This window comes from Cytobacillus sp. NCCP-133 (assembly GCF_026011715.1).
Lineage (GTDB): Bacteria > Bacillota > Bacilli > Bacillales > Cytobacillaceae > Cytobacillus.
Map to the genome: position 1 here is coordinate 1 of NZ_BRVM01000002.1, position 113970 is coordinate 113970.

Below are 113970 nucleotides of genomic sequence, written 5' to 3' on the forward strand. Positions count from 1 at the left end.
GAGCTGACTGATACTAATCGATCGAGGACTTAACCAATTGAGCTGGACAACGTATTGGTGAATACTCGGCAACACTTCTTCATGCATTATCTAGTTTTGAGGGAACGAAAAAAATGAAATTTCCTCTTGAAAAATCCTAAAAAGACGATATAATAATACTTGTCTTTGAAAATAGTCTGGTGGCGATAGCGAGAAGGTCACACCCGTTCCCATACCGAACACGGAAGTTAAGCTTCTCAGCGCCGATGGTAGTTGGGGGCTGTCCCCCTGTGAGAGTAGGACGTTGCCGGGCTGTATCATAATACCACTATTCCGCAGTAGCTCAGTGGTAGAGCATTCGGCTGTTAACCGAACGGTCGTAGGTTCGAATCCTACCTGCGGAGCCAAATGGAGAGCTGTCCGAGTGGCCGAAGGAGCACGATTGGAAATCGTGTATACGCTAACCGCGTATCAAGGGTTCAAATCCCTTGCTCTCCGCCATTATAATTTTATAATGGCCCCTTGGTCAAGCGGTTAAGACACCGCCCTTTCACGGCGGTAACACGGGTTCGAATCCCGTAGGGGTCACCATTTTGGAGGATTAGCTCAGCTGGGAGAGCATCTGCCTTACAAGCAGAGGGTCGGCGGTTCGATCCCGTCATCCTCCACCATAATATTGTCGCGGGGTGGAGCAGTCCGGTAGCTCGTCGGGCTCATAACCCGAAGGTCGCAGGTTCAAATCCTGCCCCCGCAATCTGGTCCGGTAGTTCAGTTGGTTAGAATGCCTGCCTGTCACGCAGGAGGTCGCGGGTTCGAGTCCCGTCCGGACCGCCATTTTTTAAATATGGCTCAGTAGCTCAGTCGGTAGAGGATTTATAAAGAATGCAGCTGCGAAGCTCTAACATCACTGAATGGCATGCTTTTAAAATCTGCGACAAAGAACGCAGTACTTTGAAGCACAACGATCTAAGTTTAGGTGTAATAATTTTATGTGGCTCAGTAGCTCAGTCGGTAGAGCAAAGGACTGAAAATCCTTGTGTCGGCGGTTCGATTCCGTCCTGAGCCACCATTGATTAATCATTAAGCCGGTTTAGCTCAATTGGTAGAGCAACTGACTTGTAATCAGTAGGTTGGGGGTTCAAGTCCTCTAGCCGGCACCATTTATCTTATAAAGTAATATACTTATAAGATTGATAAATATATCGGAGGGGTAGCGAAGTGGCTAAACGCGGCGGACTGTAAATCCGCTCCTTCGGGTTCGGCAGTTCGAATCTGCCCCCCTCCACCATTTTAATAGGGGTATAGTTTAATGGTAAAACGAAGGTCTCCAAAACCTTTGATGTGGGTTCGATTCCTACTACCCCTGCCAATATTATGTTGGCGGCTGTGGCGAAGTGGTTAACGCATCGGATTGTGGCTCCGACACTCGTGGGTTCGATTCCCATCAGTCGCCCCAAAATTTTAAAGTAACAGTACGGGTTTATCTATCATATAAATATAACATGAATGATCATTGGGCTATAGCCAAGCGGTAAGGCACCGGACTTTGACTCCGTCACTCGCAGGTTCGAATCCTGCTAGCCCAGCCATTTTGCGGAAGTAGTTCAGTGGTAGAACATCACCTTGCCAAGGTGGGGGTCGCGGGTTCGAATCCCGTCTTCCGCTCCAGAACAATTCTTTAATTTATGGCGGCATAGCCAAGTGGTAAGGCAGAGGTCTGCAAAACCTTTACCACCGGTTCGAATCCGGTTGCCGCCTCCAAAACTTAAATCTTGATACGCTGATATACGCCGGGGTGGCGGAACTGGCAGACGCACAGGACTTAAAATCCTGCGGTAGGTGACTACCGTACCGGTTCGATTCCGGTCCTCGGCACCACAAGATTTACTACATTTTAATATGCCGGTGTGGCGGAATTGGCAGACGCGCACGACTCAAAATCGTGTTCCTTCTGGAGTGTCGGTTCGACCCCGACCACCGGTATCTGAAAAAAACAGTTTCCCTGTTGGGAAACTGTTTTTTTGTTCTTAATGATTAGTGCAGTAAATGTTTGAGGTGGGGGAATAACATACAAAAAAGGGTTAATTCAGGCTATCGAACGATTCAGAGGATGGTTTCGAGTGGGGGTTTGGAGTGTTCGGAACCTGCTTCTGAATTGTAATAGCTAGAGTGATAACTATCTCGTAAAACCTAAAAGATTATCTGTGAGCCTATTTGTTCTAAAAGACAAATAAAATGTGAAAGAGTGATAAATATCATTATTATTTTGTCCATAAATCGGTTAATTTGTGCTGGAAATATAGCAGGAAGATTTTTTGTGGCTTGATACAGATGAAATTCGGGGTTAATAAAAATAATGAAAGCCTTTAGAGGAGATTTATATCCGAGTTCCTGGAGAAGTCGCCTCAGCAGGGATTCGCTTCGCTGCAACTGAAGCAGAGGGTTTTTGACTTCATTAATCGTTGCAGTGTACGATCTATCTTGTTCGATCAAAAAATCACCTTCATAATTCTTTACTTCTATAATTTAAATGCAGTCCTTAGTTATCAAAAGTGAAACTATCTGAAAGATGGTATTACTATAATCAAACAATAATCATTAAAAATTATCCAATCAGCAGGAAATTTCGCCAGCAGCTCATCAAACTGCTTCTCTCCAGAAAACCTTTTTCTTAATTAAGAAAATATCTGTTAACTTTAGGTGGGAGCTGCATTCATCCATTCAAACTTCTAAGTATGTAGCATGATCAACTCTTCTGCTTCTTTTAGAGGTTTTAAAATCATGTTTCACATCCTATATTTAACTTAACTTTATTGTACGAAAAATTTTCCATCCTTACAAACGTTAATACTATGATTCTCAAAGTCTTCCTTTGTTAAGAAGTCAAAATATTGCACCATTTTAGTCAATTTAGTCACCTATATATGAAAGCGTTTTCAAATATAATATAGAAAAGCGCTTGGAATAGTAGAGGGGGCGGTGAAGAGTATTGGAAACAAAGATTCAGTACAAAGAACCAGCGGTAAAGTCAAAAATGAAAACAGTATCTAGGAAAAAAGCGAATTTGAAGAACATCCTAACATACAGTGCTTTTGTAGGGCCGGCGCTGTTATTATTCCTGGTCATTCAGATCATTCCTTTCACCTTGGGGATTTATTATTCGTTTACATCCTGGAATGGGGTTAGTTCTGCAGTTGAGTGGGTGGGTTTTGAAAACTATAGCAAGATTTTTAAGAATGACCCTAAGTTCCTTAACTCGTTTATTTTTACAACAAAGTTTATGTTTGCTTCGGTTATTATTAGTAATTTATTAGGTTTTGGACTTGCTTTACTTTTAAATGCAGCATTAAAATCCAGAAATTTATTGCGGACTGTTTTCTTTATTCCGAATGTAATCGGAGGATTATTGCTGGGATTCATTTGGCAGTTTATTTTTGTAAAGGGGTTTGCAGCGATTGGTAATATTACCGATCTTTCCATGTTTAAGCTGCCTTGGCTTGGGGATGAAGCTACAGCATTCTGGGGCATTGTGATTGTTTTTGCCTGGCAGATCAGCGGTTACATGATGGTCATTTATATTGCGGCACTTCAGGGGGTTGATCAGACACTGATGGAGGCTGCAAGGATTGATGGGGCTTCCAGCTGGACGTTGCTGACCCAAATTATTATCCCGCTTATTTTGCCGGCGTTTACGATTTGTTTCTTTTTAACTATTTCAATGGCATTTAAAATCTTCGACCTGAATATTTCACTAACTGGCGGCGGGCCATTTAATTCAACACAATCAGTTGCAATCAATATCTATCAGGAAGCATTTCAGAATAATCGTTATGGTCTTGGTACGGCGAAGTCCATTTTATTCTTCCTCGTGGTAGCTATTTTTACAACGGTACAGGTTATGATGACGAAGAAAAGAGAGGTTGAGGCATAATGAATCCGAGATATACCAAGGTTACCTTCTTGCTGGAGATCATCGGGATTGTATTAGGAGTCATATTTCTCATTCCTTTCTATTTCGTTCTGATTAACTCCGTAAAAGGCTTTGCGGATATTTTGATTGATGCAGCGGCATGGCCGCAGGAATTTTTATTTTCCAATTACATGAAAGTATGGGATATCATTAATTTCCCGCGGGCATTTTGGAATTCACTTATAATAACGGTAATCAGCAATATTGGACTTGTTGTCATTAGTTCCATGGCTGCCTGGAAGATGGTGAGAACTCCGGGGAAATTCAGCAAGATCCTGTTTGTTCTGTTTGTATCTGCGATGGTCATCCCATTCCAGACCGTTATGATTCCGCTGATGAAGCTGGGTGGCGCATTAAATCTGACAAACAGCATACCTGGTCTCATCATTATGTATTTTGGCTTTGGCGTACCATTATCGCTTTTCCTGTATCACGGTTTTATTAAAACAGTTCCAATCGAGATAGAGGAATCAGCGAGGATTGATGGCTGCAGCCAATTCGGCGTATTCTGGAGAATTGTTTTTCCGCTTCTGAAGCCAATTACAGTAACGGTCATTATTTTAAATACATTATGGATCTGGAATGATTATCTGCTGCCGCTTCTTGTGCTTCAGGATGCAGAACTCAGGACGATTCCTTTGGCCACAAGCTCATTCTTTGCACAATATACAAAGCAGTGGGATATGGGACTGGCTGCCCTTGTTATGGGCATCACCCCGGTCATTATTTTCTTCCTGTTCCTGCAGAGACATATTATTAAAGGTATTGCACAAGGTTCCATTAAGTAGTTATAGAGACTTTTGCGGCCAAAAGCAGGCTGTGAAAGTTTATATAAAAAAAATATTCAGGGGGGAAACAAAATGAAACGCTTTGCTCTATTACTGCTGTCATTGGTTCTAATGGCAGGCATTGTGGCAGGCTGTTCTTCTTCCAGCTCTTCGGGGGATGAAAAGCCTCAGGATGATTCAAAGAATGAAGGAGAAGCCGTAACGCTGAACTTGTTCCAGTTTAAAGTCGAAATTGCCGAACAGCTTCAGGAAATGATTGCTGAATTTGAAAAAGAGCACCCAAATATTAAAGTGAAGCTGGAAACAGTCGGTGGCGGAGCTGATTACGGTGCAGCATTAAAAGCAAAGTTTGCATCTGGCGAACAGCCTGACATTTTTAACAATGGCGGATTTAAGGAACTTGAGCTTTGGAAAGAGCACCTTGCAGATCTTTCAAATGAGCCTTGGGCAAAGCATGTGCTCCCGATTGGCAAAGTTCCGATGACTGATACAGATGGCAAGCTTTACGGCATGCCAGTAAACCTTGAAGGATATGGATTTATTTATAATAAGGATTTATTTGAAGAAGCGGGCATTACCGAGCCTCCTAATACCATTTCTCAACTAAAAGATGCTGCTGAAAAACTAAAAGATAAAGGAATCACGCCATTCTCTGCCGGCTATGGCGAGTGGTGGGTAATAGGGCAGCATCTGTTAAATATTCCATTTGCCCAGCAGGAAGATCCGGTTGCCTTTATTGAGGGTCTATATAGCGGATCTGAAAAGATCACTGGCAATGATAAATTTAAAGAGTTTAAAGAAGTACTTGATACTGAAATTAACTTCGGAAACGAAAATCCGTTAACGACTGACTACAATACCCAAGTGACGCAATTTGCATCCGGGAAAACAGCTATGCTTCAGCAGGGGAACTGGACAGAAAACATGATTCTTGAAATTAACCCTGAGATAAACATGGGCTTTCTTCCAATTCCGATGACTGATGATGAAGCTGCGGCAGACCGTTTGCCAGTAGGTGTTCCGAACAACTGGGTTCTAAACAAAAATTCAGAGCATCTTGAAGAAGCTAAAGTTTTCCTTGACTGGATGGTTTCTTCTGAAACAGGCAAGCGTTATATCACAGAAGAGTTTGCGTTTATCCCTGCATTTGATAATATTGAGCCGACCGGTTTAGGGCCGCTTGGCCAGCGCATTCTTGAGTATTCTAAGGAAGAGAAAACCATTCCTTGGACATGGTTCAGATGGCCGGATGGAGCAAATAAAGAGTTTGCTGCCACAATCCAGGAATACGCTGCAGGTAAAATTGATTACGATACAGTTGTTGAACGCTTTCAGGCATCCTGGGATAATTTGAAATAATTTTGTGAAACAGGAAAGCATGTCTGCGGAAGATATGCTTTCTATTTTATAACCCATTTATCTCGAATATGCTTAACAGCAAAAAGACATCCCCTAAAAGGGAAGTTTCGCTTTATACTATTGTAAAAGACATAGCAGCGGGGGATGTAAATGTTCAAAAGGAGCATTAGAAATAAACTGATTGTTCTATTGATGGCAGCCACGATCGTCCCATTTGGGGCCTCTATTGTCATCACTTATTACCATACAGCGGAATCCCTTAAAGATCAGGTTATTCAGGAAAATAGCAATCTATTATATCAAGGAAAAGTGAATCTGGAGGGCTACATAAATGAGCTGGATGGGTTAACACTATCCCTTTACAATAATCCAGGTTTAATAAACTTTTTAAAAGATCCCCAAAAGGAAAATAATTATCAAGCAGTCGAAGCTGTAAGAAATGTAATTTCTACCATCCTGTATGCTGAAGAAAATATCAAAAGAGTTAATATTGCTGTTGCGAAGGAAGATCGGCTCATAACAGCTTCCCGGCGCTCTACGGTTGTTTTTTCAAAAAAGCTTACAAATACCAATCAGGAATACTACAAAAGAGCCAAAGCAAGTCCAAGCCATATGTATTTGGAGCCGATTCATAAGATAAAGGAGCCGGAGGATAAAAAGCCTAAAAATGTAATTACGATGCACAGATCTTTAATCAATATTCCGTCTAATGATATATTGGCGTATATCTCATTGGAGTTCTCACCGGATCAAATAAACAATATCAGCCGTAACCTTTTTTTGGAAGGTAAGGAAGAATTCTATATTCTCTCTCCAGAAGGTGACCTCGTCTACCGTTCTGCTGATCAAGCTGATGGAGGCATTCAAACGCCTGATTGGATTAATTGGATCATCAGCACGAACAAAGAAAATGGCACAGTTGAATGGAAGGAAGATTCATTCAGCGGTGTAATGGTATACGAAAAATTATCGAAAAATTCTGGCGGATGGTATCTTGTTAAGCGTGTCCCTTATACCACTTTATATGAAAGTGCATTCAGCGTTGCGAAAATCAATATTATGTTTGGTGTTATTGGGCTTTTCCTGGTTATTCTTGCCACTCTATTTATCTCTTTTAGAATTACTTCTCCGATTAGAGTCCTGCTGCATTACATTGATCAGGTTGAAAAGGGAAACCTTAATGTCCACTTTAAATCTTTTGGCAATGATGAGGTTGGCTATTTGGGTGACCGGTTTAAGCAGATGATAGATAAAATTAATGATTTAATTAATCGGGAGTATAAGCTGCAGCTGGAAAACAAGACAAACCAGCTGAAGGTTCTGCAGTCCCAGGTAAATCCGCATTTTTTATACAATGCATTGCAGTCAATCGGAACAGCCGCCTTAAAAAATCAGGGTCCGCAAATTTATTCTTCTGTTACCCGCCTTTCAAAAATTATGAGGTACAGCATGAATATGGAAGAGGATTTGGTGCCTCTTCAAAAAGAGGTTGAACACACCAAAGCCTATCTGCTGCTGCAAAAAGAGCGGTTTGGAGATCAGCTGCAGTTCAATTTTCAGCTTGATGAAAGTGCATTGGGGTTTCCGGTGCCGAAAATGATACTCCAGCCAATAGTGGAGAATTACTTTAAGCATGGCTTTGATGCACGTGAAAAAACAGGAGAAATTAAGATTGCTTGCCGTCAGGATGAATTTTATCTGGATATTTTTATCGAGGATAATGGCACAGGAGTTTCGGAGAGCAGGCTGGAAGAAATCCAAAGGCATTTGATGAATGACCGGATAGGGCAAAAGGGTGAGTTGACGAATATCGGACTGAAAAATATTTACGCCCGGTTAAAACTCTATTATGGCAATCGGGCATACCTGAAGCTTAAGAACCTTGAGCAAGACGGACTGATGATTTCTATAAAACTTCCAAAAAGAATGGAAGGTGGTAAAGATGAAAGCAATTATTGTGGATGATGAGAAACATGTGCGGGAAGGCTTGATGCTGTTAGCAGACTGGAGCCGTTTTGGGATTCATACAATCATGGAGGCTGTTGATGGAAATGAGGCTGTGAAACTAATCAAAGAGCATCGCCCGGAAATCATCTTTACAGACATGAGCATGCCAAAGAGAGATGGCATCAGTCTTTTGAAATGGATTCATTCTGCCGATCTTTCCAGCAAGACGATTGTTGTCAGCGGATATGATGATTTTGACTATATGAGAAATGCCATCTGCTATAAAAGCTTTGATTATATCTTGAAGCCTATCGATCCGGACATATTGAACGAGACTTTAGAGAAAGCCATAAATGAATGGAAACAGCAAAGTCCTCCAGGGGAATGCCAGCAGGAGCATGACGGGGAGATGAATGTGATTCAGCAAATAGAACAGTTTTTGCTGGAAAGCTATAACAAGGAGATTAACCTGCAGGAAATTGCAGACAGATTTTATTTAAGCAGGGAGTACATTTCCAGAAAGTTTAAACAGGAATATCAGGCTACCATCACCGATTTTATAACGAATGTCCGAATGAACAAGGCAAAGGAACTTCTGCAGAACCCAAAACTAAAAATCTATGAAATTGCTTTCCAGGTTGGCTATCAGGATGAAAAGTATTTCAGTAAAGTGTTTAAAAAGACAGAAGGGATTTCCCCAAACGAATATAGAAGTATAAATTGACAGAAGGAGGATTGATCATGATCAACGTGCTGGTATGGAATGAGAATCGACATGAACAAAAGGATGAAAGGGTGAGGGCTGTCTATCCCGATGGCATTCACGGTGCCATTGCGGATTTTTTAAAGGAAGAAGAGTTTAAGGTTAAGACAGCTACATTGGATGAACCAGAACATGGACTTAGTGATGCTGTTTTACAGAAAACAGATGTTTTGGTCTGGTGGGGACATCTCGCGCACGGGGAAGTTGAGGATTCGGCCATTGAAAAAGTAAAACAAAGAGTCTTGGATGGCATGGGGCTGATTGTCCTTCATTCCGGTCATTTCTCAAAGATTTTCAAAGCATTGATGGGTACTTCTTGTGATTTAAAGTGGAGAGAAGCTGATGAAAAGGAACGGATTTGGATTGTTGATCCCAGCCATCCAATTGCAGAGGGAATTGGCGAATATATTGAACTTGAAAAAGAGGAGATGTATGGGGAGCATTTTGATATCCCTGCACCGGATGAACTTTTAATGGTGAGCTGGTTTGAAGGCGGAGAAGTTTTTCGAAGCGGCTGTACATACAGGCGAGGTAAAGGGAAGATCTTTTATTTTCGTCCTGGACATGAGACGTATCCAACTTATTATCAAAAGGACGTGCAGCGGGTTATTAAAAATGCTGTTAAGTGGGCTAAGTCAGCTGATCTTCCCGTACCGGTCTATGGAAATGCGAAACCATTGGAGAGAATCAGAGTGAGTCAAGAAGGAGTGGGAAATTAAAATGAAACAGCTCAAAATGGGGATTATTGGATGCGGAAGTATAGCTAAGCATCGGCATATGCCTGAATATCATGCAAGCAGCGGGGCTGTCATTGCAGCGGTATGTGATATTTATGAAGAGCGTGCAAATGTGTTTGCCGGCTTATACGGGGCGAAGGTGTACACCGATTATAAAGAATTGTTGGCTAATTCAAATATAGATGCTGTGAGTGTCTGTACCCCGAATTATCTGCATGCTCCCATTTCAGTTGCAGCATTAAACGCTGGCAAGCATGTTTTATGTGAAAAACCAATGGCGACCTCTAAGGAAGAAGCACTGAAGATGATTAAAGCAGCCCGTAAAAATGGAAAGAAATTAATGATTGCACATAATCAGCGCTTTGTCCCTTCGCATAAAAAAGCAAAAGAACTGATTGAAAAAGGGAAAGCGGGAAAAATCTATAGTTTCCGTTCAGCTTTTGGACACGGCGGACCTGAAGGCTGGAGTGCAGATGGCAGGGATAGCTGGTTCTTCAAAAAAGGTCAGGCTTTTATTGGCGCCATGGGCGACCTTGGTGTCCATAAAACCGACTTGCTACGCTATTTGCTTGGAGAAGAGTTTACTGAGGTAGGAGCTTTTGTAGAAACAAGTGCCAAGAAAGGTGCTGATGTAGATGATACAGCGGTATGCGTGTTGAAAACAGAAAGCGGTGTGATTGGGACCTTAGCTGCAAGTTGGTCTTATGTGTCAAAAGAAGATAATTCAACTATTATTTATGGAGAAAAAGCCATTTTGAGATTAGAGGATGATCCCCTATACTCACTCATTGTGCAATATGCAAATGGTGAAACAGTGAAGTACGAACTCGGCGGAATCCAGACAAATGAAGAAGGCGGACAAAAGAATTCAGGCGTTATTGACCATTTTGTTGAAAGTATTTTGAATGACCAGGAGCCTGCTATTCCAGGATCAGAGGGAATGAAGTCGCTCCAAGTAATCCTGGCTGCCTTGGAGTCAAGCGAAACAAAGCAAATCGTCAGAGTAAATTGAGGTGCATCAATGAAGAAACTTCGAATCGGGATTATCGGAGCAGGGGGAATCGCTCAGTCCAGACACATGCCCGTTTTATTAAAACTATCGGATAGTGCTTCGGTAACAGCTGTATGCGATGTAAATGAGGAAACAGCAAAAGTGGCTGCAGAGAAGTTTGGAATTAGCAAAGCTTTTACAGATTATAAAGATTTATTAAGAGAAACAGATGCTGTGGTTATTTGTACACCGAATAAGTTTCATGCTGAAATTACGGTTGCTGCAATGGAGGCAGGGCTGCATGTGTTATGTGAGAAGCCAATGGCGATGACAGCAGAAGAATGCAGGAAAATGATTGATGCCAGAGAAAGGTCAAGAAAGGTATTGGCCATTGCTTACCACTACCGCTTTATGAAAGAGGCTCAGGCTGCAAAAAAACTCATTGCAGAAAATGAAATTGGGCTACCATTTGCAGCCAGGGCAAGAGCGATGAGAAGGAGGAAGGTGCCTGGCTGGGGTGTTTTCACCAATAAGGAACTTCAGGGCGGCGGAAGTTTAATTGATTATGGGTGCCACCTGCTTGACCTCTCGCTTTGGCTGCTGGGAAACCCGGAGGAAACCGAGGTTTCAGGGACAGCATACAATACATTAAGCAAAATGCCTGACCAGGTAAATTTATGGGGAAGTTTTGACCATCAATCCTTTAATGTCGATGATCATGTGACAGCTTACATAAAGTTTGCCAATGGCGCATCCCTGCTTTTTGAAACCTCTTGGTCGGCCAATATCGAAAGGGATGAAGAAAGTGTCAGTCTTTCAGGGCAGCATGGGGGCATCGATCTATTTCCATTCAGGCTGAATCAATCCAAACATGGAATGCTGCTGAATGCTTGTTCAGAATGGCTGCCAGGGAATGACGACTATGCTTTTGCACAGGCACGGAATTTTATAAACAGCTGTTTGGGCAGGGAAGAATTTACGGTTAATGCCGAAGAAGCTCTGCAGACAACCAGAATAATTGATGCAATCTATAAAAGCAGTGAAATGGGCAGGAGAGAAAATATATAGAGAACAGGAGGGGATTCATGTGAAGCTTGGTGTATTCACCGTTTTATTTGCTGATAAAAGTTTTGAAGAGATGCTTGCCCATGTAAAAGCTGCAGGGCTAACGGCTGTTGAGATCGGCACGGGTGCTTATCCGGGAAACGCTCACTGCAGCCTGTACGAGCTTTTGGAAAGTAAAGAACTGCGTGATGAATATTTGAATAAGATAGCCTCAAAAGGACTTGAAATTAGCGCATTCAGCAGTCATGGCAATCCAATTTCCCCTGATAAAGCCTTTGCGGAAGAATCGGACCGAATATTATACGAGACGATCAAATTAGCCAGCTTAATGAATGTGCCGGTTGTAAATTGTTTTTCAGGTACCGCAGGAGATGGGGAAGGGGCCAAGCATCCGAACTGGCCGATTGCTCCATGGCCAAACGAATATGGAGAAGTACTCAGATGGCAATGGGAAGAGAAACTTATTCCATACTGGAAGAAAGCCGGCCAATTTGCCAAAGACCATAATGTGAAAATTGGTCTTGAACTGCATGGCGGTTTCCTTGTGCATACCCCTTATACACTTTTGAAATTAAGGGAAGAAACGTGTGACGCCATTGGGGTCAACCTTGACCCAAGCCATTTGTGGTGGCAGGGAATCGATCCTGTGGCAGCTATAAAGATACTGGGAAAAGAAAATGCCATTCATCATTTTCATGCCAAAGATACCTACATTGACCAGGAAAATGTAAATATGTATGGTTTAACGGATATGCAGCCGTATGGAAATGTACAGACTAGAGCGTGGACATTTAGGTCAGTTGGCTGCGGACACAGCCTGCAGGAATGGTCAGATATGATGAGCGCATTGCGTGCATTTGGGTATGATTATGTTGTCAGCATTGAGCATGAAGATCCGCTTATGTCGGTAGAAGAAGGATTCACACGTGCAGTAAAGAATTTGAAATCGATCTTAATCGAAGAGAAGCCATCAGAAATGTGGTGGGTGTAAACATAATTACACGAATAGGCAGAGAGGATTTTAAATCCTCTCCAGTTTTTTCGACAAATTTCTCAAAAGGGGTTGACTATTCAGGCTGAATTTAGTACTATTAAGTAGTTGATTCGACAGGATGATTTTTACTGTTGATAAGAATCGACATATCTTTTTATGATAATTCCATATATGATTCAATATAATTCACAAAACGCGGGTGTAGTTTAGTGGTAAAACCTCAGCCTTCCAAGCTGATGATGAGGGTTCGATTCCCTTCACCCGCTCCATACATAGCCAACGCAGTGTTTCGTTCAAAAAGAACGAGGTATTGCGTTTTTTCATTTTCATGGCTATAAATAATAAAAAAATCGGGCGGTATCAAGACCACTCGATTTTTCTAAACTTTATTAACATCCAATCACTTTAAAGTTTCCTTCGCCTCCATGCACTTGTGTATACATGTTCATTAATGATTCAACCATTTTTTCAGCTTGTCCTGTTTCTAGTAATGGGCGCAAATAAACGATTTGAATAGCATTTTTTGTGTATACTGTTACTGCTGTTCTTTCTGAGTCAACAAATGGACTGCCGAAAGGTCCTTCAGCATCTTCGCTAATGATTAAATTTGCCAGTGAATTAGGTCTTCCATTCAATCCATTATATTTTTCGCCTTCTTTGCCAACTCTGATAGCGAGATCACCGGAAAGCTTATCTGCATCATACACACCAATTGGGATTTGGTATTCCAATGAAAAGAAGTTGTTTATGTCAATGGAGCTATTGACCGGCTGCAGGTAGTTCTGCTTTTTTATTCTGCGGTATAGAGCTTCTGCGGAATGGCGGTAACGATTGGGATCTTTTCCTGCTGTTTTAAATATCTGTCTCCATTCTTTAATGCCATCCAGGTCTGTTACGTTTTTATCCTCCAAATCAAAATAGATAGATTCCTGGAACAGCTGTAGACGGCCTTTTACCATCTGTGGAGACTGCCCGACTTCAATGTTTTTATATGTAATAAAACCTATTTTAAAATGGGGGATTTGTTTGCATAGCTCAGGAGAAATCGCAATTTCCAAGCTTTCCACCTCCAAATTCACTTTAAAATAGTTTATCATAATAAGCAGTGTTTCAATAAATTAACGGCTTTTATATAAATACTTTTTAAGAGAAAGGAGGTCTCGGACATGAATTTTGCTCAATTTAAGCAGGAAGTCATTGAATATAGTAAAACAATTGGCATAGATAAAATCGGTTTTACAACGGCAAGCACTTTTGATGAAATGAAAAACAGGCTGATTCGCCAGCAGGAGCTTCAGTATCAATCTGGCTTTGAAGAGCCTGATATTGAGAAAAGGGTTAATCCCGGACTTCTAATGGACAAGCCGCGGTCAATTATTTCGATTGCACTTGCGTATCCTTCGAAAATGAAAGTGAGAGTTGTCAGCAAAAAAGGCGAAAGAAGAGGGATTTTTTGCCGTGCTTCGTGGGGTAAAGATTATCATCATCTATTGAGGGACCGTCTTCAGAAGCTTGAAGACTTTATTCAAGAAAGGATACCAGAAGCAAACTGCAAATCAATGGTGGATACGGGTGAACTGGTCGATCGAGCAGTGGCACAACGGGCTGGCATCGGCTGGAGCGGGAAAAACTGTTCTATTATTACACCTGAATTTGGATCATATGTATACCTTGGAGAGATGATTACGAATCTTCCTTTTGAACCTGATGAACCGATGGAAGACCAATGCGGCAGCTGCAATAAATGTGTAGACGTGTGTCCGACGGGTGCTTTAATCCAGGGCGGTCAGCTTGATGCACAGAAATGTATTGCCTTTTTAACACTAACCAAAGGCTTCCTTGCAGAACCATACAGAGAAAAACTGGGGAACAGGCTTTATGGCTGTGATACTTGCCAAACGGTTTGCCCAGAGAATAAAGGAAAGGATTTTCTTTTCCATGAAGAGATGGAACCTGACCCGGAAGTAGCCAAGCCGCTTCTAAGGCCTCTCCTATTCATCAGCAACCGTGAATTCAAGGAAAAATTTGGTCCGGTATCAGGCTCGTGGAGAGGGAAAAAGCCAATTCAGCGAAATGCCATCATAGCACTTGCCCATTATAAAGATGTAACGGCTATAGTTGATTTGATAAAAGTCCTGACAACTGATCCGCGTCCTGTTATCCGTGGAACAGCGGCATGGGCATTGGGGAAGATAGGCGGCAGAGAGTCACTTGAGGCAATGGAAAAGGCTCTGGAGATGGAACAAGATGAAGAGGTTCTTTCTGAAATTGAAAAAGGTTTAAGTTATATCGAGCAATGATGAGAAGGTTCTGACCTTCTCTTTTTTTATATGCTTTTTTGTAATGGCAAAAAGCTATCCTCGGAGAAATTGGGTTATAGGCAGATTGAATTTTTTTGTGCTGACAAATTAGCATCTTACTCAAGAGAAGGGAGGAAACGAAGGTATTTATGCGAAAAATTTAAGCAAGGTCCATTCCCTGCCCTCATATGTATTGAGTAGAGAGGAGTGAGATTCGTGAGAGACCAGCTTCAGGAACTGTTAGTAAAAAGAGTGCAGCAGTGCGTTTCCCATTTAAGGAGTTCCATCCATACTTGCCCTAAAATCGAAAGGAAGAAAGAGTGCTTGTCTAAACGCTCGGGTGAGATCGTCAAAGCGCAGGCGACAGGCAAAATTACCAGGATCGGTGATGAGATCGATGGTGTCAAGCCGGTTGAATACAATGTGCACTTCAAATACTTAATTAAACATAAAGGCGTACTTTATATGGAAGAAGAGCTTGAAGAACGCAAAGCAGAATTTTATAAAGGGGTTCTAGTAGAGGATCAGGAAAAAAGTCCTTTTGCATATGCTTGGGAGGAAAAAGAAGAATTATCCCGTGAAAGTGAAGGGGAAGAAGAACGGGTTGAATATAAGTATGACCGGATGAAAGCAGTGCAGTATGCCGAAAAGTGGTGGAACAGCTATAATCCTGCTTATAAGAAATTTGAAGTGGATTGCACCAATTATATTTCTCAGTGTCTTCATGTTGGCGGCGGGCCGATGAGAGGGTATCCCAACCGGGGAAAAGGCTGGTGGATGAGAAATGAAAACTGGAGCTACAGCTGGTCGGTCGCCAACTCGATGCGGTGGTATCTTCCCGGGTCAAATGCAGGATTGAGGGCAAAGGAGGTGTCCAATCCAGACCAGCTCCTGCTGGGGGATGTAATCTGCTATGATTTTCAGGGGGACGGCCGGTTTGACCATACAACCATTGTTACCGGAAAAGATGCTGCAGGAATGCCTCTGGTCAATGCACATACCTATAACAGCAGAATGCGATACTGGGCATATGAAGACTCGACAGCATACACTCCTGCTATTAAGTATAAGTTTTTCAGTATATCTGATGATCGGTAATTTGTCTGGGGATTTCAAAGTGATATAATAACAGCATGCAGTGTGAATAATAGAGGTGAAAATCGTGGGATTGCATGTAGTTTTATATCAGCCAGAAATTCCGGCTAACACAGGTAACATAGCCCGCACTTGCGCGGCAACTGATACAACATTGCATTTAATCCGCCCGCTTGGCTTTTCAACAGATGATAAGATGCTGAAGCGTGCCGGATTAGATTACTGGCAATATGTAAATATCGTTTATCATGACTCACTGGACGATTTCTTTAAAAGCAGCGAAGGCGGTGAATGCTTCTATTTAACGAAGCACGGATCGAAGCCTCATTCTACTTTTGATTACAGTGATGCGGCTGAAGATTATTATTTTATTTTTGGCAAGGAAACGACTGGCCTTCCAAAGGATGTTATTGAAAACAATAAAAACCGAGCTTTAAGAATTCCGATGAATGACAATGTAAGGTCGCTGAACTTATCAAATACAGCAGCTATTCTTATCTACGAAGCGCTGCGCCAGCAGGACTATTTACATTTAAAATAGCCCTATTTAAGGTCTGACTTAGAGTCAGGCCTTTTCCTTTGGAGAAAGCAATTCTTTCTGGGTAAAATGAAAATGAAAAAGGGAAAGGATGAGAAGTAATGAATGAAGTTACTAATTTGCTTATGGCTCATAGTTCAGTGCGCCATTTTGAGGACAAGCCTCTATCCAGTGAGCAGATAGAAGCTATCGTCCTGTCTGCCCAGGCAGCTTCCACTTCAAGCTTTGTGCAGGCCTATTCAATAATCGGAGTGACGGATAAAGAAAAGAAAGCAAAGCTGGCGGAGTTTGCCGGCAATCAAAGGTATGTGGCTGAAAACGGACACTTCTTTGTTTTTTGTGCAGATTTGCATCGCCATGAGGTTATTGGACAAATGGAAAACAAAGATGTGAAGCCTTCCATTGAAAGCACAGAAAAGTTTATGGTTGCGGTTATTGACGCTGCACTGGCAGCACAGAATGCTGCGGTTGCTGCTGAATCCATGGGACTTGGGATATGCTATATCGGCGGAATCAGAAATCATCTCGATGGTGTTTCCGAGCTTTTAAAAACACCGGATCGTGTGATTCCTCTGTTTGGTTTGGCAGTAGGCTACCCTTCCAAAAAGAACGATAAAAAGCCAAGACTTCCCCTTCAGCATATTTACCATGAAAATGAATATATGCAGGAAGAAGAAGCCTATCGCGAAGAACTTATAATGTATAACAGAATCATATCCGAGTATTATGAGGAGCGGACTGACGGCAAACGGATGGACACATGGACTGGCCAAATCGGCGGCATGCTGGAGAAACAGACAAGGATGTATATGAAGGGTTTTGTTCAAGGGAAGAAGATGGATTTAAGATAATTTTTAATATAATAAGGCTGTTTTCGCAAAGGGTGTTGCTTACAAACTAATTTTACTAACTGAGTTGATTGGAGAGGAAGGCACTTGATCCTCGAAAATGCTGACGCATTTCCTTCGTGCGTGTTCATTCGAGGAAGCTTATTCGATGTCCTGCGGGAGGAGTGGGTGCGGGAGACCCCACAGGCGTGAAACGCCGAGGAGGCTTCCGTTCCTCCCCGCGGAAAGCAAGTGACTGGAGCGGAAATCAACGGGCAAGCTTTATAGTCCAAAAACAACAATCTATACGAAAAGAGCCTATAATAAAAAGAAAAAAGCTGCTGATAGTTCAGCAGCTTATTTGTTGCTTACGCCTGGTTTGTCATCATAACCGGCAGTGAAAATAGCAGCTAGGAAAGTAACCATTACAGCGATAATAATAATTGTACCCATGTGTATGTAATCCTCCTTTAATGTGTATGTCTATAGGTAATCATAATAAGCTTATTATAGCCCAAAAAAGAAAAGCTGTGAATGAAAAGTGTGCAGTTTTTTTCAGCTTGGCTGATACAATAGATTACAAAACAAACCCGAGGGTCTGGCCCTCTCCTTTAACTTCCCCATTAATAGTACAAACAAACTCTCAACAGATTTACGCATGTTCAATTGCCGGGGTGCATAGAGTATATTAATCGTCTCTGATAATGCGACAGGGGGAGGTCCTTATGGATATTCTAAAAAAAATTGAGATGTTTCGACATGAAGAGGAAAAGCTTAAATGGGAAGGGACTTTTGGAGAGTATCTAGAAATTGTTAAAGAGAAGCCATGGGTTGCCCAGTCAGCACATTCTCGGGTATATAGCATGATCAAAGATGCAGGTGTGGAAGAAGTGAAGGGGCAAAAAAGATATCAGTTTTTCAGCAATCAGCTGTTTGGACTTGAAGAAGCACTTGAAAGGCTTGTAGAGGAATATTTCCATCCAGCAGCTAAACGCCTGGATGTCCGAAAAAGGATTCTTTTACTAATGGGGCCGGTCAGCGGCGGTAAATCAACATTAGTGACGATGTTAAAAAGAGGTTTGGAACAATATTCCCATAGTGATAGGGGAGCGGTCTATGCCATTAAGGGATGCCCGATGCATGAAGACCCGCTTCATTTAATCCCGCATCATCTCCGCAAAGATTTTTATGATGAGTATGGAATTAGAATTGAAGGGAATTTATCGCCACTAAATAGTATGAGGCTAGAACAGGAGTATGGCGGCCGCATTGAAGATGTTTTGGTTGAAAGAGTTATTTTTTCTGAGGACCGAAGGGTGGGAATTGGAACGTTCAGCCCTTCAGATCCAAAGTCTCAGGATATTGCTGATCTGACAGGAAGCATTGACTTTTCAACCATTGCTGAATATGGTTCTGAATCAGATCCGCGCGCCTATCGTTTCGATGGGGAACTGAATAAAGCAAACCGCGGAATGATGGAATTCCAGGAAATGCTGAAGTGTGATGAGAAGTTTTTATGGCATTTACTTTCCCTAACACAGGAAGGCAACTTTAAAGCTGGACGTTTCGCCTTGATTTCTGCAGATGAATTTGTGGTAACTTGATAACTACTAAAAGTATATTTAAAAGAACTCCCCTTTATGACAAAGAGGAGTTAAAAAATATCTTAGGGTTAAACATAACATTTAGATCGAATGTTCCCTTTCCCGTTTTAGTGAGAACAATGTAATCAAAAATTCCACGAAGTAATTCATTCTTCTCTGTTTTATTTAATTCTTCATTTTTATAAACCTCAAGCAAGTCTTTTATTCCAGTCTGGATATCTTCAATGTTTATTTCCTCAATACGATCTTTTTCTAAATCGGCTTGTATTTCTTCTAATAGGGTTTGTTTTTCATCCATTTGGTTTAAAACTTTTTCTTTAAGTCTATCGTAATCTTCCTTATTAAGTTCACCTTCTGCTCTCATTAATTGAATACCATCTAATTGTTTTTTAGACCTTGTTAATTCTTCCTTTAGTTTTTCAATTTGGTCTTCTGGATTAATCTTACTAGCATTAAGTTTATCAAAATCAATTAGTTCTTGGAGCCTTTCCTTCAATCTGTCTTGGTCAACCTCAATAACTTCACTTAGAAGTAACTGAATAATAGACTTTTCAATATCCCAGTATTTTATATATACAGCACAAGGTAAGCACATCATAAATTCTTTTTTATAAATACTTTTCGTTCCGTCCTTCTTTGTGTAATGTTGTGTACTGTATTGTCTAACCATTTTCTTTCCACAAGAAGAACAGATTATTAAACCAGCCAATACATTAGGTTCAAATTCGAGTTTGACAGATGGTTTATTCCTATTTTCTACCAGTTGCTCCTGTGCAGTCTGCCATATTTCACTGGTGACTATTGGTTCGAAGCAATCTGGAACAATAATTTGCTCTTCTGGAGGGACATCATGAATTTCACCATATTTCTTCTCTGTCATATGATACCTATACTCGCCTTTATACACTGGGTTAGAGAGGATAGTTCGAATTACTTTTGGAGACCAATACTGTTTTCCTGTTTTGGTAGGTATGTTTTCTTTTCTTAAGATAGTACTTATCCCGTTATATCCTATTTTATCAATTACATAATGGTAGTATATCTTCTTTACAATAGGTGCTTGTTCATCATTAGGTATTAACTTTTGGGTATAACTGTCAAAGTCATAACCATAAGGAACGGCCTGACTACCTCCCATAAATCGCCCTTGACGAGCATATGAGTATTTCGCCTCCTTCATTCTTTGTTTAATCATATCTAATTCTAGATTACCCATAAACATATAGAACTTCAGGATTTGAACATGATGACTATTTAGTGGATCATACACTTGATATGGGGTAATAATATAGATGCATTTTCTTTGGAGTAATTTTAAAACCATACCCATTTGGTCTGGATCTCCACGTCCTAAACGGCTAATATCTTTAACTGCAATAGCAGCCTTTCTACTTCCTACATTCTTAAGTTCCTCCAAAAGAGACGAAAATCTAGGACGACTTGCTATTTCGTCTCCTCCTGATTGAATCTCCTCCCTCATAGAGTAAGGGATACCTTCTTCTTCTTGTATTTCTTTTAACATACCACCAATTAATTCTCTTTGTGCTGCTAGAGTATCTTGGTTTGTCTTCTTCTCACGGAGCATATCTTGACGGGAACGACGAATATATCCATAGATAAACTCAATAGTTTGTGGAATCTCCCTCTTCATATTATTCTCCTTTTTTAGTAGATGTTATATATCTAGTATACTACTAAAAACATAACTGTAGTACATACCAAAAAGAAGAAAATCACAGTAATAATCGGCTTTATATATACTCTCAAATCGTTGTTATAGGAGGTTTAGGGTATTCATATGAGGGAACAAAAAAAGACATAGCAGAGGCTATATCTTATCAATGTATTTTATTTCGAATTGTTCGGCTCTTGATAATTGGATTATCAACGCTTTATCAAATTCATTATCAATATCTTTATTTATGTAGATCATGTCAATTTCAGAAAGTGGAGAATTAAGTAATTCCATTAGTTCCGTACCTTCATTATAAATATCCAGAAATACCCCTTTTATAATATGGTGGGTCTCTAAAAATTGTATCAATTCATTGACACGGAGAACTGCCTGTTCGGTACTCTCGCCTTGCTCACAATTGTAGTAAATAACTACATTTGCCACTTGTTTCACCTCGTCCCAGAGGGTATTGTAAAAAAGTAACTTTAATATTATAACATGTTATTCAACAAATTAACTATAAACTTTGCTATAATTACACTAGGACAAGTGTTCGGGGAGGTAGACAACTTTGTTATATCGTTTTATAGATTTATTCGCAGGTATCGGGGGCATAAGAACAGCCTTTGAGCCTTACGGGGAGTGTGTTTTTTCTTGTGAATGGGACTTAAAAGCACAAGAAACATATTTCGCTAATTTTGGCGAAAAACCAGTTGGCGATATCCGTGCAGTAGACGAAAAAGAAATACCTGACCACAACATATTGCTGGCAGGTTTCCCATGTCAGCCGTTTAGTATTGCAGGAGTAAGTAAGAAGAATAGTTTAGGAAGAGAACACGGTTTCCTTGATGAAACACAAGGGACTTTATTCTTTGATATTGCACGTATTATCAAAGAGAAGCAGCCAGAGGCTTTCTTATTAGAGAATGTTAAGAACCTAAAAAGTCATGATAAAGGTAAAACATTTAAAGTAATAAAGAATGTATTAGAAGAATTAGGTTATACGGTATATACGGAGGTTCTAAATGCCAAAGGTCTTGTGCCTCAAAATAGAGAACGTATCTATATTGTAGGCTTTAAGAAACCATTGAAGTTTGAGTTTCCAGAAATACCTAAAGAGGGTCCACCGTTGAGATCTATCCTTGAAGAAGAGGTTGATGATGTATTTACATTGTCAGATAAGTTATGGCAGTACTTACAGGATTATAAAGAAAAACATAGCAAGAAGGGTAATGGTTTTGGCTTTGGTTTAGCAGATTTAGATTCATATTCTAGAACGTTGTCTGCTCGTTACTATAAAGATGGTAGTGAGATTCTAATTCCTCAAGGTGAAGGAAAAAATCCAAGAAGATTGACCCCTAGAGAATGTGCACGCTTGCAGGGATTTCCAGAAACGTTTAAGATTGTAGTATCGAGAACCGCTGCTTGGAAGCAGTTTGGAAATTCAGTAGCAGTTCCTGTCGTTTCTTTGATTGCTGAGCGAATGGTTCAAGCACTCGAACGAAACGAACTACTACCACTGGAAGAGGGTCAATTGGAGTATGCAACAGTCGGAAAAATTAACTAGTTTAATAGAGGCGACCAGTAGGACTGGTCGCTTTTATTGTAAGTTCATCACCGCAAATGATGCAGATTTAACAGGAGCCCACCAAGTGGGACTGCATATTGCTAAACCGGCATGGAATATCTTCTTTGAAGAGGAAGGGGTTAAAGGGGAAAATAAAGATAAGTATGTAAAAATACATATTGACGGTTACTATCCTTTTGAGAGCCGCGCAATCTATTACGGAAGAGGAACAAGGAACGAATATAGATTAACTCGTTTCTGGTCTAATTCACCTTTTGACAAAACAGAGCAAGTCGGAAATCTTATTGTATTTTTGCCAATGTCTGAAGAGGATTTCAAAGTATATATCCTAGATACAGACGAAGAGATTGAAGACTTTACTGACCACTTTTCATTAAACTTAATGAACAACAATGCAGTCTATGATGGTGGGAGAGTTTCAGATATTGACCTCTCAAGAAGGTTAGAAGAGGAAATAGAATATGCAGTATCACAGTTTGATGATTTTCCTATGACTGCTGATATGGCAGATCTTGCACGAAGAATACACCATGAAGTTTATAGAAGGAAACCATTCACACCTGACCTAATTTTACTTGAATGGGTAAAAACTGAATACATTACATTTAAAGCATTAGAAAGAAATCTATATCAAGAGTATTTAACAACACCATTCGGAGAAGTAGATCCGCTTGTTGCTGTAGCCAATACTATCTTAAATAGAAGAAAAAGCAGAGCAGGTAAATCATTAGAGCATCATGTTGATTACTTATTTTCTTCTTTTAATCTACCATTCTCACATCCCGGTAGGAGTGAGGGAAATAAGAAACCAGACTTCTTACTCCCTTCTAATAGAGCCTATGCAGATATGACCTTCCCTGAAACAGATTTAATCTTTTTAGGAGCAAAGACAACCTGCAAAGATAGATGGCGTCAGATTCTAAATGAGGCAAACAGAATACCAGAAAAGCACTTGCTAACACTACAACAAGGGATATCCCCGAACCAGTTGGACGAAATGGAAGAGGAAAGAGTAACACTAGTTGTACCTAAGCCTTACCATTCACTTTATCCAGAGCAATATAGAGATCGCTTATGGACGGTTGAAAAGTTCATTGGATATGCTGAAGAAAAATACTCAATCTAAGGACCCGCTTGGGTCTTTTTTTTATGTCCCGTTCCTTATTTACACCTATATCGTCCCATGCTTAATGTGTTTTTCTATTCATGATATAAAGGTAAAGAGAACAACGAACATGCTATGGAGAGGAGAATACTCCTCTCTAAAATATTTTTTCATTTTCTTCATTTTTTATAAAGAAATTAGCAGGGAACCTTTTAGAAATGTTTAATAGATAGGTAAATAGACGAGAACATTAGTTCTCACTCTAGATAAATAGAAAAGGAGGAGATGATAATGACACAATTTATCCAAGAAGAAACAATGTATGACAGAATGATGGCTGAACTTAGGCAACAGGAGGAATTACTGTTCTACAAAAAGATTGTAATTAGTTATATCAACAATGCAATCGAAGTTTTAAACGTAAGAGAGGCTGCTCTTGATTTATTGAATGGTTCTCTTGTTTCTATCCATACTGCAAAGACAAAAGAAGAAGTTGATTTCTATGTTAATAATGCAGAACACTTCATTAACAGTATTCAGGAAAACTTAAGATAACAGTTTGGAGTGGTTAATCCCACTCCTTATATCATAAAAAATTTTCTTGATTATTTATGAAGAAACAGGCAGGGAACCAAAAAGTAAAGTTTAAATGTACTAACACATAATAGGCAAAGGAGGTGGCTGATATGCCAAAATATTACCCTAATAGTGAAACTGGAGAATTACTTGAAGCCTCTAAGGTTTGGGGCAAGGATAAATCAGAATTAAAAGCAGAAGGTTATGTAACTGATTTCTTTAGACCACATTGCTACAACGGACAGGATTACTACATTTTAAGAAAAACACTAAGCAATGGAAAGTTTGCTTGGGAAAAAGTAAGCAGATTTGGAACTAAAAACAAACTACAACTATTCTTACTTCAAGGTTGGGAGATTTACCAAGAACCTACTGAAAAAGAAGAATAAGAAGTCCAACACACTCCGACAGAGAAGGAATTACAAATGACAGAGCGTGCCTGTTGGCACAGAAAAGGGGTGTTTAAAAATGCTAAAGCCTGAAACACATATTGCTATCGTAGACAAAGGGGACAATGATAAAGGTATTATCCTTTTTGGAGCAAAGTTTGAAGTTTTTTCTTTTATACATAAAGAAGAATTTGACGTTACTACTGTTCTTACAAGGGACGGACATAAGTATCATACATTTTATGATCTAGACGATTTTTATTCTTTCTTTATTGTTCAAATCTTAAAGCAGGAATGGGAAGTTCAAATGAGAACTAAACCTTCTAAGCAAAAATGGGAAGAGTACTTGAGTGCTAAAGACCGTTTCACTCAACACTTCATTTATACTTTTGCTACACTTTATGACCTAATGAAAGCAGAAGGTTGGACTGAAGACCGTATTGAAAAGTCTGACCGTAGAGCCTACAAAATGTTAATGCAATACCTAAGCAATTAATCAACTGTCAAATGCAAATAAGGAGGAATGTGCAATCTAATCAGAACATGATTACAACAAAGATTACACTCCTTCCTTTTAAGGGAAAAGGAGGAGATGCAAAATGACAATTTCAAAAATAACATCACATAATGTAAATACCACTTCAAAGGAATATATCGACGCTTTAATTGAAGCATCAAGAAAGAAAAAACAACCAGACACTATGATTGACGAGGATATCTTTGAGGAAGATATTCCCGCTACTCAAATAAAAGAAAAGAAAGAAACAAAAAAAGCAGTTAAGAAAGAGGCTGGATTTAATGCTAAACAAGAAAAAGTTGTTTCTTACATTGCTCCATTCATTAAAGAAGGAAAGTTTGGTCCATATGTACATAGAGGACTCTTAGCAGAATATCTAATTACTGAAATTCCTGCCATCAACTCTGCTGGTCAACTTTATATCTATGAGAATGGTGTGTATCGTCTGGCGATACCAAAAGAGGAACAAGGGATAGTTAAGAAGTTATTAACTCCAGAGTTCTCAACAATGCCAATTATCAACGATGTTACACAACAATGGATGATTGATGAAAGAGTTAATAAGTCCACTGGAGAACTTAATGATAATCTCTACAAGTTAAATCTTCTCAATGGATATATCAATTTAAAGAACGAAAAAGGGGAGTTAGTAAAGTCAGTTAATGATTTGAAACTTGAGGATCATACACCAGATTACTTATCTACTATTCAAGTTCAAGCAAACTTCTCTAAGGAAGCAAAAGGAGAGCATTTCCTTAAATTCCTTGATAGTTCTGTACCAGACAAGAAAATGCAAATGCTGCTACAAGAAATGGTTGGTTACTCTTTAACAGGACTAACAGATTCCAAAAAGATGATTTTTATCTTTGACGGACCGGGTGATAGTGGTAAATCAACATTCATTAATGCAACCCTTGAAAACCTACTTTCCGAGAATGCAAAGTCTCACGTAGAACTTCAGGAGTTAGGGGATAACGAATACAAGCAGGCTGAACTCTTTGAGAAGGTAGTTAATATCTATGCTGATTTACCAAGTAAGGGTATTCAAGATATTGGTTATTTAAAGGCTGCTTCTGGTAACGACTGGATTACTGCCCGTCGTATCTATGGTCACCCATTCCAATTCAAGAATAAAGCAAAGTTTGTATTCTCCACAAACGGAATGCCTGCTAATTACAGCAAAGATACTAGCGACGCTTTTTATAATCGCTTAACTATTATCCCTTTCAAACAAGTACCTAAGAAGAAGGACTTAACTTTAAAGGATAAACTGTTCAATGAGAAGGATTTTATTTTCATGTGGGCTCTTGAAGGCTTACTACGTTTGGTGAACAACGGCTTCAAGTTCTCTGAAAGCGAAGTTGCTGACCAATTAATCCAAGACTACAAACAAGAAAACAATCCAGTAATGAGATTTGTTAATGAGGCTTGTGAGTTCGGAGAATACACCATTGCCCGTGCTTCTCTATATGCTGAATATGAAAACTTCTGTAAACTAAATGGTCATAACCCATTAAGTGCTATCAAGTTCAATAAAGAGTTAGAGAAGGCTTATCCAGAACTTCAGAAGAAACAACTTAGTGATGCAAGAAGAACTAAGGCTTGGGTTGGTATCCGAGTGCTAGACTTTATGGATATTTAAGAAACATTGACGGGAGATTATCCCGTCTTTTTTCATGCACTAAAAGGTACTAAACCAACTATGAACCGACTTTTATAGTTTATGAACCGAGTTGTAACCGACTTGTGAACCGAATTGAGCCTACAGCCACAAGGGATGAACCGACTGAACCGACTTTTTATAAAAGTTTTTAATAAGTAAAACAGTATTGTGTTTTATAGAAGATAGCATTGTTTGTGGAAGTTATTATAGGAGGCAGAAAAGTTTCGCTAAAAGTCGGTTCAGTCGGTTCAAAACCCGTCATATCAAGGTTTTCTTGGTTCATAACTCGGTTCAAAGTCGGTTCATAGTTGGTTCAAACTCGGTTCATCTTGGTTCGCTAATTTTCTTTTATCAAAATAAAGGGAATATATGTTCGATATTGAAGTGATAAGTGTAAACTATTTTCTTAAGATAAAGGAGAATGTACACATGATAAAGGGAAAAGACAAACAGTTAGACTATGTAAAAACATTTCACGATCAATATGTAATCATTATCGCAAAGCACCCACGTTTCAATTGGGTGAAACACACAGAGAATAAGGATATGTATTTTATCTACATTACAAGACTTGAAAAGCATTTCGTAGATAAAAAAACCGCTCAAATTGGCGAGTTTAATGTTCTTTGTTACCACAATGTATTTTTTAACTATCACGATATGATGTTAAGACTAGAGCCTATCTTGTCTGAATATATCTTGGATAGCAAGAAAATCTTTAAAATCGCAATGTTAGCACAAGAGTTAGAATATCATTCCGAAGACCCACTTAAACAGGCCTCTGGAGAGTAGCAACTAACAGCAGGGAATTTTCCTTGCTGTCTTTTTTATTTCCATTATTTACACCGTCTATAGATTGGAGCCGCTTCTCATAACGCTATAAAATAATAGTATAAGAGATTAACAACAAAGGAGGAGATTTATATATGATTTATTTGAATGAAGGTTTCGTAGATAAATTTATTAAATTACACAATGAAGTGAGAATGGGTATTGCAGATTTAGAGGAAGTAGAGAACATGATCTTTAATGTCTATAAAGAAGAAAAGTTATATGTAAAGATTGAGGAGAACGATATAGAGTGGAAGAGACTTCAAGATATGGAGAAGTACATGAACAAGCACGGTATATACTATACAGCCAAAGCAGAGTAGATTCTTTTTCTACTCTTTTTGTTTGTCCTTTAATGTCGAATTGTTTTTATTATTTTTCTTCATTTTTTATAAAGAAATTAGCAGGGAACCGTCTAGAAAAGTTTAAATGTACTAACAGATAACACAGAACATTAGTTCTTACACTTTAGGAGGTGATTGGTATGTTATTGATTGAAGTTGAATTCAAAGACCGTAACGGTCATTACACTGTCCTTACTCTTTCCCAAGAGGAACAAGGTAACAGGTTAGGGTTCTATAATTACAAAACTCAAGAAGGTACTGAATTATATATCTAATCCAATTCGGCTCGGCTGGTTCTCCAGTGGAGCCTTTGGAGATGAGAGGGTTATATCCCCTCTAACGATTTCCATACATAAAAGGAGGCGATAGATATGGAAGAAATTAAATTAACTTTTGGAGTTAGTGTTTTTGATAAATGGACTACAACCACCGTGTTACTAGAAGAAGGTTATTCACTAGAAGAGATTGACCGCGCAATTGCAGTTGTATTAAATAATAAATCACAGTTCGCTCATATGAACTACTATTACGGATTTGAGGCTTGTGTCCGTTCCGTATTAGAAAGAGGGTGATTATATGATGAACAGAAAATCTTATTACACTCTCATTGAGTTAATAGTTGTTCTGGTTGTTCTTGAATTATTGAAAGAAATAAAGATTCCAGAAATAGAAATATTTGAAGGATCACGTGAACAACAATTAAATGCTGACGCTCATAACATGCAAGAGGCAGTTAGATTGTATAGAGCAAAGTCAGATAAACAGAATATGAGAGTAGCATTACGAAAGTATTTCAGATTGTAAATAACTTTAGATAGATAGCCTCCACTAAAGACAGTTCTTGTTTATACAAGGCCATATAGCCGTTATAGGCTCTGGGAACTGGGAGGTGATTGATATGGCATTAGGTAATATTCAAAATCGTTCAAAGGAAACGAAAACAGAAAGAGAATGGAGATTGTTTGGAGAGGAGTTAAGGAAGGAACACACTGGTTTTACATTTCAGAAAGGTACTTCTAATTCTTCTGATAATGGTATTAAGGAGCATACAGAGGCAAGAGAATCAACTTTTGATTTTGTCTTTAAATTTAAAGAATGGGATACACAAGTTTATGATAAGATTCCAAATTTCAAGAAGGGTAACTTCACTGGTAATCTAAAAGGTTGGATGTGGGATTACAACTATCAGTTAAATGTAGAGGTTAAGCAGGTTGGAAGAGGTAATCTTGCTAGTGTTATGCCCGGCCGCTTTATGAAGGCTTTTAATATCCCATATCAAGACCGTAATAAGTGGTTAATAGTTGATTTCAGTAATGTTCTTAAACTACGAAACTTTGGTGGCATTATCTATGTCTTTGAAGATGGAGAAGAACAAGTCCACCATATCTTTGGTTCAATGATTGTAGAAGATGCTTGTATTGGTGAGTATCACTTTGATTGGGAAGGAGATCCAACAGAGGTTGGAGGTGGAGCATATAAGGCTAAGACACTCCTTGATAAGAACTTCTCACTTAAATTTAAGTCATTTGAAGAGGTTAAGCAGTACATTCGGAAAGTGGCTAAATGTAAGTTAGAGAAGGAAAAACAATTAAACCGTAACTTGTTTAAGAATAACCTTGATAGCAAAAAGACTTCTATCATTGAGTATTCTGAAAATAAAGTTGGCGAAGTTCGTCCAGTCATATATACAGACGGATACCTAGAACCCGCTCCTAAACAGCACATAGACTGTGAGGAGGTGAGTGTTCTTGAGTAATTTATATAATGCTAAGAAGACATTGATGGACGGTATCTGGTTTGCTAGTAAAGCAGAAGCATATTTCTATTTACTTCTCAAACAAGAGAAGGAAGAAGGAAAAATACTAGATATTGAACTTCAACCGAAGTACACATTACAAGAAGGGTATTACCACAAGGGGGTTAAAATAATCGCTATTACCTATAAGGCAGACTTTAAGGTTACATATGCTGACGGTTCAGTTGTTGTTATTGATGTGAAAGGTAAGAAGACTGAAGCCTTCATGATTAAGGCTAAGTTGTTTATGAACCTTTATCCTGATATTGATTTCCGTTTATATAAGAGGTTAAGGAGTGGCAGATTTGAGGAAATCCCGCTCTACAAGAAAAGAAAGGGAGGTAATAAGAAATGAATGATATTATCTTTGTTTTAGCAATAGCATGGTTTGGTGTACTGTTTTCTATATTGGTTACTTGCTATGTACTTTGTATTCGTAATTTAGGGAAGGGAGGTAGTGAATAATGTATGTAGATATTGTTGATTATATATCATGTCCTCATTGTAAGAGTAAACACCAAGAGGTAGTTCTTCAATGTACTGACGAAGTAAGAGTTAAATGTCAAGAATGTGGATTTATTTCATTTTACGACTATGAACTTCTAAAGGGTTTTATTAGAAAAGAATTAGAAAGGAGACCAATGCCAGTGGGTGATAATAGAGGACCAGTCCTTATAGCAAATGCACCATTCAGCAATGGATTCTTATATGAGACCTATAAGCAATATGAAGAGGAATTAAAGAAAATCAAAACAGCAGAGGAAGAGTTGGATAGTTAATATCCTTCTCTTTTTTTTATTTTTGGTCCTGTTTCCGCAGAGGTAACGCGCTATAATGATTATACTAATAAAAATTGGTAATAATAGAAATATAAGGGAGGTTGATAGATTATGATAATTACTCCAATGAGGAATCCTAAGCAGCATAAAATTATATTTTGGTACTTCTTTTTATTTACTTCTTTTGTTTCGGCCTTATTCTATCCAATATTCAATAGTTACTTAGATACAACAGTTCTCATATATTATCTATCCTTCATGTCCTTTGCAGTAATAGGTGCAATGTTCTTCAAGAAGATGTTTGATGGGACAATGGATATGTGTTTATACAAGGGGAAGCAAGGAGTAACTCTATTCTGGAGTATATTCACTTGCTGGATGCATATCATTACTACTGTATTAGGTGCATACTTCCTTTGGGTAATGTTCGATAGTATGTCCTTTGCTGTTTTCCACTCGCTCATGTATATGGGTGGTGGATTCATATATCTAATGTGTTTGGCTCAAATGTCAGATATAAATAGTGATCTTGATAAGAAATGGGAGTCTGGTCAACTTCCAATAATTGTTATCAAGAAAAATAAATAATTTAGCAGGAGTTGGTCACTCTTTGTCTAAATGATACTATACTACGATTAAGTGATAATGTGTTCTGATTTACGCTTTAATATTTTTAAACACCTTTTTAAATATTAACGGTCAAAAGAGTAGTTCTTTACAGTTTACGGTACTGTTGAGAACTGCTCTTTTTCTTTTGTCTATTATTCTAATTCATCTTCATTTCGTAGATAAAAAAGTCTTCTCTGAAATAAAGGAAAACCCTTACGGCTGTTGAAGTGAGAGGTAATTAGGCTGTGAGGAAAAAGGAGGAGATGCCGTATGAATTTTAAAATAGAAAGAACGAATACAAATATACCAACTGAATATTATGAAACTCTTCAAATGGCTATTGTAAAAGAATTTCAGAAATATTATCAGAAGCAAGAAGAGGAATTAAAGAATTACATTAAGGAGAATGGAATTGACGAATATCTATGTTTTGATGTTTTCAGAACTTCAACAAAACTTGGGGAAAAAATCACAAATGGAGAACTATATGATGCCATTGATTTCTTTTGTGAAGAGAAGGGATATGAAGCCCGCTATATTCACTTCAACTATTTAGTTCAAGAAACTAACTTCCTTTGCAAAGGTGATAGTTCAGATTTAAGTAGTTACGAATATAATGTGTTTCTATGTTCAAATAACCGTAGAAGTAATCTACCAATAAATAAACTTAAAGAGTATTTATAAGGAGGTATAGCAACAAGGGGAAAAGGAGGAGATGCTATATGAATAAGAAATTCACAAGCGAGGAGGCTTGGCAATATGTTATAGACAATGAGAAGTTAATTTGGTCTAGAATTTGGGGAAATGGAGTTCCTAAAGATTTTCATGACGATGTTATGTCAGAGGCAAGAATAGAGTTAGTACATAGGTTACTGAAGAATGGTTTGGAGAACTTTTATTCACTGGTGGATAGTTCTGTTATAGACGGTTGGAAGAAATGTTATAAGACAAATGCTTCTGACTTCAATAGACTTAAGAAACGTGGGGTGATTGCATGTTAAACCTCACACAAGAAGAAATCAAAAAGGAACAAAGAAAAGTAATTGAAAGATTAATTGAGAATTACCATTCACTTTATGAAATTATTAGTTCACCTGAAGGGATACTTCCCAAAGTAGATCTAGATTTAGCAATTAGTTGTTTAGAGCCTTCAGAACAGAAAGTTATCACTCTAACCTGTTTACAAGGATATACATTAAGAGAAGTTGAATCAATGACTGGTATTCCAAAGTCAACGATTGGAGATTTAAAAAAGAAAGCACTTGATAAAATAGTGGAAAAAATGTTAGAAAGATAATATTTCTTTCGGACAAACAGGAGGCTGAAATCGTATATATAGTGTAAGCCGTACTTACGCCATATGTAAATCACCTCCTTTTCCCTTTTACAGTTGTGGTACGGATATAAGCAGGGTAGCAATCGCTACTCTGTTTTTTATTTATGTCTGCTCAAGGGAGATGCAAGACGTAAGGGCTTGATATGGTTCAATTCCATATAGCAGAGACTAATATATGTAGCAGGTCAAAAGGCGCTGCTATTCCCCACTATGTGCCGAGTGTAGTATTACTGCATGTAAACCGTGCGAAAGATAGGGAAGGTTAATCCTGTTGGGGAACAGGTGATAAGGGATTACTCGGCTACCTTATTTTATTACCGTCCAATAGTTTAAAGGTAGAACACTTGCCTGATTAGCGAGTAGTCTGGGTTCAAGTCCTAGTTGGACGATTATGTATTAAATAGCCCTTCAATGGGTAGAGATGAAAATAAAACAAAGGAGAATATATATATGTGGAATGGATTCAAAGATGTAGTTATACAGTCAGCGAAAGAATCTGTAATGTTTACCATGAAGGCAATGATTTTACTTACTTTAGTGTTTGGAATCTTATTGGGCTTTGGTGTTGCTTTAGACTTATTCCTTTTCAGAGAAGAGGATATATTTACACCTTTTGAAATGTCACAACCTATTATTTATATTCTTTTATCATTATTTCTTAAAAGGTTTATATTACCAAGAGTTAAGAGAAGGGTTGTCCAGAAGTGAACTACACCGTATATCTAAATTGCCTAGAGGCATCAGACTTTTAATCTGACTTGATTTCACTTCGCTATTCTCCCTTCCATTAACTTCTTTAAAGAAGTTAATGTAGGTTCATTAAATTGAACATAAACAGACTAAATACCGTTAGCACGAAATTCTAGATAAGTACTGCTGTAAAAAACACACCCGTCGGCCAGAGGCGCGATAGTATGAGAAGTGGTTTTCCTCATACGATAGGGGCAGGATAAAGGACATAGACCAGAAGGTTGCTATGTCGGATACCAAACTAATATGGTTAACGCTGTATTACTTGTAGGTATCCCAGTAGAGGCTATAATGCCTCTATTTTTGTTTTTAAGGACTTATCATATGAATACCTTAGTTAGTCTTTAAAGTTGAAAATAGAGGTAATATAGAGCCGATTTTGGAGGTATTTAAGCGATACCTAACATAAACAACCCATGAAAAATCCATGACAGAAAGGAGGGGTTAGGAATGGCTAAAAAGAAGGAGACCTACAAGGATCACCTCAATAAGACGGTGGCAGAAATCCTAGCGATGGAACGTAGGAAGAGACGGCTACCTGCTATGGCAGTGTATCTAAATAACTTTGATATGTCCGTGCAGGATGTGGCTGAACTTCTGGATATACCAGAGGGAACAGCAAAGGACTGGTCAAGCAAGGACGAATGGCATAAGACCAGAGAAGAAATAAAAGAAAATATAAAAAATAAAATGAAAGTATCAGCAGAGACCGAGCATGTTCAACTATACGGAATTATCCTTTCTAACCTACTTCATAAGTTTATGGAGGCTTCAATGAATCCTAATGTGAAGGTTATGGATATAAGGGATATGAAATTCCTTGCTGAAGCATTAGAGAAGAATTATAAAATTCTTGGTTTATTGAATGTTATTGAAGAGCCTGTTCAGAAGGTTGAACATAGTGGGGAGGTAACTCAAAACCATAATGTTTCAGAGTATGAAAGAAAACTAGATAAGTTTAATAGTATGCTAGGTATCATCTCTAAGCCGAAAGACGGTGAGGAGAATGGAGAATAAAAATGAAATACTAAGTTATCTAATGGCTACCATAGTTGATAATAAGTACATACCAGATACCTTCAAAGGTAAGGAGTTATTTCCAACAGAAAAACAATTGGAAGTCCTTATATCACCAGAGAAGGAAAAACTTTATGGTGGCGCTGCTGGTGGTGGTAAGTCGGTCCTTCTCATAATGGCCGCTCTTCAATATGTGGAGTATCCATTCTACAATGCTTTAATAGTGAGAAGAACATATAACCAATTATCACAATTGATTGATATGTCCCATGTATGGTTACAGGGAACAAATGCTGAATGGAATGAGCAGAAGAAGATATGGCGATTTCCTTCAGGTGCTACTTTGACCTTTGGACATATGCAACACGAAAAAGATAAATATAATTATCAAGGTAAAGAATACCACTTTGTAGGCTTTGACGAATTAACCCAGTTTCAAGAGAGCCAATACCTATACCTACTATCCCGTATCCGTAAGGATAAGGTAAGCATTATACCTAACCGTGTTCTATGCACCGCCAACCCCGGTGGAGAAGGTCACGAATGGGTGAAGCAAAGATTTATCATAGAAGGTAAAGAAAAAGGTAGGCTATTCATTCCTTCCCGTTTAGAGGATAACCCTCATATTGATAAAGAGGACTATGAGAAGCAACTTGCTGAACTTCCACCTTTAGAAAGGGAACAATTAAGGAATGGTAACTGGGATATACAACCACAAGGGACTATGTTCGACAGGACTTGGTTCAAGGTTGTAGAGGTTGCTCCTAATGATTTAATTCAAGTTTTCCGTTTCTGGGACTTGGCTGCTACTGAAGATAACGGCAAGAACGATCCCGACTGGACGGCAGGGGCAAAAATAGGAAAATCAAAAAATGGAGATTATTATATTTTGGATTTACAGAAGGTTCGAGGGACTCCCCAAACCGTGCAGGATTTAGTCAAACAAACGGCTATCCTAGACGGCAAGGAAGTCCCTATTTATATGGAGCAAGAAGGAGGAAGTGGAGGAAAGAATACTATCGACTTTTATAGACGGTATGTATTAGACGGCTATGCTTTCTATGGTATCAGGGCTACTGGTAGTAAGGAGGCAAGAGCCGTTCCATTCTCCTCTACTGCAGAGGCTGGCAATGTGTATCTGGTTCGTGGGACTTGGATTAATGATTTTCTTAATGAGATTCATTCTTTCCCTCAAGGTACACACGATGACCAAGTGGATGCAGTGGTTGGTGGTTTCAATCAGTTGAACGAAAACCAACCTGTAAAGATAAGGGCTAGAGGCTCTAGAAGAAGATAAGGAAGGGAGGTTTTAAGTATGGCAAAACCATTTGGATATGTTTCCACAAAAGGAAAGTTTGTTAAGAGTGAAATATTAGAGAAGTTCTCATTGAAGGAAGCAGAAAGTAAAAAGATAACTGATAAGTTTGCTAGTCATTATGGATTATACGGTTTAATGGAACCTGTGATTAGTCCATTATTTCTTTCTACTCTTCTGTATTCAAATACATATCATTACCGAGCAGTGAAAACGAAGGCAAGGGATACAGCAGGCACAGGTTGGGAGTTGAAACCTAAGCATAATGGAGCAAGTCAAGTAACAAAGAAAATACTTGAGGATTTCCTTACTGGTTTAAATCCTTCTCCGTCAGTTGTTTGGGAACAGGCTCTCATCGACTATGAGGCAATAGGTCAAGGGTTTATAGAAGTAATTAGAGAAGACTATGAGCCGAATGCTAAGGTTATTGACCTTGAACATATCCCTGCTACATATGTCCGTTTCCATGCTGACAAGAATAAAATATGTCAGATAGTAGGAGTAGAATCTGTATGGTTTAAAAAGTTTGGATATGAGTTCGATGTTCATATGGCGACTGGAGAGGAATTTCCTTTAGGAACTCTTGAAGGAGAAGATAGAGCAAATGAATATATATCAATAATCAACTATTCACCTGACGACGAATACTATGGCCGTCCTGATGTCCTCCCCGCTTTGGGTGCAGTGCAAGGTGATATAGCACGAAGAGATTTTAATATCGGCTTTTTCGATAATTACGGTGTTCCTGCCTATGCAGTATTCGTTAGTGGTAACTATACAGACGAAGCAGATGAAGACGGGAAGTATTTAGAGGATATAATCAGAGAACACTTTGAACAAGTCAATGAGAACCCTCATAGTGTCCTTGTATTGGGAGTTCCAACAAGGAATGGGGAAAAGGTTGAGATTACCTTCCAACCCCTTAGTACGGACATTAAGGAGGCTTCCTTTAGAGAATACCGAATTGATAACCGAGACGAAATCTTGGCCGCTCACGGTGTGCCCCCTTACAGAATGGGTATTGCTGAGACGGGTTCATTAGGTGGTTCTACTTCAGTAGAGGCAACAGAGATTTATAAGCGATCTGTTGTTGAACCTCGTCAATCCTTGATTGAAGCGATAATGAATAAAATATTTAAAGAAGCCTTTAATATTACTGATTGGGAATTTAAACTTCCAGACCTTGATATTGAGGACTTACAGAAAGACCTGACAATTGCAACAGGTCTTTTTTCTATGGGTGCAATGACACCAAATGAAATGATTAAATACTTTGGGAAAAAGTTTGGTATCACTCCTTCTTCTAACCCTGCTATGGATTGGCATTACATTGGAGGTCAACCTATTGACGCTGATGTAGGTGTTATATCCGATCCCGCTACAACGGCTGAAATAGAGAAGGCTCTAAAAGGATTGAAGGATTCACTAGAAGTGGTGATTAAGAATGGAAACTAAAAGAGACTTAGCCCTAAAGCATTATCGTCGGACTATTGCTCACCTTGAAGTTCTCAAGGAAGTGGATAGACGAACCAGAGAAGCCGAGTTAAGGCTTGGGAGACGTATGGGTTCCATTATGGATAAGGTTAAAGAGGACACTCTTGCTGAACTCCATAGACAAGGTAAACTGCCTACCTCTGAAATAGAGAAGAAACAAATAGAAAATAAAATAATGGACAACTCTGAAGACCTTGCAAAGGAAATGTCAGAGGATACCAAGCAAGCCGCTCAACTAGGAAGAAATAGAACAGTAAGTCATTTACAAAACAAAGGCTTATCTATCCAACACAATCCAATGCCTGACCGTGTTATGAGAATGATAAGTGAACATACCTTTGAGGCTAGTTCTAGAACAATGTCAAATGTGGTCGGTAATGTAATGGATAGTCTTGCCTCTTCCTATGCTGACGGATTAGGGATTGACGATGCCGCTGCTAGGCTAGGTGATACATTCCAGAATATGAAACAGAATGAACTAACTAGAATAGCAAGAACGGAAATCAATTCATTTCAAAATCTAGGAGTTTATGAAACTAACAAAGAGTTAGGTGTTAAATACCACCAATGGATTTCAGCAAGTGACAGTAGAACTCGTCATTCCCATAAAGAAATAAATGGGGAGATTGTTGAAATAGGTAAACCCTTCTCAAACGGACTACTCCATCCCGGTGATCGTTCTGGTCCAATTGAAGAATGGATTAATTGCCGTTGTCGTTTAGTTCCTTATCTTATGCCTGAAGATATGGCTGCTCCTGTTGGTAAGGATTACTTCTATGAGAAGGACCTTGTTAAAAAGAAACCTGAAGAGAAGCAAACTATCACGGTTAAGCCTGAAGAGGAAGAAAAGAAGGAAGATAAAAAGGAAAGTCTTCTCAATGATATGACTAACTTCCTTGTAAGTGATGAAGGCAAACCTACGAAGCCTAAGCCTAAACAAGAGAAGAAACCTAAGAAGGACAATAAGCGAAAAATGCTTACGAATGTCATTGACTTCTTGATTAGTGACGACGGAAGAAATGCAATAAACCTCTTCACTAAACGGAGGAAGAAAGGAGGTGACTAAAGTATGGAAAAAAGAATTGTCTATGCTCCAGTCCTTATTCCAGACCGTCCAGATAGTGACGGTGATGTGGTAACTGCTGAACAGATTGAGAGTTGGAGTCATGAGTTTATGGCTCTTTATAGGAATGTTGATTTACAACATACCCTCAATAACACAGCCGTTCCTGTTGAGAGTTATATCCTTAAGGAAGATAAGGTTGTTGAGAGTTTCGGGAAACAAATTTCTTTACCAATAGGTACATGGGTTATGGCCGTTAAAGTGCTATCAGATGAAGTATGGCAAAAAATTAAAGAAGGTCATTATACGGGATTTTCCATAATGGCAGTTAAGCGAACTGTTATGGATGAAGTCAGTGCCAAAGGTAAAGAAGTGGAAATTCCAGAAGCCGCTATTAAGCGAACAACCTTGAAAGACTTGGGGACGGATTTGGCAGTGGTATTCGTTTCAATTGTAGACGAACCTGCCGTCCCCGATGCAACATTCTTTGCTTTTAAATCTAAGGAAGATACTTGGTTTGATAGATTAAAGAATGCTTTTTCGAAGACTGCTAAAAAGTCTTCTGAAGGTGTAAAGAAGGAGGAGGATACTATGACACCAGAACAATTTGAACAATTATTGGCTGCCGTTGGTGCAATCAATACTCGCCTAGACGCTTTAGAATCTAGTTCTACTGAAGAAGTAGTTAAAGCAGAAGGAGAGGAAGAAGAAGTAGTGGAGGAAGTTGTAGAAGAGACCCCTGCTGAAGAAGTTCCTGCCGAAGAAACTCCAGAGGAAGAAGTTCCTGCTGAAGAAACTGAAGAGGAAGATGCTGAAGCATTGAAGGCTCAAATTGCAGAACTGCAATCACAACTTACTCAAGCAACAAAAGCAAGAAGTAAAAAATTAGTTCCACAGGTGACTACTGAACCTACAGTAGTAAGTAAATCTAAATTTACACGCGACGCATCTGGTCGCAGATTATAAGAGAGGAGAGGATAGGATATGAATACTAATAGTTTAATTGCAAATGTTTTAAAATCTATTACCGTTCAAGGTTTGGCCGCTGGTATTTTATTACCAGAAAAGTTTAATAAATTCGTAGACGAAATGCAGGAGGATGCAACTGTCCTTGCTAAATCTCGTTTAATGACAATGAATAGCCCTAAGTTACAAATTGACCGTATTTCTTTAGTAGGTCGTGTATTACGTGCAGGTGCTATCAATGGTGTTCACAATGTTTTAAGTGAGGATCAATATGCTGAATACAATACAGCAATGAATGAACTTATCGCTCGTGAGTTCCAAGCAACCACTTCTATTTATGACAATGCTCTACGTAGCAACATTGAGAAGACTGCTCTTGAAGGACATATTCTTCAATTGTTAGGTCGTGCTGCTGGTGTTGACTTTGAAGAACTTGCTTTCTTCGGTGATAAGTCTAGTTCTGATACTTTCCTTAACCAAACTGACGGATGGATTAAGAAAGGTAAGAATAAAATTTATGGAGCAGGTACTACTCCTGACTTTGATAAGGAGACTTCAACTGCTATCTTCAAATCATTGAAGGCTGCTTATCCAAAGCCATACTTAACTAAGCGTAAAGACAAGTTAGCGTTCCTTGTTTCTTACGAAGTTGAGGAAAACTACCGTGACGAATTGAAAGCACGTCCAACTACTCTAGGAGATCAAACTCTTGTGAATAGCAACCAGTTAGCATATGACGGTATCCCTGTTATTTATGTTCCTGTGTTTGAGCGTTCTGCTATTGGTCGTGTTGCTATGTTAGTAGATTTCGACAACCTTGTATATGGTATCTTCCATGAGGTTACTGTTGAGCCTAGCCGTAAAGCAGAAGAAAGAAAAACAAACTTTGTTCTTACTATGGAAGGCGACGTTCATTATGAGAACGAAAATGTAGTAGCAATTGCATTGTTAGACCAAGCAAAACCTACTGCTTAGGGATTAGGAGTTAATTCTCTTAATCTCTTTTTAATTTAAAGAAGGAGGGATGACGAATGGGTAAAAAATTCAAAGTCACCAACCTTACCAAACAAGTAGTTCGCAGAGGAGGAAAAGTATTCCTCCCTCTTGCTACTGTTGAGGTTGAACTTTTTAAATACCAAGAGGCAGAAGTTAAAGCCTGTGTTGATTTACATGTAGAAGAGATCAAGGCAGTAAAGAAAACCTCTAAGTCTAAAGAGGGTGATAATTAATGCCACATATTGAAGAAAGAACAGTACTGTATTATTCCTCTGTTAAGGAGGTTATATTTTACACTGGTGTTCGATTTGACGATTTTAGTTTAGAGAATAAACAAGAACTAATTGATTTACTTGGAGAATGGCTCATTGAGGCAAAGGATTATATAGATACATACATATCCCGAAATTTACAAAAGGAATTAGAGATTGGAAAGATTACAAATATACCCCCTCGCATTCATGACATTGCTACTCGCATTGTAGCCAATAAAGTGGCTCAAGCCGTTGCTCGTAGAACTACCCCCCTTGCAACTAAGGACAGTGTTCCCACTATTACTTTATCAGACAACATATTCACAGATTCTATAAAACAAGATTTAGACCAATTCATTGTTAATACTTCAAAGCCTACTTTAAGAATAAGTAGAGCAAGAAGTAAAACAGAAAGAAATGTGTGGTAATCATGCCTATCAATTTTGAAGGATTTAGTGTGCAAGATTTTGAGGGTTTAACAAGTGATACAAGAAAAACGGTAAGCAAAGCACTAGAATATACGGCAGAGGATATCTTCGCCAATATCAAGAGGGAAGCACCCGTAGATCATGGGAGGCTTGCTGGTTCTTTTCAGTTAAAGAAACTCAATGACTTACAATTTCAGATTTATTCTCAGGTAGAATACATTTGGTTTGTTCACGAAGGGACTGGTATCTATGGTCCACATAATACTCCAATTAAACCTGTTACTTCTCCAGTACTTCGATTCATGATTAATGGAAGATGGATAAGTAAGAAGGAAGTTAAAGGTCAAAAAGGTAATCCGTTTATGGATAGGGCTTTCGATAAGACGGAAACCAGATTGCAGGAATTTATTATCCGTGCAATTCAAGAAACCACATAGTAGGAGGTGTTGGTAATGATAGCAAATAAAGCCGCTATACCTTTAAGGTTAGCACTGGAAGAAATACAAGAAAAAATAAAGTCAATCCTTGAACAAGAGACTTTACCTGAAGGATACCTTCAAGATGTTGAAACAGTGATACGTGGAGATCGTGCTAGACCAAAACCAGCAACTCCTGTTATTTGGTTATTTACTAATTCTGTTTCACCAGAAGGTAAGACTTTGGGATTAACCCAAGATAATGGTTTTTCAATAACCTTATCAGTAGTTTATAAAAATGACGACCCTTCAAAGGGATTTTCAATGGCGTCAGATATTGCCTTAAGGGCAAGAGAAGTGATTTTAAGGGATAGAAAACTAGGGCTTGATTATGTATCAGATATAAAGGATATAAACACTACCCTATCCAATCCTGCAATGGCTAATGGAAACTTATACAATGCAGAATGGATGTTTTCCGTAAAGTTCACTTCCAAAAATTAGAGAGGAGGAAATATATATGTCTAATATTTGTCGATATGTAGGTTTATCAAAAGAAACAAGTTATAACATGGCAAGTAATCCACCTGAAGCAAAACATCACATTGATATCGCTTCTTCTAGTATGGATATAACTAGTGATAAGTTTATTGAAGTACCAACTGGATTAAATAGAACACTTAAACAAACAAGAGAAGGGTTTTCTTCAGCAGGTGGAAACATTGTCTATCCTTTAGACGTTAATACTATTCCATTCGTTTTAGGAATGGCTCTTGGCGAGTATCAATATACTCAAGGCTTAACAGTAGAGGACTTTAATACATTTGAGTTTTGGAGAACCAAAGATTCTCTATTACCTTCATTTGTTTCCCGTATAGGTAAAGACTTATTTGAACATATCTTTACTGGTTGTGTGGCTGAGGGTTTTGATATTGCAGTATCAGATGTTATTACTGCAACTGTCAATGTAGTAGCAGCACAAGGTCAAAAGACTGCAATTAAATCTGAAGAGGCTTTAAACCTTTTCAAACAATATCCATTAGCATTTCACGAAGTAACAGCAATGTATGACGGAGTGGATAAGTCCAACCTCATTAAAGATTTTTCTTTATCTTTTTCAAACGGTGTAAGTGTAGATACGGTAAAAACAATTGGGTCTAAGCATCCTACTTCTACACCAGTATCTGGTCGTGGGAGTGCAACGGTATCTACTAATCTCAAGTTTGTAGGAACTGAAGAAATCGAAAAGTATGAAAACGGAACTATCTTTAAAGTTGAATACTTCTTTGATAATGGTGCAGACGGTTTTATCCATATTATCCTACCTGCAGTTCAATACACTTCTGTCCCTACTACTGTTAGTGGTCAAGACGAGATTGTGCAAGGAACTGCATTTAAGGCTTTAGAGGGAACGGTAACATTAGCAAACGGTACAACTGTAAATACAGATATTTTTGTAAAAGTATCTAACAAACTAGGAGAGGAGGAGATTTTCTAATGAACTTAAGAAGTTTAGTAATTAACGGCACGGATCATGTAGAGGAACATACTTTTGAGGTAAATGGTGGTGAGGTTACAGTGGCAATTCGTCCACTATCTGACGGTGAAATCCACCGTATCAACACTACTCAACAAGAAGCGAATGTAATTAAAGGTAATCCTGTTACTAAGAAGTTTGAGAATGTGGTTTCTATTAGTAAACAATTAGAGGCTAAGTATAAGGGGGACCTTTTAACTTGTGAATTAGGTATTGTAGATACACCTAAATGGACACAAGAAGATTTGAAGAAATTACCTGCTGGTTTACCTTCAGCGATTGCTCAAAAAATCCTTGAGATTTCTGGAGCGACTAAAAAGAAAGAAGATAGCAAGGTTGAAGAGAACAACGAGGTGGTTCAACAATTAGAATCCTTTCGTGAAAACAACTGAAGGTAAGAATATTATTCGGCTACATAATATGGGATACCCTTTGGCAAGCAGTCAGAAAGACCTGACTCTTATCCAGAGGGTTTTTCTTGTTATGGGGGCTAATCAAGAGAATGAAGACCAGAAGAAGGCTATGGATAAATCCAAGCAGTCTAAAGGTTCCGCTTCTCAAGCAGACGTAGATTATGTCACTCAAAAGGCACGCGAAAGGAGGGGACAATAATGGATGCTGTAATGGATATTTTAGTTCAAGCCCAAGACGAAGCCTCCTCTGTAATTGAGCAGATAGGCGATGTTGGTGTTGAAGCCGCTCGTGAGTTAGAACGAGCAATGGAGCAAGCAGGAGACGCAATGGATTCCATTGGGGATGATGCAAGAGAAGCAATGCAACAAGTAGAAAGGGCAACTGAAGATGCAGAAGCCGCTCTTGACGACTTAGCAGATGCAGCCGAACAAGCAGGGGAAGATATGGAAGCCGCTGCTCAAGAACAAAAAGAGGCTATGCAAAGTGTTGTTGAAGGTATAGGTATGGCAGGAGCCGCTATGACTGCATTTGCTGAAGTCCAACAAGAATCAATAGTTAAAATGGAGAAGTTTGCTCTTCTAACTGGTATGTCTAAAGACAGTGTTTCTGACCTTGTTGATTCTATTTCCGACGCTTCCTTTAATTTAGAATCTACTGTTCTAGTTTTAGAAAAAGGAAGAAAAGAAGGATTAAAAAGTGAGGAACAATTGAAGCGATATGCTGAAGGTTGGAAGACAGTAGCAAAAGCAACAGGTTTAGAAGCAGAAGAACTTTTGGAGTTTGCTCCAATCCTTGATCGTGCCAATGCAAGTTTAGCAGATAGCACAGAGGCTATGGACGCATTCGGTTGGGTAACTTCCAACACAACTTCAAGTGTCCCTGAATTTATGGATGCCGTAGCAGGTTCAATGATGGATATTGGAGATGCCGAGATTAAATTAAATCAAATGGCCGCTGCTTTAAAAATTGTTGAAGAAATGTATGGTGTAACTGGTCCAGAAGCAATAGCAGTATTTCAGGGTAAAATTGGAGAGGCCGCAGGTGCTGTTGACGAGAACGGTAATGAGTTAGGTTGGAGTATGGAAACCTTTGCCGATGCAATAGGTACAACTACTGAAGAAATCAACAAATTAGCAGAAGGTGTTGAAGGCTCTGGTAAGACTATGGAGGACTTAGCAAAAATCACTGACGAAAATGCTTCTATGTTTGACAAGTTAATGGCTAAGGTTGGAGACTTCACTGCTCAACACGGAGATGCGATACAAGTAATGGGTTCAATGGGAACTATCATGTCTGGATTAACTCCTATTATTCTTCTTGCTATGAACGCAACTGCAATTTGGACAACTGTTACTGCTGCCGCTACTGGAGTAGGTGCTGCCTTTGGGGCTGTAATGGCTTTTATAACTAGCCCTGCTATGTTAGTAGTAGCCGCAATTGCCGCTATTATTGCAATAGGTTATCTACTTATCAAACATTGGGATACTGTCAAAGAGGTAGCCGCTGCTGTTTGGGACGGTATAGTTACTATTCTAGAAGCAGCATGGGAAGGAATTAAGAAGGGTGCAGAAATTGCTTTCAAGGTTCTCACATGGCAATGGCAATTAATGTATTTCGTTATTAAGAAAGCCATTGAGTGGATTATGGAAATCGGTCCTAAAATGTGGGAAGGTATCAAGAACGGTGCAAAGGCCGCTTTTGATTTTGTAAAAGGAATATGGACTGGAATGGGAGAGTTCTTCAAAAATCTATTTGAAGGAGTAGTTGCCTTCCTAAAAGCACCATTTAACTTTGCAATTGACGGAGTAAATATGTTAATCAATGCACTTAATAAAATTAATATTAAAATTCCAGACTGGGTTCCGCTTCTTGGTGGTAAAGATTTCGGCTTTGATATTCCTAATATCCCACGTCTCCACACTGGAGGTATCTTCCACGCTCCTAACGGATTAGAGGAAGGCTATGCTTTACTCAAAGAAGGGGAAATGGTTGTAGACCCTATGCAAACAAGAAGAATGACAAGTGAAGGAGATGGCGAATCGTATACGTTCATCATTGAGTTAGACGGAAAGGTTCTTGCTAAATCCACTGGTAAACATTTACCGAAATATTTAAAACTGAGAGGAGTGTGATGTCGGTATGTTGCAAGTTTTCATTGACGGTAATGAAGTTGATGTTCAGGCTGGCTCCCTTAGTTGGGAAAGAAACACTACCGATTTCGACAACCTCTCTTTTAATATATTTACCTTTCGGGAAAAGGATTTCTTTGAAGAAGGTCAAGAAGTAGAATTGTACAACAATGGTAAATTACAATTCGGTGGTGAAATCCTAACTGTTGGAGAATCTGGAGCAAGGAATAATTACTTAGTCCATCGCATTGACTGTGTAGGACATGAGAAGTTATTAGAAAATAGAACAATAGCAAAGGCTTACGAACTGGAATACAGTGGGGATATTATAGCCTATATGTCTAATGATATTCTCTTCAATGAGGGTATTCAGCCCGGTGTAATTGAAAGGGGTTTATTACTTAATGAAGTGAGATTTGGATATATCAGTTGTTTACAGGCTATCCAATCTCTTGCTGAACGATCAAACTACTGGTTTCGTATAGACCAATTTAAGAAATTACATTTTAGAAGTAAATCAGGATATCCTTCTCCATTTCCTCTACGTTGGGATAATGTCATTTCTGATAGTCTTAATGTAGAAAAAGGAAATTCAGAATATAGAAACACTCAATACTTGCTAGGCAGTCAAGCCGTCACAAGTGAGAGGACTGAAGAAAAGAAAGGAAATGGAACAAATACGGAATTTATCATTGGTTTTCCTTTAGCAAAGAAACCTAAGATTTATGTGAGTAGAAATGGTGGACCATTTGAAGAGCAAACTGTTGGACCAAAGGGAGTTGTGGACACGGGCTACGACTTTTTTGTTGCTCTTGAAGACAATGTAATTGTACAGGATAAGATAGGAACCCCCCTTACAGAAACAGATGTAATCCGAATTGTTTATCAAGGCTTTTACAATATAGTTGTAAAGAGCCAAATAAACTATGAGATTAATAAAAGAAATCAAAAAGGAAGGGGAACGGGGATTGTTGAAAGAGTGGAGACTGCTTCGTATAGAGGAGAGGGTGCTGCTCGTCAAGCAAACCTTCAAATCCTGAACAAATATGCAACTCAAGATTGCTTTGTCATTACATATGAGACTGAATTAGACGGTCTTGAACCGGGTATGATGCAACCTGTCCATTTACCAGAACATAACATTACAAATGTTGAAGGATTAATCACTTCTATTTCAGCAAGTGATGATAATGGAGTATTAGTTTATTCTGTTCGTTGTGTTCGTGGTCCAGTAGACCAAGATTGGACTGCTTTCTTCTCTAAACCTAAAAGAGATGTTGATACAAATATTATAGAAGGTGACGAATTGATACAGCCTGTCTATTCATATGAGAAGACTTGGACACAAGGAGAGTTTCCTAACCTATTCGCTACTGGTGTATATCCAAGTAATACTACATTTCCTTCTTCAACCTTATATCCTTCATTAAGCCCAAGTCAGAAGATTAAATTTCTGGCTTATTTTATTGGAGACGTAGAGGCTGGAAGAATACCTATTACTCAACAAGATATTAAAAGTGATTCAGTATTCACTATTTGTCTAATGGGCTTTGACGTGGAAGGAGTAATCACGAAACTTGCATGGGTTGGAGGCTATTCTGCTACTGAACAACTCGGAACAGGGATATACCTTGATATCCAAAATGTAAATCTAATAAAAACCGATATGGAAATCTTCCAGATTGAGAAGATTGATAGGAAGGGGTGGTAATCAATGGCTTATACAAAAACGTATTGGGATGAACTAACTGCAATTACGGCAGGATTATTAAACAAAATCGAAACTGGTATTACAGAGGCTCATGATTGGGATATTATGCACGATAATATCATGCGTAATTATGCACAGCAAGGAGATTTCAATAAAGTTCCAGTTACTTGGGCTGATATTGGACCTAGAGGGAATGGAGATCAATATGGTTTCGATTCAGGAACTGCAAGTGAACAAATTAGGAATGATGGTTCTCACCCATTAGTTGTTCAACTAAGAACAGATGACCCAGACCCTGCAACTGCTTATGTTGGAATGATTTATTTAAGAACTGATTTATAAGAGAGGAGGGGATAGTTATATGGAATTAGTTTTAAATTATGAGATTACTAAATTAGAAGATAAACAAATTGTTGATTTATCCCCTCTTCCTAAATTTATTGAGGGAAGAGACGGATTAGTTAATGTAGAGGAATATTATGCAGATGTAAAGGATTTAGTTTTAAAGGGGGCAGACATATCTGGAAACCCTAAAGCAATTGAATACTTAGATTTAATTACTAACTTTACTATTCCACATTTTCACGGACAAGTAGAAGTATATGACACTGCTGCTTTAATTACTGCTTCTCCTAGAAATGAAATGATTTCATTAAAGGAAAAAGAAAACGGACTACATATTCAAAGGGAATTAGTTTGGATTGATGGTGCAGAAACCTCTAATGGTGTCATTATTCTTCCTTATGACGATTACGATACTGTCTATGTGGTTAAAGGAACGAAGGAACAGCCAGAAGTTATATTTATTGCAGAAGGACAAGAAGGAGACGTTGCTCCATTTTATGAAAAGAAAGAAGGAAAGACATATATTCATATGGAAGGCTTCTCTGGTGGTGGAGGAACACAAAGCGATCCTTATTTAGTAAGTACTCCGCAAGATGTTATAAATTTAAGTTCTAAGTCTAGTTCTGCTTGGTTTACTCAAACAAACAATATCAATATGAGTGGTTTAACCTATAATACACCTACGGTTGACTTTTCAGGTGTGTATGATGGAGGAAATTATCTTATAGAAAATCTCAATATTAAAACAAACGGAAGTCATACAGGGCTTTTTAGAGAACTTATAGATAGAGGAAAAGTAATAAATGTTAGGTTGAACAATTTTCTTATCGAAAATGGAAGTGGATATGTTGGAAGTATCTGTGGGTATTCTACTCAGAACACATCAATTGAAAATTGTATGGCTAGTGGGTCAATAACAACTTCAGGAACTGTATATTCTGTTGGTGGAATATGTGGTTCAATGTCTTATACCTCTATTGTTGAAAGGTGTTTTACAGACATAAATATAAATACAACAGCAAATATTGTCGGTGGAATTATTGGGAATTTGACTGGTGATGCAAAAGTAAACAATTCATACTCAACAGGGACTATAAAGGCAGGTTCTGAAGTTGGTGGACTCGTTGGAAGGGCTGGATACAATACATATAAAGGGTATATATATAACTGTTATTCTAAAGTCCTATTAACATCTAGTGGTAGTTATACAGGGGGGTTAATCGGTAAAAACAATAATGGAGTAATAACAAGCAGTTTTTGGGATAAGACCGTAAGTACTAAAACGACTTCAGCAGGAGGAACTGGCAAGACGACAGAAGAAATGAAACAACAATCGACTTATGTAGGTTGGGATTTCGCTGCTATTTGGATAATGGTTGATTATCCAGAATTAAGAGTAAATAGACAAACCAACCCTTTACCTTCAGACACTACTCCACCGGGAGAAGTTACTATTACTTCAACAAGTACTACTAAACAGGCAGACGGTTCCTACTTTGCTGATATCACATGGACTTCTCCTACTGATATTGACCTTGCCTCAATTAGTGTTTACAAAGACGGGCAGTTACTAGTGAATGGAACTCCTGAAACAACAGCAGGTTATCATGATGAAGGTCTAGTAGAAAATCAAACATACATATATAAAATAACTACAATAGATACTTCAGGAAATGAGTCTCAAGGTGTAGAGGTTAGTATTACTCCTGTGCAAACAGTTCCTACTCCTATTGGTTTCCTTTATTTAATTACTGGTAAGACAGTTGATAGTAAACCTCTCAAGATTGAAATACTAGATCCTAACGAGCCGCTTGCTAAATATAAATATTTAAGAATTGTTTTAAACAACGGACAGGTTGGAATATTTTATTTACACAAACTTGAGGAAATAAGTAATCCCGGTGATTATCCTTTACGAATGGTTTCAAAGGATGGCATTATGCTTATTTCAACAAGACCATATGACCTATGAGTTCTCTTATTGAGGGCTCTATTTTTTATTTAAGGAGGTGTATATAGAGAGGAGTTGGGACAAATGAATTTCATTAAAGAATTTTATAACTTAATTGTTGGTGTTGTTGCAGGTGTTTTTGGAATTGCAGTTAGTAATGGTTTAGTAGATAAACTGGCTTCAATGTTTTTACTTCTTAGTTTATTTACTATTGGAGTATTGGCTGCTGAATATACAGTCCTTCTCATAGAGAAGAAAAATAAAATTAGAGAATTAACAGAACCATTGGTTAAGGCATTCTGTACCTTAGCCATTTTTTTATTTCTAAGCATTGGCTCTGTTATTGCTATTGGTATTGATAACAATATCCATACTGGACTTTACTTTCTTACTTGGTCTTACACGGGAATTATAGTGAGTGCTTATATCATTCAGTTACTTCACTTTGGGAAAAGATTAGGTCTTCCCGGTATGGCTAAGTTAATTGAGATTGTGGAGAACTTCTCTTCAATCTTTACTAAGTTTAAAAAATAGATTCTGATGTTTGATGAAGCCCTAAATTTTAGGGCTTTTTATTATGTTCTTTTAAGAGAACAAGAAAGGAGAGGATAATAATGAGTAAATTGATTGCAATTGACGCAGGACACGAATATAACACTGCAGGTAAAAGAACTCCAAAGTTTGATAACGGAGACTTTATGCACGAATGGGAATTTAACTATGCTGTTGCTATTGAGTTAGAAAAAATCCTTAAGAGATGTGGATTCAGAACATTAAATGTAAATCCAGATAAGAGTGAGACTTCTCTTGCTCAACGTGTAAGTAAAGCGAATACAGCAGGTGCTGATTTCTATATTAGTATCCATGCAAATGCTCTTACTGGTAAATGGGGAAATGCAAAAGGAATTGAAACTTTCGTATGGCCTTCTAAAAATGGAAGTAGCGAAAAAATTGGCCGCTTAATTCATAAACACCTTATGACTGGAACAAATATGGTTGATCGTGGAGTAAAGGACGGCTCTTGGTTATATGTAATTAAGCACACAAAGATGCCAAGTGTCCTTGTAGAATGTGGATTTATGGATAATCTTAGAGAGGCTAAACTCCTTATGAGTAGTTCATACCGTCAAGAATGTGCAGTAGAGATTGCGAAGGGTATTTGTGAGGGTTTCGGAGTGAAATATGTATCTGAACCTGTAAATAAAGAAACACCAAAACCTGCTCCTTCTCCAAAGAAAGAGAGCAATAAAGGAGTAAAGATTATCTGTTCTGCTCTTTGGACATATAACTCCAAAGATTGGAATGATAAAGCCGTTATAGTTCATAAAGACGAAGTATTCACAATCATCTCTGACAAAATCAAAGTTGATGGAGGATATATGTATCAAATCAAGAGTGGTTTATATATCACTGCTAGTTCTAAATATGTTCAAGTAGTTAACCTTTAATCATTATCAATTGAGATGTTTTATTCATAATAATTCATCTCTTTTATAATGATTATTTTCATTAATAAAGAAGATGAATGAAAGGAGTTGATTATTATGATTAGTAATGAATTACTTCTATTAATAGGGATTGTAATTTCTATTGTAGTAGTTGTATTTACCCCCTTTGCAAAATCGAAAGCAGTACAAGTCTATAACTTCATAGTTAAGAAACTTGGAAAAGACTTTGCTAATATCCTTGTGGCACTTTCTAAGGCTTTAATTTCCTACATAAAAGATAACAAAGGTAAGATATACTCTGCTGTTTCCAAGAAAACCAATGGAAAGGTAAGTAAAGAGGACATTGAGAAGATAGAAGAAGGATATAAGAAAGGAAAAGATATAATAAAGTAACACTTTGCCTCCCGTTTTGGGAGGCTATTTTTCTATTTTTATTAGTAAAACCTTACTAATGATAGAGCCGAAAATAAACCAAAACAGGGGACGAAAATAATAGATATTTGAGGTTTTTATAACTTCCGAAAATAATCCCTAATAGAGGAATTGGGTAGCAATTCCTCTATTAAAAATAATCTCCTTGACGAAAGAATAAGGTTTTCAACGACATTTATTCAATACATTTTATTCTGTTACATTCCGTGAGAATACTGGATTTATTAAGAAACGGAGGATATCCACCAATTTTCGGATCACTTTTTATCTACGGAAAAAATATTAAGAAACTCATAGATAAAAAAGCAGGATAATGTCTTTAGAAAATTAACTGTAGAGTATAAGCATTTAAATCTAAAGATAGAGGAGGAGATTCTCATGATAGAATTTCTGGAACAGTTTGGACAAAAATTTATGGAGCAAGATAAATTTCTTGCTTGGGTTGACCACATGGCATATATAAGTATTGTTGTTATGGGCATATGGCTGGTAATTGGATTAATCTATGTATTCTTAGAGTCATTTGTTGACAGTACATTTAGTGAAAATGTAAGTGGGAAATTTAAAATGGTTGTAGGTTCATTTACTCTCATTTCTATGAACTGTATTTACATTTACGCTTTATTATTTTACTAAAAAAAGGTGTTCAAAAAATATTAAAGGGAGGTTGTTTATATGGACTATAACCAACTAACTAGACCTTTTGATAAAGGTCAAATCAAGGTAAGACAAGGCCGAAAGAATATGTCTTACCAATATGTTCCTTCTCACATTGTGATTGACCGTCTCAATGAGATTGGAACATTTAATTGGAACTTTCTTGTAAAGGAAAGTAAAGAAATAAATCAAGAGGCAGTTGTACTTGGTAGTCTTCAAATTGGTAACACAATAAAAGAGGCATACGGTTCTGCAAGTATAGATGAAAAGAGAACGGCAGGGGATAGTTTTAAAACGGCTCAAGCCCTTGCTCTCACTAAAGCCGCTTCACTCTTTGGTGTTCCGTGTATCTTCCATAGTAATGTATCTAATCCAGATACACAGAAGTATCAAGAACCGTTTAACCCTAATGAGCATAAGCCTTCTATGTGGGAAGAGCCAAAGGAATGGTGTGCTGATTGTGGTCAGGTACTTACTGAACCAGAAGTTCAGTTTAGTCAAAAGTGGTCTGACACTTACCAGCATAAACTCTTATGTAAAGAATGTCAGTTACCATACAGAAATGTGAGAAGAGTGAAATAACCTCTTCTCTTTTTTATGTATAATAGAAGAAACATGATTTAGGGAGACTGGTCTAATGATTTGTAAATGTGGTGGAGTATTAAATGTAATTAGAATTGAAGAGTATCCAAATGACATAAAAGACAAGATAGGCTATAAAAGATTGTGTGATGTAGAGTGTCTTAGTTGTGGAGAGGTACAATATAGTCAGCCCTATGATTGGGGGAATAGAATTAATGAGATTAAGGATTTAAAGAAAAAATAATGTATTTACAGGTATATTTTTCTAATATATAATTAATACTACATTATATATACATTAATATACTTGCTTTACCTATTATACTAATACACGAATATATCTATATAACTCTTTCTTTACATAGTTGAGGAAAAAATACACTTAATTAAATAGTCATTCCATGCACATTCTAGAGGTGTGTCTGTATGGCTGTGTATTTTTGAATCCATCTATGAAGGGAGGAGTTTTTTATTTTGGAGAAGATCTATATTAGTGACTACTTTGAGTATGAAGATAAAAGAAAAGAGTATATCACTAACTTTAAAAACATCTTATCAGTTTGTGGAGAAGTAGAAACATTCGATTTACTAAGATTAATGTTAGTTGAACTTTCTAAACTAAAACTAGAAACAACTAATGACTTTGTAAATGCTATTTCAATTTTAAAGAATAATGTTTGTTTCACTGATATCCAAAGGACGGATATCTAACAGAAAAATCTGAGGGAGCAGTAAATATTCAACAGGGAGGTATATGACTGGAGGAAGTCATATGCTAAACAGAAAGGAAAAATTACAGTTAAATTCAAAGGGACCCGCTCATAGACTTAATAAAAAGAATATGGGAGGGAAACCTTTGGAGAGCCTTCAAACGGAACAACCAGTAAAACAGATTGAGGGCAAATTCGGAGCAATCAACATACTAGTACCTGACCGAGAAGTTTCAGCAACAGACGAAGATATCCATTCACTCATTGCTCGTATTCTTTTAATGAAACAAAAACGCTTAGCCACTAGAGAATAATCTCTGGTGGTTCTTTTTTTATTAAAAATCTGTTATAAATGTATTGACAAAACATTTTATAAGGGTTTGATAATAAGATTTTTCTATTTTAGTAGATATGATAGCACTGCGAATGAGCTAATTGTCGCTCATACAAATGAAACGGAGTATCGTTCATTCATTTCCAATAAGAAAAACGAAGCTTTGCATTCCAGGATTATTGTCATGCCAGTTCCTTATAATCTAAAAGTTTCAGAGGAAGAAAAAATTTATGAAAAAATGATCCGTGAAAGTGATGTTTCGGATGTGCATATTGCGCCGCATACTTTAAGGGTTGCAGCGATGTTTACGATCTTAACCCGTCTAAAGGATCCGAAAAAAGGTGATATTGACTTAGTTAAGAAGATGAGACTGTATGATGGTGAAAGCGTTGAAGGATACAATAGAACGGACGTGGATGAATTGAAGAAAGAGCATTCAGATGAAGGCATGAGCGGAATTGATCCGCGTTATGTCATCAACCGGATTTCTTCAACAATCATACGCAAAAATATCACAAGCATCAATGCACTGGATGTATTGCGTTCCTTAAAGGAAGGTTTGGATCAGCACCCATCCATTACTTCGGAACTAAAAGAAAGATACCTGAATTTTATTTCCTTGGCTCGCAAAGAGTATGATGATATTGCGAAGAAAGAAGTCCAGAAGGCGTTTGTCTATTCATACGAGGAGTCTGCGAAGACGCTTATGGAAAACTATCTGGATAATGTCGAGGCTTACTGCAATAAGGCGAAGCTTCGTGATCCATTAACCGGTGAAGAGATCAGTCCGGACGAGAAGCTAATGCGTTCCATCGAGGAACAAATCGGCATTTCGGAAAATGCGAAGAAAGCATTCCGTGAGGAGATTCTTATCCGTATTTCAGCTTACGCAAGAAAAGGAAAGCGGTTTGATTACAATTCACATGACCGCTTACGTGAGGCTATACAAAAGAAGCTGTTTGCTGACTTGAAAGATGTCGTCAAGATTACAACATCCTCCAAGACTCCAGATGAGCAGCAGCTGAAGAAGGTTAATGAGGTTGTAGCAAGATTAATAGATGAGCATGGCTATAATTCAACCTCGGCAAATGAATTGCTGAGGTATGTGGGAAGCCTGCTGAATCGTTAAAATAATATTGAGCCTGGCAGGAATGGCTGCCAGGCCTTTTTGTATGCTGGTTTGAAAACTTGTATTTATATCTGACCATCAAGTGAACTTGCCCCAAAAGTTCTAACAATAATTGCTTTGGGTAAATTATCAGAGTGACATAACCGAAAAAGGCGGCCTAATTAAAGAAGATACTTTACATAAAAAGTCCGAGAAAATAAGCAATATAATGATTTTAAATAAAAACTAACATGATTAAATTTTTACTCCCAACCCAGGCATGAAAATGTTTAAACCCCGTCCATACTGATAGATGACATAAACAGGTTCAGTGCGTGCTTTTTTTTGGTGACTTCGATCCTGTAATAAAAACTGCTTGAATGAGTTTGGAGTTCAACCCTTTGTGAGCACCCGTTTTCGGGTGACTACGGACAGAAAAATACTTATTGTCAAACTCATTCACTGTTTATGATCTTAATCAGAATAGGTGGTTCAAATGGAAGTATTGTTGGAACGCTGTGCGGGTTTAGATGTTCATGCGGAAAGTATTGTTGTTTGTGTACTTATAGGTAACGGTGAAAATGAGTTAATAACTGAGATTGAGACTTTCCCTACCTTTACTAAAGATTTATTTCGTCTCTTAAAATGGATGGAAGAAAAAGAAGTTACACATATTGCAATGGAAAGTACAGGTGTTTACTGGAAGCCGGTGGTTAATATTTTGGAAGATTATTTTGATATAACCCTAGCTAACGCCCAAAGAATTAAAAACGTTCCTGGTCGTAAGACTGATGTATGTGATGCAGAATGGATAGCCAAGTTATTAAGAGTAGGTTTGATAGAAAAAAGTTTTATCCCACCATCAGACATACGTGAACTTCGAGATCTCACTCGGCTTCGAAAGAAGTGGATAGGTCATATTACTTCTGAAAAGAACCGTATTCAAAAAACCTTTGAGTGTTCGAATATCAAGTTGAGTTCCGTCATTTCCGATGTCTTTGGAGTATCTGGCCGAAAGTTGCTTGTACGTCTTCTAGAAAAAGGCTATATAGATGAGGAGGAAGTAGAATCCTTTATTCATGGACGGATGCAGCACAAGAAACAAAGAATTTCTGATTCCTTATTTGGAACGATTAATGATCATCAACTGTTTTTAATCAGACAGTCTTGGAAGCATATTGAATATTTAGAGTCTCTGACCGATGAAATTGACCGGAAAATTGACCAAATACTCATGTCCTTCCAAGAGGAAGTAGCTATCTTAACATCTATACCAGGTATAAGTAGAAATACTGCTTCGGTGATTATTGCAGAAATCGGGGTGGATATGAGTCAGTTTCCTTCATCTGAACACCTTGCTTCCTGGGCAGGATTGTCACCTGGAAATCACGAAAGTGCAGGAAAGAGAAAGAGTACACGTACAACCAAAGGGAATCCTCATATTAAATCTGCTTTGTGTGAAGCTGCATGGGCAGCCTCAAGGAGTAGAAATAAATGGTTCGCCCTAAAGTATTGGTCTACTGCAGCAAGAAGAGGAAAGAAAAAAGCACTCGTAGCGACGGGCCATCGAATGCTTCGTACGATTTACTCTATGTTAATCAACAAAGAGCTATATAAAGAACCGCTACAAACTATTTAGTATAGCCAAAACCACAATAATTTAAACGAGATACCTCTCCACAAGGTAGCTCAGCTTTCTTATTGTCAAATTTAGGATGACCACTCAAGTAATGATCTATACCTACTAATAGATCAAAGATTATTTTCACAGAAAAAGAGGCTTATCGCCTCTGCATCATTCTTTTTCAGCCTTTTTTACAGAATGATCACTTTTCTTCTGGCATTCTGGACAAACAGGCTTGTTTTCAATATAGGCAGTCCGATCGTAAATGGATAATTCACCGCACCAGAAGCAGCAAAGGAATTCGCTCATAAGATCCCCCCTTTGGTTAAATCATATTGTCGCCTGGACATATTTATGCAGATGACAGTTGGCAAAAGTTTAGACGTGCCCAATAGGGGGTATATAACAAGCAGAGGTGATATCTATGAAGAAGAAAGAATTGGATAAGGATTATACACCGAGAAACAGCTCAATGGCAGAAAACGTGGAAGAAATGGAAAATCTGGGGAAGCAGATGGAAAATCTGCGAACCAATAAAGAATTAAAAGAGGATTATGAGAAATATCCTGATCCTATCCAAAATAAAAAGAAAGACAAGGACCTTCGATAAAATCGGAGGTTCCTTTTTGTGTATATGAAAATAAGATAGACAAATAGGCACGTACACATTTTTAAAAAAAGGTTTGTTTAAAAGGGCTTACGAATGTCTTATAGTCAAAATTATTTGTAAATTATTTTGTCTTCTTGCATAAGATAGAGTAATAAACATTTCTTTTATTGGAGCCTTTTAGAATGGGCTGCCAGGAATTGAGTCTATGGAAAAGCAGGCAGACTGCTGATTTAGGGATGATGCATCTTTTTTGACACTCGCGATATTGTATGTTAAAAGGCTGGAATGTGTGAAAAAATTAAATTTTTAAAGGAGGGGTTAAAATGACGAATGTCAATAACCATCAGTTTGTGATATCCCAAGAAGATTGGTCCCTCCATCGCAAAGGCCATGATGACCAGCAGCGTCATCAGGATAAAGTTCAAGAAGCAATCCGCAACAATTTGCCTGATTTAATAACGGAAGAGAACATTGTGATGTCGAATGGGCGGGAAGTAGTAAAAATACCAATTCGTTCATTGGACGAATACAAAATCCGTTATAACTATGATAAAAATAAACATGTCGGCCAAGGCGATGGAGATAGCCAAATTGGAGATGTAGTGGCACGCGATGGTTCCGGCAGCCAAAAAGGGCCCGGAAAAGGGCAGGGAGCAGGCGACCAGGCAGGAGAGGATTATTTCGAAGCAGAAGTTTCATTAATGGAAATTGAGGAAGCACTTTTTAAACAGCTGGAATTGCCTAATTTGAAGAAAAAAGAACAGGATGAAAACCTGGTGGAAAACATTGAATTTAATGATATCCGGAAAACCGGCCTCATGGGCAATATTGACAAGAAGCGGACGATGATGACGGCATTCAAGCGAAATGCCATGAACGGCAAGGCTGCCTTCCACCCGATTTATAAGGAAGATTTGAAGTTCAAAACATGGAATGAAATCGTGAAACCAGATTCAAAAGCAGTTGTGCTTGCGATGATGGATACGAGCGGTTCTATGGGGATTTGGGAAAAGTACATGGCTAGAAGTTTCTTCTTCTGGATGACACGGTTCCTGAGGACCAAGTATGAAACCGTTGAAATTGAATTTATTGCCCACCACACTGAAGCTAAGGTGGTCTCAGAAGAAGACTTTTTTTCTAAAGGGGAAAGCGGAGGAACGATTTGCTCCTCTGCGTACCGTAAAGCGCTAGAATTGATTGATATGAAATATGATCCACGGAAGTACAATATTTACCCATTCCACTTTTCTGACGGTGATAACCTGACATCTGACAATGCCCGTTGCGTAAAGCTAGTGGAAGAACTGATGAAAGTATCCAATATGTTTGGATATGGCGAGGTCAACCAATATAACCGCCACTCAACTCTTATGTCTGCGTATAAAAACGTCAAAAATGATGATTTCCGATATTTTATCCTTAAGCAAAAAGCAGACGTATTCCATGCTATGAAGAGCTTTTTTAAGCAGGAGGATAATAAGAAAATGTATGCATAAAAGAGGGGGAAACCTCTCTTTTTCTGTGTGGAAAAACTTTTTGCAGCTGAAGGTTTTTCAGCACAGGAAACCAGGCAAATGGGACATCGATGGCTTAAAAAAACATCATGGGTAACACTTTTACGTCTTTACATATAAGTCGCAGTAGATGCCGCCTTGCAGCAATCAAACAAGCCCCCAAGATAGGGGCTGTACGAAAATATTTATAGATGTTCAGAATGCTTGTTTGCTTTATGGTGAGCTTTAATATCTACTTCTTCACGCTCCACATTCTCGGTTATTATCTCCATATCCTGGACTTTCTTTTTCCCAATTACGATCTCTTCTGTTACAACGGGCTTTTTTTCAAAATGCAGAACTTCTTCTTTCAGAGGTACGTGGATGATCTCATCCTGATCAATAGGCGTTTGCTCCTCTGCATTTATGGTTGCCCGTTTGCGACTCTTAATAAAAGCTACTTCATTTGAAACTGGAACGCCAATATTCTGCTGTTCCTTAACAACTTTTTTTGCTGGTTCTACATCTCCTGACTTTTCAGCCAGCTTTTTAATATCCAGCTTCTCTTCTTTCTCGCGGGCAGAGGCATGTTCACGGTAAGCTTCTGAATGGTCATTAGCCTGAACCTGGCTGCCTTTCTCTGAAGAAGGGGAGATCCCATAGTGATCCACAATTAATGCATACTTTCCATCAAAAACCATGCTGGCGTATTCATCCAGATCATGTTGATCAAATCGGGTTCCATCTTTTTTATCAGGTTCCAGTCCCGAGTTTGAAGCGGGATTTTCTCCCATAAAAAGAGCCTTTACTGAATCGAGAAAGCGCTGATTGCCAAGCTCCTGGGATCCGACAATTCTTAGGTTTACCCCATAATTATCAGCAAAGCTTTCAAGGTTTGCTCCATCCTTTGACACAATTACTAGACTTTCCTTTTGGTATCCGTTCGACTCAGCACCGGCAATTGCTTCTTTCAGCTCTTCCTGTGTATCGTAACCGCCGACTAATATATTTTTCATTAGTTGTCCACTCTCCTAAATATTTGTTTCCTTCTCCTTTCCCGCTGGAGGGGCTTTAAAAACTTTATTAAGAGATTTAGGGAAGCAGACACGAAAAAGCAGGAGTTCAATTGAATAAGACAAGCAAATAAGATTGCATTAATAGAGGATTTCGAATATTTAGCAGCTGTAAGCCGTATGAATTAATAAATCCATGTAAATACAGTATGATAAAGTTATTATTCTATTATCTGGAACTTGCTGCTGGAGGTGGATATATGGAGATTGAGAAGCTGGCTAATAGGCTAAAGAACAGAACACCCGTTATTTTAGGAAGTGAACGATTTTCGAAATTTGCCATCTTGCTTCCGCTGGTGGAGATAGAGGGTGAAATACACGTTCTTTTTGAAGTGCGTTCACACCAAATGAGGAGGCAGCCTGGCGAGGTATGTTTTCCAGGCGGGCGGATTGATTCAGGGGATCGGGATGAAAAGCATACTGCCATCCGTGAAACCTCGGAAGAGCTTGGCATTAGTGAAGATAGCATTATTAATATTTCCCCGTTGGATTATATGATCTCATTTGGACAGATCATATACCCATATGCAGGCATCATAAAAACTCCAAACGAGATTGTCCCTAACCCGGCGGAGGTAGAAGAAGTGTTTACCATCCCCCTTTCATTTCTTAAGGAAGTGAAACCGGAGACTTATCATATAAATTTTAAGGTAGAACCGGAAGAGAATTTTCCTTTTGACTTAATCGTTGGAGGCGAAAATTATAACTGGCAAACTAGAAAGGCGGAAGAAATATTTTACTTTTTCAAGGACAAAGTTATATGGGGGCTCACTGCCCGGATTCTAAAGCATTTCCTTGAAATTGTATAGGAAACTTCTGTTCAGGACCCCAAGAAGTGAAAGCGGTTTAAAATAATTTTCAAAAAATGGGTTGACGGAGCACATTTAAATCGTTATGATTTATCTTATTAATTTAAATAATGAGAAACTTCTTATCAAGAGAGGCGGAGGGACTGACCCTATGAAGCCTCGGCAACCAGCAATTTTGCCCGGTGCCAAATTCAGAGGAATTTTATTTTCCGAAGATGAGAAGGCGGTATGGACTGTAAGTTAATTCAAACCCCTTCTTGTCTGTTATGGGCAGAAGGGGTTTTTTTGTATTGTAAATGCTGGGCAGGGAAATTAAAAAAGCAGGGGGTATGCAAGCATGTCAGTAATAACCGTTGGACTTTTAGGGTTTGGAACAGTAGGAAAAGGCGTTTACGAGACGATCATTAACCATCAGGAACGGCTTCAAGCCATCCTTGGAAAAGAAGTGAAGGTAGCGGCCATTTTGGTAAAGAATATTGAAAAGCATGATTTTCCGGATAAGGATGTGCTTTTGACCGATGATTTTCAAAAGATAATAGAGCTTCCAAAGCTAGATGTCGTGATTGATGCAATCGTTGGCAAGGAGCCAGGCTATACATATTTGCGCCATGCTGTTAAAAGAGGCTGTCATGTGATAACAGCAAATAAAGAGATGTTTGCACATCATGGCAGTGAATTAAAGAGTCTTGCAAAAAAACATAATGTCTCTTTGGGCTTTGAAGCAACAGTCGGGGGCGGAATTCCAATTATCCAGACATTAAAAAAGCTGCTTAATGCCAATCAAGTTGAACGGATCGAGGGCATCTTAAATGGAACTTCTAATTTTATTCTGACCAGTATGCGCGAAGAGAAGCTTTCTTTTGAATCTGCTTTGAAAATCGCACAGGAAAAAGGGTATGCAGAAGCAGATCCTGAAAATGATATTGAAGGGTACGATGCTTTTTATAAAGCAGTCGTTCTAAGTGAACTTATTTACGGGAAGGCGCCTGTGTGGGAAAAATCGACAAGAATTGGCATAACTGATATAACACCAGAGCAAATTAGCATTGCTTCATCCCTGGGACTTAGATTTAAACATGTGGCTTCTCTTGAAAGAGATCAAAAGGGTGTTCGATGTACAGTAAAGCCAGTTCTGGTTGGTGAGTCGCATCCTCTGTATAGAGTTGAAGGTGTTCAAAACGCTGTTTCAATTGATGCCGATATAGTGGGAAATATAAGTCTTCAAGGTCCAGGAGCGGGCATGTTTCCAACAGCAAGTGCAATTGTAGAGGATTTGATCCATCTGGAAACGAATGATTTTCCGGAGATTTTTGCAGAAGGTGAAGGCGAAGGAATAGAGGCTGCATTACCAGTTTGGGCAATGATTGGAAATTTAAGCAATCTTGAACTGCCTAATGGCTTTGAAGTCATTTCTTATTCTTCAGATAATGCTGTAATTGTGAAATCTTCCGAAGATGCAGCCGCTTCAGTTGCAAAGGATGATCTCATAGCGTATCAAATACTTGGAAACCACCATTTTTCTGATGTACGGACCGATCAAGTGCAGCCGGTATAAATGCCTTAAAAATCAAACAGGAGGAGCAGATCATGGTCTGCTCCTCCTGCATTATTCATATAGAAATGGTGGATGTTATGCCTGCTGGTTCTTCAATAAAGACTGATTTAAACCGGAGTATAGGTCTTTCACATGAACCGTTACGATTTTAGCGCCAATCTGGACATGGACCATATTATCAAAAACAGCTGTTACCAGGCCATTTAACGAAACATTTGCACCAATATTTAAATCTTTATTAGGAACTTTCATATTCTTCTTATCTGCCATCGTAACACCATCCATTCCGTTTTATTAAAAATGATTCATACATAGAATATTGCCCTTTTATAGTAAAGTAAACGCTTATATGAAAAAAGTCCAGTAAAAAAGCTTGTTTTTTTATCGACAAATTCCTTGGGATCAGGTCTTGTAAATTCTACCGGAATACACCAGTCAGAACATCAAATTGGCCTCATTTCCATAGTGCAAAGAGTCATATAAAAGCATAGAGCGCATTCAATCTATTCTTCCCCTTAAAGAACGGCAAAGCATCATTTCTATAATATCCAAATGAAATAATTATATAAATTTCGGGTCAGGGTCTTTAACCTTCATTGTTCTAAAATTTCCTAAAACCTATAAATGGATCGAAATGGCAGGGATTAAATTAGCAGTTAAAGGGTAATGATAGTCCATACTATATGAAAAGGATTGATATACTGCATGAATATGCCTCTTGCAATAGGGCTCATCTTCCTAGTCTTATTTATAACCGCATTAATCGGGATTAAAATTTTAAGGATACCTGATATTGTTATTTATATTATCTTAGGGGCCGGAATCGGCTTTTTGGGGTATTACCAGGATACAAAAGTGATTGAGGTTGCCGGTGAAATAGGTTTAATTCTATTATTCTTCCTGCTGGGCATGAAGTTTTCCGTTCGCGAATTAAGGAAAAATGGGAACAAAGTTTGGAAGCCAGGGCTGTTGGACGTCCTGCTGGGTATTGGAGTGACTACAGGGATTGTTTACATCGCTGGTCAAAGCCTTTTTGTTTCATTATTAATTGGCGGGCTTGTATACGCTACAAGCTCTTCTATTACCGTCAAATTGCTGGAGAGCAAAAATCGCCTTGATGATAAAGATTCCGAATATATGCTTTCCCTTTTGATTTTCGAAGATCTCATTGCCCCGATTCTCGTAACAGTTTTAATAGGATTAAAAGGAGAAAACTTCTCGCTTGCGGAATTCTTGTTTATTTTCCTTAAAGTGGCTATTTTAGCTGGGATTGCTATTTTGATGAGCAGAATAGTGCTTCATAAAGCCCAGCATTGGATGAAAAAGGTTGCAAATGAAGACTCTTTTTTAATACTGGTTTTGGGAGTTGCCATTACTTATGGCGGTTTTGCGGTTTTTCTTGGACTCTCTGAGGTTATTGGCGCCTTTCTTGCCGGTATCATGCTTGCCGGCACTGTCGTAAAAGAAAAAGTGGAAGAAGTGGTTCTTCCTGTAAGAAATCTCTTCCTGCCATTCTTCTTCCTTCATTTTGGTCTATCACTTGAATTTAAAGAAGAAATCCCATCGCTCGGTCTATTGGCTATAATTTTTTTATGGTCCATCATTCATAAGCTTACAGTTGGTTATTTCGGCGGCCAGTGGTATGGATTATCAAAAACAGATTCTCTCAAATCAGGTTTTTCATTAGCTTCAAGGGGGGAATTCTCCGTTATTATTGCAGGGTTGGCAACAGGAGGGCTTAAGGTATTTGCGGGTGCATATATCTTAATTGCTGCCTTAGCAGGAATGCTGCTGTTTCAGCTGGCTCCACTTCTTCAGTCAAAATTTGCAAAGGAAAGAAAATAAATCGGAAGAACCGCTCTATGCTAATGATAGAGGAGCGGCTCTTCCGGTTTGTATTTATCATCTTTTAACGAAATGTGAAGTTCTCTTTTTCCGTTAACAGCAGCGTAAAATACATCTTCTGTGTTTTTAACTTTCTTTTTTGATAATTCTTGTTTCAGCCATTCCTCGCTTATGTCTCTCCTTCGCATAACATTTTTGTAAACAATCCCATCTATTATGATTGGAAGTTCCCAGCTGCTCTCCCGTTTGGGAGAAGTAAAATGCTCTGCCCGGGCTGTTTCTTTTTGCGGGATTAACTTTACAGATAGCTCTCCATTCGCTTCAATAATAGCCATTTCAACATCCGTTACATTAAATACATTTTTTTCGCGAAGCATTTGAAGGACATTGTCGATTGAATATTTTATTGTTTGCATGTTTTTGACCAGAAACTTTCTTTTGTAAATGAAGATTGTAGGCTCAAAAGTAACGAGCCTGCCGAATTTTCGATTCTTACCTTTTATATATGAAACGAGCATCTGCAGAGAGGCAATGGCTATCACGGCGAACATAGTGAAAAGATGATTGACCTTTGGTTCCGCTATATCGGCTCCGACTACTGATCCTAGAGTCAGGATGACTAAAAAATCAAATACCGGCAGCTCGCCAATCGACCTTTTTCCCATTATTAAGGTTACAGCCAATAATAAAGGCAAAATCGTATAAATTCTTCCTATTACTTTAAGCAAATCAATCATAGAATCCATTAGCGTGCCCCCTAAAACCTTTATAATCAGCATTGTTGGTATAGAGGCGCACTTTTAGACAGGAATTCTTATAAAATTTACTCGAAGTATGCGGCTTTTATTATATTATCCTCTCTTTCTCTGACGCGATACATATGGATTTCCGGTAACCCAATATCTCCATGGATAATCCCTTGCTTCTCCAGAGTTATTAATACCAATCCGTTTCCCTCGCGAGATTTCTTGTGGAATGGTGCCTTTTGAGATCATGAGAGGAGGTTCTGAAAATGGGCGTCCATAATCCTCCATTGTTATTCCTAATGCCTTTGTCAATTTGCCTGGTCCATTAGTAAGATGTTTAGGGTCTTCCATATTTCTCCGTTTCTTCATTAGTTCCAGTCCAACAACCGGTTCAACAGCTCTAATAAGGATCGCTTCCGGCTTTTCTTCTGGTCCGCTTACGACATTTACCAAACAATGGGTATGCATGACATATGTATAGGCAAGCCCAGATTTGCTGAACATAATTTCGGTCCGCTTTGTTCTCCTGTTTCCAAAGCTGTGCGCTGCCCGATCTTCAGGGCCCATATAAGCCTCTGTTTCAACAATATAGCCTGATGCGAGACCTTCTTTTGTTATTTTAATCAATAGGCAGCCCAGAAGAGCTTCAGCTAAATCAAGAGTAGGCTGGTGAAAGAAATCCTTAGGAAGCGGATCATATGATAGATCCCAATCTGCATGTTTATCGGTCATCAAATAACACCCCAAACTATTTTCGTGATTTTCGTGAATAGCAGCTGAAACAGAAAGCATATAAACGGTGTTCCTTTTCATCCCTGTTCATGCTATTACCCTGTACCAATTCTGCCTAACCATACATATGCAGACGAGTTTTTTGTTAAGTAAATGTCTGTAAAGTATAATAACAGCAGCAATATATAAGGGATGTGGAATCATATGAATAAAAAGATTGGTTTTATCGGGTGCGGAAAAATGGCACAAGCAATCATTGGCGGGTTGTTAAAATCAAAAATCGTATCAGCTGGGCAGATTATCGCCACTGCCAAAACGGAGAAGACGCTGGAGGATGTAAATAAGAGGCTGGTTATTCAGACGATATTATCCAATATAGAGGCTGCGGCTGAAGCAGATATTCTATTCCTTGCTATAAAGCCGGATCTTCATGGCGCTGTTATTGATGAAATTAAAGACTGCATTAAGCGGGATGCGATAATCATAACGATTGCTGCCGGCATTACTCTTGACTTTATGGAAAAAGCTTTTGGCAAACAAATAAAGGCAATCCGTTCCATGCCCAATACTCCTTCATTAGTAGGAGAAGGAATGAGCGCAATTGCGGCGAATCCTTCAGTAACAAAAGAGGAGCTGGATGATGTCATCCAAATTTTTACAAGCATTGGAAGAGCAGAAGTAATGGAAGAAAAAATGATGGATGCTATACCAGCCATAAGCGGCTCTTCCCCAGCATATGTATATATGTTGATTGAAGCGCTGGCAGATGGAGGTGTAAAAGCCGGGCTGCCGCGGGAACAATCATATCAGCTGGCTGCCCAGGCTGTCTTAGGCGCTGCCAAAATGGTGCTTGAAACAGGAAATCACCCTGCAGAATTAAAAGACCAGGTCTGCACTCCGGGAGGGGCAACAATTGAAGCGGTGGCTGAACTGGACCATAAGGGGTTCCGTGCAGCGGTATTGTCAGCGATGGAAAAATGCCACGAAAAGACAATAGCCCTGTCGGAAAATAAGAATTAGAAAGAGGATGTTAGATATACGCCCTGAAAATTCAGGAATCTATGGGGAAAATTAAAGACAGAAAAAACAATTTTTAATTCCGACTTGACTCATAGGAATACCTGTAATATAGTTAGACATTATAAAAATATAAATTTGGAGGAGGATCTTATCCAGTGACGACAGGTCTTTTGGTTTTGAATATTGCTATTATGCTGTTACTTATATCTGGCTTGTTCTATATGCAAAAAAAGCATATATCTTTCTCTAAACGAGTCTTTACTGCTCTCGGTTTAGGGATCCTATTTGGGTTTGCACTTCAGCTGGTTTATGGAGCAGGCTCAGACATCATTGCCAAGTCGGCGGACTGGTTTAATTTAGTAGGCGGAGGATATGTTAAATTTCTGCAGATGATTGTCATGCCGCTGGTCTTTATTTCAATTTTGGGGGCTTTTACAAAGCTTAAATTAACCAATAATATTGGAAAGATCAGTGTGTTGATCCTTGGCTTGCTGGTGGGTACAACAGCTGTGGCAGCTGCCGTTGGTATCGCAACAGCTGCTGGCTTTGATTTGGAAGCAGTGCAGATAAATGGAGGCGATGCAGAAACAGCCCGCGGTGAACAGCTTGAAGAAACTTATCAGGACATAGAGGGAAGAACTTTTCCTCAAGCTATGCTTGATTTGCTTCCAGCCAATCCATTTCTTGACTTTACAGGAGCCCGGCCAGCATCTACAATCTCAGTGGTTATTTTCGCAGCATTCCTGGGAATTGCCTATGTAGGCGTCAGAAGGAAAACTCCGGAACAAGCAGAACTTTTTGCAAAAATTGTCGATGCTTTCTATGCAATCATTATGCGCGTGGTAACTTTGATTTTACGCCTAACTCCTTATGGTGTTCTAGCAATTATGACCAAAACGGTCGCAATGAGTGATTTTAACAGCATTTTGAACTTGGGCAAATTTGTTGTAGCTTCATATGTGGCACTTGGAATTATGTTTTTAATTCATTTGCTGCTTTTGACAATGAGCGGCTTGAATCCAATCACTTATATGAAAAAGGCCTTTCCGGTTTTAACATTTGCCTTTACTTCAAGAACGAGTGCAGGAGCTTTGCCTTTGAATATTAAAACCCAAAGATCTTTGGGTGTCCCAGAGGGGATTGCCAACTTTGCAGGCTCATTCGGACTTTCCATCGGCCAGAACGGATGTGCAGGGATTTATCCAGCGATGCTGGCTGTAATGATTGCACCGACAGTTGGTATCAATCCGCTGTCACCAGGATTTATTTTCACTGTCATTTTGATTGTAGCAATCAGTTCCTTCGGAGTGGCAGGTGTAGGGGGCGGAGCAACATTTGCAGCGATTCTTGTATTGTCCGCCTTGGACCTTCCAATTGCTTTGGCTGGTTTGCTGATATCGATCGAACCGTTAATTGATATGGGCCGTACAGCTGTAAATGTAAGTGGAGCAATGACATCTGGCATCTTGACCAGCCGAATCACAGGTGAAATCGACGGAAACATTTATAGCGACATGGATAATAAAATAGAAGCAGAAGCTTAAGAAAAATAAAAACGGCAGGCGCCTGGGTGCCTGTCCTTTTTTCTTAAAAGAGGACTTTTCAATAGCAGTACAGAATTCTTAGTTTGAGAAATGGCAGGAGGAGAGACCATAGCGCTGTACATATATGTCTCTCGATTGATCGAGCGTCTAAGAAAGGCTGAAAGTTGGACTGAAAAGGATCATAGCATTGTACTGGAGCATTTGATTATCTAAAGGAGACGGCTGGGAAGATCATACTGGCGGGAAGAACTGAGCAAACAGATGAATCGGGATTTGGGATTGTTATATTTAACAGTGAAGATAAGGACCAGGCTAAATACTTTATGGAGAATAGCCCGTCGATCAAAAGGGATCATGTCGGGGGAGTTGCATTCTTATCGAGTAGCTTTGCTGAAGCAAAGCTACTCAAAATGGATAAGCAGAATCGCTTTCATTGTGATTCTGCCTTTTTGATAACAGTTAACGAAGTCATGGCAGCTACAAAAATTATGGTGATGAAGGAATAAATGAATTTTTCCGCTCCCACAATTTTTAAACCGCTTAAAATGACCAGGCCATCTATCGCGAAAATCAATGCTCCTATGTTTACGGGAATGAGTTTTACCATCAGCTGGGCAAGCAAATCTGTCCCACCCGTGCTGGTTTCATAGCGGAGCATGAGACCGATTCCAAAACCGACCAGGCATCCGCCTAAAATGGCACTTGGAAGAACAGAGAGTTCAAAAAAGTCCCCCATAAATGAGAGAAGGTCAATGGTCAGCGATGAAATGAAGAGCCCATGAAGGCTATAAAAAAAATATTTTTTTTCGTAAAACCAGGCGAGTGCATATAAGGGAATGCTTAAAACAATCATGCTTAACCCTGTAGGCAGTTTATAATAGTAATGAAGGATGAGCCCAATGCCTATGATGCCTCCATCCAGCAATTGGTGCGGGACGAGGAATCCATTAATGCCAATGCCTAATAAAAAGCTTCCCAGTAAAATTGCAATCAGCTTTTCGAAAATATGCCATCACCCCTACTTGTCCTCACATTATTATTAGAATATGAGGGTATACAGAAAAGATAGAAGCAAAGCGATCAAAAAATAAAAAAAGCCTGTCCTTGAAGACAAGCTTTTGCTGAGATTAGTGAGGCAAGAACGCAAGCTGATAGAAGAATAAGATAGCGAATAAATATACAAGTGGATGGACTTCTCTCCATTTTCCCTTTACGACTTTCATAAGGGGATAAGCGATAAATCCAAGGGCGATTCCAGTCGCAATGCTGGATGTGAGCGGCATGCTTAAAATAATCAGGAATGCCGGGAATGCTTCATCCAGTTCATTCCATCTTATATGAGAGATGCTTCCCATCATAAGGCTGCCAACGATAATCAAGGCTGGGGCTGTGATTGCAGCTAGCCCAGATACAGCACCAACAAGAGGGCCGAAGAAAGCAGCCAGAAGAAACAAACCTGCAACAGTCAAGGTTGTTAAACCGGTTCTTCCGCCGGCAGAAACTCCTGCAGATGATTCAATATAAGCAGAAGTCGGGCTAGTACCGAACATGGCACCAACAGAAGTAGCAATAGAGTCTGACAATAAAGCTTCCCGTGCTCTTGGCATCGTTTTGCCTTTCATTAACCCTGCCTGCTGGGCAACTCCAATCATTGTCCCGGTTGTATCAAAAATTGTCACAAGAAGAAATGAAAAAACAACTGCATACAAGCTGTGCTGGATAACATCACCAATAGCTTCCAAAGGATTTAAAATAATGATTCCATCAGGAAGAGATGGCAATGAAACGAAACCCTGATCAAACGAGAGATGCCCAGTGAAATAGGCAATCATGGCAGTAATGATCATTCCGAAAAATAAAGCTCCATTAATCCCGAGCGTCATCAGAATCAAGGTAGAGGCAAGTCCGACAAGTGCGAGGATGGCCTGAGGAGAGTGCAGGTCTCCAAGGGCAACAAGATTAGTTGGGTGGCTTGTAATAAGCCCGGTTAACCTCAAACCAATAAATGCTATAAATAATCCGATCCCGGCAGTGATTCCGTGTTTTAAATTATCGGGAATCGCAATAATCAGCTTTTCCCGGAAAGGAGTAAGCGACAGGATTATAAAGATAATACCTGCAATAAAGACAGCAGAGAATGCTGTTAGATAATCAATATTTCCATGCGTGCCGACTACTGAGTAGGCATAATATGCATTCAGGCCCATTCCTGGTGCAATTGCGATTGGATAGTTGGCAAACAAAGCCATCCATAGGGTACCAACAACAGTTGCAATGATGGTCGCTGAAAATACCTGTTCAAATGGAACGCCGGCATCAGACAAGATGACAGGATTTACAACCACAATATAAACCATTGTTAAGAAGGTTGTAATCCCAGCAAGAACCTCAGTCCTCACATTTGTATTATTTTCTTTTAATTTGAACATATATAGTCCCCCATAAAGTAAAACTTCAAAAACACGAACATTAAAAAATACAGTTAATATAATATTCGTTTTTATACTGGATTTCAAGTGTTATTTTATTATTCTATAATTGGGAAGAAATCATTCTTAAATAGCAGAAGATGTAACTTATTGACCAATTAGATTTTAAATGTGTCTTAGCTAAATTTGACCCTTGATGTTTCTTTAGGTTCTCCACGGAAATATTTTGCGGGAGTAGGTTGATTAATATGGAAGAATGCCTATACACTAGTGACAAATCAAAGGAAATGGGGTTTTGCTTATGTTTGCTAAACTGATATCTCTGAGCCTGCATGAGCAGGCAGAATATTTGACGAGAGCGCTTGTACAGAAGGTGAGCTATAATCATACAGAGGGAGAAAGGAAGAAGGCTGGTTTTCTTGAAGATATCCTCCGTTCTTTCCCTTATTTTGAGGAGAATAAGGATCATGTATGGACTCAGGATATTCCAGGAGATGAACTGGGCAGAAAAAATGTCTATGCTTTTCTGAGCGGCACCTCCAGCAGCAAAAAGACACTTATTTATTTGGCACATCTGGATACTGTCGGTACAGAGGATTTTGGGCCTCTTCAGAATATTGCCCATGACCCGGAAGCTCTGCACCAGTTCTTTTTGCATTATGATGCAGACCCCGAGCTGCAGCAGGATGCAATATCTAATGAATGGCTCTTTGGACGCGGGGCTTTGGATATGCAAAGCGGGATAGCTGTCCACCTGGCTAATCTGCTTTATTTTTCAGATAATCTGGATGAATTGGACGGGAATTTGCTCGTTATGTTCACTGCAGATGAAGAAGGTGAACACAGGGGAAGCAGGGCTGCTCTTGGTGAACTTCTTTCATTGAAAAAAAATCTTGGTCTTGAATACATGGCTGCTATAAATAATGATTTTATTTCTCCGTTATACGATGGTGATCAAACCAAATACATTTATACAGGTACAGCTGGAAAAGTCTTGCCGTGTTTCTCTATTTTCGGTAGGGAAACTCATGCCGGGGAAAGTCTTGCAGGCATTGATCCTACTTTGATAGCTGCTGAATTGACTGCAAGAATTAGCCAAAATTTTCAGCTGACTGAGAAGCTGGAAGGCGAACTGGTTCTTCCGCCAAGCTGCCTTTTTATGAGAGATGATAAAAAACGGTATGATGTGCAGACTGCAGTTAGCTGCCGGGTATACTTTAATTATTTTGTATATGAAAAACCGCTCAAGCAGTTATCGAATGAACTAAAGACAATTGCTGAAGATGCGAGCATCGCTGTGGAAAACCGTCTTGCAGCTGCGTTTAAAGATTTCAGGAATGCAAATGAGCTTCCGGAACGGCACCTTGACTGGAAAACAGAAGTGACCACGTTGGATGATTTCTTGGGCTGCCTTGATGAAAAAGGAATTGATACGCCAAAAATAGTTGGGGATGTACTAAAGCGATGCACATTAAACGGCGAAGCGGATGCTAGGATTATTGCATTTGATATTGTCGAGGCCCTTCATCAATCGGATCCTGAAAAGAAACCAAGGGTAATCTTGTTCTATGGCACGCCTTTCTTGCCTGCAAACACGGTAGATACAAATACAGATAGAGGCATATTTTTGAGAAAGTGCCTGGAAGAAGTTCTTGAAGAAGAAACAAAGAATTCCGGGGAAATATTTAAGGTGCGAAAATACTTTCCATATTTGTCGGATGGGAGTTTCTTATCTTTCCGGGGTTCAGATGAAGATATTCAATCACTAAAAAAGAATTTTCCTGGATTAAAAACTCTTTTTCCTATTCCGCTTAGAGATATGAGGGATTTAAATATTCCTGTCATAAACCTGGGAGTCTATGGGAAGGCAGGCCATAAGTGGACAGAAAGGGTCTACAAACCTTATACGCTTAAGATATTGCCAGAGCTTATTAGAAACCTGACAAAGCGAATTCTTTAATTAGGCAGGGGATAAGCCCCTGCCATGTTAAATCCTTTTTACAGAAATAGCATTCCGCATTTTGTGGAGTGCTTTTTTGCCTTCTTCTTTTCTTGCCATCATAACATTTACATATAGGGCGTCAATGATGCTAAGCTGAGCAATACGGGAAGAAAGTGCTTCTGAGCGATAATCTGTTTCCTCAGCCACTGTATAAAGCGAAATGTCCGCCTTTTGGCTGAGAGGTGATTTCGCGAAATTTGTGATCGCAATTGTTTTTACTTTATTCTCCTTTGAAACATTAAGAACCTGTATGACATCCTTCGTTGTTCCAGAGTGTGAGATAAAGACAGCGACATCATTCTCATTTAGCTGCGAGGCAGACATTAACTGCATATGGGAATCGCTGTTTGCCAGGACGGTGATTCCGGTTCGGATAAATTTATGGTAAGCATCCATGGCAATAATGCTAGAACCTCCGCTCCCGACAAACTCTACTTTATTGGCATTCATTATTAATCCGACTGCCTCTTCAAATGCTCCTCCGCCAAGTATTTGCAGAGTATCCTCAAGGGTTTTGATATTGGAACGGAATACTTTTTCCGAAACAGTTAGAATCCCGTCATCTTCATTAATGGTTTCATGGATGTCTTTAATCGGCGTTACAATTTCAGATGCTAAAGCTATTTTAAGAGCTTGATAGCCTTTAAAACCGATTCTCTTGCAAAAACGAAAGACGGTAGAATCGGCAATGCCCAAATCATCAGCTAGCTGATTGATCGAGCTGTGAACAATTTTTTCAGGATGTTCAAGAATATAATCTGCAATTTTTTTTTCTTTATCACTGAATTTTGCATAATGAGTTTTAATTCGAGCAAAGCAATATAGATTGTCATAAACCATTTGGGCAGCTCCCTAGTATAAAATTTTGTGAAAAGCTCTTTCTCATAGAGTGTTATTATGCTTATGAATTCAGCCCGTTGATTTCGGCACGGGGCACACAGCGAACCTGAGGGGAGGAACAGAGCTCCTCGGCTTCGCCTGTGGGGTCTCCTATTCCCTCTCTAGCCGCAGAACATTTGGAATAAGCTTCCTCGAATAGACACCGCACGAAGGAAATGCGGCAGCATTTTCGAGGATCAACTGCCCACAGCGCAGATCAACTCAGTAAATTAAATTAAGGTATTGATTTTAACAGCGCTTTATTAACAAATCCTAAAAATGCAAAGAATACTATTAAAGCGCTTTCTAAATCATAATTCTATTATAAAAGAAAAATATTTTTTTGAAAACGATTGCAAACGGAAAAATATTTTGTATAATGAAATCACAAACGAAAAAAATTTTCTTCATCCAGGAGGCTTTTATGCAAGTAGGAATGGTTGGTCTTGGAAAAATGGGTTACAATTTATCCCTGAACCTTAAAGATCATGGGCATGAAGTAGTAGCTTTTGATAAAAACAGCGGTTTAACTGAAAAAATTTCCGCTGAAGGAATTCAAGGAGTTTCAACTGTTAAGGAATTGGTCAGCAGTCTATCAAAGCCCCGTGTTGTGTGGTTGATGGTGCCTGCAGGCGATATTACAGAGGCGGTTATTGAGGAAACATCTGCTCTTCTTGAGGAAGGGGATATCCTGATTGACGGAGGAAACTCCAATTATAAACAAACACTGCAAAGAGCAGAAATACTGCAGGAGAAAGGAATTTATTTCTTTGACTGCGGTACGAGCGGCGGCATGGAAGGAGCCCGAAATGGCGCATGTACAATGATTGGTGGAGATGCGGAGGTTTTTAAAGCAATTGAGCCGATCTTCAAGGATCTTTCGGTAGAAAACGGCTATATGTATGCCGGCAGAACAGGAAGCGGCCATTTTCTCAAAATGGTACATAACGGAATCGAGTATGGCATGATGCAAGCGATTGCTGAAGGTTTTGAAATACTTGAAAAAAGTCCGTTTGATTATGATTATGAAGGGGTCGCTAAGGTCTGGAATAACGGTTCTGTTATTCGATCATGGCTGATAGAGCTAACAGAGAATGCTTTTTCAAAGGATGCCAATCTCGATGGGCTTAAAGGTGTCATGCATTCGTCAGGGGAAGGCAAATGGACTGTGGAAACGGCACTGGACCTTCAAACAGCAGCTCCAGTCATTGCCATGTCCTTAATGATGCGCTACCGCTCATTAGAAGAGGATACATTCTCAGGCAAAGTAGTTGCTGCTTTAAGGAATGAATTTGGCGGGCATGCAGTAGAGAAGAAATAATACTTTTTAGGGAACAGGAAAAACCGGCTGAAGCAAGCGGGATTTCCTGACCCGAAAAAAATTTCAGAATAAATGAAAACGCTTTATCGATAAAGGGAGGAAATGCAATGTCAGGCTCAATGTTGATTTTAGTGGCAATGGCTGGTATATTTGTGCTATTATTCTTAGTTATGAAAACAAAGCTTCATGCTTTTGTAGCTTTGCTGCTTGTGAGTTTGCTAGTTGGAATTGCTGCAGGAATGCCGCTTGGCGATGTGGTACAATCAGTTCAAAATGGAATGGGCGGCACGCTTGGTTTCGTAGCAGTTGTTGTTGGTCTTGGTGCCATGTTTGGCCGTATGCTTGAAGTTTCTGGCGGTGCTGAACGTCTTGCGCAAACAATGATTAAAAAGTTTGGTGAAGATAAGGCGCAGTGGGCGCTTGGTATTACAGGTTTTATCGTTGCTATTCCGGTATTCTTTGATGTTGGTTTCATCATACTTGTACCAATTGTTTACGGTTTGGCAAAGAAAACAGGAAAATCATTGCTTTACTATGGAATTCCGCTTTTGGCTGGGCTGGCTGTTACACACAGCTTCATTCCGCCGACTCCAGGACCGATTGCAGTCGCAGATCTTATAGGTGCTGATCTTGGCTGGGTAATCTTATTTGGTATTATCGCTGGTATTCCTTCTATGATAATTGCCGGTCCTTTATTTGGGAGATATATTGCGAAAAAGATTCATGTTACAGTTCCTGAATACATGCAAATTGAAGAAAAAGAGTATGATAAAGAACTGCCAAGCTTTGGCCTGATTGCGAGCATTATCTTTATTCCGCTTGTTCTGATTCTAGTAAACACTGTATCTGGCGTTTTGCTTGAAGAAGGCAATGGGCTTAGATCCTTCTTTACTTTCATGGGACATCCGTTTGTTGCTTTGACAATTGCTACATTATTAGCATTTTATAGTCTTGGAACAAAACGCGGCTATTCCCGCCAGGAAGTACAGGATATTGCTACAAAGTCTTTAGAGCCAGCAGGTATCATTATTCTTGTTACAGGTGCCGGCGGTGTGTTCAAGCAGGTTCTGATTGATTCAGGTGTTGGGCAGGTATTGGGAGATATGATGGCTGCTTCTGCACTGCCTCCCATCTTACTTGCATTCCTGATTGCGACTTTTGTACGTGTCGCTCAAGGTTCGGCAACAGTTGCCATGGTTACTGCTGCAGGTTTGATTGCACCGCTTATTGAAACAATGGGGCTTGAAGGACCTGTTCTAGGACTGATTGTTATCTCCATTGCTGCCGGTGCAACAATCTTCTCTCACGTTAATGACTCGGGCTTCTGGCTTGTAAACCGTTACTTCGGCCTTGATGTTAAGGATACACTTAAGTCATGGACCGTTATGGAAACACTAATTGCTGTTGTCGGGTTTGCAACAGTATTTATAATTGGCTTCTTTATTGCCTAAAATAAATGAAGAAGAGGAAGGGGCGACTTTATAGGGCCGCTTCCTTCTTCTGTTTATAAGATTGGCTGTTTTCGTAAAGTTTGTTGCTTATCAATAACTCAGTTTATTTTATTGAGTTGATCTTCGTTTTAGGCACTTGATCCTCGAAAATGCTGCCGCATTTCCTTCGTGCGGTGTCTATTCGGGGAAGCTTATTTAATATCCTGCGGGAGGAGAGGGAGCGTGAGACCCTACAGACGAAGCCGAGGAGCTCTGTTCCTCCCCGCGGGTTCGCTGCATGCCCTGTGCTGAAATCAACGGCGTGAATTCATAAGCAAAAACAAAGGTCTATAAGAGAACAGCCTTAATAATTGAAAGACAACTGTTTTATAGAATATTTTTTTGAAAGGAGATTTTCATCATGGCTGCCACAAAATATGTTATAGGCACGGATATTGGGACAACAAGCACTAAATCGGTTTTATTTGACCATAAGGGGCAGGTACTTGGAAAATACGCAATTGAGTATCCTTTACATACACCTAATCCTTCTACTGCAGAACAAGATCCAGATGAAATTTTTCAAGCTGTTATTGGAACCATTAGAGGCTGCTTGACAGAATCGAACGCCAGTGCTGAGGAAGTGACATGCGTTTCCTTTAGCTCAGCCATGCACAGTGTTATTGCTGTGGACTCAGAAGGAATGCCTTTGACCAAAAGCATTACCTGGGCTGATAATCGCAGTGCGAAATGGGCTGACAAGATTAAACAGGAACTGAATGGCCATGAAATTTACTTAAGAACTGGGACTCCCATTCATCCGATGTCACCGCTCTCTAAAATTCTTTGGCTGAAGAATGAGCAGCAGGATCTCTTCGAGCATACTTTTAAATTTATTTCCATTAAAGAGTATGTTTTTTATAAGCTATTTGGCGAGTATGTTGTTGATTATTCCATTGCTTCGGCTACAGGAATGTTCAATTTGGAAAAACTCGATTGGGATGATGGAGCACTAGAAGTGGCAGGGATTACTGCAGAAAAACTATCCAAGCCTGTTCCCACTACTTTTTCTATAAAAGGATTGAAAGATGAATTCAGCAAGCTGACCGGTCTGAATCCGGATACGCCATTCATTGCAGGGGCAAGTGATGGCGTTCTTTCCAATCTTGGAGTCAATGCGATTGAACCAGGGGTTGTGGCGGTTACAATTGGAACAAGCGGTGCAATCCGTGCTGTAACAGATAAACCGGTAACGGACCCGAAAGGCCGGATTTTCTGTTATGCCCTTACTGAGAATCATTGGGTCATTGGCGGGCCGGTAAACAACGGCGGCATGATCTTCCGCTGGGTCCGTGATGAATTTGCCGCTTCGGAAGTGGAGACGGCTAAGCGTCTTGGAATTGATCCCTATGTCGTTCTGACAAAAATCGCATCAGGAGTTGCTCCAGGCTCAGATGGACTCATTTTCCACCCTTATATGACAGGAGAAAGAGCCCCTTTATGGGATGCCAACGCACGAGGCTCTTTCTTCGGCTTAAGCCTGCATCATAAAAAAGAGCACATGATCCGTTCCGTTCTTGAAGGCGTTATTTATAACCTTTATACCGTGCTGCTGGCTTTAGAGGAGCTTACAGGGGAACCGAAGCGTATTCAGGCAACAGGAGGGTTTGCGAGGTCTGAACTATGGCGCCAGATGATGGCGGATATTTTTAATCAGGAAGTTGTGGTGCCAGAAAGTTATGAAAGCTCCTGTCTGGGAGCAGCTATCCTTGGTTTATACGCTTTAGGCGAGGTTGAAAATCTTAATGTTGTCTCTGAAATGGTTGGAGCAACATATGGCCATCAGCCAAAAGAAGAAAATGCGAAAGTATACCGGGAACTATTGCCGATTTATATTCGATTATCCCGTCTATTCGTAAATGAATATGAAAGCATTGCTGGTTTTCAGCGAAAATACTTGGGATAATTAAAAGGAGCCTGCTGGCTCTTTTTCTGTCATTAGCCATTAAGATGGCCAATGAAATCATTAAGCTGATCCAATGAAATCAGATTATGATTGCACTTCTGGCTATCCTGGCAAATGTAGTTTCCTTTTTTTGTATAGGTTCCTAATTGAGGCCCTTTTGTTTCATACAGGAACATCCCGATTTCTTCAAATTTATTGCAAATTGTACAGATACCTTTCTTGCTTATCGGCTTAAAAGTTCCATGCAGGGCTGATAATTTACCATCATTCTGACTGATCATATACTTCCTGTTAGTCCCATTATCATTCCAGCCCAAATAGCTAATTCCTCTGAAATCAATATGATCGAGTACTGGCAACTTTAATTTTTTCGCTTTAGGGAATAGTTTCTTAATGGACTGTTCGTTTAAAGTCTTAAAAGGGATTACATATTCTTTTAGTTCCGTTAAAAATGCATCTGCCTGATCTCTTTCTTTTAAGTCTCTGACGGGTGAAAGAAGCTGTACCTGTTCCTCGCCAAGTTCATCAAAAAGACTAAATACCTTTTCAATAGAAAGAGCTTTCAGTGCATTCAGCACACCTGTATCATTAACAGACGCATGGGCATTAATTAAAACCTGTGTCTGAGCTCTAATAAAATTGTATTGATCACTCCTAATGAAAGTTTCCATTTTCATCACTCCTAGCACACAGCACCTTCACATATCTCTTTCACTTTAAAAGAATTTCATAATATTGTATATGTATAAAACAACTAGGAAATGAAATCGGCATAGAAAAAAGCACTGATCAAAATGATCAGCGCTTTTTTTACTTCTTATAAATTATTTTTTTTATGGTTTCAATGGAAAGGTAATATTCCTCAGCTAGTTGGCTGATTGTTTTACCGCTTTTAAAGGAATCTTTAATCGACTGATTTCTTTCATCAAGAGTTTTCCTGGCTCCAGAGCGGGTGCCCCATTTTCGATGAGCATTTTCTGGCTTCGGGATATAAATCGTTTCTCCCTGGACATATTTTTGGATCTCTTTAATTAAATTTTTTGGTAAAACGGCATTAGCCTTTAAATAGCTCATTTCTGCCAGCTCCTTATTATTTTTTTGTAAAAAATGAATAAGGTGCAAAGCTGATATCAGAAATGGCATTGCCTTTATGGGCGATTATTTTATTCCATTACCGCCTCATGCAAAGTATCGCCGCCAATATCAGGCTTTGCATGAGACGCTGCAGTATCAGGCATTACAATTGCCATTTTCATCACCTCCTAAAAAGTGGATTTTCCTTTATTATAAAATAAAGGGAATAGACCTGTATATCTTGATTGAATTCCGGCAAAATTCGTGTGGTGCCAGGCACTGAAAAAAGTTTTCTTGCCCAATGCAGAGTTTTCTGATAATATATTTTTTTGCCCACGCGCACGCTCATATGCATTTCTCTATTGCGGCTGAAAAAATAATCGCAGTTTAACGGACAATAAGCGCCTCACATCAAAACTTTGAAGAATTAAAGAAAGGTAAGTGAGGGCCACCTGCCCATAAAGGCCGATTGGTTCGACTAACACTTAGTGTATCTACTGAGTGAAGTTTCACTTTAGGAAAGGAGAAGCATATGCCATCTATACATGAACATCCCGATTTTCAACAGGAGATTCAGCGACTGGAATTCACAAAACGTTATATTGATGTGGTAATTAAAACTTCAGAGTCCAGCAAAGACAAATTTCAGGAAAACATGAAAGAGGCCTTCGAAGATGTCGATTGGCTAGAATCGAGCTTAAGTTATTCATCTTTATTGACCAATGCCCGCTTTTTTGAAATGTCAAAGGATGAATTAACACAATTGAAGAAGGCCAGAAAGAAGCCTTATTTTGCAAGGATTGATTTTCATAGGGAAGACCTTGACGAGAAAGAGGTCTTATACATAGGCAAAACTTCCTTATATTCTCGTGAAAGTCAAGAACAGATCATTGTCGACTGGAGGTCTCCGATTGCCAATTTATACTATGAAGGCAGAATTGGCAAGGTTCATTATCATTCGTATGAGGAAACCTTTAAGGGCCATCTTTCACTAAAGCGTCAATTTATGATTGAAGAAGGGGCTCTTGATCAAATCCGCGATATCGATTTAACCACAACAGATGAATTGCTTCAGGAATCACTTTCCAAAAGTTCAAGCAACCGCCTCACAGAAATAATTTCAACCATTCAGGAAGAGCAGAACCAGATTATTCGTGCAGATTTGAACAAGCCGATTATTGTCCAGGGAGCAGCCGGCAGCGGTAAAACGACGATTGCACTGCACAGAATCAGTTATTTTATTTATCAGTACAAAGAAAACTTTGCCCCTGAGCAGCTGATGATTCTTGCGCCAAGCAGGCTCTTTATTGATTATATTTCAGAAGCGCTTCCAGAATTGGGTGTTGAGAGAGTCCGTCAGACAACCTACCAGGAATTTGTACAGGGATGCCTGGGAGCCAAGCTAATAATGGCTGAGGATAATAAACTGGTGAGCCTGCTTGAAAACCCAAGCAGCAAGGAGACACAGCTTGCCGCTTGGGCATCGTCCGTTAAAGGCTCACACTTCTTCCAAGGAATCCTCAACAATTACCTTAAGGAAATCTATAAAAGCTTTTATCCAAAAGCTGATTTCGCGGTTGATAAATTCAGGCTGTTCAGCCATAAAAAATTCATTGGGCTATTTAAAGATGATTATGACTATCTGCCTCTTTATAGAAGGCTTGATAAACTGAAAGCGGTTCTTCAAAATGACCTGGCAAAGAAAAAGAATAACATCCTTAAAAAAATTGAAACCTATTATGATGAGAGGATCGAACGGGCTCTCTACAGAGGAAAAGACTTGGAAAAAAGAAGGAAATATGTATCTGAGGCACTTGATAAAAAAGCAGCCAGGCTCGAAGAAATTAAGAAAAGCATTAGAAGTGCAGTTCCAAAGTATATGAGGCAATTTCCGGAAAAAAGCCTTATTCAATACTATAAAGAGCTATTTGCGGACGGGGAATGCCTTTTCAGAATGTCAGGCGGTAAGTTATCGCAAGAAGATGCAGACTTGCTTTGTGAATACAATCAGAAACTGTTTAGGAAAAAAGTGTATGAAAGAGAAGACCTTGCTTTAATGCTGTATTTACAGGAAAACCTTTTTGGCATCCCTAAAAACTTGAGGGCAAAAAATATAGTAATTGATGAAGCACAGGACTACAGCTTTATGGAGCTTCTTTCTTTAAAACAAGCACTTGATACAGACATGTTTACACTTGTTGGGGATCTTGCCCAGGGAATCCATTCCTACAGGGGATTGACAAGCTGGAGTCAGGTGCTCGATTATATTTTTCCGCGTGCTACCTATACAGAACTCCAAAAAAGCTATCGTACAACAGTGGAAATCATGCAAAAAGCAAACGAACTGCTAACGATGCTCCCTTATTCATTTCCGGAAGTGGAACCTGTGGTCCGCCATGGAAAAAGCCCTGTATTTATAAAAAGGAAAGAGGGCGAGGGGCTGGTAAAGCAGATTGAAGAACAGGTTACCTGCTTAAAAGAGGAAGAATACAAAACGTTTGCGGTAATCGGGAAAACAATGAAAGATTGCCGGCTCCTTCATACTCTTTTTGAAAAATATGCCGAACTGCCATTTAAGCTGCTTCAGGAGCAGGAAAGCATACCGAAGGATGAAATTATCATCGTGCCATCTTACTTGGCCAAAGGTCTGGAATTTGATGGAGTCATGATTCTGTCAATTGAAGAAAAGTTCTCCAGGGGGTCTGAACTGGATATAAAGCTTCTTTATGTTGCCATGACACGTCCTCTTCATCGTTTATATTTTTATGGGCTGAATAAGGGCGATTTTATTATTTCTTGAATTTTTTAGAAAACAGCTGTACTTTTGTGCGGCTGCTTGTTTTGAGGAAGAAGCTTTATAGAAAATTTGGTGTCCATTGTTTAGGACATTTTTATGCCGGGAAGAACACACATAGAGAAGAAATGGCAATAACATGCAGCAATAAAAAGGAGGATTCAGTGATTGTTGGCCACAAGATAAATAATCCCGGCATCTGCCGTTTATATAGATAGGCGATTGCTCTCCTCAGGCGATTGCTTTTATATTTTTAAAAGGCTAAATACTAGGACTCTGTTTAGGCAAATGCTAAAATTATGAAAGAAAGCATGGAGGAGATGATTCCGTTTTATGAAGAATATCCATAGTACCTTAACTTTGCATAATGGGGTTAAAATGCCCCAATTTGGCCTGGGTGTGTACAAAGTAGAGGAAGGGCAGCAAGTTGAAGACACCGTAAAGGATGCGATCAATTTAGGATACAGGCTGATAGATACTGCTTCTTTTTACGAAAATGAAGAGGGTGTGGGAAAAGCCATAAGAGAAAGCGGCGTGCCAAGGGAAGAGCTTTTTATCACAACAAAGGTGTGGAATACGGATCAGGGGTATGAACAGACCCTTGCTGCGTTTGAAAAAAGTCTCAAGAAACTTGAGTTAGATTACATAGATCTATATTTAATCCATTGGCCTGTAAAGGAGAAATACCTTGAAACCTGGAGAGCTCTCGAAAAGCTATATAAAAATGGAAAAGTAAAGGCAATTGGGGTGAGCAATTTTCAAATCCATCACCTGCAGGACATAATGGAGAACTCTTCCGAAAAGCCAGTAGTTAATCAGGTTGAGCTTCATCCTAGGCTAACTCAGGAGGAATTAAGGTCATTTTGCGATGAGCACAATATTAAAGTGGAAGCATGGTCTCCAATTGCAAGAGGAAGAGTGCTCGATGATCCCGTGATAAAGGAGATAGCAGACAAATACTGCAAATCAGCGGCACAAGTTATTCTTAGATGGCATATCCAAAACGGCGTAATTGTTATACCAAAATCAGTCCATGAAGAAAGACTGAAGGAAAACGCGGATATTTATAATTTTGAATTATCTGCTGAAGAGATGAAACACATAGATGCATTAAATAAAAATGTACGTTATGGGGCTGACCCGGATAATTTTGAATTTTAGTGATATGTGTTAGTAAAGCATCCTGCGGGGTGCTTTTTGTTTTATAGGAGCTTTCCCAGAAGAATAGTTTTAAAAAAAATGGTTTTAGATATTGAATCCTGGGTAATTTAATTGTACAAGCAGATAAGATCACCAACAGCTGCGCAGCTACTGAATGAAATTCTTAATCTGAAGAGAAACTAACTAAAACGAACAAGGAGTGATTTTAACATGATGAGCTTTTTATGGGCATTAATTATAGGTGGTATCATTGGCTGGTTAGCAGGCATGATCGTAGGAAGAGATATTCCGGGTGGAATTATCGGTAATATTATTGCAGGTTTCATTGGTGCATGGTTAGGTTCATTGATTCTTGGTGATTGGGGTCCTGTCGTAGCGGACTTTGCTATTATTCCTGCTTTAATTGGTGCTATCCTGCTTGTATTCATCGTAGGCTTTATTATGAAATCTATGCGTAAATCTCATGACTAATATTTAGCAAATAAAAGAAGTCCCGATCGGGGCTTCTTTTTAATTTCTAACTCTAACTGACTAAAAATACGGGCACAGCTTTTTCCTTAAAAAAGATATGGATCAATCCCTTTAAAAATCTCGGGAATGTCCAGGAAAGGCGCATGGCTTGTGACGGGTTCCCCTGTGAAGGGGTGAGGAGTTTCCAGTTTGACAGCATGAAGTGCTTGCCTGGGGAAAACTGGTTTCCCTCCATATAATACGTCACCTGCGAGGGGGTGGCCTAAATGGCTTAAGTGGATGCGAATCTGATGCGTTCGTCCTGTATCCAGCCTGCATTTAATCAGGGTAAGATCCTGGTTACCATGCGGTTCAATTAATTCAAAATGTGTCACGGCAGGCTGCCCTTTGGGAGAAATTCTTCTTCTAGTAGGATGATGTCTGTCACGCCCAATTGGTTCACGAATCGTTCCCTTTTTTTGAAGAGGCTTCCCATGTACCAAAGCCAGGTATGTGCGCTTAATTGCTCTTTCCTCAAGCTTTTTATCCATAATCGCCCCTGCAAGGGGATGTTTGGCAAATAGGACAGCCCCGGTCGTATCACGATCCAGACGATGGACATGCTTAATGCTCCTATATTCACCCTGCATCTGGAGATGGAAGGCTGCTGCATTGGCAAGAGTGTTATTTTGGTCTGGAAAATTGGGATGCGTATCCATACCAGAGGGTTTATTAAGAACCAGTAAATGATCATCCTCAAATAATACTTCGATCTCATGATAAGTTGGAATCACACCAAATTCTTCTTCCTGAAAAAGTTGCAATTTTAGTTTATCCCCTTCATGCAAAGGTAGTGCCCAATTTGCCGGTTCATCGTTGACCAATACCTGCTTTTGCATTCTAATATGATGAGTTTGCTTCTTGGGGGCTGACCAAATAGTTCGGAAAATGTAGTCCACGGTGTAACCTTCCCACCCGCTTGGCACCGTTATTTCACACCATTCGCCAAACCTTTGTATTTTTACCATAAATTACTCCTTCTCCTGATTGAATAATCATCATTTATTATCATACATATAAATTAATCACAATAATATCTTAGCCCTTATAACTGGCGGTTAAAAGGCAAAAGGAGCAGAAAATTATTATAGTAATCATCAAAAACTGCTTCCGTTATTCTATTAAGGAGGTTAATATAGAACTTTGGAACTGGTTAATGGGGAATACCTGGATGACAACTATTTCCGCAGGAGGGGAAGATGTCAACAAATTCCTGATTCATGGGTATAATTACCACCCTAAAGGGCTTTCAGAATATGATATTCTTAAGTATATATTACGAACTGATTACAAGGATTACAAAGGTGGGTTATCAGTGAAGGTTGTATTTGCATCAACTCCTGATCAGGAACAAAAAATAATGGAGCTAATTCAAAAATTTTATTCAAATGTGTTTCCTCTTTATTTCACAGATGATGACATAAGAGAATTTGAGCAGCAGAAGATTTTACATACTTCTACGAGACACTTTGAATACTTTGGGACTTTAAAGGAGGCATATCAGGTTATTGCAGGATTGCAAACGCTTATGGCTATTCTTGAATCTCCACAGCAGAAGGAGAAGTATGAACGTATTTTCGTCAAAAATGTGCAAACCCTTAAAGAATTCGGTTTATCGTTCCCATTTGACTACAGTCATTTTTGCGGTGAAAGAACGCCGAGAAATGATGAATTCAGTGTCTATGCCCAAGCCGCAAATGAAATATTGGTATGAAGAAAACGCCTGCAGCCGCAGGCGTTTTCTTATTTTGTATTCTCATCAAACCACTGTTTAAAAATAGCTTTTTCCTGGTAGCCTGTTATTCTGTTTACTTCTTTGCCGTCTTTATATTGAACGATTGTCGGAGTCTCGTTAATTCTGTAATCGTCCCAGCCATCTTCGAATTCCAGAAGATTGAATTGGACAAGGTCGATATTCATTTCTTTTGCAAGCGGAGCTAGTTCAGGAGTTGTCCGCTGGCAATGCGGGCAAGTAGGACTATAAAAATAAACGGTAACATCCTCGTTACGATCCAGTTTGTCCTCCAATTCTCCTGGAAGGATTAGATTTTGGTAGTTCGGGTCATTAAGCTGTTTGACAGTTTCGGGATGAAGCGTATCCTTGTCATATGGATTATTTCCTGATACCTTTTCTTCATTCTGCATCTTTGTTAAAATCCCCACAGCTGCGAATAATACAATGATCACAGCGAGGAATATAATTATTTTTTTCATCAATATGCCTCCTCTTTTGTTTTCTTCCATACAAGATAACTGCAAATAAAAATAACAATAAAAGCTGTTAAAGCTAAAAAGGGAATCGTCATAAATCCAAGCCAGTTTATGTATTGGCCAGTACATGGAACTCTGCCGCATGATGCCGCATGGTCTGCCATAAAGGATATTTTCTGTATGGAATAATGGTAGATGGAAATGCCCGCTCCAACAGCGGAAAGGAACATAGAATAAAGGCTGATCCGGTAATCCTTCTTGATGACGGCAAGTCCAAGTATAATAGCAAATGGATACATGATAATCCTTTGATACCAGCAGAGCTCACACGGCTCATACTGCCTGATTTCCGAAAAATAAAGGCTGCCGAACATGGCAAGTATTGCTACTGCCCAAGCAGTAAACAGTAAATTTTCCCGTTTATCTTTTTTTGTTTTCTCCATGATTATCTCCTTATTATTTTTACTCTAAAAATTATAATGCTAATGGCTGCTCCTTGTAAATCAACATGAACAGCAATATGGTAAATAGCCCAAATGTGTGATGAACTAAATGGAGATGAACTTGCTGATTCGCGTACAAATCAGCAAATTTAAATTTAAAAAAGATTTTTAGCGTCTTTGTAGAAATATATATATAGGAAAATACGTAAGATAAGAGGTGATTAGGTGGAAAAGCATGCTTTAATTATTGGCGGGACAGGGATGCTTAAATATGTGGCTGATTGGCTATCAAAAGAAGGATATAAAGTGAGTGTTGCAGGAAGAACGCAAGAGAAGTTCACTGAAGCTTTCGGGGGCCTGCCTGCTGCTGAAAGAAGAATTACTTTCATTCAAACAGATTACAATTCCAGCGATACATTTGCTAAGGAAATGAAAGAAGCGATTAGGAAACAAGGCAATGTGAGTCTTTGCGTCTGCTGGATGCGAAGTGATGCAGTTAATAGCTTTGAATGGCTGATATCATACCTTGCCGAATCTAACAGAACTGTCCAGTTTTATGAGGTGAAAGGAAGCCGTGCTTCAAGAGAAATATTTACATCTTCTACTATCAATAATCTTAAATGGAATCGTGTCATTCTGGGATTTAAAAGGGAAAATGGGCTGTCTAGATGGCTGACGGACAAAGAAATTTCCGAGGGCGTTATGAATGCAATAAAAAAGGGAAAGGAACTGTATATCACTGGAGAAGTTGAACCCTGGGATCAGCGTCCAGGATAATTACTATTGCCTAAAGGAGTGCAGCATCATTGACAAAGCTGGATCTTAAGAAATTTGAGAAGAAAATGATTATACGGAATACCCGCCATACAGATATTAACCATATCATTGCCCTTCAGGAAGTTTGCTTTCCTGGCATGGAACCATGGAAGCGCAATCAGCTTGAAAGCCATCTGGATATTTTTCCCGAGGGACAGTTTGTTGCAGAATATGATGGGGAAATCATTGGCTCTTGTTCGAGCCTGATTATAAATTTTGATGAATATGATGACCGCCATTCCTGGGATGACGTGACGGATAAAGGCTACATAACAAACCATAACCCGGAAGGCTATAATTTATATGGCATTGAGGTAATGGTTCACCCGGATTACAGAAGAATGAAAATTGGCCATCGGCTTTATGAGGAAAGGAAGGAACTTGTAAGGGAGCTAAATTTAAAGAGCATCATAATAGGAGGCCGTATCCCGAATTACCATAAACATGCCAATGAAATGAGCCCTAGGGAATATGTAAGCGAAGTTTCACTCCACAAAATATATGATCCTGTCTTGTCGTTTCAGCTTCTGAATGGATTTATTTTGATGAGGATTAATCCAAATTATTTGCCAGATGATGTCCAATCAAACAAGTATGCTACGCTAATGGAATGGAATAACGTGGACTACCGCCCTATGACAAAACGTTTTTACAAAACGAGTTATCCAGTCCGAATTTGTGCGGTTCAGTATTTAATGAGACAGATTAACTCATTTGATGAATTCGCCCACCAGGTAGAATATTTTACTGATGTTGCATCAGATGCAGGATCCGACTTTGCGGTATTTCCGGAGATTTTTACCACCCAGCTCATGTCCTTTTTGGATGAACGTTCTCCGAGTCTTGCAGTCCGCAAGCTTACGGAATACACCGAGCAATATATCGAATTATTTACGGATCTGGCTGTCAGATATAATATTAATATCATTGGCGGATCGCATTTCGTAAAAGAGGACGATGATGAAATCTATAATATCGCTTATCTGTTCAGACGGGACGGAACAATTGAGAAACAATATAAGCTTCATATTACGCCAAACGAGCGGAAGTGGTGGGGCATCAGCCGCGGAGACGAAGTGAAGGTCTTCGACACGGATTGCGGAAAGATTGCGATACAAATTTGCTATGATATAGAGTTTCCAGAACTCGCAAGAATTGCAACAGATAAGGGGGCCAAAATTATCTTTACCCCTTTCTGTACGGAAGACCGTCAAGGCTACTTGCGCGTTCGGTACTGTGCCCAGGCACGGGCCGTTGAAAACCAGATTTATACTGTTATATCGGGAACAGTCGGCAACCTGCCACAAACTGAAAATATGGATATCCAGTATGCGAGGTCAGGAATTTTTGCACCATCAGATTTTGAATTTGCAAGAGATGGAATAGTAGGGGAAACCAATCCGAATATTGAAATGGTGCTGATTGGGGATGTTGACCTGGAAATTTTAAGGCGCCAAAGACAGGACGGTACGGTACGTCAATTAAAAGACCGCAGGCATGATATTTACAGCATTCAATATAAGAAGTAACATAGAAGGGAAGCGGCAGAAGCATAGAGCTTAAGCTGCTTTTCTTATCTCTTTGAAAGCTGCCCTTGAATTGCATACATATTGTAAAGCGTGAAAAATGTCAAAATAACACGGATATTTTTGAGAGGAAAATCAATTTTTTTATCGAAAAGGGTAGTAGAAGGCTTATTATTGGGAGGTCAAGCAATGGACTGGAAAACAGCGGCAGAACGATGGATAAATCATGAAAATTTAGACGGGGCATTATTAGAACAACTGAAAAGCCTGCAGGGGGATGAAAAGCTTCTCGAAGAGGCATTTTATAAAGGGCTGGAATTTGGCACAGGCGGAATGCGCGGCGAGATAGGGCCTGGAACGAACCGCATGAATTTATATACAGTCCGAAAAGCATCGGCTGGCCTTGCAGCATACATAGAAGAAAAAGGCTTGGAAGCGAAAAACAGGGGAGTCGCAATTGCCTATGACTCCCGTCATATGTCTCCGGAGTTCGCCATGGAAGCAGCAAAAACACTGGCGACAAGAGGGATACAGACATATGTTTTTGAGGAATTGCGGCCTACACCTGAATTGTCATTCGCGGTGCGATATTTGCATGCCTGTGCTGGCATTGTGATTACAGCGAGCCATAATCCGCCTGAATATAACGGATATAAGGTATATGGCTCTGACGGTGCACAGCTTCCGCCGGCAGATGCTGATGTTGTGATCAGCAAAGTCAATGAAATTGACAATGAACTGATGATTGATGTAATGGAAGAGTCAGTATTGAAGGAAAAAGGGCTAATCACGATGATTGGCAAAACAGTTGATCGTGCCTATCAGGAACAGCTGCTAACAATATCCGAAAATCCTTCGATTGCCAATGAAATTGATTTAAATATCGTCTTTACACCCCTTCATGGAACAGCCAACAAGCCTATAAGAGAGGGTTTATCGGCATTAGGATATGAAAATGTTCACGTGGTAAGGGAACAGGAACTTCCAGATCCTGAATTTTCAACGGTGAAAAGTCCAAATCCCGAAGAAACATCAGCGTTTGAACTGGCAATGAGGGAAGGCAAACAAAATGATGCCGATCTACTGATAGCAACTGATCCGGATGCAGACCGCCTTGGCATTGCTGTGAAAAACAAGGATGGTGAATATATTCTTCTGACAGGGAACCAGACAGGCGCCTTGCTTCTTCACTATATTCTGTCTCAGAAAAAAGAAAAGAACACACTTCCTGCCAATGGCATCATGCTAAAAACCATTGTTACATCGGAATTCGGGCGAAGGGTTGCCTCTTCTTATGGGATTAAAACCAAAGATGTGCTGACTGGGTTTAAATTTATTGCAGAGAAAATCAAAGAATATGAGGAATTGGGGGAATATCAATTCCTTTTCGGATATGAAGAAAGTTATGGCTATCTGATTGGAGACTTTGCAAGAGATAAGGATGCAGTCCAGGCAGCCTTGCTTGCAACTGAAATGGCAGCTTTTTATAAAAAGAAAGGAATGTCCCTTTATGATGCACTCCTCCACCTTTTTGAAGAATATGGATTTTTCCTTGAAGGCTTGCGTTCACTTACGTTAAAAGGAATTGAGGGAGCAGAGAAAATCCAGCAGACACTTGCTTCTTTCCGTAGCGCCCCTCTTGCAGAATTAGAAGGCATGAAGGTTCAGGCTGCTGAAGATTATTTAACAGGAATCCGGTCGGAAACAGGCGGTGCCGAAAGGAATATTGATTTGCCGAAATCAAATGTGATTAAATATTTCTTCGAAGATGGAACGTGGATATGCGTAAGGCCATCAGGAACAGAGCCGAAGATAAAATTTTATTTTGGCATTAGCGCTTCTTCTCTGGAAGAAAGCAAGAAAAAGCTTGAATTTGTCGAGAAGGCTTTTATGAAGATTGTAGAAGAAAGAATGAGTAATCCTTCCGGATCAAAGTAATTAACCAACACCAAGAATTTTAGGGAAAGGGAAGATATGATGTTGAAAGGGCAAGTAGCAATTGTTACAGGTGCGTCAAGAGGGATTGGGAAAGAAATTGCTTTCAGGCTGGCTGGGCAGGGAATGAAGCTTACTGTAATTGGCAGCTCGGGAGAAATCCATAGATCTGCGGAGGACCTTAAAGGGAAGGGATTTGCAGATGTGCTTCCGATTCAGGCAGATATTTCAAATGAGGCAGAAGTAAAAACAGCCGTTGAGAAAACACTTGATAAGTACAGTCAAATAGATCTGCTGGTCAACAATGCAGGAGTAGGATTTTTCAAGCAAGTGGATGAAACCACACTGGAAGAATGGAAGAAAGTATTTGAAGTAAATGTACAAGGAGTATTCCTGGGCAGCAAATCTGTTCTCTCTCATATGAAAGAACGGAAATCAGGGACAATTATCACCATTTCTTCAGATGTAGCCCGATATACAATTCCAAATGGTTCTGCCTATACAGCAACAAAATATGCTGTTCAAGGCTTTTCTGGTTCTTTGGCGCAAGAGGTAAGAGAATACGGTATCCGGGTCGGAACCATTAATCCCGGCATGGTCGATACGTATTTTGCAGCATCCCAGCAAGGGCTTGAAGAGAAAAAGGATTGGCTAAAAGTCGAAGATATAGCAAACGCTGTAGTTTATATGGCTTCTGCACCAAAGCATATGATGATTGATGAAATTGTCCTTCATCCTTTTGTCCAAAACTATCCAATTGCTTAAACCATGCACCGAAGAGGCGTCCTCTTCGGTGTTTTCATTTGGCAATAATATAACTAATGAAAATACATCTTTTGTTGTAGTCAGCATCCTTCTATTTGCCAAGGAAGAGAATAGGAAAGAGATATATAATATAGTCATATTGATCATTTAAAAGGGGGATAAGGGTGTCAGGGGAAAAAAAGCGGTCTGAAATCAGCATTTTAAAAGAAATTGCAGAGATTTTAAATGAAGGAACAGAAATTGAATCCCTTCTGAAGGAGGTTTTGCAGAAATTACTTCATATAACCGATCTTGAAACAGGCTGGATATTTCTTATAGATCACCAAGGTGAATTCCATTTGGCTGCAGAAGAAAAATTGCCCCCGGCTCTTTCCCGGGAAAATTTTAAACCAATGTGCAAAGGGGATTGCTGGTGCATCGACAGATATAATGACGGCAGATTAACCAACGCTTCCAATATCATAGAGTGTAAACGAATAGAGGATGCAATTGCCGAACAAAGAAAGGATACAAATGGGCTTACCCATCATGCCTCAGTTCCGCTTAGAGCGGGGACTGAAAAGTTTGGAATTCTTAACATTGGCTCTCCTGATAAAACTCATTTTACACCTGAAGAGCTGGCTTTGCTGGAATCTGTTGCTTTTCAAATTGGCACAGCTTTAAAAAGAATAAAACTAACGCAGCTTGAACAGGAATCAGCCCTTGCAGCCGAGAGGAACAGGCTGGCAAGAGATCTGCATGATTCAGTTAACCAGCTTTTATTTTCCTTAAGCTTAACGGCGAGAGGAGGAGCTGAGATGACTGATGAACCTGAAATAAAAGAGACTTTCTCATACATGCAGGACCTTGCTCAGGAAGCCTTAAGCGAGATGAGAGCACTCATTTGGCAGCTGAAGCCAAGAGGCCTTGAAAATGGGATTATCAGTGCGATGCACAGCTATAGCCAAATGCTGGGCCTCAAGCTGGAGTCGAAAGTAATTGGTGTTATTTCACTTCCAGGCAAAGTAGAAGAAACACTTTGGAGAATTGGCCAGGAGGCGCTGGCCAACTGCAAAAAACACTCGGGTCAATCAACAGCAGAATTAACGCTCACAGTGGAAGATGAAAGGGTAATCATGGTCATTTCCGATTACGGGAGGGGCTTTCATTTTTGCGAAAATACAGACATACCATCACTTGGTCTAAAGAGCATGAGAAACCGCACAGAAGCATTAAATGGCATTTTCAAGCTAACGACCGAACCGAATAAGGGAACAAACATTGAATTGATCATTCCAATTAAAGAAGGAGGGAAATAAATGGCCATCCGGGTTTTAATAGCAGACGATCATCATGTCGTCAGGAGAGGTCTTGTGTTTTTTCTAAGAACACAGCCTGAGATAGAAATAATCGGTGAAGCAACAAACGGTCTTGAAGCTGTAGAAATGATAGGGAAAAGTCAGCCTGATGTAATATTGATGGACTTGGATATGCCTGTTATGAACGGAATTGAAGCAACTCGCAAAATCAAGGAAACCCATCCAGAAGTGAAAATAATGATTTTGACAAGTTTTTCCGATCAAGACCATGTCATTCCTGCCATTGAGGCAGGTGCCTCTGGCTATCAGCTCAAAGACATTGAACCTGATGTTCTTGTGAAGGCAATCAGGCAGCTTATGAGGGGAGAGAACCAGCTGCATCCAAAAGCAACGTCTCATTTGCTTACACATTTAACGAATAAAAACAGTTCGCAGAGAAAGCCGCTGGAAGAGCTGACCAAAAGGGAAATGGATGTTTTGCGGGAAATTGCAAGTGGAAAGAGCAATAAAGAGATCGCATCCGCCCTTTATATAACAGAAAAAACAGTTAAAACACATGTCTCCAATCTTCTGTCCAAATTAGAGCTATCAGACCGAACACAGGCTGCTCTGTATGCGGTAAGGAATGGGCTTTTGGAAGGAAAGTAACAAATAAGACTCAACCGAAAGTCGTATAAACTATTTACTGAAATAGATCTAAATCTTTATAGAAAAAACTCATTCTTACCGACGATGTTAAAGCTTTCCTCGATCTGTATACTAATAGTAGATAGGAAATAAAAGGAGAGTTAATCATGAAGCTGACAATTATAAATGGAAGTCCCAGACAAAAGGGCAGAACGGGAATAGCCTCAAGGTATATTGCAAGAAAGTATCATGCAGAGTTGATTGATTTGAGTCTTGGGGAAATTCCATTATACAATGGAACTGAGGAACAATATCTGATTCCTGCCGTTAAAAAACTTCGCGAGCTGGCTGCAGGCTCGGATGGAATGATTTTAGCATCCCCTGAATATCACAGTGCTATGAGCGGGGCATTGAAAAATGCGCTTGATTTTCTTGGAAGCGAGCAATTTGCACACAAGCCAGTAGGTCTGCTCGCAGTAGCAGGCGGAGGAAAAGGCGGGATAAATGCCCTTAATAACATGAGGATTGCCGGCAGAAGCGTATATGCGAATATTATTCCAAAGCAGCTTGTTCTCGATCCGCATTGTTTCGATTATGAAAACGATGGGCTGTTAGAAGATCCTGCCAAACTTGTTGATGCTTTAATACAGGAACTTCATTTATATATGAAAGCATATGCTCATAGTAAGCAGGAAATAAAATAATTTGAAAAAACACGGATCTGCATGATCCGTGTTTTCTTATTGGTGGAATCCAATTATATTAGGTTATTTCATAAAATGAAATATCTGGCAGCTGGGGTTCCGATAATTCATTAGCATGGTCAATGTATCTGAGTAAAGAATATAAATGTTTCTCAATGACCGAATAATCTTTTTCAAAGTTGTAGGCATGAAGAAAATGTTCAATTTTCTTGGATAGAAATTGATCTTCGGTCCTGACCATCAGAATGAGCAAGTTATCCCATTCTGACCGGTGCGTATAGTAAAGCGCACGATCATAATCCACTTTATTCATTTGTCCTTGCCTCCTCTTTCAGGAGTTGACTTTAGTTTGTGATGAACACGATATTTATTTCAAAGTAAATCTTGGTCTTGTTGATTTAAAAGGACTTTCATCTTTTACCTGTATAGAAAATCTGATCAATTTAAGAAGAAAATCCATACATAAAAATGAAAACAGAACCAAAAATAGATAATGACAAAACTTAATGGAGGATAATATGAAAAAGTTCTTATCAATTTTTATGTTTCTCTGTTTATTAGCTGGCGGCAATTCTTTGGCAGGGGCAGTCCAAAAGCCTGACTATGAAAAATATGGGCGAATTGCCATATCTGTCGTAAAGGAAGATTATCCGGGGGAAGAAGTAGTGGAATACCAGTATGGAGGCAGGCAGAAAGTGTCTGAAACAGATGTAATGGATTCATTCACTTTCACAGTAAAAGAAAATGGCAAACCGGTAACTGTCCTGGTAAAAGTAACCCATAGTTTGCAGGATAATAAACTAGTCAGCTTAATTGAGGAAAGAAAATGATAACAAATATTTAATCAGTAAGTTGAAGAATTTACCCGCCAGAGTATGATGGCGGGTTTTGATGCTCTAACAATAAACAAGTTGATTGTATAAAAATTATCTCAAAATCATCATTCTCCCATTTTGGTCATAGATTATGTTAAGGACTAAAAGGGGGGAGTGGCAATGCGAGAAGAGGTTAATCAATCACTGGAATATGCCATTCAGGAAATTACTGAGATTGCAAACGGTTTTGGATTGGATTATTACCCGATGAGATATGAAATTTGTCCCGCAGAAATTATTTATACGTTTGGTGCATATGGAATGCCAACAAGGTTTTCGCATTGGAGCTTTGGCAAGCAATTTCATAAAATGAAACTTCATTATGACTTGGGTTTATCTAAAATCTATGAATTGGTTATCAATTCGAATCCATGCTACGCATTTTTGCTTGATTCCAATTCGCTCATCCAAAACAAATTAATTGTTGCTCATGTTTTAGCACATTGCGATTTCTTTAAGAATAATGTCCGCTTTCAAAATACCAAGCGAGATATGGTAGAAAGCATGGCTGCAACCGCTGAGAGAATCAGGCAATATGAAATTAAATTTGGGAAAAAAGAGGTTGAAATGTTCCTTGATGCAGTACTCGCGATCGAAGAGCATATTGATCCTTCCCTAATGAGGCCGAAGCTTGCCTGGAGTACGGAAGATGAATATGAAAGCAGCGGAAATCAGGCAGCTCCAAGTCCTTACGATGATTTATGGGGTCTTGATGAAAGAAATAAGAAGGATGAACCTAAGAAAAAGAAAAAGAAATTCCCGCCAAAGCCTGAAAAGGATTTACTCTTATTCATAGAAAGCTACAGCAGGGAACTTACTGATTGGCAGAGAGATATCTTAACAATGATGCGAGAAGAAATGCTCTATTTTTGGCCGCAGCTTGAAACGAAAATTATGAACGAAGGCTGGGCATCGTATTGGCATCAGCGGATTTTAAGGGAAATGGATTTGACTTCTGCGGAAGCACTAGAGTTCGCCAAGCTGAATGCTGGGGTTGTTCAGCCGTCAAGAACTGGCATAAATCCATATTATCTTGGACTGAAAATTTTCGAGGATATTGAGGAAAGATACAATAACCCCACAGAAGAAATGAAACGGCGCGGAGTAGAACCTGGCTCAGGAAGAGAAAAAATGTTTGAAGTCAGGGAGATTGAATCAGATATTTCATTTTTGAGGAATTACCTTACAAAAGATCTTGTTATGAGAGAAGATATGTACCTTTTCCAAAAACAGGGGAAAGATTATAAAATCGTAGATAAGCAATGGGAGCATGTTCGGGATCAGCTTGTCAGTATGCGTGTTAACGGCGGCTTTCCATATTTGACCGTTAATGATGGTGATTACATGAAAAATGGAGAATTGTGCTTAAAGCATTGGTTTGAAGGTGTTGAACTTGACCTCAAATACCTTGAAAAAGTTCTTCCATATGTTCAGCAGCTATGGGGGCGCAGTGTCCATATGGAAACCATTGTGGAAGGGAAAAACATGCTGTTCACTTATGATGGTAAGAGTATTCATAGAAAATATTTATAATGAGCATTGTCAAATCACACTTGATGCGGCCCGTTTTTTGGGCAGTGTGAAGTCAAGTGATAAATTTTCGGAGGCGCGGGAACCTCTGCATTGCATACACAGTTAAAGAAGGGGTATAGAGCATTTGCAATATTAATGAATTTAACCAGAAAAAACTGTTCAAGCGGACTTGAACAGTTTTTTAGTCATACAACTAAAGCCTGAAATGAATGCTCCTCAGCAGCAGCTAGGTCTAAATAAACAGCATAACTCAGGGGAAAGCAGGTGATTAATTTCCTCTTGATTGATCCGATAGTAGCTCCATGTTCCCTTTGTTTCTTTTAAAATTAATCCTGCATCTAATAAAATTTTTAAATGGTAGCTCAGTTTGGACTGTGGCATTTCGATAAGACCGCTTAAATCACAAACACAGCTGGAGTCCTGCTTGCATAGCAGGTTTAATATATGAAGGCGTTTCCGGTCAGCAAGAGCCTTAAATTTAGCTTCATACTTAGAAAAAGTTTCATCTAAAGAAGTATCTTTTAAAGGAATCATATTATCCATGTTGAATCCTCCTTCATCAAATTCCTTTGATAAAATGTATTATACTTCCATTAGCGGCAAAATGCAACTTTATAAATCAATTTATATTGATTTATTCCGGAGATAGATTTACAGAAGCACTAAAAAAATGTTACTTTACAAAGGGTTGTAGGTAAGAGACAGCTAGCCGGCAATTAATCTTGGCTTTAAGAAGGAAAGTGCAAAGAGCTCCGGCAATCCTCAAAGGTTCAAATGATCATTCAATGAGCCTAGCCTGGCAATATAATAGTGATAGGTAAATATATCTTGTAAAAAGGAAAGAAAGGCACCCAGTTTTGGGTGTTTTTCTTTATAAAAAAATTTGATTTAATTGTTGACATAATACCTTAAGGGGTATAGAATATGGGATGTAAGTTATTATTAACGCAGAGGAGATTATAATGCTGTATATTTTACTAACTTTGCTTTTACTTATAATCCCGTTGTTCAAAAGATATTACCCAGTGAAAAATATACCATGCTATAGCCTGGACCAATGCAGTCCCAACGAAGGAACAATCCTGCTTAATGTAAGGGACTATAATGATTCCTGCCATTGTGAAATTCCCAGCGCGATCAAACTTCCGATTCCCTATATCAATAGGCACATTAAAGAAATACCACATAGCCAGATTCACCTGGTTGCTTCCAGTCCATTGGAGAAAAATGTAGGAATTAGGATGCTTCGCAAAAAAGGCTTTAAAGTAGTGGGGTTTTCCATGCCTGAATGCCAATGCACCAAATAAAAATGGGGTGAAGAAAATGCTATATGATGCAAAAACTAAAAATCGAATTAAAAGAGCCGAGGGGCAGTTAAGAGGCATATTAAAAATGATGGACGAAGAAAAAGACTGCAAATCTGTTATTACTCAATTAACTGCTTCCCGTTCAGCGATTGATAAAGCAATTGCGGTTATTGTCAGCTCTAACCTAGAACAATGCATCCTTGAGAACGCGGAGAATGGAAATGAGCATTCCAGCATGATTGAAGAGGCTGTCAACTTACTTGTTAAAAGCAGATAAAAGGTAGTTGACATCTCTTTTCATTTAAATTAATATATACCCTATTAGGTATTTAGAAAACTAACAGCAAAAATTGGAGGCAAGGTAAATGACTATTGTAAACAGCATAATTATTGCACTGCTTATTATCTTTCTGGTTCAAAAACTGATCCCTGTGAAGGGCATTAATCAAATGACTGCGGCTCAGCTAAAAAATAATCTAAGAGATAAAAACAAGCAGTATATTGATGTGAGAACACCAGCTGAATTTAACGGCTTCCATGTTCCTGGATTTGTGAACGTACCGCTTCATCAGCTTCATCAGAAGATGGGTCAGCTATCAAAAGATAAAGAGATAGTTGTCATTTGCCAAAGCGGAATGAGAAGCAGCAAAGCTGCAAAAATGCTTAAAAAGTCTGGATTTAAAAACATTACAAATATCAGGGGCGGAGTAAGCGCCTGGAGATAATGGGGAGGATTTAAGATGAAAACAATGACTGTTAAAGAAGTAGAACAAAAGCTGGCTGCTGGAGAACAATTAAACATGATTGATGTACGGGAAGTCGATGAAGTAAAAGAAGGAAAGATTCCTTCAGCTATTCATATTCCACTTGGTTTAATTGAATTCCGAATGCATGAATTGGATAAAAAAAAAGAGTATGTGATGGTTTGCCGATCAGGCAACCGCAGCGGATTAGCCGCACGTTTTCTTGAAAGTCAAGGTTTTAATGTCATCAATATGCTTGGAGGCATGATGAATTGGGAAGGCCCTATTGATAAATAAATAAGCTTCTGTCACAAGGGACTGTAATGTAATATTTTTTAATCAAAATATACCTAATGAGTGAAATCCGGCCAAACCGCTGCGCACTTCATCACACACATTAATTTAGAAACTAAAGAGGAGAATGTTTTCTCCTCTTTATCGAAAATTTAAATGACAAACCATGTTGACAGATGCTCTAATATAAGATAGTATATACCCTGTAAGGTATTAATGCTCCATATGGTATTTACACTATTTACACATTAAAAATAAAATAAACAAGGATTTTTATTGATTAAATATATACCTATTAGGGTAAAGGGAGGACGAGAACAAATGGAAAAGAAAAAAACAACGATTGTTCTTTTCAGCGGTGATTATGACAAAGTTATGGCAGCTTACATTATTGCAAATGGTGCAGCTGCTTACGATCATGAGGTAACGATTTTTCACACATTCTGGGGATTGAATGCTCTTAGAAAAGATGAACCGATTCAAGTGAACAAATCATTTCTGGAAAAAATGTTTGGAAAAATGATGCCAAGAGGTCCTGAAAAAATGGGTCTGTCAAAAATGAACATGGCCGGTATGGGTCCTAAGATGATTAAAGACATCATGAAAAAGCATAACACAATGCCTGTTAAAGATCTGATTGAAATGGCGAAGGAACAGGATGTAAAGCTTGTAGCCTGCCAAATGACTGTTGATTTGCTTGGTTTCAAACAAGATGAAATTATTGATGGTGTTGATTTTGCCGGAGTAGCTGCTTACCTGGCGGATGCAGAAGATGGTAATGTCAACTTATTCATATGATTAAAATTTCGAAATACACGATAGGAGGACTATTAATGGAATCATTAAAAACAAACTTTACTGTAGATGCAAAGGGCCTAGCTTGCCCAATGCCGATTGTCAGAACAAAAAAAGCGATCAATGAATTAAACCCTGGTGAAGTACTTGAGGTTCTTGCAACAGATAAAGGTTCAAAGGCTGATATCCAGGCATGGGCAAAAAGCTCAGGTCATCAATACCTTGGAACAATCGAAGAGGGGGATGTGCTAAAGCACTATATCCGCAAAGCTAGTGCAAATGAAGAGCGAGAAGCTGTAAAATTTGAGACTGTTGCTTCAAATGAAGAGCTTAAAAAAGAGCTTGAATCCAATTCAGATGTTGTCGTTCTTGATGTAAGAGAACCTGCTGAATTTGCATTCGGCCATATTCCAAACGCTGTATCAATTCCTTTCGGCGAACTGGAAGAGCGCATCGGCGAATTGAATAAGGATAAGAAAATCTATGTGGTGTGCCGTACAGGAAGCCGTAGTGATATGGCGTCACAGACATTAGCTGAAAAAGGCTTCACAAACGTAACGAATGTTGTACCTGGAATGTCTGAGTGGAACGGGCCAACTGAAACAAAAGTGAATTAAAAAAATTTTTGAATAAAATAATACAGTAGGAGGTATAAAAATGGCAAATGCAATGACTGCTAAAGAAGTAACGAAAAAGGTTTTCAATAACGAAGAACTCTTCGTCCTTGATGTCCGAAATGAAAGTGACTTTAATGATTGGAAAATCGAAGGTAAAGACTTCGAATATTTAAATGTTCCATATTTTGATCTTCTTGATGGGGTTGAACCTATTCTTGATAAGATCCCAGCGGATAAAGAGCTTTTAGTGGTGTGTGCAAAAGAAGGATCTTCCGTAATGGTTGCCGATATGCTTGAAGAAGCAGGACGTGAAGCTTCATATCTGCAAGGCGGAATGAAAACATGGAGTGAACACCTTGAGCCAGTTAAAGTAGGCGACTTGAAGGATGGCGGAGAAATGTATCAATTCGTCCGCATCGGCAAAGGCTGCCTATCTTACATGATTATTTCAAACGGTGAAGCTGCAATCGTTGATGCAACTAGAATGACTGAAGTATTTACTGATTTTGCAGCTGATAAGAATGCAGATATCAAGCATGTCTTTGATACACACCTGCATGCAGATCATATCTCTGGCGGACGAAAAATCGCTGAAAAAACAGGAGCTTCTTATTGGCTTCCTCCAAAGGATGCTGAGGAAGTAACATTTGAATATAAACGACTGGAAGATGGAAATGAAGTATTGATTGGATCTACCAAGATCAGCATTCAAGCTGTATATTCACCAGGCCATACAATTGGTTCAACATCTTTCGTAGTAGATGATCAATACCTTCTTTCAGGTGATATTCTTTTCATCGATTCAATCGGTCGACCTGATCTTGCCGGGAAAGCGGGTGACTGGGCTGGAGATTTGAGAGAAACGCTTTACAAGCGCTATAAAGAGCTATCAAGCGAATTAGTTGTTTTGCCTGCACACTTCATGATCATTGATGAGTTAAATGAAGATGGCAGCGTATCAGAAAAGCTTGGTACATTATTCGCTGAAAATCACGGATTAAACATCGAAGACGAAGTCGGGTTTAGAAAATTAGTTTCTGAAAACCTTCCCCCTCAGCCAAATTCTTATCAGGAAATCCGTGAAACAAATATGGGGAAAATCAGTCCGGATGAAGAAAAACAGCGTGAAATGGAAATCGGACCAAATCGCTGCGCAGTCAGATGATTTTTGGGATGAAATATACTGCAACTAAAATACTATGATTAAAATTGGAGGAATTCAAACATGAACGTAACTAAAGTACTAGATGCTAAAGGTTTAGCTTGCCCAATGCCAATTGTAAAAACAAAGAAAGCAATTGCAGAAATCGAATCTGGCCAAGTGCTTGAAATTCATACAACAGACAAAGGCGCTGTAAAAGATTTGACTGCTTGGACAGAGTCAACTGGACATGAGCTTTTGAAACACGAAGATGACAACGGCGTTTTAAAGTTCTGGGTTAAAAAAGGCTAAAATATTGAAATGATGAAAGGGAGTTTTTTACTCCCTTTTGTCGATTAAAGGAGGGGACAGCCACATGGATTTTACCTTTTTGATCGTCATATTTTTAATCGGTTTTATCGGTTCATATATATCCGGTATGGTAGGAATCGGCGGCTCAATTATTAAATATCCTATGCTCTTATACATTCCGCCATTATTTGGTATAGCTGCTTTTTCTGCTCATGAAGTTTCCGGAATCAGTGCAGTACAAGTGTTTTTCGCTACAATCGGCGGTGTCTGGGCTTATCGAAAAGGCGGATACTTAAATAAGACATTAATAATTTACATGGGTTCAGCTATATTAATTGGCAGTTTAATCGGAAGCTACGGTTCACGTTTTATGACTGAAGGCGGCATTAACCTTGTATATGGAGTATTGGCCTTCATCGCAGCCATCATGATGTTCGTGCCAAAAAAGGGTTTAGACGACATCCCCTTGGATCAAGTAAAGTTTAATAAATGGCTCGCAGCATTCTTTGCTCTGATTGTTGGATTAGGTGCTGGTATAGTTGGTGCGGCAGGTGCATTCCTACTAGTGCCAATTATGCTGGTTGTATTAAAAATTCCTACTAGGATGACGATTGCAACATCTCTTGCAATTACCTTTATTTCCTCAATTGGTTCGACAGTTGGTAAAGTGGCAACTGGACAGGTCGACTATGTTCCTGCTGCCATTATGATTATTGCCAGCTTACTTGCTTCTCCCTTAGGGGCACAGGCAGGCAAGAAAGTAAATACAAAGATTCTGCAGGTCATTTTGGCTGTGCTTATCTTAGCTACAACAATTAAGATCTGGATGGATATTCTGTAAAAGTACGGGGGCTTTGGCTCCCTTTTTGTTTATCTCCAGAATATCTGGAAAATATAAATTTATACTTTATTTAGGGGAGAGCAGTTTTTATGACAGAAACCAAAGAGTCGAAATATATACAGCAGCACTTGGCAAACGAACGCACATTTTTGGCGTGGGTCCGAACCTCGATCGCAGTGATTGGAATTGGTGTCCTTGCTTCAACCATGCACTTTAATACTGCAGAAAGAGTAAATGGTTTCGCAGATAGAATGGCTATCGCATTAAGTCTGTTATCGCTTGTCACAGGCTTAACGATCCTTATCTATTCAACGATGAATTATTTTAGAATAAGAAAAAGAATTAATACACAAACCTATACGTCATCACGGTCATTAATCTTTTTTGTCACCAGCATTGTTGTGATGATCTTTGCTTTTTTGCTGACGTATTTGTTTTTTATTTTGGTTTAAATCTTCAGATTAAGAAGAAAATAGATCTCGCATGAGGAAAAACACCCTTTGCAAAAAAGCATCCTTTCAGTGGATGGCTTTCTTTTTAAATCTTCCGCCTCTAACCTCTGCAATATCAGCAACTGCCAGAAATGCATTAGGGTCAATTTCTTCGACAATGGCTTTCAGCTTTGCTTCTTCGAGCCTGGTAATGACGCAGAATATTACTTTTTTGTCGTCGCCGGTATAAGCGCCTTCGCCATTTAAGTAGGTAACGCCTCTTCCAAGACGTGCAAGAATGGCTTCGCCGATTGCCTCATGTACATCACTGATAATCCAGGCAGATTTCGATTCGTCCAATCCGCGAATGACGACATCAATTGTTTTAAAGGCAATGAAATAAGCCAGAATGGAATACATAGCACGATTCCAGCCGAAAACAAAGCCTGCAGTTCCAAAAATGAAGAGATTGAAGAACATGATAATTTCTCCTACAGAGAAAGGGAGTTTCTTGTTTACAAGAATGGCTAAAATTTCGGTACCATCCAATGATCCTCCGTACCGTATGACCATGCCTACACCAACTCCAAGGACAATTCCGCCAAATACTGTAGCTAGCAGCAAGTCTTCTGTAAAGACGGGGACGTCGTGCAGAAGGAGCGTTGTAGCGGATAAAACAGCGATGCCAAGAAGGGTCGAGAGTGCGAAAGTTTTTCCAATTTGTTTGTATCCAATATAGAAGAAGGGAATGTTTAAGACGAAGATATACCAGCCGAGTTTCCAGCTGGACAAATGGGAAAGGATAATGGAGATGCCAACAATTCCGCCATCCAGAATCTTATTGGGAACTAAAAATTCCTCTATGCCGACTCCCATTAGAATGGCACCCAATATGATAAAAAAGATTCTTTTAGCTAGCTTTCCTTTCGTTAACCCCCTATGTATATTTTGTTCTGCTGCTGATTCTAACGGTACATTCATAAATGACCCCCAATTAGTTATTTAAGAAAACTTATCTGTTGATCTTTCCTACTCAATTTCCGATGGCAGACAGAAGCTCCTCATGCCATTTGTGTCTGCCGGTACGTATGACATACTCCGCTTGCAGGATACTGAATAATCCATTTATAAGCCCGGCTGTGAAGAAAATGGCTTTCTATGTTTCATCGACTTCCTGCCTCAATCAAAGGTTGTAAAAAAAAACCATTAACAAGCGATAAAAAGTCAAACGCATATGGTCGTCTTTAGGCTTATCTTGTTTTTATATATTAATATGACAGCTTGTGCCAAAATAGGCCATATAGCCATATATATCAATTTCAAAAGTTCTGTAAAATCATTATAGCATTTTATGGATTAATTTGGTTAAGATAGCCTTTGTTCTATTTTAATGCAAAAAAGATGAATACCCTTTAAACGTGAAAAATATGAAGTTGCTTATTTTATGAAAAGAATGGTTAATAACCAATATCAAAAATAGGAAAAGGTGTCTCAGGAATTATTGGCACCTTTTCTTTCGTGCCAAAAATAATAGTTAAATCAAAATATTTTGATGTTGTTCTTATAATCCCTTAAGTTCCGAAATGCAACTGATAATTCAGCTAAAAATGATTACAGATGCTTCCCCGGGGGAAAAGAACTAGTATGAAAACGCAAAAGCGACAAGGAGGACGGTAAAACAATGAATAAGGCGATCAAATTTGGGAAGAAGCTCGGAAAGGAATTTAAAAATGACCGGGCAACAGGGCTTGCTGCTGAACAAGCTTACTACTATATGCTTTCCATTTTTCCATTACTAATCCTGCTCATTTCCATTGTTCCTTACCTATCTTTGGATCCCCAAAAAGCATTATCCTATTTACAGACTGTAATGCCGGCAGATTCATTTAATGTTATAGAAGGCAATGTAGTGAATATTATTACCAAACCCAATGGAGGACTGCTGACTTTTGGGATCATCGGTACATTATGGTCAGCATCGAATGGGATGCAGGCATTTATAAGGGCCATGAATGATGCATTTGATGTAAAGGAAACAAGGACGTTTATTAAGTCAAGGCTCATATCAATTGGATTGACTTTAGGTTTGATTGTAGCGGTGATCATAGCGATGGTTCTGCCTGTATTCGGTAAAGTGATTATGAATTTTATAGGAAATTTCATTCATATTTCGAGTGGTATGCAAGTCCTTATTACTGTTTTAAGATGGGTCATTGCGTTTGCCATCATGGTATCTGTTTTGGCAATTCTTTACAAAGTTGCCCCGAATAAGCACTATCCTTTTAAACAGGTTGTCCCTGGTGCACTGGCTGCAACAGTTATGTGGCTGCTTATATCACTTGGATTATCCTTTTATGTAAGCAATTTCGGAAATTATTCAGCAACATATGGAAGTTTAGGCGGAGTAATTGTTATGATGCTATGGTTCTTTTTGACAGGGCTGGCCCTTGTAGTTGGCGGTGAAATAAGTGCTATTTACCATAGGCATAAATCGAAGGGGGCCGGCTATTTGAAAAATGATAAAGATAAAGATAAAGATAAAAATGATAAAGGGAAGTCAGATGCAGAAGCATATCAAACACTTTCTATGAAATAAAACAAGAGGGGGATTCCCCTCTTGTTTTATTTGATCTGGTGGATAAACGGTATATTAATATTCCCCCACTTCTTAATTTTTTTTGGTGTGTCTTTAAAAGCTGAAATTGTCAAGTTGACTGTTTGTTTTTTATACTCAATATCTTTTTTGATCTCCTGCTGTGTTGTCTTCAGTTCGTCCATTCCGGATTTAAGCTGATCTGCCTTCAGCTGCATGACAGTACTTACGGCTGTCAGCCTTTCAATGGCAGGCTTGGCATCCTTATATACTTTAATTGCGTAGATGCCAAGGAATATCAAAGAAGCTGCAAAAAGTGCAAGGCTTACATAAATGATAATCAAAGTGATCCACCTCCTCAAGCTGTCTTTTTTAGTGTTTACCCAATAATCGAAAAAATTAACTTCAGATATTTTTTCATATAACGTTATGATTATGGGGAATTCTCTGAATAAATTAAAGAATTGACTTGTTTACCGGCATAAACCTAGCGCTGTCTGTTTTACAGGAAGTTTGTTTTGTTTTAATTTCTTGTCATTAGTCTAACTATAAAGGAAAGCATAAAAAAACATTGAACGATAAAGGAATGTAATACATAATATATATGAGCATATATTCATATAAAGGGGTGTTAAGGTATGGGTCACGGCCAATCACAAGATCATCATCATACAGGCAATAAAAAAGCGTTAATGTGGGCATTTTTCCTGATAGCTTCTTTCATGATTGTGGAAGTTATCGGTGGCATTCTAACCAACAGTTTGGCGCTTCTCTCGGATGCAGGACATATGCTTAGTGATGCAGCTGCACTCGGATTAAGCTTTTTAGCCATCAAAATGGGAGAAAAGAAGGCGACAAATTCAAAGACATTTGGATATAAAAGATTTGAAATTATTGCCGCATCAATAAATGGAATGACACTTCTCCTGATTTCATTGTATATTTTCTATGAAGCATATCATCGCATCCTTGAGCCACCTGCCGTTCAAAGTATGGGAATGCTTATTATTTCCTCTATCGGCCTGCTTGTGAATATTGCTGCAGCATTTATCTTAATGAAGGGAGATAAGGACCACAACCTAAATGTTAGAAGTGCATTTTTGCATGTTCTCGGGGACTTGCTTGGTTCAATTGGAGCCATTTCAGCCGCTGTGCTGATCTACTTCTTCGGCTGGGGCATCGCGGATCCGCTTGCCAGTATCATTGTAGCAATCCTGATTTTAATAAGCGGCTTGAGAGTTGTTAAAGAATCTTTCCATATTCTAATGGAGGGGACTCCTTCGCATTTAAATACGAATGAAATAAAACAGAAGCTTCTTGGCATTTCCAGCGTAAAGGATGTCCATGACCTTCATGTCTGGACAATTACTTCCGGTTTTCCATCCTTAAGCTGCCATCTTGTTATTGAGCATGAAAGCAGTCATGATACCATCCTTCATGAAGCCCAATCGGTACTGCATGATGAATATGGCATTGAGCATAGTACCATACAGGTGGAAGGGGAAAGAGAAGGCTGCCCTGGACATCGTGAAAACTGCAATTAATGAGACGGTATAATGGAAAGTTTATTCAGGAATGCTGGCTATGCTCAATAGCCTGTTTCAATAAACTAATGACATGGTCATCGTCATGGCTGTAAAAAAGAGTTGTTCCTTCTCGGCGGAACTTTACCAATCGAAGGTTTTTCAAAAAACGAAGCTGGTGTGATACTGTTGACTGCAGCAATGAAAGCTTATCAGCAATTTCATTAACCGCATACTCCCCTTGGAATAATAAATGCAAAATTCTTAGTCTGGTGGGATCTGATAAAGCTTTGAACGTCTGTGAGACCATGAACAAAGTTTCTTTATCCAAGTCGGATGGGGGCTGAAGCGGTTTTTCATTCTTCATAGCAAACACCTCCATTTCAATTATAATCCTGGTTAATATAAAACGAAACCGCAGAGTAGGTTGACTCTGCGGTTTTTTTCCACAAAATAAGAAAGTATAAAATTTTGTACATCGATCACTGTCTAGCTCCATAAGGAACACTTCGACAGCCTAATTATCGCACGTCTAGCTTTTAGAAGGAACGCCTACCTGTCTTGTGCTTATCGGGGAGGAGGGCAAGGTGCATACGCCTTTCTTATTAATTTTCCTTCTTAATATCCTTTTGGATTTCATTTACAATTTTTTTCATTTCATTATGGATCTGCTCTTTATTCAATTTAAGTTCTTTTTTTATTTCATGAAAAGATTTACCTTGTTCTTTCATTTTCATCACATCTGCTAAATCTTTATTCGCCGCTTTAGCCATGGCTGCACATGAAACAAGGGAACGCAATGAGATCCCTTTCTCAAGGTAGCCCTGCAATTCTTGAGTGTTATTGTCAGAATATTTTGAGACATTTTGAAGAACTGCATCCTTGTTTTTCTCAAGGAACTTATCCATGTGATGATGATGCTTCTTCATTTTTTCTAAATCTACTCCATAATGCTGGGCTGTTTTCTCCCAGGAGGAATCATTCTTTTTGTAATAATCTAATACTTCTTCTATCTTTTGTTTGGAGAATTTTGCTATATGGGCAGCTATGAAAATTTCCTTCTTAGAAAATCCTTTCTCCTGCAAGCTATTTAGCAGGGAATCATCAATGATTCGGTGATGGTGTTCCTGCTTTTGTACATGATTAGGTGTATGGTCTTTTGGTGCGGTTTCTGCGTTTGCTGATAAAGCAGAACTTACTAATAGTAAGCAAAAAACAAATACTGCTGAAATTCTTTTTTTCATTGGTGAAAACACTCCTTTTCAATTGCATTGATTCTTATATAGTATGTCCTGAAATACAGGAAAAACAAGAATAAATTGGCTGTTTTCAAAAGAAAATCCTTATAAGGAAGAGCTGCTCGTTGAAATAGTGCGTTATGTTGGATTACATTTAAGAAAAGAATTTGTTCCGGGATGGTGTACGAAATGAAAATTCTTGTTGTGGAAGATAATGAAAGTGTTTGCTCAATGCTTGAGATGTTTTTTATGAAAGAGGGGTATCATGGAGTCTTTGTCCAAGATGGACAGGAGGGATTTGAGCGTTTTAATAAAGAAAAATGGGATCTCATCATTTTGGACTGGATGCTTCCCGTTATGGATGGTGTGACTCTTTGCAGGAAAATCAGGGAATTAAGCAAGGTTCCAATTATCATGCTTACGGCGAAGGATAGTGAATCTGATCAGGTTTTGGGGCTAGAAATGGGTGCTGATGACTACGTGACAAAACCATTTAGTCCGTTAACGTTAATGGCAAGAATCAAAGCAGTGACTCGACGGTTTCAGGCTGAAACAGAAACGGCTGGAGACACCCAATTTGTCTCCAGTGATTACTTCAAAATCAGCAAGGAATCCAGAGAGGCCTATTTTGATGGCCATCTTGTGGGCAATCTGACGCCTAAGGAATTTGACTTGCTATACTATCTCGTAAAGCATCCGAAACAGGTTTTTACTCGTGAACAGCTGCTTGACAGTGTTTGGGGCTACCAGTTTTACGGGGATGAACGGACGGTTGATGTACATATAAAACGGCTTCGAAAAAAAATAGGAACGGCTGAGCAGCCTTTTATCCATACGGTTTGGGGAGTAGGCTATAAATTTGATGAAACGGCTGCGGAAAATGAAAATTAAATATTTTTATCAGCTGCTGATCAGCCATGTCAGCATTTTGATATTGGCGTTCTTGCTGTTAAGCCTGCTTTTCTCCCAGTTTGTTGAAAGTTATATTTTTGAAAATAAAGTGGGCGAACTGAATTCTTACGGTGAACAGATTTTAACAGATTTAACGGTTCGGATTGAAGGAAACGAGGAATTTTTAACAGAATACAGCCAACTGCTGGAAGCAAGGAATATTAAATATATTCTCTTTGACAACAAAGGCAGGGTTTTATATCCAGAGTTAAAGTCAGATCTAATGATCCAGCTGACAAGTGATGAATGGGCTGCTATCTCAAAGGGCAACAGAATATCCGTTAAACATGATATAAAACGTTTTGATCAGGAGGTAACATTGGTCGCCCTTCCATATATGCAGGGAGGAAGGCTTGTTGGCGGAGTGCTTCTGTTATCGCCCATAACAGGAGCAATGGAAATGGTCAGCCAGCTTAACCGGTTTTTATTATATACCATTGTTATTTCACTTTCAGCGACTATATTATTAAGTCTCGTTCTATCCAAAAATTTGATTAAAAGAATTACAGATCTGCGGAATGCGGCATCAATGATTTCCTCAGGAAATTACGATGTAAATGTCCCATATACATACGTGGATGAAATTGGTGAATTGGCTCAAGATTTCAATGAAATGGCTGCTAAACTAAAGAAGTCAGATGAAGAAATCAAACGGCTGGAGAATAGAAGAAGAAAATTTATAGCAGACGTGTCGCATGAATTAAGAACCCCGCTGACAACGATCAGCGGGCTGGCAGAAGGAATTAAGAATGGTTTAATTCCCGATGAAGAAAAGTCAAAAGGAATGGTGCTGATTGATAGGGAAGCTAAAAGGCTGATTCGTCTTGTAAATGAAAACCTTGATTATGAAAAAATCAGGTCCAATCAGCTTCAGCTAAACAAATTGGATATTCATTTATTGGAAGCCTTTGAGATTGTAAAGGAGCAGCTTGAAATTCAGGCAGAGGAAAAGGGGAATGTCATTTATATTGAGGCTGAAGACGACATAACTGTTCATGCAGACTATGATCGGCTCATCCAGATTCTCGTTAACATCGTTAAGAACAGTATACAATTTACCGAGAAAGGAGCCATTTTTTTAAGGGGGAAAGAGAGCCTATCCGAAACTATTATGGAAATTGAAGATACAGGCGTTGGAATTGATCCGAGAGAAATCGAATCCATCTGGCTGCGGTTCTACAAAGCTGATTTGTCCAGGACTAATCATTCCTTTGGTGAATTCGGCATTGGACTTTCCATTGTAAAGCAGCTGGTCCAGCTCCATAACGGAGCAATTGCAGTCAGCAGCGAAAAAGGAACAGGCACCAAATTTATAATTAGAATTCCAAAAGAAATCTAGGGGTCTTGGTGCTTATTGAATGTGGCAGAATCAATGCTATAGCATCTTCTTGCCTGCGAAGAGAAAAAAGATGCATATATGATAAATCTAAGTTTAGCATATACAAAAAAAGGAACAGCTTCCAATAGCTGTTCCTTTTTGTCTAAGGCAAGAAAGTAGAATCTTAAACTCAGATAACTTTCTAGCTCCCGCGCATGCGCTTTCCCCCGTCTTGTGTTTGTCGGGGATAGGTAAGGCTCTTCGCTTATTACGATAATACCTCAGACTCGGTCAAAGGGATTTTTTTTGTATGAGCCTGCCCTTCTGTTTCAGGGAGAGCCATTACCTCAATATACTTAATATGATGTTCCTCCATATCAAGAATTTTAAAGAGGTACTTTTCATGCTGGATTGTATCGCCCTGTTTGGCTTCATAATTTTCTGTCAGGATCCAGCCCCCGATGGTATCTACATCTTCATCATTAATATCCGTTCCAAGGAGGTCATTTACCTCGCTTACGAGAACTTTAGAATCAATGATATAGTGTCCCTCTTTAGTATTTCTGATCATTGGCACTTCATCCATATCAAATTCATCACGGATTTCTCCGACAATTTCTTCGATAATATCTTCAACGGTTACAAGGCCGGAAGTACCGCCATACTCATCCATTAAAATCGCCATGTGGATCCGGTCCTTCTGCATTTTTAGCAGCAGTTCATGAATCGGTATGCTGTCAATGACTCTGATGATGGGGCGAATATAGGATTCAAGTGTGCTTGAAGACAGTTCCCTGTTCATGATCAGGTCTGTCATGACCTCTTTAATATTGACCATCCCGATAATATGATCTTTATCTCCATCAATTATTGGATAGCGTGTGAACTTTTCTTCCTGGACGATTTGAAGAAAAATTTCCAGTGTATCATCTTTTGAGAGTGAGACAATTTCTGTACGAGGAACCATTACTTCCTTCGCAATGCGATTGTCAAACTCGAATATCTTGTTTACATACTTAAACTCAGATTGGTTGATTTCGCCGCTTTCATAGCTTTCTGATAAAATTATCCGAAGTTCTTCTTCCGAATGGGCCAATTCGTGTTCAGAAGCAGGCTTTAGTCCAAACATGCTGGTTAAAAGGCGGGCAGAGCCATTCAGCGCCCAAATGAACGGATACATGATCCGGTAAAACCATATTAAAGGGCGGGCTGTTATAAGTGTTACGGCTTCTGCCTTTTGAATAGCCAGCGTCTTTGGAGCCAATTCGCCAACTACCACATGAAGAAAGGTGATAAAAGCAAATGCGATGCTGAATGAAACTACTTGGGCAATCGAAACCGGCAAGCTGAACTGGTTAATGACAGGACGAAGCAAATGTTCAATTGTAGGTTCTCCGAGCCACCCAAGGCCAAGAGCGGTAATGGTAATACCAAGCTGGCAGGCTGAAAGGTATTCATCCAAGTTGGAAATAACTTTCTTGGCAGCAATTGCATTCTTATTGCCTTCTTCAATCAATTGATCAATTCTGGAACTTCGAATTTTTACAATGGCAAATTCCGATGTGACGAAAAAAGCCGTTAAAGCAATTAAAATGGCTATAAAAACCAAGTTTAATATGTCCAAATAAGTTCCCCAAATCCCGCAGAAACGGGCAGGGTGTCACCTCCTGATAATGTGAAAATGGGATTTAGCTTGTCAGGCTGGAAAGGGAACGCAGCAATACAGAACTTTCAGCAGTCAGTTTTTTGGAGAGGTCATCCTTCTGGTCGTCATCCAACGTATTTATTAACGGCATAAGAACAGATATTTCTTGATGAAGCTGCTTCATTTGCAGTGCGACTGCGTCTATTTGCTTTTTAACATCCCCTGTGTGAATCTCCCTTTTCGTCTTCATTTCTAGTTTTCTTTTAATCTCTTCAAGCGGAAGATGCAGTATTTTGCATTCTTCAATAAACCTTAAATCAGACAGTGCGTCATCTGTATATATTCGGTAGTTCGATTTTGTGCGTTGAGCTTTTATAAGTCCGATGCTAGTGTAATAATCTATTGTTCTTTTAGATACTTTAGCAATACTCGCTAATTCGCCGATACGATAGTAAGCCCCATCATATCACCTCTGCTTTAGGATACTTATATCTCTTAGGAGGGCCGCTCCATAAAGAGCTATAGTTAAAGTTAATTATACTTTAGCCCAAACCATACAGTCAAACGTAGCAGTTTGGCAAAAAGGATTACTTTTATTTTATGAAAAAATCCAGCAGATATGAAATAAAAAGATTCAAAAAAATAAATAAAATAACATTCGGAAGAAGCTGCAGGAGAAATTATCCACTGTAACTCCTCCCAAAAACTGAGGTTAGTTCTTAATGACTTCAATATACGAAATATGATGTCCTTCGATTTCTTTAATAATGAATTTGTAACCCTCTTCCTCGACAACATCCCCCTGCACTACATCATATTTCTGCGTCAGAATCCATCCGCCGATTGTATCAACATCTTCTTCACTTAGATGAGTGTGAAGGAGGTCGTTTGCTTCCGAAATCAGCAGCTTGGCATCCAGTATAAAGTGGCTGTCCCCCAGCTTCTGAATAAGCGGCAGTTCGTCAGCATCAAATTCGTCCCTGATTTCTCCAACAATTTCTTCCAGGATGTCCTCAACTGTAACCAAGCCTGCAGTGCCGCCATATTCATCATGCAGGATAGCCATATGAGATCGTTCTTTCTGCATCTTAAGAAGCAAATCATGAATAGGAATGGTTTCAATCACTCTGATGACAGGCTTTATATATTGCAATAAAGGCTTATCGCCTTCACATTGTTTTCTTACACAATCCGTTAAAATTTCCTTCACATTGATAAAGCCTAATATATTGTCTTTATCACCGGATGTGACAGGGTATCTGGTATACCGCTCATCTAGTATAACGTCCAGAATTTCTGATAAGGTGTATTCCTCCGGCAGACTGACAATCTCGGTTCTAGGAACCATGATTTCTTTTGCTATGCGATTATCGAATTCGAAGATCCGATCTACGTACTGGAATTCTGAAGGATTGATTTCCCCGCTCTTCAGGCTTTCGGATAAAATGATCCGCAATTCTTCCTCTGAGTGAGCTATTTCATGTTCAGATACAGGTTTTAATCCAAAAAGCCCTGAGACAATCCTCGCCGAACCGTTCAGGATCCAAATAAAAGGATACATAATTCGATAAAACAAAATAAGAGGCTTTGAAAAAGTGAGTGTTACCTCCTCTGCTTTCTGAATGGCAAATGTTTTAGGTGCAAGCTCTCCAATGACCACATGGAGAAAAGTTATAACAGCAAATGCGATGACAAAAGAAAGAATATGTGTAATGGACGCCTGTAAGTTCAAACTATCAAATACAGGCCTCAAGAGCCTTTCAATAGTAGGCTCGCCCAGCCAGCCAAGGCCCAATGCTGTAATCGTTATGCCAAGCTGGCAGGCAGATAAATATTCATCTAGATTGCTGATGACACGTTTCGCTGAATGAGCCTTTATGTTACCCTCGGAAATCAGCTGGTCAATGCGTGAAGTGCGCACCTTTACTATGGCGAATTCTGAAGCAACAAAAAAGGCTGTTAAAGCGATTAAGAATAATAATAAAAAAACGTTAAGAATAGTCATATAAGTTCCTTACACATAAGTAAGGGGATTGCACCTCCTTCATAATATGTACTTTTCCCTTATTCAAGAAATTTTACAAATAGTTAGGTTAAAAAGCTTGGCTTACCATGAAATTACCCTTATATGGGTGAAAGATAACTGAAGAAGGGGCAAAAAATGCTCGATTATTAGGATTAGATGAAATTTGCGAACAGTAAAGGAAATCAGGTCAGTATTCATTTGTATGAGACAATTATGTTTAAAGGGATGAACCGACATATTTTTCTGTAGAAAAATAAACAAGAAGCCTGTGGACAGGCTTCCATATGTTTTCTGCTACCAGTGCCTTGCCAGCATTCCATACACGGCCAGATCATGGTATTGATTATAAAGGTACTCGCCATCGCGGATCATACCTTCCTGTTTAAAGCCGAGTCTTTCAGGAATCGCTCGGCTTTTCAAATTATCCACCCCGCAGCGGATCTCCACTCTGTTTAATTTCAAGTCAAAAAAAGCATGATTAACCATGGCTTGTACACTGCGAGTCATGATTCCCTTTCCTTCATAACCTTTTGCAAGATAATATCCAACGCTAGTCTGTCTGTTATGCCAGTCAATTTGATGAAAGCCAATTGAGCCAGCAAGCAGTCCGCGATAACGGATTCC

At 39.1% G+C, this 113970-nt stretch carries 121 protein-coding genes, 18 tRNA genes, 1 rRNA gene, 3 pseudogenes and 1 riboswitch (1 of these 144 only partly in view); of the genes and pseudogenes, 115 read left to right on the forward strand and 28 right to left on the reverse strand.

Features of this window, described 5'->3' with window-relative positions; genetic code table 11:
- The first annotated feature begins 175 nt into the window (after positions 1-175).
- From rrf to NCCP133_RS04005, 17 genes are all read left to right on the forward strand, one after another.
- Positions 176-292: ribosomal RNA gene (gene rrf, locus NCCP133_RS03925) — 5S ribosomal RNA — on the forward strand.
- A 19-nt stretch (positions 293-311) separates the two neighbouring features.
- Positions 312-386 (forward strand) — tRNA-Asn (locus NCCP133_RS03930).
- A 3-nt stretch (positions 387-389) separates the two neighbouring features.
- A tRNA-Ser gene (locus tag NCCP133_RS03935) sits at positions 390-480 on the forward strand.
- A 15-nt stretch (positions 481-495) separates the two neighbouring features.
- Positions 496-570: transfer RNA gene (locus tag NCCP133_RS03940), tRNA-Glu, on the forward strand.
- Positions 571-574: 4 nt separating this feature from the next.
- A tRNA-Val gene (locus tag NCCP133_RS03945) sits at positions 575-650 on the forward strand.
- Positions 651-659: 9 nt separating this feature from the next.
- Positions 660-733, forward strand: a tRNA-Met gene (locus tag NCCP133_RS03950).
- Positions 734-736: 3 nt separating this feature from the next.
- A tRNA-Asp gene (locus NCCP133_RS03955) sits at positions 737-813 on the forward strand.
- 159 nt (positions 814-972) lie between these two features.
- Positions 973-1048: transfer RNA gene (locus NCCP133_RS03960), tRNA-Phe, on the forward strand.
- A gap of 15 nt (positions 1049-1063) precedes the next feature.
- A tRNA-Thr gene (locus tag NCCP133_RS03965) sits at positions 1064-1139 on the forward strand.
- Positions 1140-1183: 44 nt separating this feature from the next.
- Positions 1184-1267, forward strand: a tRNA-Tyr gene (locus NCCP133_RS03970).
- Positions 1268-1274: 7 nt separating this feature from the next.
- A tRNA-Trp gene (locus tag NCCP133_RS03975) sits at positions 1275-1348 on the forward strand.
- Positions 1349-1359: 11 nt separating this feature from the next.
- Positions 1360-1435: transfer RNA gene (locus tag NCCP133_RS03980), tRNA-His, on the forward strand.
- Positions 1436-1493: 58 nt separating this feature from the next.
- Positions 1494-1568 (forward strand) — tRNA-Gln (locus NCCP133_RS03985).
- 4 nt (positions 1569-1572) lie between these two features.
- A tRNA-Gly gene (locus NCCP133_RS03990) sits at positions 1573-1647 on the forward strand.
- A 19-nt stretch (positions 1648-1666) separates the two neighbouring features.
- A tRNA-Cys gene (locus NCCP133_RS03995) sits at positions 1667-1740 on the forward strand.
- A gap of 28 nt (positions 1741-1768) precedes the next feature.
- Positions 1769-1857 (forward strand) — tRNA-Leu (locus NCCP133_RS04000).
- A 23-nt stretch (positions 1858-1880) separates the two neighbouring features.
- Positions 1881-1962 (forward strand) — tRNA-Leu (locus tag NCCP133_RS04005).
- A gap of 207 nt (positions 1963-2169) precedes the next feature.
- On the opposite strand, the gene NCCP133_RS21950 is transcribed toward NCCP133_RS04005, so the two are convergent.
- The gene (locus tag NCCP133_RS21950) at positions 2170-2472 is read right to left on the reverse strand and encodes a hypothetical protein (protein ID WP_442874236.1); all 303 of its coding nucleotides are present in this window, start codon (positions 2470-2472) and stop codon (positions 2170-2172) included.
- Between the two features lie 541 nt (positions 2473-3013).
- Between NCCP133_RS21950 and NCCP133_RS04010 the strand changes: the two genes are divergently transcribed.
- The 10 genes from NCCP133_RS04010 (at position 3014) to NCCP133_RS04055 (ending at position 12862) form a co-directional block, all read left to right on the forward strand.
- Entirely contained in the window at positions 3014-3910 is an 897-nt protein-coding gene (locus tag NCCP133_RS04010) for a carbohydrate ABC transporter permease (RefSeq protein ID WP_264803970.1), read from the forward strand.
- Complete coding sequence (locus NCCP133_RS04015) at positions 3910-4737, forward strand: carbohydrate ABC transporter permease (protein WP_264803656.1); 828 nt, start codon at positions 3910-3912, stop codon at positions 4735-4737. Before NCCP133_RS04010 ends, NCCP133_RS04015 begins: the two co-directional genes overlap by 1 nt.
- Before the next feature lie 72 nt (positions 4738-4809).
- On the forward strand, positions 4810-6096 hold the full coding sequence (locus NCCP133_RS04020) for an ABC transporter substrate-binding protein (protein WP_264803657.1): 1287 nt from the start codon (positions 4810-4812) through the stop codon (positions 6094-6096).
- A gap of 150 nt (positions 6097-6246) precedes the next feature.
- A complete protein-coding gene (locus tag NCCP133_RS04025; protein ID WP_264803658.1) occupies positions 6247-8061 on the forward strand; it encodes a cache domain-containing sensor histidine kinase in 1815 nt (604 codons plus the stop codon).
- Entirely contained in the window at positions 8039-8767 is a 729-nt protein-coding gene (locus tag NCCP133_RS04030) for a response regulator transcription factor (protein WP_264803659.1), read from the forward strand. Before NCCP133_RS04025 ends, NCCP133_RS04030 begins: the two co-directional genes overlap by 23 nt.
- A gap of 17 nt (positions 8768-8784) precedes the next feature.
- Positions 8785-9525 carry a ThuA domain-containing protein gene (locus NCCP133_RS04035; RefSeq protein ID WP_264803660.1) on the forward strand — a complete coding sequence of 247 codons (741 nt, stop codon included), beginning with the start codon at positions 8785-8787 and terminating at the stop codon, positions 9523-9525.
- Between the two features lies 1 nt (position 9526).
- Positions 9527-10555 carry a Gfo/Idh/MocA family protein gene (locus NCCP133_RS04040; protein ID WP_264803661.1) on the forward strand — a complete coding sequence of 343 codons (1029 nt, stop codon included), beginning with the start codon at positions 9527-9529 and terminating at the stop codon, positions 10553-10555.
- Between the two features lie 9 nt (positions 10556-10564).
- A complete protein-coding gene (locus NCCP133_RS04045; protein ID WP_264803662.1) occupies positions 10565-11602 on the forward strand; it encodes a Gfo/Idh/MocA family protein in 1038 nt (345 codons plus the stop codon).
- A 19-nt stretch (positions 11603-11621) separates the two neighbouring features.
- The gene (locus NCCP133_RS04050; protein WP_264803663.1) at positions 11622-12590 is read left to right on the forward strand and encodes a sugar phosphate isomerase/epimerase family protein; all 969 of its coding nucleotides are present in this window, start codon (positions 11622-11624) and stop codon (positions 12588-12590) included.
- Positions 12591-12788: 198 nt separating this feature from the next.
- Positions 12789-12862 (forward strand) — tRNA-Gly (locus tag NCCP133_RS04055).
- 120 nt (positions 12863-12982) lie between these two features.
- Here NCCP133_RS04055 and NCCP133_RS04060 read toward each other — a convergent pair.
- The gene (locus NCCP133_RS04060) at positions 12983-13651 is read right to left on the reverse strand and encodes a B3/B4 domain-containing protein (protein WP_264803664.1); all 669 of its coding nucleotides are present in this window, start codon (positions 13649-13651) and stop codon (positions 12983-12985) included.
- A 108-nt stretch (positions 13652-13759) separates the two neighbouring features.
- On the opposite strand from NCCP133_RS04060, the gene queG reads away from it, so the two are divergent.
- The 5 genes and pseudogenes from queG to NCCP133_RS04085 form a co-directional block, all read left to right on the forward strand.
- Positions 13760-14893 carry a tRNA epoxyqueuosine(34) reductase QueG gene (gene queG, locus NCCP133_RS04065; protein ID WP_264803665.1) on the forward strand — a complete coding sequence of 378 codons (1134 nt, stop codon included), beginning with the start codon at positions 13760-13762 and terminating at the stop codon, positions 14891-14893.
- Between the two features lie 216 nt (positions 14894-15109).
- On the forward strand, positions 15110-15991 hold the full coding sequence (locus NCCP133_RS04070; RefSeq protein WP_264803666.1) for an amidase domain-containing protein: 882 nt from the start codon (positions 15110-15112) through the stop codon (positions 15989-15991).
- Positions 15992-16046: 55 nt separating this feature from the next.
- Entirely contained in the window at positions 16047-16529 is a 483-nt protein-coding gene (gene trmL / locus NCCP133_RS04075; RefSeq protein ID WP_264803667.1) for a tRNA (uridine(34)/cytosine(34)/5-carboxymethylaminomethyluridine(34)-2'-O)-methyltransferase TrmL, read from the forward strand.
- A 98-nt stretch (positions 16530-16627) separates the two neighbouring features.
- Positions 16628-17377: an oxygen-insensitive NADPH nitroreductase gene (gene nfsA / locus NCCP133_RS04080; RefSeq protein ID WP_264803668.1), complete on the forward strand. Its 750-nt coding sequence runs from the start codon at positions 16628-16630 to the stop codon at positions 17375-17377.
- 701 nt (positions 17378-18078) lie between these two features.
- Positions 18079-18951 (forward strand): annotated as a pseudogene (locus tag NCCP133_RS04085) (protein prkA); the annotation flags it as partial.
- Positions 18952-18991: 40 nt separating this feature from the next.
- Here NCCP133_RS04085 and NCCP133_RS04090 read toward each other — a convergent pair.
- Complete coding sequence (locus NCCP133_RS04090) at positions 18992-20608, reverse strand: recombinase family protein (RefSeq protein ID WP_264803669.1); 1617 nt, start codon at positions 20606-20608, stop codon at positions 18992-18994.
- A gap of 177 nt (positions 20609-20785) precedes the next feature.
- Positions 20786-21076, reverse strand: a complete 291-nt coding sequence (locus tag NCCP133_RS04095) for a hypothetical protein (protein WP_264803670.1) — start codon at positions 21074-21076, stop codon at positions 20786-20788.
- A gap of 127 nt (positions 21077-21203) precedes the next feature.
- Here NCCP133_RS04095 and dcm point away from each other — a divergent pair, with 127 nt between their 5' ends.
- The 45 genes and pseudogenes from dcm (at position 21204) to NCCP133_RS04320 (ending at position 55860) form a co-directional block, all read left to right on the forward strand.
- Positions 21204-22199, forward strand: a complete 996-nt coding sequence (dcm, locus tag NCCP133_RS04100; protein ID WP_264803671.1) for a DNA (cytosine-5-)-methyltransferase — start codon at positions 21204-21206, stop codon at positions 22197-22199.
- Entirely contained in the window at positions 22174-23346 is a 1173-nt protein-coding gene (locus NCCP133_RS04105) for a type II restriction endonuclease (RefSeq protein ID WP_264803672.1), read from the forward strand. The genes dcm and NCCP133_RS04105 overlap by 26 nt, the downstream gene beginning before the upstream one ends.
- A 270-nt stretch (positions 23347-23616) precedes the next feature.
- Complete coding sequence (locus NCCP133_RS04110; RefSeq protein WP_264803673.1) at positions 23617-23880, forward strand: hypothetical protein; 264 nt, start codon at positions 23617-23619, stop codon at positions 23878-23880.
- 131 nt (positions 23881-24011) lie between these two features.
- The gene (locus tag NCCP133_RS04115) at positions 24012-24290 is read left to right on the forward strand and encodes a hypothetical protein (RefSeq protein WP_264803674.1); all 279 of its coding nucleotides are present in this window, start codon (positions 24012-24014) and stop codon (positions 24288-24290) included.
- A gap of 79 nt (positions 24291-24369) precedes the next feature.
- Positions 24370-24786 carry a hypothetical protein gene (locus NCCP133_RS04120; protein WP_264803675.1) on the forward strand — a complete coding sequence of 139 codons (417 nt, stop codon included), beginning with the start codon at positions 24370-24372 and terminating at the stop codon, positions 24784-24786.
- Positions 24787-24889: 103 nt separating this feature from the next.
- Entirely contained in the window at positions 24890-26449 is a 1560-nt protein-coding gene (locus NCCP133_RS04125) for a DNA primase family protein (RefSeq protein ID WP_264803676.1), read from the forward strand.
- 450 nt (positions 26450-26899) lie between these two features.
- A complete protein-coding gene (locus tag NCCP133_RS04130; protein ID WP_264803677.1) occupies positions 26900-27262 on the forward strand; it encodes a hypothetical protein in 363 nt (120 codons plus the stop codon).
- A gap of 134 nt (positions 27263-27396) precedes the next feature.
- Positions 27397-27624, forward strand: coding sequence for a hypothetical protein (locus NCCP133_RS04135; RefSeq protein WP_264803678.1), 228 nt, complete (start codon positions 27397-27399; stop codon positions 27622-27624).
- A gap of 161 nt (positions 27625-27785) precedes the next feature.
- Positions 27786-27920 carry a hypothetical protein gene (locus NCCP133_RS04140; RefSeq protein ID WP_264803679.1) on the forward strand — a complete coding sequence of 45 codons (135 nt, stop codon included), beginning with the start codon at positions 27786-27788 and terminating at the stop codon, positions 27918-27920.
- 96 nt (positions 27921-28016) lie between these two features.
- Positions 28017-28217: a hypothetical protein gene (locus tag NCCP133_RS04145; protein ID WP_264803680.1), complete on the forward strand. Its 201-nt coding sequence runs from the start codon at positions 28017-28019 to the stop codon at positions 28215-28217.
- A gap of 4 nt (positions 28218-28221) precedes the next feature.
- Entirely contained in the window at positions 28222-28449 is a 228-nt protein-coding gene (locus NCCP133_RS04150; RefSeq protein WP_264803681.1) for a hypothetical protein, read from the forward strand.
- Between the two features lie 94 nt (positions 28450-28543).
- Positions 28544-29401: a hypothetical protein gene (locus NCCP133_RS04155; protein ID WP_264803682.1), complete on the forward strand. Its 858-nt coding sequence runs from the start codon at positions 28544-28546 to the stop codon at positions 29399-29401.
- Positions 29394-29795 carry a DUF1064 domain-containing protein gene (locus tag NCCP133_RS04160; protein ID WP_264803683.1) on the forward strand — a complete coding sequence of 134 codons (402 nt, stop codon included), beginning with the start codon at positions 29394-29396 and terminating at the stop codon, positions 29793-29795. The genes NCCP133_RS04155 and NCCP133_RS04160 overlap by 8 nt, the downstream gene beginning before the upstream one ends.
- 109 nt (positions 29796-29904) lie before the next feature.
- Positions 29905-30219 carry a hypothetical protein gene (locus NCCP133_RS04165; protein ID WP_264803684.1) on the forward strand — a complete coding sequence of 105 codons (315 nt, stop codon included), beginning with the start codon at positions 29905-29907 and terminating at the stop codon, positions 30217-30219.
- 111 nt (positions 30220-30330) lie between these two features.
- The gene (locus NCCP133_RS04170; protein WP_264803685.1) at positions 30331-30807 is read left to right on the forward strand and encodes a hypothetical protein; all 477 of its coding nucleotides are present in this window, start codon (positions 30331-30333) and stop codon (positions 30805-30807) included.
- A 291-nt stretch (positions 30808-31098) separates the two neighbouring features.
- On the forward strand, positions 31099-31512 hold the full coding sequence (locus NCCP133_RS04175) for a hypothetical protein (protein WP_264803686.1): 414 nt from the start codon (positions 31099-31101) through the stop codon (positions 31510-31512).
- A gap of 38 nt (positions 31513-31550) precedes the next feature.
- Positions 31551-31829: a hypothetical protein gene (locus NCCP133_RS04180; RefSeq protein WP_264803687.1), complete on the forward strand. Its 279-nt coding sequence runs from the start codon at positions 31551-31553 to the stop codon at positions 31827-31829.
- Positions 31823-32125 carry a sigma factor-like helix-turn-helix DNA-binding protein gene (locus NCCP133_RS04185; protein ID WP_264803688.1) on the forward strand — a complete coding sequence of 101 codons (303 nt, stop codon included), beginning with the start codon at positions 31823-31825 and terminating at the stop codon, positions 32123-32125. The genes NCCP133_RS04180 and NCCP133_RS04185 overlap by 7 nt, the downstream gene beginning before the upstream one ends.
- Positions 32126-32482: 357 nt before the next feature.
- A tRNA-Ile gene (locus tag NCCP133_RS04190) sits at positions 32483-32553 on the forward strand.
- Positions 32546-32872 (forward strand): hypothetical protein, encoded by a 327-nt coding sequence (locus tag NCCP133_RS04195; RefSeq protein ID WP_264803689.1) that lies wholly within the window; start codon positions 32546-32548, stop codon positions 32870-32872. Before NCCP133_RS04190 ends, NCCP133_RS04195 begins: the two co-directional genes overlap by 8 nt.
- Before the next feature lie 492 nt (positions 32873-33364).
- On the forward strand, positions 33365-33931 hold the full coding sequence (locus tag NCCP133_RS04200; protein WP_264803690.1) for a hypothetical protein: 567 nt from the start codon (positions 33365-33367) through the stop codon (positions 33929-33931).
- Positions 33921-35228, forward strand: a complete 1308-nt coding sequence (terL, locus tag NCCP133_RS04205; protein WP_264803691.1) for a phage terminase large subunit — start codon at positions 33921-33923, stop codon at positions 35226-35228. The genes NCCP133_RS04200 and terL overlap by 11 nt, the downstream gene beginning before the upstream one ends.
- A gap of 18 nt (positions 35229-35246) precedes the next feature.
- Complete coding sequence (locus NCCP133_RS04210; protein WP_264803692.1) at positions 35247-36701, forward strand: phage portal protein; 1455 nt, start codon at positions 35247-35249, stop codon at positions 36699-36701.
- Positions 36691-37806, forward strand: a complete 1116-nt coding sequence (locus NCCP133_RS04215) for a phage head morphogenesis protein (protein ID WP_264803693.1) — start codon at positions 36691-36693, stop codon at positions 37804-37806. Before NCCP133_RS04210 ends, NCCP133_RS04215 begins: the two co-directional genes overlap by 11 nt.
- Positions 37807-37809: 3 nt before the next feature.
- Positions 37810-38769, forward strand: coding sequence for an XkdF-like putative serine protease domain-containing protein (locus NCCP133_RS04220; protein ID WP_264803694.1), 960 nt, complete (start codon positions 37810-37812; stop codon positions 38767-38769).
- A gap of 18 nt (positions 38770-38787) precedes the next feature.
- Positions 38788-39744, forward strand: coding sequence for a hypothetical protein (locus tag NCCP133_RS04225; protein WP_264803695.1), 957 nt, complete (start codon positions 38788-38790; stop codon positions 39742-39744).
- A gap of 56 nt (positions 39745-39800) precedes the next feature.
- Positions 39801-39998, forward strand: coding sequence for a hypothetical protein (locus NCCP133_RS04230; RefSeq protein WP_264803696.1), 198 nt, complete (start codon positions 39801-39803; stop codon positions 39996-39998).
- Positions 39998-40447: a hypothetical protein gene (locus NCCP133_RS04235; protein ID WP_264803697.1), complete on the forward strand. Its 450-nt coding sequence runs from the start codon at positions 39998-40000 to the stop codon at positions 40445-40447. Before NCCP133_RS04230 ends, NCCP133_RS04235 begins: the two co-directional genes overlap by 1 nt.
- A 29-nt stretch (positions 40448-40476) precedes the next feature.
- A complete protein-coding gene (locus NCCP133_RS04240; protein WP_264803698.1) occupies positions 40477-40884 on the forward strand; it encodes an HK97-gp10 family putative phage morphogenesis protein in 408 nt (135 codons plus the stop codon).
- Positions 40885-40899: 15 nt separating this feature from the next.
- Positions 40900-41367 carry a hypothetical protein gene (locus NCCP133_RS04245; protein WP_264803699.1) on the forward strand — a complete coding sequence of 156 codons (468 nt, stop codon included), beginning with the start codon at positions 40900-40902 and terminating at the stop codon, positions 41365-41367.
- 16 nt (positions 41368-41383) lie between these two features.
- Positions 41384-42361, forward strand: coding sequence for a phage tail tube protein (locus NCCP133_RS04250; RefSeq protein ID WP_264803700.1), 978 nt, complete (start codon positions 41384-41386; stop codon positions 42359-42361).
- On the forward strand, positions 42361-42792 hold the full coding sequence (locus NCCP133_RS04255) for a hypothetical protein (protein ID WP_264803701.1): 432 nt from the start codon (positions 42361-42363) through the stop codon (positions 42790-42792). Before NCCP133_RS04250 ends, NCCP133_RS04255 begins: the two co-directional genes overlap by 1 nt.
- A gap of 219 nt (positions 42793-43011) precedes the next feature.
- On the forward strand, positions 43012-44946 hold the full coding sequence (locus NCCP133_RS04260; RefSeq protein ID WP_264803702.1) for a hypothetical protein: 1935 nt from the start codon (positions 43012-43014) through the stop codon (positions 44944-44946).
- A 7-nt stretch (positions 44947-44953) separates the two neighbouring features.
- Positions 44954-46654: a hypothetical protein gene (locus NCCP133_RS04265; protein WP_264803703.1), complete on the forward strand. Its 1701-nt coding sequence runs from the start codon at positions 44954-44956 to the stop codon at positions 46652-46654.
- 3 nt (positions 46655-46657) lie between these two features.
- Positions 46658-46996 carry a hypothetical protein gene (locus NCCP133_RS04270; RefSeq protein WP_264803704.1) on the forward strand — a complete coding sequence of 113 codons (339 nt, stop codon included), beginning with the start codon at positions 46658-46660 and terminating at the stop codon, positions 46994-46996.
- A 19-nt stretch (positions 46997-47015) separates the two neighbouring features.
- On the forward strand, positions 47016-48971 hold the full coding sequence (locus tag NCCP133_RS04275) for a GLUG motif-containing protein (RefSeq protein WP_264803705.1): 1956 nt from the start codon (positions 47016-47018) through the stop codon (positions 48969-48971).
- A gap of 63 nt (positions 48972-49034) precedes the next feature.
- Positions 49035-49484 (forward strand): hypothetical protein, encoded by a 450-nt coding sequence (locus NCCP133_RS04280; protein WP_264803706.1) that lies wholly within the window; start codon positions 49035-49037, stop codon positions 49482-49484.
- An 80-nt stretch (positions 49485-49564) separates the two neighbouring features.
- Positions 49565-50398 (forward strand): N-acetylmuramoyl-L-alanine amidase, encoded by an 834-nt coding sequence (locus NCCP133_RS04285; protein ID WP_264803707.1) that lies wholly within the window; start codon positions 49565-49567, stop codon positions 50396-50398.
- A gap of 96 nt (positions 50399-50494) precedes the next feature.
- A complete protein-coding gene (locus tag NCCP133_RS04290) occupies positions 50495-50791 on the forward strand; it encodes a hypothetical protein (protein WP_264803708.1) in 297 nt (98 codons plus the stop codon).
- A 417-nt stretch (positions 50792-51208) separates the two neighbouring features.
- Entirely contained in the window at positions 51209-51466 is a 258-nt protein-coding gene (locus NCCP133_RS04295) for a hypothetical protein (RefSeq protein ID WP_264803709.1), read from the forward strand.
- 39 nt (positions 51467-51505) lie between these two features.
- Complete coding sequence (locus NCCP133_RS04300; protein ID WP_264803710.1) at positions 51506-52069, forward strand: RAD52 family DNA repair protein; 564 nt, start codon at positions 51506-51508, stop codon at positions 52067-52069.
- 474 nt (positions 52070-52543) lie between these two features.
- Positions 52544-52780 (forward strand): hypothetical protein, encoded by a 237-nt coding sequence (locus tag NCCP133_RS04305; protein WP_264803711.1) that lies wholly within the window; start codon positions 52544-52546, stop codon positions 52778-52780.
- 61 nt (positions 52781-52841) lie between these two features.
- The gene (locus NCCP133_RS04310) at positions 52842-53093 is read left to right on the forward strand and encodes a hypothetical protein (protein WP_264803712.1); all 252 of its coding nucleotides are present in this window, start codon (positions 52842-52844) and stop codon (positions 53091-53093) included.
- A gap of 105 nt (positions 53094-53198) precedes the next feature.
- Positions 53199-54242: pseudogene (locus NCCP133_RS04315) on the forward strand (protein prkA); the annotation flags it as partial.
- A gap of 475 nt (positions 54243-54717) precedes the next feature.
- Complete coding sequence (locus NCCP133_RS04320) at positions 54718-55860, forward strand: IS110 family transposase (protein ID WP_264803713.1); 1143 nt, start codon at positions 54718-54720, stop codon at positions 55858-55860.
- Positions 55861-56016: 156 nt separating this feature from the next.
- Here the strand turns inward: NCCP133_RS04320 and NCCP133_RS04325 are convergent, their stop codons facing one another.
- Positions 56017-56154 (reverse strand): hypothetical protein, encoded by a 138-nt coding sequence (locus tag NCCP133_RS04325; protein WP_264803714.1) that lies wholly within the window; start codon positions 56152-56154, stop codon positions 56017-56019.
- 115 nt (positions 56155-56269) lie between these two features.
- Between NCCP133_RS04325 and NCCP133_RS04330 the strand changes: the two genes are divergently transcribed.
- Complete coding sequence (locus NCCP133_RS04330; protein ID WP_264803715.1) at positions 56270-56455, forward strand: hypothetical protein; 186 nt, start codon at positions 56270-56272, stop codon at positions 56453-56455.
- 323 nt (positions 56456-56778) lie between these two features.
- A complete protein-coding gene (gene yhbH, locus NCCP133_RS04335; RefSeq protein ID WP_264803716.1) occupies positions 56779-57951 on the forward strand; it encodes a sporulation protein YhbH in 1173 nt (390 codons plus the stop codon).
- 203 nt (positions 57952-58154) lie between these two features.
- Here yhbH and NCCP133_RS04340 read toward each other — a convergent pair whose 3' ends face one another.
- Positions 58155-58964 (reverse strand): YsnF/AvaK domain-containing protein, encoded by an 810-nt coding sequence (locus tag NCCP133_RS04340; RefSeq protein ID WP_264803717.1) that lies wholly within the window; start codon positions 58962-58964, stop codon positions 58155-58157.
- Between the two features lie 257 nt (positions 58965-59221).
- Here NCCP133_RS04340 and NCCP133_RS04345 point away from each other — a divergent pair, with 257 nt between their 5' ends.
- Both NCCP133_RS04345 and NCCP133_RS04350 read left to right on the forward strand, forming a co-directional pair.
- Positions 59222-59830 (forward strand): NUDIX hydrolase, encoded by a 609-nt coding sequence (locus NCCP133_RS04345; protein WP_264803718.1) that lies wholly within the window; start codon positions 59222-59224, stop codon positions 59828-59830.
- Positions 59831-59949: 119 nt separating this feature from the next.
- Positions 59950-60052, forward strand: a riboswitch (SAM riboswitch).
- 115 nt (positions 60053-60167) lie between these two features.
- Complete coding sequence (locus tag NCCP133_RS04350; protein ID WP_264803719.1) at positions 60168-61385, forward strand: homoserine dehydrogenase; 1218 nt, start codon at positions 60168-60170, stop codon at positions 61383-61385.
- A 75-nt stretch (positions 61386-61460) separates the two neighbouring features.
- Here the strand turns inward: NCCP133_RS04350 and NCCP133_RS04355 are convergent, their stop codons facing one another.
- Entirely contained in the window at positions 61461-61655 is a 195-nt protein-coding gene (locus tag NCCP133_RS04355) for a hypothetical protein (RefSeq protein WP_264803720.1), read from the reverse strand.
- Positions 61656-62090: 435 nt separating this feature from the next.
- On the opposite strand from NCCP133_RS04355, the gene NCCP133_RS04360 reads away from it, so the two are divergent.
- The gene (locus NCCP133_RS04360; protein WP_264803721.1) at positions 62091-63230 is read left to right on the forward strand and encodes a cation:proton antiporter; all 1140 of its coding nucleotides are present in this window, start codon (positions 62091-62093) and stop codon (positions 63228-63230) included.
- Positions 63231-63250: 20 nt separating this feature from the next.
- Here NCCP133_RS04360 and NCCP133_RS04365 read toward each other — a convergent pair whose 3' ends face one another.
- Together NCCP133_RS04365 and NCCP133_RS04370 are read right to left on the reverse strand one after the other, a co-directional pair.
- Positions 63251-63976, reverse strand: coding sequence for a DUF421 domain-containing protein (locus tag NCCP133_RS04365; protein WP_264803722.1), 726 nt, complete (start codon positions 63974-63976; stop codon positions 63251-63253).
- Between the two features lie 105 nt (positions 63977-64081).
- Entirely contained in the window at positions 64082-64708 is a 627-nt protein-coding gene (locus NCCP133_RS04370; protein WP_264803723.1) for a DNA-3-methyladenine glycosylase, read from the reverse strand.
- A 204-nt stretch (positions 64709-64912) separates the two neighbouring features.
- On the opposite strand from NCCP133_RS04370, the gene proC reads away from it, so the two are divergent.
- A complete protein-coding gene (proC, locus tag NCCP133_RS04375) occupies positions 64913-65728 on the forward strand; it encodes a pyrroline-5-carboxylate reductase (protein ID WP_264803724.1) in 816 nt (271 codons plus the stop codon).
- Between the two features lie 191 nt (positions 65729-65919).
- On the forward strand, positions 65920-67272 hold the full coding sequence (locus NCCP133_RS04380) for an L-cystine transporter (protein WP_442874239.1): 1353 nt from the start codon (positions 65920-65922) through the stop codon (positions 67270-67272).
- A gap of 430 nt (positions 67273-67702) precedes the next feature.
- On the opposite strand, the gene NCCP133_RS04385 is transcribed toward NCCP133_RS04380, so the two are convergent.
- Positions 67703-68278 (reverse strand): YitT family protein, encoded by a 576-nt coding sequence (locus NCCP133_RS04385; protein ID WP_264803971.1) that lies wholly within the window; start codon positions 68276-68278, stop codon positions 67703-67705.
- Positions 68279-68399: 121 nt separating this feature from the next.
- Positions 68400-69701: an NCS2 family permease gene (locus NCCP133_RS04390; protein ID WP_264803726.1), complete on the reverse strand. Its 1302-nt coding sequence runs from the start codon at positions 69699-69701 to the stop codon at positions 68400-68402.
- A gap of 301 nt (positions 69702-70002) precedes the next feature.
- Between NCCP133_RS04390 and NCCP133_RS04395 the strand changes: the two genes are divergently transcribed.
- Entirely contained in the window at positions 70003-71661 is a 1659-nt protein-coding gene (locus tag NCCP133_RS04395) for a M20/M25/M40 family metallo-hydrolase (protein ID WP_264803727.1), read from the forward strand.
- Positions 71662-71688: 27 nt separating this feature from the next.
- On the opposite strand, the gene NCCP133_RS04400 is transcribed toward NCCP133_RS04395, so the two are convergent.
- Positions 71689-72543, reverse strand: a complete 855-nt coding sequence (locus NCCP133_RS04400; RefSeq protein ID WP_264803728.1) for a MurR/RpiR family transcriptional regulator — start codon at positions 72541-72543, stop codon at positions 71689-71691.
- A 463-nt stretch (positions 72544-73006) separates the two neighbouring features.
- On the opposite strand from NCCP133_RS04400, the gene gnd reads away from it, so the two are divergent.
- The 3 genes from gnd to gntK all read left to right on the forward strand — a co-directional run bounded on the left by gnd (position 73007) and on the right by gntK (position 77299).
- Positions 73007-73903 (forward strand): phosphogluconate dehydrogenase (NAD(+)-dependent, decarboxylating), encoded by an 897-nt coding sequence (gene gnd, locus NCCP133_RS04405; RefSeq protein ID WP_264803729.1) that lies wholly within the window; start codon positions 73007-73009, stop codon positions 73901-73903.
- 107 nt (positions 73904-74010) lie between these two features.
- Positions 74011-75354: a GntP family permease gene (locus NCCP133_RS04410; RefSeq protein ID WP_264803730.1), complete on the forward strand. Its 1344-nt coding sequence runs from the start codon at positions 74011-74013 to the stop codon at positions 75352-75354.
- A 400-nt stretch (positions 75355-75754) separates the two neighbouring features.
- Entirely contained in the window at positions 75755-77299 is a 1545-nt protein-coding gene (gene gntK / locus NCCP133_RS04415) for a gluconokinase (RefSeq protein WP_264803731.1), read from the forward strand.
- A gap of 32 nt (positions 77300-77331) precedes the next feature.
- On the opposite strand, the gene NCCP133_RS04420 is transcribed toward gntK, so the two are convergent.
- Together NCCP133_RS04420 and NCCP133_RS04425 are read right to left on the reverse strand one after the other, a co-directional pair.
- Positions 77332-77970, reverse strand: a complete 639-nt coding sequence (locus NCCP133_RS04420; RefSeq protein ID WP_264803732.1) for a FusB/FusC family EF-G-binding protein — start codon at positions 77968-77970, stop codon at positions 77332-77334.
- 139 nt (positions 77971-78109) lie between these two features.
- On the reverse strand, positions 78110-78442 hold the full coding sequence (locus NCCP133_RS04425; protein WP_264803733.1) for a CD3324 family protein: 333 nt from the start codon (positions 78440-78442) through the stop codon (positions 78110-78112).
- A 463-nt stretch (positions 78443-78905) separates the two neighbouring features.
- Here NCCP133_RS04425 and helD point away from each other — a divergent pair, with 463 nt between their 5' ends.
- From helD to NCCP133_RS04440, 3 genes are all read left to right on the forward strand, one after another.
- The gene (helD, locus tag NCCP133_RS04430) at positions 78906-81173 is read left to right on the forward strand and encodes an RNA polymerase recycling motor HelD (protein WP_264803734.1); all 2268 of its coding nucleotides are present in this window, start codon (positions 78906-78908) and stop codon (positions 81171-81173) included.
- Between the two features lie 327 nt (positions 81174-81500).
- Positions 81501-82328 (forward strand): aldo/keto reductase, encoded by an 828-nt coding sequence (locus NCCP133_RS04435; protein WP_264803735.1) that lies wholly within the window; start codon positions 81501-81503, stop codon positions 82326-82328.
- Between the two features lie 213 nt (positions 82329-82541).
- The gene (locus tag NCCP133_RS04440; RefSeq protein ID WP_264803972.1) at positions 82542-82799 is read left to right on the forward strand and encodes a GlsB/YeaQ/YmgE family stress response membrane protein; all 258 of its coding nucleotides are present in this window, start codon (positions 82542-82544) and stop codon (positions 82797-82799) included.
- A gap of 86 nt (positions 82800-82885) precedes the next feature.
- Here NCCP133_RS04440 and NCCP133_RS04445 read toward each other — a convergent pair whose 3' ends face one another.
- Positions 82886-83806: an RluA family pseudouridine synthase gene (locus NCCP133_RS04445; protein WP_264803736.1), complete on the reverse strand. Its 921-nt coding sequence runs from the start codon at positions 83804-83806 to the stop codon at positions 82886-82888.
- 203 nt (positions 83807-84009) lie between these two features.
- Here NCCP133_RS04445 and NCCP133_RS04450 point away from each other — a divergent pair, with 203 nt between their 5' ends.
- Complete coding sequence (locus tag NCCP133_RS04450) at positions 84010-84552, forward strand: YhcU family protein (RefSeq protein WP_264803737.1); 543 nt, start codon at positions 84010-84012, stop codon at positions 84550-84552.
- 29 nt (positions 84553-84581) lie between these two features.
- Here the strand turns inward: NCCP133_RS04450 and NCCP133_RS04455 are convergent, their stop codons facing one another.
- Together NCCP133_RS04455 and NCCP133_RS04460 are read right to left on the reverse strand one after the other, a co-directional pair.
- Positions 84582-85052, reverse strand: coding sequence for a thioredoxin family protein (locus NCCP133_RS04455; RefSeq protein ID WP_264803738.1), 471 nt, complete (start codon positions 85050-85052; stop codon positions 84582-84584).
- Positions 85052-85492, reverse strand: a complete 441-nt coding sequence (locus NCCP133_RS04460; RefSeq protein ID WP_264803739.1) for a disulfide oxidoreductase — start codon at positions 85490-85492, stop codon at positions 85052-85054. The genes NCCP133_RS04455 and NCCP133_RS04460 overlap by 1 nt, the downstream gene beginning before the upstream one ends.
- Before the next feature lie 225 nt (positions 85493-85717).
- On the opposite strand from NCCP133_RS04460, the gene NCCP133_RS04465 reads away from it, so the two are divergent.
- The 7 genes from NCCP133_RS04465 to NCCP133_RS04495 all read left to right on the forward strand — a co-directional run bounded on the left by NCCP133_RS04465 (position 85718) and on the right by NCCP133_RS04495 (position 93163).
- Positions 85718-86269: an SDR family NAD(P)-dependent oxidoreductase gene (locus NCCP133_RS04465; RefSeq protein ID WP_264803740.1), complete on the forward strand. Its 552-nt coding sequence runs from the start codon at positions 85718-85720 to the stop codon at positions 86267-86269.
- A 65-nt stretch (positions 86270-86334) separates the two neighbouring features.
- On the forward strand, positions 86335-87837 hold the full coding sequence (locus tag NCCP133_RS04470; RefSeq protein WP_264803973.1) for a bifunctional GNAT family N-acetyltransferase/carbon-nitrogen hydrolase family protein: 1503 nt from the start codon (positions 86335-86337) through the stop codon (positions 87835-87837).
- Between the two features lie 186 nt (positions 87838-88023).
- On the forward strand, positions 88024-89772 hold the full coding sequence (locus NCCP133_RS04475; RefSeq protein WP_264803741.1) for a phospho-sugar mutase: 1749 nt from the start codon (positions 88024-88026) through the stop codon (positions 89770-89772).
- A gap of 39 nt (positions 89773-89811) precedes the next feature.
- Positions 89812-90534, forward strand: a complete 723-nt coding sequence (locus tag NCCP133_RS04480; RefSeq protein WP_264803974.1) for an SDR family oxidoreductase — start codon at positions 89812-89814, stop codon at positions 90532-90534.
- A 164-nt stretch (positions 90535-90698) separates the two neighbouring features.
- A complete protein-coding gene (locus tag NCCP133_RS04485; protein WP_264803742.1) occupies positions 90699-91832 on the forward strand; it encodes a GAF domain-containing sensor histidine kinase in 1134 nt (377 codons plus the stop codon).
- Complete coding sequence (locus tag NCCP133_RS04490; protein WP_264803743.1) at positions 91833-92480, forward strand: response regulator; 648 nt, start codon at positions 91833-91835, stop codon at positions 92478-92480.
- Between the two features lie 146 nt (positions 92481-92626).
- Entirely contained in the window at positions 92627-93163 is a 537-nt protein-coding gene (locus NCCP133_RS04495) for an NADPH-dependent FMN reductase (RefSeq protein WP_264803744.1), read from the forward strand.
- A 58-nt stretch (positions 93164-93221) separates the two neighbouring features.
- Here the strand turns inward: NCCP133_RS04495 and NCCP133_RS04500 are convergent, their stop codons facing one another.
- Positions 93222-93476 carry a YhdB family protein gene (locus NCCP133_RS04500; protein ID WP_264803745.1) on the reverse strand — a complete coding sequence of 85 codons (255 nt, stop codon included), beginning with the start codon at positions 93474-93476 and terminating at the stop codon, positions 93222-93224.
- A 205-nt stretch (positions 93477-93681) separates the two neighbouring features.
- Between NCCP133_RS04500 and NCCP133_RS04505 the strand changes: the two genes are divergently transcribed.
- Both NCCP133_RS04505 and NCCP133_RS04510 read left to right on the forward strand, forming a co-directional pair.
- Positions 93682-93993, forward strand: coding sequence for a YqzG/YhdC family protein (locus tag NCCP133_RS04505; RefSeq protein WP_264803746.1), 312 nt, complete (start codon positions 93682-93684; stop codon positions 93991-93993).
- 165 nt (positions 93994-94158) lie between these two features.
- A complete protein-coding gene (locus NCCP133_RS04510; RefSeq protein ID WP_264803747.1) occupies positions 94159-95571 on the forward strand; it encodes a SpoVR family protein in 1413 nt (470 codons plus the stop codon).
- 216 nt (positions 95572-95787) lie between these two features.
- Here the strand turns inward: NCCP133_RS04510 and NCCP133_RS04515 are convergent, their stop codons facing one another.
- The gene (locus tag NCCP133_RS04515) at positions 95788-96114 is read right to left on the reverse strand and encodes an ArsR/SmtB family transcription factor (protein ID WP_264803748.1); all 327 of its coding nucleotides are present in this window, start codon (positions 96112-96114) and stop codon (positions 95788-95790) included.
- A gap of 482 nt (positions 96115-96596) precedes the next feature.
- Here NCCP133_RS04515 and NCCP133_RS04520 point away from each other — a divergent pair, with 482 nt between their 5' ends.
- From NCCP133_RS04520 to NCCP133_RS04565, 10 genes are all read left to right on the forward strand, one after another.
- Positions 96597-96878, forward strand: a complete 282-nt coding sequence (locus NCCP133_RS04520) for a hypothetical protein (protein WP_264803749.1) — start codon at positions 96597-96599, stop codon at positions 96876-96878.
- A gap of 16 nt (positions 96879-96894) precedes the next feature.
- Positions 96895-97155 (forward strand): metal-sensitive transcriptional regulator, encoded by a 261-nt coding sequence (locus NCCP133_RS04525; protein WP_264803750.1) that lies wholly within the window; start codon positions 96895-96897, stop codon positions 97153-97155.
- A gap of 88 nt (positions 97156-97243) precedes the next feature.
- Positions 97244-97603, forward strand: a complete 360-nt coding sequence (locus NCCP133_RS04530; protein WP_264803751.1) for a rhodanese-like domain-containing protein — start codon at positions 97244-97246, stop codon at positions 97601-97603.
- Positions 97604-97618: 15 nt separating this feature from the next.
- Positions 97619-97918, forward strand: coding sequence for a rhodanese-like domain-containing protein (locus NCCP133_RS04535; protein ID WP_264803752.1), 300 nt, complete (start codon positions 97619-97621; stop codon positions 97916-97918).
- A 318-nt stretch (positions 97919-98236) separates the two neighbouring features.
- Complete coding sequence (locus tag NCCP133_RS04540) at positions 98237-98713, forward strand: DsrE/DsrF/DrsH-like family protein (protein WP_264803753.1); 477 nt, start codon at positions 98237-98239, stop codon at positions 98711-98713.
- 35 nt (positions 98714-98748) lie between these two features.
- Positions 98749-99327: a sulfurtransferase TusA family protein gene (locus NCCP133_RS04545; RefSeq protein WP_264803754.1), complete on the forward strand. Its 579-nt coding sequence runs from the start codon at positions 98749-98751 to the stop codon at positions 99325-99327.
- Between the two features lie 40 nt (positions 99328-99367).
- Entirely contained in the window at positions 99368-100492 is a 1125-nt protein-coding gene (locus NCCP133_RS04550) for an MBL fold metallo-hydrolase (protein ID WP_264803755.1), read from the forward strand.
- Between the two features lie 60 nt (positions 100493-100552).
- Positions 100553-100780 (forward strand): sulfurtransferase TusA family protein, encoded by a 228-nt coding sequence (locus NCCP133_RS04555; protein WP_264803756.1) that lies wholly within the window; start codon positions 100553-100555, stop codon positions 100778-100780.
- 64 nt (positions 100781-100844) lie between these two features.
- A complete protein-coding gene (locus NCCP133_RS04560; RefSeq protein WP_264803757.1) occupies positions 100845-101621 on the forward strand; it encodes a sulfite exporter TauE/SafE family protein in 777 nt (258 codons plus the stop codon).
- An 89-nt stretch (positions 101622-101710) separates the two neighbouring features.
- Positions 101711-102073: a YidH family protein gene (locus NCCP133_RS04565; RefSeq protein WP_264803758.1), complete on the forward strand. Its 363-nt coding sequence runs from the start codon at positions 101711-101713 to the stop codon at positions 102071-102073.
- A gap of 66 nt (positions 102074-102139) precedes the next feature.
- Here the strand turns inward: NCCP133_RS04565 and NCCP133_RS04570 are convergent, their stop codons facing one another.
- The gene (locus NCCP133_RS04570; RefSeq protein WP_264803759.1) at positions 102140-103033 is read right to left on the reverse strand and encodes a YitT family protein; all 894 of its coding nucleotides are present in this window, start codon (positions 103031-103033) and stop codon (positions 102140-102142) included.
- Between the two features lie 700 nt (positions 103034-103733).
- On the opposite strand from NCCP133_RS04570, the gene NCCP133_RS04575 reads away from it, so the two are divergent.
- The gene (locus tag NCCP133_RS04575) at positions 103734-104648 is read left to right on the forward strand and encodes a YihY/virulence factor BrkB family protein (RefSeq protein WP_264803760.1); all 915 of its coding nucleotides are present in this window, start codon (positions 103734-103736) and stop codon (positions 104646-104648) included.
- Positions 104649-104674: 26 nt separating this feature from the next.
- Here the strand turns inward: NCCP133_RS04575 and NCCP133_RS04580 are convergent, their stop codons facing one another.
- Complete coding sequence (locus NCCP133_RS04580; RefSeq protein WP_264803761.1) at positions 104675-104989, reverse strand: DUF948 domain-containing protein; 315 nt, start codon at positions 104987-104989, stop codon at positions 104675-104677.
- 294 nt (positions 104990-105283) lie between these two features.
- Here NCCP133_RS04580 and NCCP133_RS04585 point away from each other — a divergent pair, with 294 nt between their 5' ends.
- Positions 105284-106189: a cation diffusion facilitator family transporter gene (locus NCCP133_RS04585; protein WP_264803762.1), complete on the forward strand. Its 906-nt coding sequence runs from the start codon at positions 105284-105286 to the stop codon at positions 106187-106189.
- A 25-nt stretch (positions 106190-106214) separates the two neighbouring features.
- Here the strand turns inward: NCCP133_RS04585 and NCCP133_RS04590 are convergent, their stop codons facing one another.
- Entirely contained in the window at positions 106215-106535 is a 321-nt protein-coding gene (locus tag NCCP133_RS04590) for an ArsR/SmtB family transcription factor (RefSeq protein WP_264803763.1), read from the reverse strand.
- Between the two features lie 238 nt (positions 106536-106773).
- Entirely contained in the window at positions 106774-107412 is a 639-nt protein-coding gene (locus NCCP133_RS04595; RefSeq protein ID WP_264803764.1) for a hypothetical protein, read from the reverse strand.
- A 183-nt stretch (positions 107413-107595) separates the two neighbouring features.
- On the opposite strand from NCCP133_RS04595, the gene NCCP133_RS04600 reads away from it, so the two are divergent.
- Both NCCP133_RS04600 and NCCP133_RS04605 read left to right on the forward strand, forming a co-directional pair.
- Entirely contained in the window at positions 107596-108297 is a 702-nt protein-coding gene (locus NCCP133_RS04600) for a response regulator transcription factor (RefSeq protein ID WP_264803765.1), read from the forward strand.
- Entirely contained in the window at positions 108287-109696 is a 1410-nt protein-coding gene (locus NCCP133_RS04605) for a sensor histidine kinase (RefSeq protein ID WP_264803975.1), read from the forward strand. The genes NCCP133_RS04600 and NCCP133_RS04605 overlap by 11 nt, the downstream gene beginning before the upstream one ends.
- A gap of 247 nt (positions 109697-109943) precedes the next feature.
- On the opposite strand, the gene NCCP133_RS04610 is transcribed toward NCCP133_RS04605, so the two are convergent.
- The 5 genes and pseudogenes from NCCP133_RS04610 to NCCP133_RS04630 all read right to left on the reverse strand — a co-directional run.
- Positions 109944-111299 (reverse strand): hemolysin family protein, encoded by a 1356-nt coding sequence (locus NCCP133_RS04610; RefSeq protein ID WP_264803766.1) that lies wholly within the window; start codon positions 111297-111299, stop codon positions 109944-109946.
- 64 nt (positions 111300-111363) lie between these two features.
- Complete coding sequence (locus tag NCCP133_RS04615; protein ID WP_264803767.1) at positions 111364-111570, reverse strand: MerR family transcriptional regulator; 207 nt, start codon at positions 111568-111570, stop codon at positions 111364-111366.
- A 9-nt stretch (positions 111571-111579) separates the two neighbouring features.
- Positions 111580-111765, reverse strand: a pseudogene (locus NCCP133_RS04620) (MerR family transcriptional regulator); the annotation flags it as partial.
- A gap of 267 nt (positions 111766-112032) precedes the next feature.
- Positions 112033-113325 carry a hemolysin family protein gene (locus tag NCCP133_RS04625; protein ID WP_264803768.1) on the reverse strand — a complete coding sequence of 431 codons (1293 nt, stop codon included), beginning with the start codon at positions 113323-113325 and terminating at the stop codon, positions 112033-112035.
- A gap of 315 nt (positions 113326-113640) precedes the next feature.
- On the reverse strand, positions 113641-113970 hold the 3' portion of the coding sequence (locus NCCP133_RS04630) for a GNAT family N-acetyltransferase (protein ID WP_264803769.1). The gene runs 207 nt beyond the window's last position; only the last 330 of its 537 coding nucleotides appear in the window; its start codon lies beyond the right edge, outside the window; it ends in the stop codon at positions 113641-113643.

What these genes read in the sequence shown, in the direction of transcription:
- NCCP133_RS04010 (WP_264803970.1), top strand. Translation starts at nt 3,014, where the DNA reads ATGAAAACAGTATCTAGGAAAAAAGCGAATTTGAAGAACATCCTAACA.
- NCCP133_RS04015 (WP_264803656.1), top strand. Translation starts at nt 3,910, where the DNA reads ATGAATCCGAGATATACCAAGGTTACCTTCTTGCTGGAGATCATCGGG.
- NCCP133_RS04020 (WP_264803657.1), top strand. Translation starts at nt 4,810, where the DNA reads ATGAAACGCTTTGCTCTATTACTGCTGTCATTGGTTCTAATGGCAGGC.
- NCCP133_RS04025 (WP_264803658.1), top strand. Translation starts at nt 6,247, where the DNA reads ATGTTCAAAAGGAGCATTAGAAATAAACTGATTGTTCTATTGATGGCA.
- NCCP133_RS04030 (WP_264803659.1), top strand. Translation starts at nt 8,039, where the DNA reads ATGAAAGCAATTATTGTGGATGATGAGAAACATGTGCGGGAAGGCTTG.
- NCCP133_RS04035 (WP_264803660.1), top strand. Translation starts at nt 8,785, where the DNA reads ATGATCAACGTGCTGGTATGGAATGAGAATCGACATGAACAAAAGGAT.
- NCCP133_RS04040 (WP_264803661.1), top strand. Translation starts at nt 9,527, where the DNA reads ATGAAACAGCTCAAAATGGGGATTATTGGATGCGGAAGTATAGCTAAG.
- NCCP133_RS04045 (WP_264803662.1), top strand. Translation starts at nt 10,565, where the DNA reads ATGAAGAAACTTCGAATCGGGATTATCGGAGCAGGGGGAATCGCTCAG.
- queG (WP_264803665.1), top strand. Translation starts at nt 13,760, where the DNA reads ATGAATTTTGCTCAATTTAAGCAGGAAGTCATTGAATATAGTAAAACA.
- nfsA (WP_264803668.1), top strand. Translation starts at nt 16,628, where the DNA reads ATGAATGAAGTTACTAATTTGCTTATGGCTCATAGTTCAGTGCGCCAT.
- NCCP133_RS04090 (WP_264803669.1), bottom strand. Translation starts at nt 20,608, where the DNA reads ATGAAGAGGGAGATTCCACAAACTATTGAGTTTATCTATGGATATATT.
- NCCP133_RS04105 (WP_264803672.1), top strand. Translation starts at nt 22,174, where the DNA reads ATGCAACAGTCGGAAAAATTAACTAGTTTAATAGAGGCGACCAGTAGG.
- NCCP133_RS04110 (WP_264803673.1), top strand. Translation starts at nt 23,617, where the DNA reads ATGACACAATTTATCCAAGAAGAAACAATGTATGACAGAATGATGGCT.
- NCCP133_RS04115 (WP_264803674.1), top strand. Translation starts at nt 24,012, where the DNA reads ATGCCAAAATATTACCCTAATAGTGAAACTGGAGAATTACTTGAAGCC.
- NCCP133_RS04120 (WP_264803675.1), top strand. Translation starts at nt 24,370, where the DNA reads ATGCTAAAGCCTGAAACACATATTGCTATCGTAGACAAAGGGGACAAT.
- NCCP133_RS04125 (WP_264803676.1), top strand. Translation starts at nt 24,890, where the DNA reads ATGACAATTTCAAAAATAACATCACATAATGTAAATACCACTTCAAAG.
- NCCP133_RS04130 (WP_264803677.1), top strand. Translation starts at nt 26,900, where the DNA reads ATGATAAAGGGAAAAGACAAACAGTTAGACTATGTAAAAACATTTCAC.
- NCCP133_RS04135 (WP_264803678.1), top strand. Translation starts at nt 27,397, where the DNA reads ATGATTTATTTGAATGAAGGTTTCGTAGATAAATTTATTAAATTACAC.
- NCCP133_RS04140 (WP_264803679.1), top strand. Translation starts at nt 27,786, where the DNA reads ATGTTATTGATTGAAGTTGAATTCAAAGACCGTAACGGTCATTACACT.
- NCCP133_RS04145 (WP_264803680.1), top strand. Translation starts at nt 28,017, where the DNA reads ATGGAAGAAATTAAATTAACTTTTGGAGTTAGTGTTTTTGATAAATGG.
- NCCP133_RS04150 (WP_264803681.1), top strand. Translation starts at nt 28,222, where the DNA reads ATGATGAACAGAAAATCTTATTACACTCTCATTGAGTTAATAGTTGTT.
- NCCP133_RS04155 (WP_264803682.1), top strand. Translation starts at nt 28,544, where the DNA reads ATGGCATTAGGTAATATTCAAAATCGTTCAAAGGAAACGAAAACAGAA.
- NCCP133_RS04165 (WP_264803684.1), top strand. Translation starts at nt 29,905, where the DNA reads ATGTATGTAGATATTGTTGATTATATATCATGTCCTCATTGTAAGAGT.
- NCCP133_RS04170 (WP_264803685.1), top strand. Translation starts at nt 30,331, where the DNA reads ATGATAATTACTCCAATGAGGAATCCTAAGCAGCATAAAATTATATTT.
- NCCP133_RS04175 (WP_264803686.1), top strand. Translation starts at nt 31,099, where the DNA reads ATGAATTTTAAAATAGAAAGAACGAATACAAATATACCAACTGAATAT.
- NCCP133_RS04180 (WP_264803687.1), top strand. Translation starts at nt 31,551, where the DNA reads ATGAATAAGAAATTCACAAGCGAGGAGGCTTGGCAATATGTTATAGAC.
- NCCP133_RS04185 (WP_264803688.1), top strand. Translation starts at nt 31,823, where the DNA reads ATGTTAAACCTCACACAAGAAGAAATCAAAAAGGAACAAAGAAAAGTA.
- NCCP133_RS04200 (WP_264803690.1), top strand. Translation starts at nt 33,365, where the DNA reads ATGGCTAAAAAGAAGGAGACCTACAAGGATCACCTCAATAAGACGGTG.
- terL (WP_264803691.1), top strand. Translation starts at nt 33,921, where the DNA reads ATGGAGAATAAAAATGAAATACTAAGTTATCTAATGGCTACCATAGTT.
- NCCP133_RS04210 (WP_264803692.1), top strand. Translation starts at nt 35,247, where the DNA reads ATGGCAAAACCATTTGGATATGTTTCCACAAAAGGAAAGTTTGTTAAG.
- NCCP133_RS04215 (WP_264803693.1), top strand. Translation starts at nt 36,691, where the DNA reads ATGGAAACTAAAAGAGACTTAGCCCTAAAGCATTATCGTCGGACTATT.
- NCCP133_RS04220 (WP_264803694.1), top strand. Translation starts at nt 37,810, where the DNA reads ATGGAAAAAAGAATTGTCTATGCTCCAGTCCTTATTCCAGACCGTCCA.
- NCCP133_RS04225 (WP_264803695.1), top strand. Translation starts at nt 38,788, where the DNA reads ATGAATACTAATAGTTTAATTGCAAATGTTTTAAAATCTATTACCGTT.
- NCCP133_RS04230 (WP_264803696.1), top strand. Translation starts at nt 39,801, where the DNA reads ATGGGTAAAAAATTCAAAGTCACCAACCTTACCAAACAAGTAGTTCGC.
- NCCP133_RS04235 (WP_264803697.1), top strand. Translation starts at nt 39,998, where the DNA reads ATGCCACATATTGAAGAAAGAACAGTACTGTATTATTCCTCTGTTAAG.
- NCCP133_RS04245 (WP_264803699.1), top strand. Translation starts at nt 40,900, where the DNA reads ATGATAGCAAATAAAGCCGCTATACCTTTAAGGTTAGCACTGGAAGAA.
- NCCP133_RS04250 (WP_264803700.1), top strand. Translation starts at nt 41,384, where the DNA reads ATGTCTAATATTTGTCGATATGTAGGTTTATCAAAAGAAACAAGTTAT.
- NCCP133_RS04255 (WP_264803701.1), top strand. Translation starts at nt 42,361, where the DNA reads ATGAACTTAAGAAGTTTAGTAATTAACGGCACGGATCATGTAGAGGAA.
- NCCP133_RS04260 (WP_264803702.1), top strand. Translation starts at nt 43,012, where the DNA reads ATGGATGCTGTAATGGATATTTTAGTTCAAGCCCAAGACGAAGCCTCC.
- NCCP133_RS04265 (WP_264803703.1), top strand. Translation starts at nt 44,954, where the DNA reads ATGTTGCAAGTTTTCATTGACGGTAATGAAGTTGATGTTCAGGCTGGC.
- NCCP133_RS04270 (WP_264803704.1), top strand. Translation starts at nt 46,658, where the DNA reads ATGGCTTATACAAAAACGTATTGGGATGAACTAACTGCAATTACGGCA.
- NCCP133_RS04275 (WP_264803705.1), top strand. Translation starts at nt 47,016, where the DNA reads ATGGAATTAGTTTTAAATTATGAGATTACTAAATTAGAAGATAAACAA.
- NCCP133_RS04280 (WP_264803706.1), top strand. Translation starts at nt 49,035, where the DNA reads ATGAATTTCATTAAAGAATTTTATAACTTAATTGTTGGTGTTGTTGCA.
- NCCP133_RS04285 (WP_264803707.1), top strand. Translation starts at nt 49,565, where the DNA reads ATGAGTAAATTGATTGCAATTGACGCAGGACACGAATATAACACTGCA.
- NCCP133_RS04290 (WP_264803708.1), top strand. Translation starts at nt 50,495, where the DNA reads ATGATTAGTAATGAATTACTTCTATTAATAGGGATTGTAATTTCTATT.
- NCCP133_RS04295 (WP_264803709.1), top strand. Translation starts at nt 51,209, where the DNA reads ATGATAGAATTTCTGGAACAGTTTGGACAAAAATTTATGGAGCAAGAT.
- NCCP133_RS04300 (WP_264803710.1), top strand. Translation starts at nt 51,506, where the DNA reads ATGGACTATAACCAACTAACTAGACCTTTTGATAAAGGTCAAATCAAG.
- NCCP133_RS04310 (WP_264803712.1), top strand. Translation starts at nt 52,842, where the DNA reads ATGCTAAACAGAAAGGAAAAATTACAGTTAAATTCAAAGGGACCCGCT.
- NCCP133_RS04320 (WP_264803713.1), top strand. Translation starts at nt 54,718, where the DNA reads ATGGAAGTATTGTTGGAACGCTGTGCGGGTTTAGATGTTCATGCGGAA.
- NCCP133_RS04325 (WP_264803714.1), bottom strand. Translation starts at nt 56,154, where the DNA reads ATGAGCGAATTCCTTTGCTGCTTCTGGTGCGGTGAATTATCCATTTAC.
- NCCP133_RS04330 (WP_264803715.1), top strand. Translation starts at nt 56,270, where the DNA reads ATGAAGAAGAAAGAATTGGATAAGGATTATACACCGAGAAACAGCTCA.
- yhbH (WP_264803716.1), top strand. Translation starts at nt 56,779, where the DNA reads ATGACGAATGTCAATAACCATCAGTTTGTGATATCCCAAGAAGATTGG.
- NCCP133_RS04340 (WP_264803717.1), bottom strand. Translation starts at nt 58,964, where the DNA reads ATGAAAAATATATTAGTCGGCGGTTACGATACACAGGAAGAGCTGAAA.
- NCCP133_RS04345 (WP_264803718.1), top strand. Translation starts at nt 59,222, where the DNA reads ATGGAGATTGAGAAGCTGGCTAATAGGCTAAAGAACAGAACACCCGTT.
- NCCP133_RS04350 (WP_264803719.1), top strand. Translation starts at nt 60,168, where the DNA reads ATGTCAGTAATAACCGTTGGACTTTTAGGGTTTGGAACAGTAGGAAAA.
- NCCP133_RS04355 (WP_264803720.1), bottom strand. Translation starts at nt 61,655, where the DNA reads ATGGCAGATAAGAAGAATATGAAAGTTCCTAATAAAGATTTAAATATT.
- NCCP133_RS04360 (WP_264803721.1), top strand. Translation starts at nt 62,091, where the DNA reads ATGAATATGCCTCTTGCAATAGGGCTCATCTTCCTAGTCTTATTTATA.
- NCCP133_RS04365 (WP_264803722.1), bottom strand. Translation starts at nt 63,976, where the DNA reads ATGGATTCTATGATTGATTTGCTTAAAGTAATAGGAAGAATTTATACG.
- NCCP133_RS04370 (WP_264803723.1), bottom strand. Translation starts at nt 64,708, where the DNA reads ATGACCGATAAACATGCAGATTGGGATCTATCATATGATCCGCTTCCT.
- proC (WP_264803724.1), top strand. Translation starts at nt 64,913, where the DNA reads ATGAATAAAAAGATTGGTTTTATCGGGTGCGGAAAAATGGCACAAGCA.
- NCCP133_RS04380 (WP_442874239.1), top strand. Translation starts at nt 65,920, where the DNA reads ATGCTGTTACTTATATCTGGCTTGTTCTATATGCAAAAAAAGCATATA.
- NCCP133_RS04390 (WP_264803726.1), bottom strand. Translation starts at nt 69,701, where the DNA reads ATGTTCAAATTAAAAGAAAATAATACAAATGTGAGGACTGAGGTTCTT.
- NCCP133_RS04395 (WP_264803727.1), top strand. Translation starts at nt 70,003, where the DNA reads ATGTTTGCTAAACTGATATCTCTGAGCCTGCATGAGCAGGCAGAATAT.
- NCCP133_RS04400 (WP_264803728.1), bottom strand. Translation starts at nt 72,543, where the DNA reads ATGGTTTATGACAATCTATATTGCTTTGCTCGAATTAAAACTCATTAT.
- gnd (WP_264803729.1), top strand. Translation starts at nt 73,007, where the DNA reads ATGCAAGTAGGAATGGTTGGTCTTGGAAAAATGGGTTACAATTTATCC.
- NCCP133_RS04410 (WP_264803730.1), top strand. Translation starts at nt 74,011, where the DNA reads ATGTCAGGCTCAATGTTGATTTTAGTGGCAATGGCTGGTATATTTGTG.
- gntK (WP_264803731.1), top strand. Translation starts at nt 75,755, where the DNA reads ATGGCTGCCACAAAATATGTTATAGGCACGGATATTGGGACAACAAGC.
- NCCP133_RS04420 (WP_264803732.1), bottom strand. Translation starts at nt 77,970, where the DNA reads ATGGAAACTTTCATTAGGAGTGATCAATACAATTTTATTAGAGCTCAG.
- NCCP133_RS04425 (WP_264803733.1), bottom strand. Translation starts at nt 78,442, where the DNA reads ATGCCATTTCTGATATCAGCTTTGCACCTTATTCATTTTTTACAAAAA.
- helD (WP_264803734.1), top strand. Translation starts at nt 78,906, where the DNA reads ATGCCATCTATACATGAACATCCCGATTTTCAACAGGAGATTCAGCGA.
- NCCP133_RS04435 (WP_264803735.1), top strand. Translation starts at nt 81,501, where the DNA reads ATGAAGAATATCCATAGTACCTTAACTTTGCATAATGGGGTTAAAATG.
- NCCP133_RS04440 (WP_264803972.1), top strand. Translation starts at nt 82,542, where the DNA reads ATGAGCTTTTTATGGGCATTAATTATAGGTGGTATCATTGGCTGGTTA.
- NCCP133_RS04445 (WP_264803736.1), bottom strand. Translation starts at nt 83,806, where the DNA reads ATGGTAAAAATACAAAGGTTTGGCGAATGGTGTGAAATAACGGTGCCA.
- NCCP133_RS04450 (WP_264803737.1), top strand. Translation starts at nt 84,010, where the DNA reads ATGACAACTATTTCCGCAGGAGGGGAAGATGTCAACAAATTCCTGATT.
- NCCP133_RS04455 (WP_264803738.1), bottom strand. Translation starts at nt 85,052, where the DNA reads ATGAAAAAAATAATTATATTCCTCGCTGTGATCATTGTATTATTCGCA.
- NCCP133_RS04460 (WP_264803739.1), bottom strand. Translation starts at nt 85,492, where the DNA reads ATGGAGAAAACAAAAAAAGATAAACGGGAAAATTTACTGTTTACTGCT.
- NCCP133_RS04470 (WP_264803973.1), top strand. Translation starts at nt 86,335, where the DNA reads ATGATTATACGGAATACCCGCCATACAGATATTAACCATATCATTGCC.
- NCCP133_RS04475 (WP_264803741.1), top strand. Translation starts at nt 88,024, where the DNA reads ATGGACTGGAAAACAGCGGCAGAACGATGGATAAATCATGAAAATTTA.
- NCCP133_RS04480 (WP_264803974.1), top strand. Translation starts at nt 89,812, where the DNA reads ATGTTGAAAGGGCAAGTAGCAATTGTTACAGGTGCGTCAAGAGGGATT.
- NCCP133_RS04490 (WP_264803743.1), top strand. Translation starts at nt 91,833, where the DNA reads ATGGCCATCCGGGTTTTAATAGCAGACGATCATCATGTCGTCAGGAGA.
- NCCP133_RS04495 (WP_264803744.1), top strand. Translation starts at nt 92,627, where the DNA reads ATGAAGCTGACAATTATAAATGGAAGTCCCAGACAAAAGGGCAGAACG.
- NCCP133_RS04500 (WP_264803745.1), bottom strand. Translation starts at nt 93,476, where the DNA reads ATGAATAAAGTGGATTATGATCGTGCGCTTTACTATACGCACCGGTCA.
- NCCP133_RS04505 (WP_264803746.1), top strand. Translation starts at nt 93,682, where the DNA reads ATGAAAAAGTTCTTATCAATTTTTATGTTTCTCTGTTTATTAGCTGGC.
- NCCP133_RS04510 (WP_264803747.1), top strand. Translation starts at nt 94,159, where the DNA reads ATGCGAGAAGAGGTTAATCAATCACTGGAATATGCCATTCAGGAAATT.
- NCCP133_RS04515 (WP_264803748.1), bottom strand. Translation starts at nt 96,114, where the DNA reads ATGGATAATATGATTCCTTTAAAAGATACTTCTTTAGATGAAACTTTT.
- NCCP133_RS04525 (WP_264803750.1), top strand. Translation starts at nt 96,895, where the DNA reads ATGCTATATGATGCAAAAACTAAAAATCGAATTAAAAGAGCCGAGGGG.
- NCCP133_RS04530 (WP_264803751.1), top strand. Translation starts at nt 97,244, where the DNA reads ATGACTATTGTAAACAGCATAATTATTGCACTGCTTATTATCTTTCTG.
- NCCP133_RS04535 (WP_264803752.1), top strand. Translation starts at nt 97,619, where the DNA reads ATGAAAACAATGACTGTTAAAGAAGTAGAACAAAAGCTGGCTGCTGGA.
- NCCP133_RS04540 (WP_264803753.1), top strand. Translation starts at nt 98,237, where the DNA reads ATGGAAAAGAAAAAAACAACGATTGTTCTTTTCAGCGGTGATTATGAC.
- NCCP133_RS04545 (WP_264803754.1), top strand. Translation starts at nt 98,749, where the DNA reads ATGGAATCATTAAAAACAAACTTTACTGTAGATGCAAAGGGCCTAGCT.
- NCCP133_RS04550 (WP_264803755.1), top strand. Translation starts at nt 99,368, where the DNA reads ATGGCAAATGCAATGACTGCTAAAGAAGTAACGAAAAAGGTTTTCAAT.
- NCCP133_RS04555 (WP_264803756.1), top strand. Translation starts at nt 100,553, where the DNA reads ATGAACGTAACTAAAGTACTAGATGCTAAAGGTTTAGCTTGCCCAATG.
- NCCP133_RS04560 (WP_264803757.1), top strand. Translation starts at nt 100,845, where the DNA reads ATGGATTTTACCTTTTTGATCGTCATATTTTTAATCGGTTTTATCGGT.
- NCCP133_RS04565 (WP_264803758.1), top strand. Translation starts at nt 101,711, where the DNA reads ATGACAGAAACCAAAGAGTCGAAATATATACAGCAGCACTTGGCAAAC.
- NCCP133_RS04570 (WP_264803759.1), bottom strand. Translation starts at nt 103,033, where the DNA reads ATGAATGTACCGTTAGAATCAGCAGCAGAACAAAATATACATAGGGGG.
- NCCP133_RS04575 (WP_264803760.1), top strand. Translation starts at nt 103,734, where the DNA reads ATGAATAAGGCGATCAAATTTGGGAAGAAGCTCGGAAAGGAATTTAAA.
- NCCP133_RS04585 (WP_264803762.1), top strand. Translation starts at nt 105,284, where the DNA reads ATGGGTCACGGCCAATCACAAGATCATCATCATACAGGCAATAAAAAA.
- NCCP133_RS04590 (WP_264803763.1), bottom strand. Translation starts at nt 106,535, where the DNA reads ATGAAGAATGAAAAACCGCTTCAGCCCCCATCCGACTTGGATAAAGAA.
- NCCP133_RS04595 (WP_264803764.1), bottom strand. Translation starts at nt 107,412, where the DNA reads ATGAAAAAAAGAATTTCAGCAGTATTTGTTTTTTGCTTACTATTAGTA.
- NCCP133_RS04600 (WP_264803765.1), top strand. Translation starts at nt 107,596, where the DNA reads ATGAAAATTCTTGTTGTGGAAGATAATGAAAGTGTTTGCTCAATGCTT.
- NCCP133_RS04605 (WP_264803975.1), top strand. Translation starts at nt 108,287, where the DNA reads ATGAAAATTAAATATTTTTATCAGCTGCTGATCAGCCATGTCAGCATT.
- NCCP133_RS04615 (WP_264803767.1), bottom strand. Translation starts at nt 111,570, where the DNA reads ATGAAGACGAAAAGGGAGATTCACACAGGGGATGTTAAAAAGCAAATA.
- NCCP133_RS04625 (WP_264803768.1), bottom strand. Translation starts at nt 113,325, where the DNA reads ATGACTATTCTTAACGTTTTTTTATTATTATTCTTAATCGCTTTAACA.